At 38.4% G+C, this 115,343-nt stretch carries 110 protein-coding genes, 7 tRNA genes, 5 pseudogenes and 1 riboswitch (2 of these 123 cut by a window edge); of the genes and pseudogenes, 96 read left to right on the top strand and 26 right to left on the bottom strand.

The genetic code is table 11. The features are described 5' to 3' along the window. From hisC to ACIFPW_RS06835, 14 genes and pseudogenes are all read left to right on the top strand, one after another. A protein-coding gene (gene hisC / locus ACIFPW_RS06900; protein WP_430243070.1) for a histidinol-phosphate transaminase crosses the window boundary here: on the top strand, window positions 1–114 show its final stretch. The gene continues 990 nt to the left of window position 1, outside the view; the window shows 114 of its 1,104 coding nt (coding positions 991–1,104); its start codon lies beyond the left edge, outside the window; it ends in the stop codon at window positions 112–114. Next, window positions 111–1,217, top strand: coding sequence for a prephenate dehydrogenase (locus ACIFPW_RS06895; RefSeq protein WP_430243068.1), 1,107 nt, complete (start codon window positions 111–113; stop codon window positions 1,215–1,217). The genes hisC and ACIFPW_RS06895 overlap by 4 nt, the downstream gene beginning before the upstream one ends. A 13-nt stretch (window positions 1,218–1,230) precedes the next feature. Next, window positions 1,231–2,517, top strand: a complete 1,287-nt coding sequence (gene aroA / locus ACIFPW_RS06890; RefSeq protein ID WP_430243066.1) for a 3-phosphoshikimate 1-carboxyvinyltransferase — start codon at window positions 1,231–1,233, stop codon at window positions 2,515–2,517. Between the two features lie 446 nt (window positions 2,518–2,963). Further along, a complete protein-coding gene (locus tag ACIFPW_RS06885; protein WP_430243065.1) occupies window positions 2,964–3,923 on the top strand; it encodes a hypothetical protein in 960 nt (319 codons plus the stop codon). Then, a complete protein-coding gene (locus ACIFPW_RS06880; protein WP_303530994.1) occupies window positions 3,893–5,167 on the top strand; it encodes a tetratricopeptide repeat protein in 1,275 nt (424 codons plus the stop codon). Before ACIFPW_RS06885 ends, ACIFPW_RS06880 begins: the two co-directional genes overlap by 31 nt. Before the next feature lie 67 nt (window positions 5,168–5,234). Continuing rightward, window positions 5,235–5,772: pseudogene (locus ACIFPW_RS06875) on the top strand (ReoY family proteolytic degradation factor). 184 nt (window positions 5,773–5,956) lie between these two features. Beyond that, window positions 5,957–6,793: a GNAT family N-acetyltransferase gene (locus tag ACIFPW_RS06870; protein WP_430243063.1), complete on the top strand. Its 837-nt coding sequence runs from the start codon at window positions 5,957–5,959 to the stop codon at window positions 6,791–6,793. Beyond that, complete coding sequence (locus ACIFPW_RS06865) at window positions 6,774–7,244, top strand: YpiF family protein (protein ID WP_430243061.1); 471 nt, start codon at window positions 6,774–6,776, stop codon at window positions 7,242–7,244. The genes ACIFPW_RS06870 and ACIFPW_RS06865 overlap by 20 nt, the downstream gene beginning before the upstream one ends. A 133-nt stretch (window positions 7,245–7,377) precedes the next feature. Then, a complete protein-coding gene (locus tag ACIFPW_RS06860) occupies window positions 7,378–7,875 on the top strand; it encodes a Rieske 2Fe-2S domain-containing protein (protein WP_430243060.1) in 498 nt (165 codons plus the stop codon). A gap of 12 nt (window positions 7,876–7,887) precedes the next feature. Continuing rightward, window positions 7,888–8,559: a menaquinol-cytochrome c reductase cytochrome b subunit gene (gene qcrB, locus ACIFPW_RS06855; RefSeq protein ID WP_430243059.1), complete on the top strand. Its 672-nt coding sequence runs from the start codon at window positions 7,888–7,890 to the stop codon at window positions 8,557–8,559. A 64-nt stretch (window positions 8,560–8,623) separates the two neighbouring features. Continuing rightward, complete coding sequence (locus tag ACIFPW_RS06850) at window positions 8,624–9,391, top strand: menaquinol-cytochrome c reductase cytochrome b/c subunit (protein WP_194221908.1); 768 nt, start codon at window positions 8,624–8,626, stop codon at window positions 9,389–9,391. 89 nt (window positions 9,392–9,480) lie between these two features. Beyond that, complete coding sequence (locus ACIFPW_RS06845) at window positions 9,481–10,074, top strand: DUF1405 domain-containing protein (RefSeq protein WP_430243057.1); 594 nt, start codon at window positions 9,481–9,483, stop codon at window positions 10,072–10,074. A gap of 59 nt (window positions 10,075–10,133) precedes the next feature. Further along, window positions 10,134–10,895 carry a sporulation protein YpjB gene (locus tag ACIFPW_RS06840; protein WP_430243055.1) on the top strand — a complete coding sequence of 254 codons (762 nt, stop codon included), beginning with the start codon at window positions 10,134–10,136 and terminating at the stop codon, window positions 10,893–10,895. 114 nt (window positions 10,896–11,009) lie between these two features. Continuing rightward, the gene (locus ACIFPW_RS06835; RefSeq protein ID WP_194221905.1) at window positions 11,010–11,687 is read left to right on the top strand and encodes a zinc metallopeptidase; all 678 of its coding nucleotides are present in this window, start codon (window positions 11,010–11,012) and stop codon (window positions 11,685–11,687) included. Window positions 11,688–11,723: 36 nt separating this feature from the next. Here the strand turns inward: ACIFPW_RS06835 and ACIFPW_RS06830 are convergent, their stop codons facing one another. Continuing rightward, a complete protein-coding gene (locus ACIFPW_RS06830; RefSeq protein ID WP_430243087.1) occupies window positions 11,724–12,593 on the bottom strand; it encodes a YitT family protein in 870 nt (289 codons plus the stop codon). Between the two features lie 243 nt (window positions 12,594–12,836). Between ACIFPW_RS06830 and ACIFPW_RS06825 the strand changes: the two genes are divergently transcribed. From ACIFPW_RS06825 to nth, 18 genes are all read left to right on the top strand, one after another. Next, a complete protein-coding gene (locus ACIFPW_RS06825; protein ID WP_194221903.1) occupies window positions 12,837–13,175 on the top strand; it encodes a nucleotide pyrophosphohydrolase in 339 nt (112 codons plus the stop codon). A gap of 2 nt (window positions 13,176–13,177) precedes the next feature. After that, on the top strand, window positions 13,178–13,978 hold the full coding sequence (gene dapB, locus ACIFPW_RS06820; RefSeq protein WP_430243054.1) for a 4-hydroxy-tetrahydrodipicolinate reductase: 801 nt from the start codon (window positions 13,178–13,180) through the stop codon (window positions 13,976–13,978). Between the two features lie 11 nt (window positions 13,979–13,989). Beyond that, window positions 13,990–14,400 carry a methylglyoxal synthase gene (gene mgsA / locus ACIFPW_RS06815; RefSeq protein WP_194221901.1) on the top strand — a complete coding sequence of 137 codons (411 nt, stop codon included), beginning with the start codon at window positions 13,990–13,992 and terminating at the stop codon, window positions 14,398–14,400. Further along, the gene (bshB1, locus tag ACIFPW_RS06810) at window positions 14,381–15,094 is read left to right on the top strand and encodes a bacillithiol biosynthesis deacetylase BshB1 (RefSeq protein ID WP_430243052.1); all 714 of its coding nucleotides are present in this window, start codon (window positions 14,381–14,383) and stop codon (window positions 15,092–15,094) included. Before mgsA ends, bshB1 begins: the two co-directional genes overlap by 20 nt. Beyond that, complete coding sequence (bshA, locus tag ACIFPW_RS06805) at window positions 15,091–16,227, top strand: N-acetyl-alpha-D-glucosaminyl L-malate synthase BshA (protein WP_430243051.1); 1,137 nt, start codon at window positions 15,091–15,093, stop codon at window positions 16,225–16,227. The genes bshB1 and bshA overlap by 4 nt, the downstream gene beginning before the upstream one ends. Beyond that, window positions 16,224–17,411, top strand: coding sequence for a CCA tRNA nucleotidyltransferase (locus tag ACIFPW_RS06800; protein ID WP_430243049.1), 1,188 nt, complete (start codon window positions 16,224–16,226; stop codon window positions 17,409–17,411). Before bshA ends, ACIFPW_RS06800 begins: the two co-directional genes overlap by 4 nt. Then, entirely contained in the window at window positions 17,396–18,373 is a 978-nt protein-coding gene (locus tag ACIFPW_RS06795) for a biotin--[acetyl-CoA-carboxylase] ligase (protein ID WP_283154068.1), read from the top strand. The genes ACIFPW_RS06800 and ACIFPW_RS06795 overlap by 16 nt, the downstream gene beginning before the upstream one ends. A 262-nt stretch (window positions 18,374–18,635) precedes the next feature. After that, the gene (gene panB / locus ACIFPW_RS06790) at window positions 18,636–19,475 is read left to right on the top strand and encodes a 3-methyl-2-oxobutanoate hydroxymethyltransferase (RefSeq protein ID WP_430243048.1); all 840 of its coding nucleotides are present in this window, start codon (window positions 18,636–18,638) and stop codon (window positions 19,473–19,475) included. Beyond that, complete coding sequence (panC, locus tag ACIFPW_RS06785; RefSeq protein WP_430243047.1) at window positions 19,472–20,335, top strand: pantoate--beta-alanine ligase; 864 nt, start codon at window positions 19,472–19,474, stop codon at window positions 20,333–20,335. The genes panB and panC overlap by 4 nt, the downstream gene beginning before the upstream one ends. Before the next feature lie 3 nt (window positions 20,336–20,338). Then, window positions 20,339–20,722 carry an aspartate 1-decarboxylase gene (gene panD, locus ACIFPW_RS06780; protein ID WP_430243045.1) on the top strand — a complete coding sequence of 128 codons (384 nt, stop codon included), beginning with the start codon at window positions 20,339–20,341 and terminating at the stop codon, window positions 20,720–20,722. Between the two features lie 210 nt (window positions 20,723–20,932). Then, window positions 20,933–23,728, top strand: a complete 2,796-nt coding sequence (gene dinG, locus ACIFPW_RS06775; RefSeq protein WP_430243044.1) for an ATP-dependent DNA helicase DinG — start codon at window positions 20,933–20,935, stop codon at window positions 23,726–23,728. Window positions 23,729–23,771: 43 nt separating this feature from the next. Next, window positions 23,772–24,596 (top strand): ComEC/Rec2 family competence protein, encoded by an 825-nt coding sequence (locus ACIFPW_RS06770; protein ID WP_226613685.1) that lies wholly within the window; start codon window positions 23,772–23,774, stop codon window positions 24,594–24,596. A 324-nt stretch (window positions 24,597–24,920) separates the two neighbouring features. Beyond that, window positions 24,921–25,091: a YpmA family protein gene (locus ACIFPW_RS06765; protein ID WP_098443938.1), complete on the top strand. Its 171-nt coding sequence runs from the start codon at window positions 24,921–24,923 to the stop codon at window positions 25,089–25,091. A gap of 12 nt (window positions 25,092–25,103) precedes the next feature. Then, window positions 25,104–25,601: a DUF5590 domain-containing protein gene (locus tag ACIFPW_RS06760; RefSeq protein WP_430243043.1), complete on the top strand. Its 498-nt coding sequence runs from the start codon at window positions 25,104–25,106 to the stop codon at window positions 25,599–25,601. Window positions 25,602–25,623: 22 nt separating this feature from the next. Further along, window positions 25,624–26,811, top strand: a complete 1,188-nt coding sequence (locus ACIFPW_RS06755) for a pyridoxal phosphate-dependent aminotransferase (RefSeq protein WP_430243041.1) — start codon at window positions 25,624–25,626, stop codon at window positions 26,809–26,811. Window positions 26,812–26,957: 146 nt separating this feature from the next. Next, a complete protein-coding gene (asnS, locus tag ACIFPW_RS06750) occupies window positions 26,958–28,250 on the top strand; it encodes an asparagine--tRNA ligase (protein WP_430243040.1) in 1,293 nt (430 codons plus the stop codon). Window positions 28,251–28,460: 210 nt separating this feature from the next. After that, window positions 28,461–29,177, top strand: coding sequence for a DnaD domain-containing protein (locus tag ACIFPW_RS06745; RefSeq protein ID WP_430243038.1), 717 nt, complete (start codon window positions 28,461–28,463; stop codon window positions 29,175–29,177). An 88-nt stretch (window positions 29,178–29,265) separates the two neighbouring features. Further along, window positions 29,266–29,928, top strand: coding sequence for an endonuclease III (gene nth / locus ACIFPW_RS06740; protein ID WP_430243036.1), 663 nt, complete (start codon window positions 29,266–29,268; stop codon window positions 29,926–29,928). Between the two features lie 103 nt (window positions 29,929–30,031). Here the strand turns inward: nth and ACIFPW_RS06735 are convergent, their stop codons facing one another. Next, entirely contained in the window at window positions 30,032–32,740 is a 2,709-nt protein-coding gene (locus ACIFPW_RS06735) for a PBP1A family penicillin-binding protein (protein ID WP_430243034.1), read from the bottom strand. Window positions 32,741–32,818: 78 nt separating this feature from the next. Further along, on the bottom strand, window positions 32,819–33,424 hold the full coding sequence (gene recU / locus ACIFPW_RS06730) for a Holliday junction resolvase RecU (RefSeq protein ID WP_430243033.1): 606 nt from the start codon (window positions 33,422–33,424) through the stop codon (window positions 32,819–32,821). 98 nt (window positions 33,425–33,522) lie between these two features. On the opposite strand from recU, the gene ACIFPW_RS06725 reads away from it, so the two are divergent. The 5 genes from ACIFPW_RS06725 to ACIFPW_RS06705 all read left to right on the top strand — a co-directional run bounded on the left by ACIFPW_RS06725 (window position 33,523) and on the right by ACIFPW_RS06705 (window position 36,680). Then, window positions 33,523–34,473, top strand: a complete 951-nt coding sequence (locus ACIFPW_RS06725; protein ID WP_430243032.1) for a DUF2515 family protein — start codon at window positions 33,523–33,525, stop codon at window positions 34,471–34,473. Between the two features lie 333 nt (window positions 34,474–34,806). Then, on the top strand, window positions 34,807–35,301 hold the full coding sequence (locus ACIFPW_RS06720; protein ID WP_430243031.1) for a MerR family transcriptional regulator: 495 nt from the start codon (window positions 34,807–34,809) through the stop codon (window positions 35,299–35,301). 107 nt (window positions 35,302–35,408) lie between these two features. Further along, on the top strand, window positions 35,409–35,771 hold the full coding sequence (locus ACIFPW_RS06715; protein WP_194221884.1) for a YppE family protein: 363 nt from the start codon (window positions 35,409–35,411) through the stop codon (window positions 35,769–35,771). Between the two features lie 102 nt (window positions 35,772–35,873). Further along, window positions 35,874–36,128: a DNA alkylation repair protein gene (locus ACIFPW_RS06710; protein ID WP_194221883.1), complete on the top strand. Its 255-nt coding sequence runs from the start codon at window positions 35,874–35,876 to the stop codon at window positions 36,126–36,128. A gap of 54 nt (window positions 36,129–36,182) precedes the next feature. After that, window positions 36,183–36,680 carry a hypothetical protein gene (locus ACIFPW_RS06705; RefSeq protein WP_430243029.1) on the top strand — a complete coding sequence of 166 codons (498 nt, stop codon included), beginning with the start codon at window positions 36,183–36,185 and terminating at the stop codon, window positions 36,678–36,680. A gap of 51 nt (window positions 36,681–36,731) precedes the next feature. Here the strand turns inward: ACIFPW_RS06705 and ACIFPW_RS06700 are convergent, their stop codons facing one another. Then, window positions 36,732–36,935, bottom strand: a complete 204-nt coding sequence (locus tag ACIFPW_RS06700) for an alpha/beta-type small acid-soluble spore protein (RefSeq protein WP_098443926.1) — start codon at window positions 36,933–36,935, stop codon at window positions 36,732–36,734. 175 nt (window positions 36,936–37,110) lie between these two features. Between ACIFPW_RS06700 and ACIFPW_RS06695 the strand changes: the two genes are divergently transcribed. Next, window positions 37,111–37,275, top strand: coding sequence for a hypothetical protein (locus tag ACIFPW_RS06695; protein ID WP_194221881.1), 165 nt, complete (start codon window positions 37,111–37,113; stop codon window positions 37,273–37,275). A 268-nt stretch (window positions 37,276–37,543) separates the two neighbouring features. Further along, window positions 37,544–38,752, top strand: coding sequence for a D-alanyl-D-alanine carboxypeptidase family protein (locus tag ACIFPW_RS06690; RefSeq protein ID WP_430243027.1), 1,209 nt, complete (start codon window positions 37,544–37,546; stop codon window positions 38,750–38,752). A 54-nt stretch (window positions 38,753–38,806) separates the two neighbouring features. Here the strand turns inward: ACIFPW_RS06690 and ACIFPW_RS06685 are convergent, their stop codons facing one another. From ACIFPW_RS06685 to kynU, 7 genes are all read right to left on the bottom strand, one after another. Beyond that, entirely contained in the window at window positions 38,807–39,721 is a 915-nt protein-coding gene (locus tag ACIFPW_RS06685) for an NAD(P)/FAD-dependent oxidoreductase (protein ID WP_430243025.1), read from the bottom strand. Between the two features lie 10 nt (window positions 39,722–39,731). Next, entirely contained in the window at window positions 39,732–40,265 is a 534-nt protein-coding gene (locus ACIFPW_RS06680; RefSeq protein ID WP_430243023.1) for a 5' nucleotidase, NT5C type, read from the bottom strand. Window positions 40,266–40,462: 197 nt separating this feature from the next. Further along, window positions 40,463–40,627 (bottom strand): YjcZ family sporulation protein, encoded by a 165-nt coding sequence (locus ACIFPW_RS06675; RefSeq protein ID WP_370314233.1) that lies wholly within the window; start codon window positions 40,625–40,627, stop codon window positions 40,463–40,465. Window positions 40,628–40,739: 112 nt separating this feature from the next. Beyond that, window positions 40,740–42,122 (bottom strand): alanine/glycine:cation symporter family protein, encoded by a 1,383-nt coding sequence (locus ACIFPW_RS06670; RefSeq protein WP_430243021.1) that lies wholly within the window; start codon window positions 42,120–42,122, stop codon window positions 40,740–40,742. Window positions 42,123–42,245: 123 nt separating this feature from the next. After that, window positions 42,246–42,530 carry a spore coat protein gene (locus ACIFPW_RS06665; RefSeq protein WP_194221876.1) on the bottom strand — a complete coding sequence of 95 codons (285 nt, stop codon included), beginning with the start codon at window positions 42,528–42,530 and terminating at the stop codon, window positions 42,246–42,248. Window positions 42,531–42,541: 11 nt separating this feature from the next. Beyond that, complete coding sequence (locus tag ACIFPW_RS06660; protein WP_430243019.1) at window positions 42,542–42,727, bottom strand: hypothetical protein; 186 nt, start codon at window positions 42,725–42,727, stop codon at window positions 42,542–42,544. Between the two features lie 58 nt (window positions 42,728–42,785). Then, window positions 42,786–44,063 (bottom strand): kynureninase, encoded by a 1,278-nt coding sequence (gene kynU, locus ACIFPW_RS06655; protein WP_430243018.1) that lies wholly within the window; start codon window positions 44,061–44,063, stop codon window positions 42,786–42,788. Window positions 44,064–44,225: 162 nt separating this feature from the next. Between kynU and ACIFPW_RS06650 the strand changes: the two genes are divergently transcribed. The 11 genes from ACIFPW_RS06650 to fbp all read left to right on the top strand — a co-directional run bounded on the left by ACIFPW_RS06650 (window position 44,226) and on the right by fbp (window position 49,831). Next, a tRNA-Leu gene (locus ACIFPW_RS06650) sits at window positions 44,226–44,310 on the top strand. A 10-nt stretch (window positions 44,311–44,320) separates the two neighbouring features. Continuing rightward, window positions 44,321–44,397 (top strand) — tRNA-Arg (locus tag ACIFPW_RS06645). A 14-nt stretch (window positions 44,398–44,411) separates the two neighbouring features. Further along, a tRNA-Met gene (locus ACIFPW_RS06640) sits at window positions 44,412–44,488 on the top strand. Window positions 44,489–44,505: 17 nt separating this feature from the next. Then, window positions 44,506–44,590, top strand: a tRNA-Tyr gene (locus ACIFPW_RS06635). Between the two features lie 4 nt (window positions 44,591–44,594). Beyond that, window positions 44,595–44,669, top strand: a tRNA-Gln gene (locus tag ACIFPW_RS06630). Window positions 44,670–44,674: 5 nt separating this feature from the next. Continuing rightward, window positions 44,675–44,748, top strand: a tRNA-Gly gene (locus ACIFPW_RS06625). 91 nt (window positions 44,749–44,839) lie between these two features. Further along, window positions 44,840–44,913: transfer RNA gene (locus ACIFPW_RS06620), tRNA-Arg, on the top strand. Between the two features lie 134 nt (window positions 44,914–45,047). After that, entirely contained in the window at window positions 45,048–45,344 is a 297-nt protein-coding gene (locus tag ACIFPW_RS06615) for a hypothetical protein (RefSeq protein ID WP_430243016.1), read from the top strand. 10 nt (window positions 45,345–45,354) lie between these two features. Then, entirely contained in the window at window positions 45,355–46,359 is a 1,005-nt protein-coding gene (locus ACIFPW_RS06610; protein ID WP_430243015.1) for an ATP-binding protein, read from the top strand. A gap of 189 nt (window positions 46,360–46,548) precedes the next feature. After that, window positions 46,549–46,631, top strand: a riboswitch (ZMP/ZTP riboswitch). Between the two features lie 41 nt (window positions 46,632–46,672). Further along, the gene (locus ACIFPW_RS06605) at window positions 46,673–47,518 is read left to right on the top strand and encodes a bifunctional 5,10-methylenetetrahydrofolate dehydrogenase/5,10-methenyltetrahydrofolate cyclohydrolase (protein WP_430243013.1); all 846 of its coding nucleotides are present in this window, start codon (window positions 46,673–46,675) and stop codon (window positions 47,516–47,518) included. A 381-nt stretch (window positions 47,519–47,899) separates the two neighbouring features. Continuing rightward, window positions 47,900–49,831 carry a fructose-1,6-bisphosphatase gene (gene fbp, locus ACIFPW_RS06600; RefSeq protein ID WP_430243012.1) on the top strand — a complete coding sequence of 644 codons (1,932 nt, stop codon included), beginning with the start codon at window positions 47,900–47,902 and terminating at the stop codon, window positions 49,829–49,831. A 140-nt stretch (window positions 49,832–49,971) separates the two neighbouring features. On the opposite strand, the pseudogene ACIFPW_RS06595 reads toward fbp, so the two are convergent. Then, window positions 49,972–50,556: pseudogene (locus tag ACIFPW_RS06595) on the bottom strand (GH25 family lysozyme); the annotation flags it as partial. 392 nt (window positions 50,557–50,948) lie between these two features. On the opposite strand from ACIFPW_RS06595, the gene ACIFPW_RS06590 reads away from it, so the two are divergent. Together ACIFPW_RS06590 and ACIFPW_RS06585 are read left to right on the top strand one after the other, a co-directional pair. Next, a complete protein-coding gene (locus ACIFPW_RS06590; RefSeq protein WP_430243010.1) occupies window positions 50,949–51,944 on the top strand; it encodes an LCP family protein in 996 nt (331 codons plus the stop codon). Between the two features lie 395 nt (window positions 51,945–52,339). Next, entirely contained in the window at window positions 52,340–53,257 is a 918-nt protein-coding gene (locus ACIFPW_RS06585; RefSeq protein WP_430243008.1) for an HNH endonuclease, read from the top strand. 170 nt (window positions 53,258–53,427) lie between these two features. Here the strand turns inward: ACIFPW_RS06585 and ACIFPW_RS06580 are convergent, their stop codons facing one another. Together ACIFPW_RS06580 and ACIFPW_RS06575 are read right to left on the bottom strand one after the other, a co-directional pair. Continuing rightward, window positions 53,428–54,423, bottom strand: coding sequence for an aldo/keto reductase (locus tag ACIFPW_RS06580; RefSeq protein WP_430243006.1), 996 nt, complete (start codon window positions 54,421–54,423; stop codon window positions 53,428–53,430). 362 nt (window positions 54,424–54,785) lie between these two features. After that, window positions 54,786–55,859: a DUF3900 domain-containing protein gene (locus ACIFPW_RS06575; RefSeq protein ID WP_430243005.1), complete on the bottom strand. Its 1,074-nt coding sequence runs from the start codon at window positions 55,857–55,859 to the stop codon at window positions 54,786–54,788. Between the two features lie 199 nt (window positions 55,860–56,058). Here ACIFPW_RS06575 and ACIFPW_RS06570 point away from each other — a divergent pair, with 199 nt between their 5' ends. The 3 genes from ACIFPW_RS06570 (at window position 56,059) to ACIFPW_RS06560 (ending at window position 59,764) form a co-directional block, all read left to right on the top strand. Next, entirely contained in the window at window positions 56,059–57,360 is a 1,302-nt protein-coding gene (locus tag ACIFPW_RS06570) for an acetamidase/formamidase family protein (RefSeq protein ID WP_430243003.1), read from the top strand. A 245-nt stretch (window positions 57,361–57,605) separates the two neighbouring features. After that, the gene (locus ACIFPW_RS06565; protein ID WP_430243002.1) at window positions 57,606–59,045 is read left to right on the top strand and encodes a UDP-N-acetylmuramoyl-L-alanyl-D-glutamate--2,6-diaminopimelate ligase; all 1,440 of its coding nucleotides are present in this window, start codon (window positions 57,606–57,608) and stop codon (window positions 59,043–59,045) included. 110 nt (window positions 59,046–59,155) lie between these two features. Further along, window positions 59,156–59,764 carry a trimeric intracellular cation channel family protein gene (locus ACIFPW_RS06560; protein WP_226613615.1) on the top strand — a complete coding sequence of 203 codons (609 nt, stop codon included), beginning with the start codon at window positions 59,156–59,158 and terminating at the stop codon, window positions 59,762–59,764. A gap of 68 nt (window positions 59,765–59,832) precedes the next feature. On the opposite strand, the pseudogene ACIFPW_RS06555 reads toward ACIFPW_RS06560, so the two are convergent. Then, window positions 59,833–60,620 (bottom strand): annotated as a pseudogene (locus ACIFPW_RS06555) (DUF817 domain-containing protein). A gap of 152 nt (window positions 60,621–60,772) precedes the next feature. Further along, complete coding sequence (locus tag ACIFPW_RS06550) at window positions 60,773–61,207, bottom strand: VOC family protein (protein WP_194221861.1); 435 nt, start codon at window positions 61,205–61,207, stop codon at window positions 60,773–60,775. Window positions 61,208–61,391: 184 nt separating this feature from the next. Here ACIFPW_RS06550 and ACIFPW_RS06545 point away from each other — a divergent pair, with 184 nt between their 5' ends. Both ACIFPW_RS06545 and ACIFPW_RS06540 read left to right on the top strand, forming a co-directional pair. Then, complete coding sequence (locus tag ACIFPW_RS06545) at window positions 61,392–62,519, top strand: NAD(P)/FAD-dependent oxidoreductase (protein WP_430243000.1); 1,128 nt, start codon at window positions 61,392–61,394, stop codon at window positions 62,517–62,519. A 265-nt stretch (window positions 62,520–62,784) separates the two neighbouring features. Continuing rightward, a complete protein-coding gene (locus ACIFPW_RS06540) occupies window positions 62,785–63,372 on the top strand; it encodes a YdeI/OmpD-associated family protein (RefSeq protein ID WP_430243086.1) in 588 nt (195 codons plus the stop codon). Between the two features lie 138 nt (window positions 63,373–63,510). Here ACIFPW_RS06540 and ACIFPW_RS06535 read toward each other — a convergent pair whose 3' ends face one another. Beyond that, window positions 63,511–63,825 carry a hypothetical protein gene (locus tag ACIFPW_RS06535; RefSeq protein WP_430242998.1) on the bottom strand — a complete coding sequence of 105 codons (315 nt, stop codon included), beginning with the start codon at window positions 63,823–63,825 and terminating at the stop codon, window positions 63,511–63,513. A 190-nt stretch (window positions 63,826–64,015) separates the two neighbouring features. On the opposite strand from ACIFPW_RS06535, the gene ACIFPW_RS06530 reads away from it, so the two are divergent. The 6 genes from ACIFPW_RS06530 to ACIFPW_RS06505 all read left to right on the top strand — a co-directional run bounded on the left by ACIFPW_RS06530 (window position 64,016) and on the right by ACIFPW_RS06505 (window position 69,647). Further along, window positions 64,016–64,363 (top strand): VOC family protein, encoded by a 348-nt coding sequence (locus tag ACIFPW_RS06530; protein ID WP_430242997.1) that lies wholly within the window; start codon window positions 64,016–64,018, stop codon window positions 64,361–64,363. Window positions 64,364–64,402: 39 nt separating this feature from the next. Further along, window positions 64,403–65,455 (top strand): PQQ-dependent sugar dehydrogenase, encoded by a 1,053-nt coding sequence (locus ACIFPW_RS06525; RefSeq protein ID WP_430242995.1) that lies wholly within the window; start codon window positions 64,403–64,405, stop codon window positions 65,453–65,455. Window positions 65,456–65,572: 117 nt separating this feature from the next. Beyond that, window positions 65,573–66,535: a LacI family DNA-binding transcriptional regulator gene (locus ACIFPW_RS06520; RefSeq protein WP_430243084.1), complete on the top strand. Its 963-nt coding sequence runs from the start codon at window positions 65,573–65,575 to the stop codon at window positions 66,533–66,535. A 200-nt stretch (window positions 66,536–66,735) separates the two neighbouring features. Continuing rightward, window positions 66,736–68,145 (top strand): PTS transporter subunit EIIC, encoded by a 1,410-nt coding sequence (locus ACIFPW_RS06515; protein ID WP_430242993.1) that lies wholly within the window; start codon window positions 66,736–66,738, stop codon window positions 68,143–68,145. 39 nt (window positions 68,146–68,184) lie between these two features. Further along, entirely contained in the window at window positions 68,185–68,400 is a 216-nt protein-coding gene (locus ACIFPW_RS06510; RefSeq protein ID WP_430242991.1) for a hypothetical protein, read from the top strand. Next, window positions 68,349–69,647 carry a sucrose-6-phosphate hydrolase gene (locus ACIFPW_RS06505; protein WP_430243082.1) on the top strand — a complete coding sequence of 433 codons (1,299 nt, stop codon included), beginning with the start codon at window positions 68,349–68,351 and terminating at the stop codon, window positions 69,645–69,647. Before ACIFPW_RS06510 ends, ACIFPW_RS06505 begins: the two co-directional genes overlap by 52 nt. Window positions 69,648–69,708: 61 nt before the next feature. Here ACIFPW_RS06505 and ACIFPW_RS06500 read toward each other — a convergent pair whose 3' ends face one another. Then, window positions 69,709–70,890 (bottom strand): NAD(P)/FAD-dependent oxidoreductase, encoded by a 1,182-nt coding sequence (locus tag ACIFPW_RS06500; RefSeq protein WP_283154090.1) that lies wholly within the window; start codon window positions 70,888–70,890, stop codon window positions 69,709–69,711. 30 nt (window positions 70,891–70,920) lie between these two features. Then, the gene (locus ACIFPW_RS06495; protein ID WP_430242989.1) at window positions 70,921–71,352 is read right to left on the bottom strand and encodes a DUF1641 domain-containing protein; all 432 of its coding nucleotides are present in this window, start codon (window positions 71,350–71,352) and stop codon (window positions 70,921–70,923) included. A 318-nt stretch (window positions 71,353–71,670) separates the two neighbouring features. Between ACIFPW_RS06495 and ACIFPW_RS06490 the strand changes: the two genes are divergently transcribed. From ACIFPW_RS06490 to ACIFPW_RS06460, 7 genes are all read left to right on the top strand, one after another. Further along, window positions 71,671–72,036 (top strand): DUF4440 domain-containing protein, encoded by a 366-nt coding sequence (locus ACIFPW_RS06490; protein WP_430242987.1) that lies wholly within the window; start codon window positions 71,671–71,673, stop codon window positions 72,034–72,036. A 96-nt stretch (window positions 72,037–72,132) separates the two neighbouring features. Continuing rightward, window positions 72,133–72,483: a DUF2200 domain-containing protein gene (locus ACIFPW_RS06485; protein ID WP_430242985.1), complete on the top strand. Its 351-nt coding sequence runs from the start codon at window positions 72,133–72,135 to the stop codon at window positions 72,481–72,483. A 274-nt stretch (window positions 72,484–72,757) separates the two neighbouring features. After that, on the top strand, window positions 72,758–73,132 hold the full coding sequence (locus ACIFPW_RS06480; protein WP_194221853.1) for a GntR family transcriptional regulator: 375 nt from the start codon (window positions 72,758–72,760) through the stop codon (window positions 73,130–73,132). Beyond that, on the top strand, window positions 73,125–74,027 hold the full coding sequence (locus tag ACIFPW_RS06475) for an ABC transporter ATP-binding protein (RefSeq protein WP_430242983.1): 903 nt from the start codon (window positions 73,125–73,127) through the stop codon (window positions 74,025–74,027). The genes ACIFPW_RS06480 and ACIFPW_RS06475 overlap by 8 nt, the downstream gene beginning before the upstream one ends. Next, window positions 74,002–76,017 carry a DUF6449 domain-containing protein gene (locus ACIFPW_RS06470; protein WP_430242982.1) on the top strand — a complete coding sequence of 672 codons (2,016 nt, stop codon included), beginning with the start codon at window positions 74,002–74,004 and terminating at the stop codon, window positions 76,015–76,017. The genes ACIFPW_RS06475 and ACIFPW_RS06470 overlap by 26 nt, the downstream gene beginning before the upstream one ends. Next, a complete protein-coding gene (locus tag ACIFPW_RS06465) occupies window positions 76,014–76,265 on the top strand; it encodes an RNA polymerase sigma factor (protein WP_430242980.1) in 252 nt (83 codons plus the stop codon). Before ACIFPW_RS06470 ends, ACIFPW_RS06465 begins: the two co-directional genes overlap by 4 nt. A 16-nt stretch (window positions 76,266–76,281) precedes the next feature. Then, a complete protein-coding gene (locus ACIFPW_RS06460) occupies window positions 76,282–76,545 on the top strand; it encodes an RNA polymerase sigma factor (RefSeq protein ID WP_430242978.1) in 264 nt (87 codons plus the stop codon). 607 nt (window positions 76,546–77,152) lie between these two features. On the opposite strand, the gene ACIFPW_RS06455 is transcribed toward ACIFPW_RS06460, so the two are convergent. Next, window positions 77,153–77,776, bottom strand: a complete 624-nt coding sequence (locus tag ACIFPW_RS06455; RefSeq protein WP_430242977.1) for an acetate uptake transporter — start codon at window positions 77,774–77,776, stop codon at window positions 77,153–77,155. Between the two features lie 379 nt (window positions 77,777–78,155). On the opposite strand from ACIFPW_RS06455, the gene ACIFPW_RS06450 reads away from it, so the two are divergent. After that, window positions 78,156–79,223, top strand: coding sequence for a branched-chain amino acid aminotransferase (locus tag ACIFPW_RS06450; RefSeq protein ID WP_430242975.1), 1,068 nt, complete (start codon window positions 78,156–78,158; stop codon window positions 79,221–79,223). A 41-nt stretch (window positions 79,224–79,264) separates the two neighbouring features. Here the strand turns inward: ACIFPW_RS06450 and ACIFPW_RS06445 are convergent, their stop codons facing one another. Next, entirely contained in the window at window positions 79,265–81,649 is a 2,385-nt protein-coding gene (locus ACIFPW_RS06445) for a penicillin acylase family protein (RefSeq protein WP_430242973.1), read from the bottom strand. Window positions 81,650–82,113: 464 nt separating this feature from the next. On the opposite strand from ACIFPW_RS06445, the pseudogene ACIFPW_RS06440 reads away from it, so the two are divergent. Beyond that, window positions 82,114–83,400 (top strand): annotated as a pseudogene (locus ACIFPW_RS06440) (IS110 family transposase). 470 nt (window positions 83,401–83,870) lie between these two features. Here the strand turns inward: ACIFPW_RS06440 and ACIFPW_RS06435 are convergent. Beyond that, complete coding sequence (locus ACIFPW_RS06435; protein ID WP_430242971.1) at window positions 83,871–84,263, bottom strand: hypothetical protein; 393 nt, start codon at window positions 84,261–84,263, stop codon at window positions 83,871–83,873. Window positions 84,264–84,904: 641 nt separating this feature from the next. Between ACIFPW_RS06435 and ACIFPW_RS06430 the strand changes: the two genes are divergently transcribed. From ACIFPW_RS06430 to ytxJ, 9 genes and pseudogenes are all read left to right on the top strand, one after another. Continuing rightward, complete coding sequence (locus tag ACIFPW_RS06430) at window positions 84,905–85,282, top strand: GntR family transcriptional regulator (protein ID WP_206894689.1); 378 nt, start codon at window positions 84,905–84,907, stop codon at window positions 85,280–85,282. Then, window positions 85,282–86,163 (top strand): ABC transporter ATP-binding protein, encoded by an 882-nt coding sequence (locus ACIFPW_RS06425; RefSeq protein WP_430242969.1) that lies wholly within the window; start codon window positions 85,282–85,284, stop codon window positions 86,161–86,163. Before ACIFPW_RS06430 ends, ACIFPW_RS06425 begins: the two co-directional genes overlap by 1 nt. Beyond that, window positions 86,144–86,755 carry an ABC-2 transporter permease gene (locus ACIFPW_RS06420; RefSeq protein ID WP_430242968.1) on the top strand — a complete coding sequence of 204 codons (612 nt, stop codon included), beginning with the start codon at window positions 86,144–86,146 and terminating at the stop codon, window positions 86,753–86,755. Before ACIFPW_RS06425 ends, ACIFPW_RS06420 begins: the two co-directional genes overlap by 20 nt. 794 nt (window positions 86,756–87,549) lie before the next feature. Next, window positions 87,550–87,951 carry a hypothetical protein gene (locus ACIFPW_RS06415; protein WP_430242966.1) on the top strand — a complete coding sequence of 134 codons (402 nt, stop codon included), beginning with the start codon at window positions 87,550–87,552 and terminating at the stop codon, window positions 87,949–87,951. Then, window positions 87,951–88,157, top strand: a complete 207-nt coding sequence (locus ACIFPW_RS06410) for a helix-turn-helix transcriptional regulator (protein WP_430242964.1) — start codon at window positions 87,951–87,953, stop codon at window positions 88,155–88,157. Before ACIFPW_RS06415 ends, ACIFPW_RS06410 begins: the two co-directional genes overlap by 1 nt. Window positions 88,158–88,502: 345 nt before the next feature. After that, entirely contained in the window at window positions 88,503–89,000 is a 498-nt protein-coding gene (locus ACIFPW_RS06405; protein ID WP_430242963.1) for an AAA family ATPase, read from the top strand. Between the two features lie 398 nt (window positions 89,001–89,398). Beyond that, window positions 89,399–90,142 carry a type I methionyl aminopeptidase gene (map, locus tag ACIFPW_RS06400; protein ID WP_430242961.1) on the top strand — a complete coding sequence of 248 codons (744 nt, stop codon included), beginning with the start codon at window positions 89,399–89,401 and terminating at the stop codon, window positions 90,140–90,142. A gap of 527 nt (window positions 90,143–90,669) precedes the next feature. Continuing rightward, a pseudogene (locus ACIFPW_RS06395) lies at window positions 90,670–91,217 on the top strand (GNAT family N-acetyltransferase). A gap of 359 nt (window positions 91,218–91,576) precedes the next feature. Then, window positions 91,577–91,942 carry a bacillithiol system redox-active protein YtxJ gene (ytxJ, locus tag ACIFPW_RS06390; RefSeq protein WP_430242959.1) on the top strand — a complete coding sequence of 122 codons (366 nt, stop codon included), beginning with the start codon at window positions 91,577–91,579 and terminating at the stop codon, window positions 91,940–91,942. 221 nt (window positions 91,943–92,163) lie between these two features. Here the strand turns inward: ytxJ and ACIFPW_RS06385 are convergent, their stop codons facing one another. Then, on the bottom strand, window positions 92,164–92,613 hold the full coding sequence (locus ACIFPW_RS06385) for a DUF1569 domain-containing protein (RefSeq protein WP_430242958.1): 450 nt from the start codon (window positions 92,611–92,613) through the stop codon (window positions 92,164–92,166). 799 nt (window positions 92,614–93,412) lie between these two features. Between ACIFPW_RS06385 and ACIFPW_RS06380 the strand changes: the two genes are divergently transcribed. The 5 genes from ACIFPW_RS06380 to ACIFPW_RS06360 all read left to right on the top strand — a co-directional run bounded on the left by ACIFPW_RS06380 (window position 93,413) and on the right by ACIFPW_RS06360 (window position 98,273). After that, the gene (locus tag ACIFPW_RS06380) at window positions 93,413–94,057 is read left to right on the top strand and encodes a hypothetical protein (RefSeq protein WP_430242956.1); all 645 of its coding nucleotides are present in this window, start codon (window positions 93,413–93,415) and stop codon (window positions 94,055–94,057) included. A gap of 232 nt (window positions 94,058–94,289) precedes the next feature. Next, the gene (locus tag ACIFPW_RS06375) at window positions 94,290–94,748 is read left to right on the top strand and encodes a nucleoside deaminase (RefSeq protein ID WP_430242955.1); all 459 of its coding nucleotides are present in this window, start codon (window positions 94,290–94,292) and stop codon (window positions 94,746–94,748) included. A gap of 244 nt (window positions 94,749–94,992) precedes the next feature. Then, window positions 94,993–95,175: a hypothetical protein gene (locus ACIFPW_RS06370; protein WP_430242953.1), complete on the top strand. Its 183-nt coding sequence runs from the start codon at window positions 94,993–94,995 to the stop codon at window positions 95,173–95,175. A gap of 658 nt (window positions 95,176–95,833) precedes the next feature. Further along, the gene (locus ACIFPW_RS06365; protein WP_430242951.1) at window positions 95,834–97,345 is read left to right on the top strand and encodes a peptide MFS transporter; all 1,512 of its coding nucleotides are present in this window, start codon (window positions 95,834–95,836) and stop codon (window positions 97,343–97,345) included. Window positions 97,346–97,952: 607 nt separating this feature from the next. Then, window positions 97,953–98,273: a hypothetical protein gene (locus ACIFPW_RS06360; protein ID WP_430242949.1), complete on the top strand. Its 321-nt coding sequence runs from the start codon at window positions 97,953–97,955 to the stop codon at window positions 98,271–98,273. 469 nt (window positions 98,274–98,742) lie between these two features. On the opposite strand, the gene ACIFPW_RS06355 is transcribed toward ACIFPW_RS06360, so the two are convergent. After that, window positions 98,743–99,924: an ROK family protein gene (locus ACIFPW_RS06355; RefSeq protein WP_430243080.1), complete on the bottom strand. Its 1,182-nt coding sequence runs from the start codon at window positions 99,922–99,924 to the stop codon at window positions 98,743–98,745. A 138-nt stretch (window positions 99,925–100,062) separates the two neighbouring features. Here ACIFPW_RS06355 and ACIFPW_RS06350 point away from each other — a divergent pair, with 138 nt between their 5' ends. The 4 genes from ACIFPW_RS06350 to ACIFPW_RS06335 all read left to right on the top strand — a co-directional run bounded on the left by ACIFPW_RS06350 (window position 100,063) and on the right by ACIFPW_RS06335 (window position 105,422). Then, a complete protein-coding gene (locus ACIFPW_RS06350; RefSeq protein WP_430242947.1) occupies window positions 100,063–101,364 on the top strand; it encodes an extracellular solute-binding protein in 1,302 nt (433 codons plus the stop codon). Between the two features lie 204 nt (window positions 101,365–101,568). Beyond that, window positions 101,569–102,447 carry a carbohydrate ABC transporter permease gene (locus ACIFPW_RS06345; RefSeq protein ID WP_430242945.1) on the top strand — a complete coding sequence of 293 codons (879 nt, stop codon included), beginning with the start codon at window positions 101,569–101,571 and terminating at the stop codon, window positions 102,445–102,447. A gap of 13 nt (window positions 102,448–102,460) precedes the next feature. Further along, window positions 102,461–103,282 carry a carbohydrate ABC transporter permease gene (locus ACIFPW_RS06340; RefSeq protein ID WP_430242943.1) on the top strand — a complete coding sequence of 274 codons (822 nt, stop codon included), beginning with the start codon at window positions 102,461–102,463 and terminating at the stop codon, window positions 103,280–103,282. A gap of 28 nt (window positions 103,283–103,310) precedes the next feature. Beyond that, the gene (locus ACIFPW_RS06335) at window positions 103,311–105,422 is read left to right on the top strand and encodes a glycoside hydrolase family 52 protein (RefSeq protein WP_430242941.1); all 2,112 of its coding nucleotides are present in this window, start codon (window positions 103,311–103,313) and stop codon (window positions 105,420–105,422) included. A 124-nt stretch (window positions 105,423–105,546) separates the two neighbouring features. Here ACIFPW_RS06335 and xylE read toward each other — a convergent pair whose 3' ends face one another. Both xylE and ACIFPW_RS06325 read right to left on the bottom strand, forming a co-directional pair. After that, the gene (gene xylE / locus ACIFPW_RS06330; protein WP_430242939.1) at window positions 105,547–106,911 is read right to left on the bottom strand and encodes a D-xylose transporter XylE; all 1,365 of its coding nucleotides are present in this window, start codon (window positions 106,909–106,911) and stop codon (window positions 105,547–105,549) included. Window positions 106,912–107,099: 188 nt separating this feature from the next. Then, window positions 107,100–107,720: a YesL family protein gene (locus tag ACIFPW_RS06325; RefSeq protein WP_430242937.1), complete on the bottom strand. Its 621-nt coding sequence runs from the start codon at window positions 107,718–107,720 to the stop codon at window positions 107,100–107,102. Window positions 107,721–108,474: 754 nt separating this feature from the next. Between ACIFPW_RS06325 and xylA the strand changes: the two genes are divergently transcribed. From xylA to ACIFPW_RS06295, 6 genes are all read left to right on the top strand, one after another. Further along, a complete protein-coding gene (xylA, locus tag ACIFPW_RS06320; RefSeq protein ID WP_303533555.1) occupies window positions 108,475–109,806 on the top strand; it encodes a xylose isomerase in 1,332 nt (443 codons plus the stop codon). Between the two features lie 50 nt (window positions 109,807–109,856). Next, window positions 109,857–111,344, top strand: coding sequence for a xylulokinase (xylB, locus tag ACIFPW_RS06315; RefSeq protein WP_430242935.1), 1,488 nt, complete (start codon window positions 109,857–109,859; stop codon window positions 111,342–111,344). Window positions 111,345–112,516: 1,172 nt separating this feature from the next. After that, on the top strand, window positions 112,517–113,209 hold the full coding sequence (locus ACIFPW_RS06310) for a MerR family transcriptional regulator (RefSeq protein WP_194221836.1): 693 nt from the start codon (window positions 112,517–112,519) through the stop codon (window positions 113,207–113,209). A gap of 45 nt (window positions 113,210–113,254) precedes the next feature. After that, on the top strand, window positions 113,255–113,743 hold the full coding sequence (locus tag ACIFPW_RS06305; RefSeq protein WP_430242933.1) for a hypothetical protein: 489 nt from the start codon (window positions 113,255–113,257) through the stop codon (window positions 113,741–113,743). Window positions 113,744–113,857: 114 nt separating this feature from the next. Beyond that, window positions 113,858–114,394, top strand: a complete 537-nt coding sequence (locus ACIFPW_RS06300; protein ID WP_430242932.1) for a hypothetical protein — start codon at window positions 113,858–113,860, stop codon at window positions 114,392–114,394. A gap of 241 nt (window positions 114,395–114,635) precedes the next feature. Continuing rightward, window positions 114,636–115,343 carry the beginning of a helix-turn-helix domain-containing protein gene (locus tag ACIFPW_RS06295; RefSeq protein ID WP_430242930.1) on the top strand. The gene runs 783 nt beyond the window's last position, so 708 of the gene's 1,491 nt are visible here — the first part of the coding sequence; it begins with the start codon at window positions 114,636–114,638; its stop codon lies off the right edge, out of view.

The following is a 115,343-nucleotide window of genomic DNA, read 5'->3' as shown; positions in this document are numbered from 1 at the left end:
GCGCTTGGTTTTCCAACTTCAGCTAGAATAACAGTTGGATCAGAGGAGCAAAACAAAGAAATCATTAGCTGTCTTTCTCAATTTCTTGATGAAAAGAGAAAGGAACAGTCATGAGTAAACATGTTGCGGTTATTGGCCTTGGATTAATAGGAGGGTCAATTGCTCTAGCCATAAAAGCAGGGCATCACGATGCTGTCATTACGGGGTATGATGTAAACCAGAATCAGTTGGATCTAGCTATGGCACTTCGGGTTGTAGATCAAACGGCTTCTTCGCTTGAAGAAGCCGTTCAAACCGCTGATTTTATTATGATTGCTGCCCCGGTTGTTCAAACAGAACAAATTTTAGAACAATTAGCCAAAATCAATTTGAAGAGCAATGTGATTATTTCTGACGTGGGTAGCACGAAGCATTCGATTGTAACTCATGCTAAAAAAATCTTAAGTCCTTCCGTTACCTTTATCGGTGGTCACCCAATGGCTGGTTCTCACAAAACCGGCGTAACAGCAGCAAAATCACATTTGTTTGAGAATGCTTTTTATATTTTGACACCTGATGAATCGGTCAACAAATCAAAATTAGATGCTCTAATAGCATTACTAAGTTCAACTAATGCTACATTTGTTGAATTAGACGCTGAAGAGCACGATTATTTAGTAGGATTAATTAGTCATTTCCCTCACATATTAGCAGCAAGTCTGGTTAACTTTGTTAGTGATCGAAATAATAATCAGAGCTATAATGTAGCGAGGTTTGCGGCAGGAGGGTTTCGGGATATTACCCGTATAGCATCAGCTAGTCCTGTGATGTGGCGTGATATTCTTCTTAGAAACAAATCTGTCTTACTGCAGATGACTGAAGACTTGAAGCTCGAGTTAGATCGAATTCAAGGTTATATTAAAAAAGAAGACGGAGATCGTATTTACGATTACTTCTCAGACGCTAAGGACTTTCGAGATGGGTTACCTGTTCGATCTAGAGGAGCTATCCCTGCTTTTTATGATTTGTTTCTCGACGTTCAAGACCAGCCTGGTGTCATCGCTAGCGTTACTCAAAAACTTGCAACTGAAGAAATTTCAATAACAAATATTCGAATCATCGAGACACGAGAAGATATTATGGGTGTTCTTAGAGTTAGTTTTCGCTCAGAAAAAGACCGTGACAATGCAAAAGTGGTCCTTGATCATGACTTCGATACGTATGTAGATGATAAATAAGGAGTAAGTGACTATGGAAACGATTGTGCAAGCACAAAGTCTTAAAGGAACAGTTACAATTCCTGGAGATAAATCAATTTCTCATCGTGCCATTATGTTTGGTTCCATTGCAAAAGGTACAACTCGAATTACAAATTTTCTTCCTGGGGCAGATTGTTTAAGTACGATTTCTTGCTTTAAACAAATGGGTGTTCAGATTGAACAAGACGGAGCTTCAGTAGTGGTAGAAGGCAAAGGTATCGATGGTCTTCGTGAGCCATCAGAGCTTCTCGACGTAGGGAATTCTGGAACGACCTTTCGTTTAATGATGGGCTTACTCGCCGGAAGACCATTTCATTCTGTATTAGCTGGAGATGAGTCAATTGCAAAGCGACCAATGAATCGCGTAACAGTTCCATTAAGTCAAATGGGTGCAGCAATTGATGGGAGAGAGAATGGCACGTTTGCTCCGATAGCGATTAGAGGCGGTAATCTTAGTGGTATTACATATGATTCACCTGTAGCGAGTGCCCAAGTGAAATCAGGTATTCTTCTTGCGGGTCTTCAAGCTGATGGCGTTACAACGGTTACAGAAACTCATCGTTCACGAAACCACACTGAAAATATGTTAGAAAGTTTTGGTGTCAAAGTGAAGAGAGACGGTTTATCTGTCAGCGTTGAAGGGGGACAGCATCTAACCGCTACAAATGTAGAAGTACCAGGTGATATCTCCTCAGCTGCATTTTTCCTAGTAGCAGGAGCAATCGTTCCTAATAGCACCTTAACCCTATTAAACGTAGGGATTAACAAGACAAGATCAGGTATATTAGATGTTCTTGAACAGATGGGAGCTTCTTTGTCCATTAAAAACAAGCGGGTTGTGAATCAGGAAGAAGTGGCTGATTTAACAATTAGTACTAGCGATCTTTCGGGAACAACGATCGAAGGGGAGATGATCCCTAGATTGATTGATGAGCTTCCAGTTATTGCTTTACTTGCTACGCAGGCTAATGGCAAAACGGTTATTCGAAATGCGGAAGAATTAAAAGTAAAAGAAACAAACCGTATCGATGCAGTCGTTGAAGCATTAAAAACGTTAGGAGCATCTGTAACAGGAACACCAGATGGAATGGTTATAGAAGGCCCTACACGCCTCCATGGTGGACAGGTTTCAAGTTTAGGTGATCACCGTATTGGAATGATGCTTGCAGTCGCAGGTTGCATTACAGAGGGGTCTGTCCAGCTTGAATTACCTGAAGCAATCAAAGTTTCATATCCTGATTTCTTTGAACATTTGAAACAACTAAGAGCAGGTTCCTAGGAACCTGCTTTTTTATGTGACAACACATCCCATCTTTTGGCGCACAAAGTCTCCAGCGCTAGTCGGCTCTAAACGGGCGCTTACGCTATTCGATGTCCAGCTTCAGCGCCCAGAGCCTCGAGACGCTTCGTCTTTCACTCTGAACACAAAGGGCGTGTTCAAAATGAAAGTCTCCAGCGCTAGTCGGCTCTAAGCAGGCGCTTACGCTTTTCGGATAAAAAAACCGAAATTTTCTAAAGAATCTGTTGATTTTCTGGAATACCCTGTTATACTAAGAATAGTAATGGTTTCTCTCCACTCCTATCCATATTTATTTTGTCCCTGTGTTTTGAAAGCGCTAACAACGGCTTTCGGCACAGGGAATTTTTTTCATTGGTGCTTTTATAACATAAACAAGTTCTTTAAAACATAGCCTGTCATAAACAAAATGGCAGGGGGGCGCTTGTTTGAAACGTCTTTATGAAAATGCATCTATAGATGGCACTGATTATAAGTTGGTTGCGGATGAATTGTTATCTTATAAGACGAAGGTTGGAAAGCTTAATAAAGGAGTCCGTTGCAACTTGAACGGTTTTTCAATGATGGCTGGGAAAGTTTATCTTTCAGAAATAAACAATAGAGAACCAGAGAGTGGATTTATCGAATTAATGAGAGAATACATGTTACAAGGCGTCACTTCGATTCTAGTGTTAACCGAAATAAAACATGCTTATACATTTGAAGAAGAGATCAGTCGTTCGTTATCATACCTAGTGAATTCTCCTATTGACTATGCTCTTGGTTTACGAATGGACGGCACAAAAGTGACTCCAGATGTTATTAGGAAGTGTGCACGTTACCAGGTTCCGTTCATTGTAATGGATTTTAAACGTGAGGAAGAATGGAAAGAATTCGTATCTGAATGGATCGTTCAAGCGAATTTTCCTTATCATGCCATGCTTGTGCCTTTGTTTTCATTTATCGAAACGTGGAATTCTGATGCTATAGAACTTAAGCTTCCACAATTGCTTGATGAAGCGGTACTCAAAGGGCTAGACGCATTCCACTATCCTGAATTATTGAGAAGGAGACAGCTTCCTAAACCAATATTAATGCGAATTGGTTTTTATCCTCAAAAAGGTGGAATCCTTACAGGAACGGATTTTGATTTTAATCTCTATCGAACGAATTCAGGCAATCAAGTTGAAGATGAACTATTTCTTGATTATGATGGAAGAGACCCAATCATTTCAGGACTTCGTGGTGAATTACTGAAAGTGAATCATCATGTTTTCCTAAAACCAGGATATGGTCAACATTTGAAAATTCACAGACCATCGTTTTTTACTGCGAGTCATCGAAATAAAAAAAGTAGTGTTAGAAGGAGTTTTGGAACGTGGAGCGTCTTAAGCAGGCTGTCTCATTAATTGAGTCGGGGAACTTTGAAAAAGGTTTAACAGAATTGAAAGAAGTACGAAAAGATGCAGATCATGAAACATTATATGATCTGTCAAACATTTACTATAGTCTTGGACTGATTGAAGATTCTAGAGATGTAGTAGAGGAACTGTTAATACACTATCCAAATGAAGGAGAATTACTTGTACAGGCAGCTGAATGCTATGTTGATCTTGAACAAGAGCAGGAGGCTATTGCCGCATTAAATAAAATAGATGAAAGTGATGCTGCTTATCCGCCGGCGCTTCTCTTGCTTGCGGATCTATATCAAACAGAAGGCTTGGAAGAGGTTGCGGAACAAAAATTAATGGAAGCAAAGCGTCTTTCACCTGATGAGCCAATCATTGATTTTGGACTAGGTGAGTTTTATCTCACTCAAGGGCATCATTTAAAAGCTGTACCTTACTATGAATCAGTACTCGGAACTAAGGGAGAGCTTGCGAATGAGAACATTGAACTGAGGTTAGCTGAAGCCCTAAGTGGAAGCGGACAATTTGAAGAGGCGCTTACTTACTATGAGAAAGGCCTTGAGAATGCTCGCGAAATTAATGCACTCTTTGGATATGCTTTCACAGCGTTACAAATAAGTGAATACCGTAAAGCCATTAACGCATTTAACGAACTGAAGGAAGTTGATCCACAATACAGCACGCTTTATCCATACCTCGCAAAAGCCTATGAAGAAGAGGGCGCTACTAGTGAAGCAATTCAAGTACTAGCAGACGGAATAAAGGTGGATGAATTTAACGAAGAGCTCTATTTGCAAGCGAGCAGGTTAAGTTATAAAACTCATGATAACGCAAGCGGTGAACAGTACTTACGCGAATTACTAGCTATTAATCCAACGCACATTGAAGCAGCGAAGACGCTTGCAACGTATCTTAGAACAGAAGAAAGATATGAAGACATCCTTGATCTACTTCGTAATATTGAAGAAGGAGATCAAAGCGATCCTTACTTAGATTGGTCTGCTGCAACTGCTTATGCGCAGGTAGAAGAGTATAAAGATGCCATAAAACGCTATGAAAACGCATATACTTATTTCAGAAACGATCCGATCTTTTTAGAAGAGTATGGAGGATTTTTGTTTGAAGAGGGTCGGCGTGAAGAAGCTGTTAATGCATTTAAGCTAGCTTTGGAGTTGGACCCAACGCTCGTTCATCTTGAGGAAGAAGTACTGCGCTTTGAAGAAGAAACATTTAAAGAGGAGTAAGGCGAAGAAGGAAATTTATGTTCAATGACGAATTGTTAAATTAGGAAAATCTCAGGGAGGAATCGCTATGAGCAGCTCCGTTTCTGTCGTTGAAAAGAAAGACTTTCTGAAATGGTTTTTGAAGAAATACCAGGTGAAGAAACGTGAATGTGTCTGGCTGTTAAATTATTTAATAAGCGATGAAGTGCTCATGGGTAACGTACATTTTGTTGAGAATGCTGAGTTTTGTCCAAAGGCGCTTGTGATCTCAACTCATTGTGTAGAAAATGCTCCATTCCGTTTTTTATAAGCACAACATCATCACGACTGACCCTGAAAAATCATTTCATGACATTCGTCTGAATCAGGACGAGCCTATCTACATTCAATTGAATTTCAAAAGTAAAAACGTTTCTCCGCACTATGTGGCTGTTCTGGAGGAAAATCCATTTTTACCAGAAAATATGGCAGCGGATAAAAAGTATTCATTTATGGCTGAAATGGTTCTTGATGAGTCGTTTACACGGTTCAAGAAAGAATCGATTTTGAAGCAGATTGATGAAGCATTGGATCGAAATGATGAAATGGCGTTCAAAAATTTAAGCAAGCAATTAAGTAATTTATAACCCTTGATTTTTCAAGGGTTTTTTTATTTGGGTTGCTATTGTTATGATCATTTACTTGGAACGTGCGTTCGAGAATACCCCTTCATCGATGATCTTACAGATGGTATACTAAGAAAGAAATGAATGTCGCTAGTCGAATTCGTTTTGAGTTAACCGACTCACAGTCAAGAGAGGAGAAGACGTGTTGATCAGAAGTTTAGAGTGGAATGATATCGCTCTTGTAGAAGAAATGCCGACTGGAATTGAAGATGACTATGTCGTCCGGATTATTAGAAGGTTGATGCAAGATGAGAAGATGGTCGGCTATTTTGAAGCAGGGAAATTAATCGGCATAGCGGGGATGACGCTCTATGAAGATGAAGCTGCCGTTCTAGGTAGATTGCGAACTCATATTGACTATCGTGGTAAAGGTGTTGCTTCAGCATTAATGAACTTCCTACGTAAAGAAGCACATAACAATTCAAATGTGAAATGGATCGGGTATGCGACAGAAGAGTATAATATAGCAGGTAATCGCTTAGCACCTCACTTACATATGAACCTTGAGGCAGTTATAGTCTCATCGCGTATAAGTCCTCATTCTGTTTCTGGTGACATCGTGACGTCACCTTTTCAAAAAGTGACCGGAACAGAAAAGAAAGGTCTAATAGAAAAAGAATGGGAAAATAATAGTCATTCTTTTTTCCCGTATTCAATCTATTATCCACTTCCCTTCGTTCCTTCTCTATCGTCTTTTTACATTGATAGCACTGAGATCTTTCTAAATGAATATGGAAGCTTTATGATGACGAAGGAGGAGAAGGGAGCTTCTTATTTGCATGTGAAAGTATTAGATGAAACGGTCCTTTATAGTAAAGAAATGTGGGAGATTGCAAGCAACTGTGCAAGCGAGGAAGCGAGAACGATTTGGATTGATTTACCAATGAAAGAAGCGAAGTGGCTAGAAATGAAGTCCCACCAAACCATTTGGCACTTATATGGACAGAAAAGGAGTTATCAAAATGAAATGGACAGAAGCTGATATCGCTCTATTTGAAAAAGAAAAAGAATATGTAGATACTGCTGTGCTTCCGCTTGTCCCGATATCGATGACGAGTAGCATAAAAACAACTGTATCGATGGGAGAATATATAAACATAATAGCAAGTGAGCTTGAAAGACAGTTAAAAGGGCGTCTATTATTATTACCTTCCTTTACTTATTTGACTTCTGAGGAATCATTATCAAAAGTAGAACGTCTAAAAAAAGTAGAACAAGAGTTATTCGAAGGTGGAATTAAGCACATTGTTACCCTAACAGCCGATGTTGAATGGAAGCAACTTGAAGATCAGTTAGATAGTGCTATGCTATGGATGCCAGCGATCCCTCTAGAGCATATGGATGAACAATATAAAATGGAAACGGTATCAGCGCAAGTGAAACAAGTTTTACAATTTGTAACAAATACGTGGCAAAGTAATATAAATAGTTAGTTTGTGGCATGCTAAAGACCAATCCGAATATTGACAGAGCAAGAGTGACTACGCTATCATAGGAATGTCCTAGTTATATGTATGTACTATTTATGTCCGGCTGGACTGACTTCATAGGATAGGGGGGGAACCAATGGCGAAGAAGAAGGAAGTAACAAGACGCCAATTTCTAAACTACAGCCTGACTGGTGTCGGCGGTTTTATGGCAGCAGGAATGCTAATGCCGATGGTTCGTTTTGCAATTGATCCATTATTAAAAGAAGGTGGCAAGCAGGATTTTGTTCCTGTAATGGACACAAGTGAGATTACGAACAAACCTGTTCGTAAAGAATTCAAAATTGACCAGGTAGACGGTTGGTATGAATCTGAGGTCACTCAATCCGCATGGGTTTACAAAGATGAAAAAGACGAAATCGTCGCACTTTCACCTGTTTGTAAACACTTAGGGTGTACGGTGGACTGGGCTTCAAACGCAGCATATCCAGATCAGTTTTATTGTCCGTGCCACGGTGGCCGTTACACAAAAGATGGTGTGAATGTAAAAGGAACACCACCTCTTGCGCCGCTTGATGTTTACAACAAGAAAGTTGAAGATGGAAAACTTTACCTCGGAAAACCTGAACCACGTTAGGGGGCGTAATCTATGTTAAATAAAATCTATGATTGGGTAGATGAACGCTTAGATATTACGCCAATGTGGCGCGATATTGCAGATCACGAAGTGCCAGAGCACGTTAACCCTGCTCATCACTTTTCGGCGTTTGTTTATTGTTTCGGCGGTTTAACGTTTTTTATTACCGTTATTCAAATTCTATCCGGGATGTTCCTTACGATGTATTATGTACCTGACATTGTGAATGCCTGGGAGTCTGTCTACTATCTTCAAAACGAAGTAGCATTCGGACAAATTGTAAGAGGAATGCACCATTGGGGAGCCAGTCTCGTTATCGTTATGATGTTTCTACATACCCTTCGCGTGTTCTTTACCGGCTCTTACAAAAAACCTCGTGAATTAAACTGGGTTGTAGGTGTATTGATTTTCTTCGTTATGCTTGGTCTAGGGTTTACAGGATATCTTTTACCATGGGATATGAAAGCGCTATTCGCAACGAAGGTTGGTCTTGAAATTGCAGTGACTATACCAGTGGTTGGAGAATGGGCAAAAACTCTTCTTGCAGGTGGAGAAATTATCGGAGCTCAAACGCTCGCTCGTTTCTTTGCGATTCATGTATTCTTCTTGCCAGCTACACTTCTTGGATTGCTAGGTGCTCACTTTATCATGATTCGTAAACAGGGTATTTCTGGCCCGCTATAAGATGTAATCTCAGAACTTATAATGATCATTTCGACACAATTTTTTATACGAAGGAGGGGGACAGATGCATCGCGGAAAAGGAATGAAGTTTGTTGGCGATTCGCGTATTCCTGCGCAGAGAAAGCCTAACATTCCAAAAGATTATTCAGAGTACCCCGGCAAAACAGAAGCGTTTTGGCCGAACTTCTTATTAAAAGAGTGGATGGTAGGTGCTGTATTTCTAGTTGGGTATCTAGCACTAACAATTGCCCATCCATCTCCACTCGAGCGTGTAGCGGATCCGACAGATGCGACCTATACGCCGCTTCCTGACTGGTACTTTCTCTTCTTATACCAGCTCTTGAAGTACAAATTTGCCGCCGGTGACTATACGCTTGTAGGTACAGTTGTTATGCCAGGCCTTGCATTTGGTGCACTTCTTCTTGCTCCATGGCTTGACCGCGGTCCAGAAAGAAGACCAGCTAAGCGTCCTGTTGCGACAGCGCTTATGTTACTTGGTCTTATTTCAACGGTATACTTGACGTGGGAATCAGTTGTAACTCATGACTGGGAAAAAGCAGCAAAGCAAGGGGAAATTGTTGAAGCTGAGGTTGACAAAGAATCAGAAGGTTACGCCATTTATTCTGGACAATCCTGTATTGGTTGTCATGGGGACAGCCTTCAAGGTGGTTCAGGTCCATCTCTTCTTGAAACACAGCAAACCAAAGAGTCGATTATGGACATTGCTGTGAACGGGATCGGCGGAATGCCAGCGAATGCTTTTAAAGGTTCTGATGAAGAACGTGAGAAGCTAGCTGAATTTATTGTCGAAACGGCAGAAGCAAATAAATAAGATGAAAAGCTGACTGTTGCAGTCAGCTTTTTCTCATTTAAATTGCTTATGCACTTCAATCGATGAAAGATATTGAAAAGGAGATTCCTATGATTTCTCAATTTTTATACCTACTAAAATCAAGACCTTTTCTTTTACTTCTGTTGATCATTAACATTCCGGGTACCATATACGGCTATTACTGGTATGGATGGCAGTTAGCAGAAACAAAGCCTATCTTTTTACTATTTGTTCCGGATAGTCCTACAGCGAGTCTGTTTTTCTGTTTTGTTTTACTGGCCTTTCTCTTCGGTAAAAATTGGCCACTGATGGAAAGTCTAGCTGCCGTGACTTTATTCAAGTATGGGATTTGGGCGGTCATTATGAATGCTCTAGTGATGGTTGTGACAGGACAGCTATCTCCTATCGCAATTATGCTCATCTTATCTCATCTTGGAATGGCGATAGAAGGATTGCTTTTTACTCCTTTCTACAGAATTAAGTTGTGGCATCTCGTGCTAGTGGCGATATGGACATTACATAATGATGTGATCGATTATGTTTTCGGTCAAATGCCACGTTATTCAATATTAAGTGAGTATACACCGCTTATTGGATATTTTACATTCTGGCTGTCGATCTTTTCTCTAGCTCTTGTCTATTTCTTATCTGTTCGAAAAGGACGCTATCAGCTTTCCATCTAAGATGGTCTACTCTTGTCCATTTCTTCATACATTGAAGTAGGAAGAAGGAGGGACAGGGAATGGGTAGACGATGGCTCCTTGTAGTATTGCTTTTGACGCTTCCCGTCAATGTACATGCTTCGGAAACAGATACGAAACAAGTCTGGAATGATATAGCAGCAAATGCGTTGGAATTTGGCAAACAAGAGAAGTTTGACCGTGCTAAAACGATGCTTGATGAATTTTCTAATGCTTTTCCAGGTGATCAGTCTAGTGAACTTTCGACTACTGAATTAAGAGTGATCCTCAATACACATGACCGTGCACTAAAGGCAGTGACAGCTATGGATAAAGCAGTTGATCAAAGAATTCAGTCCTTAACGGAATTTCGTCTGGCTGTTGATGCGCTAGTAGCTGAAGATCAGCCAATGTGGAAACAGACGGATGACCAAATTCTCCCGCTTATTACCGAAATGTCCACCGCTATTGAACACGGAGACGTAGACGTCTACAATGCGAGTAAGGATCGTTTTATTGGAACGTACAGTGTAATACGCCCAGCGATGGCAATTGATCTCTCGCCTGAAACTCAGCAACGACTTGATTCGCATATTGCATTTATTGAGCGATATGGGTCTGATCGTAATTCAGAATTATCGGGTCAATTGCAAACCATGAAAGATGATTTCAAACAAGCTTACCATCCTTCTTCATCTGAGGAATCTTCCCTTTTATGGTTAATTGTTTCAATTGGAGGTATTATCATCGCGACACTGATTTATGTGACCTATCGAAAATACAGAGGCGAAAAAGAAGGCTTAAAAAGGAAACAAGCCGATTAAATTTGAAGATCTTGTGAACCTGAAACAGTGTGATTGACTTTCTAGTGGGATTTGACTAAAATTGACGTTAATAACAGTTTAGAAAGCAATTACACATATGATGGAGGAATGGAAATGGCTGGTTTTCTAGTCTATTTTGCGCTTTTGTTGATCATTCCACTCTGGGCTCAGAGTAGAGTGAAGAGCGCATACAAAAAATACTCAAAAGTTCCAAACTCGTCTGGGATGACTGGTGCTCAAGTGGCAAGAAAAATTCTCGATGAAAATGGGTTATATTCTGTAGGGGTTGAAGAAGTGCGCGGGCACCTTTCGGATCATTATGATCCTCGCTCAAAAACAGTAAGACTATCATCAGGTAATTTTCATGGTCAATCAGTGGCGGGAGCAGCGATCGCTGCACACGAGGTAGGACACGCGATTCAAGATGAGCAGAACTATGCACCGCTTCGTTTCCGTCATACGCTTGTTCCTGTGGCGAATCTTGGTTCAAACTTTAGCTATTTCATCATTCTCGCTGGTATTTTGATGGCATCACAAAACTTTATTTTACTTGGGATCGTCTTTATGAGTGCAGCTGTGTTGTTCCAATTGGTAACACTTCCAGTTGAATTTAATGCTTCAAATCGAGCAATGGAACAAGTTGTATCAACAGGCGTTATTCGAAATGATGAAGAAAGAGAAACGAAAAAAGTATTGAATGCAGCGGCTTTAACATATGTTGCAGCAGCAGTAGTTGCTCTATTAGAATTACTCCGCTTTGTGTTCATCTTTATAGGAATGAACGAAGATTAAATAAAAAAATCTCGCCCTTTATGGGGCGAGATTTTTTTATTGGTCGATGGGATTTTTGTTTTCATCTAGGGTGAAGCCTTCACCTAAAACATCTTGAACATCGTTAACGGCTACAAAAGCATGTGGATCAACCTGTCGAATGATATTTTTCAAACGTACAATTTCATTTCGAGCAACAACGCAATAAAGAACTTCTTTTTGAAGACCGGAAAAGCTGCCTTTTCCATTCAATACGGTCGCTCCCCGATCCATCTGCTTCATAATATTGTCAGCGATTTCTTTATTATTCTCAGATATGATCATGGTCGCTTTCGCAGAATATGCCCCTTGTTGGATAAAGTCAATGACTCTAGCAGCTACAAATACCGCTAATAATGTATACATCGCTTCTTTATAGTTTAAATAAACAAGTGATAAAGCTATAACGCAAAAGTCGAAAATAAACATCGTTCTACCCATGCTCCAGCCAATGTATTTAGAACCGAGCTGCGCGATGATGTCCACCCCACCGGTTGTTCCTCCATAACGAAAGATAATGCCAAGACCAACCCCTACAAACACTCCTGCAAACAATGCTGCAAGAGTTAAATCGTCTTCTAGTGGGATAGATAGAGCGGAATATCGCTGAAAAATCCATAGAAACACAGATAAGGAAACGGTTCCAATAATCGTATAAATAAATGCCTTTCGACCAAGCAACTTCCATCCAACTAGAAATAATGGAATGTTAAGAACTAGATTACTAATCGCAGGATCAATTTGAAATAGAAAGTATAGCAAAAGGGTAATGCCAGTAAAGCCACCTTCCGCTAAATTATTTTCCATATTGAAATGCACAAGGCCAAATGCAAAGATTGCAGACCCAAGTAAGATGAACAATACATTTTTTCCACGTATGCCTTCCATAATAACCACTCCTATCCCTCCAGTAGAGCCAACAGAATTCATTATAATCAAATACTGAGCAGACAGCAATTTGAATCTGTTATACTCACTTTAGGTTTGATAAGAATATGTTGTTAGATTTTACGAATTTGGTGTTAAAGATCTGACGAGGTGAAGATTTGATAAAGAAAAAACTTGTGAAACATTTGTCAAATGCCTATCTTTTAGCTAACATAAGAAATGATGTGAAAGGTGGTTTGACAGATGGCTAATAGATCGATTAGTGAGATGCAAAAAGAGGTAGATCAATACATAAGTCAGTTTAAAGAGGGGTATTTTACTCCCCTTGCGATGCTAGCAAGAATGACCGAAGAACTTGGTGAGCTTGCACGTGAAATTAATCATTACCATGGTGAAAAACCGAAAAAAAATACAGAGGAAGAGCGTACCATTGAAAATGAAATGGGAGATCTCCTCTTTGTACTAACCTGCTTTGCAAATTCGTTAGATATAGATCTTGATGAAGCATTTGGAAAAGTGATGACTAAATTTAACACGAGAGACAAAGATCGATGGACGAGAATTGAAGAGGAGAGTGAATAGGCATGCAAGAAGTGAAAATCGTAATCGCAGGACCAAGAGGAAACATGGGGAGCGAAGCAGTGAAGTTGGTAGATCGTACAGGTCATTTTACTCTTACTGCAGTTATTGACAGCAAACAAACTGGGCAAACGGTAGCGGATATCGAAGGACTTCCGTCGCTAGATGCTCCTGTGTATACGGATCTTGACAAGTGCTTGTCAGAAGTAGAATGTGATGTATTAATTGATCTAACAACGCCTGAATATGGAAAAAAACATATGGAGATTGCTTTTAATCATGGCGTCCGTCCTGTCATTGGGACAACAGGTTTTTCTAATGATGATGTTGAAGAATTATCCAAAGTAGCTGAACAAAAAGAATTAGGAGCCATTATTGCTCCAAATTTCGCTATCGGTGCAGTTCTTATGATGAAGTTTGCTTCTATGGCAGCTAAATATTTTGATGACGTTGAGATTATCGAGCAACACCATGATCGTAAGCTTGATGCTCCATCAGGAACTGCTGTCAAAACAGCGAAAATGATCTCAGAAGTAAGAGATGCAAAGAAACAGGGGCATGAAGATGAGCGTGAGGATTTAGAAGGTGCGCGTGGTGCAGATTATGAAGGAATGAGAATTCATAGCGTACGCTTACCGGGACTTGTTGCTCATCAGGAAGTTTTATTTGGTGGAGAAGGACAAACGTTGAAAATTCGTCATGACTCAATGAATCGAGCTTCCTTTATGCCAGGTGTGCAGTTAGCTGTTGAAACGGTTTTGAAAATTGATCAGCTTGTCTATGGTCTTGAAAATATTATGGAGTAGGGGATGACCTTATGAAAATCGCTTTAATCGCGCACGATAAGAAAAAGGATGATCTTGTTCGTTTTACTCTTGCGTATAAAATGATTCTAGATCCACACGAACTTTTTGCAACTGGTACAACTGGTAAGCGAATTATTGATGAAACGGGATTAGACGTGCACCGGTATCAATCAGGACCTCTTGGTGGAGATCAGCAGATTGGCGCTATGATTGCAGAAAACGATATGGATGCAGTGATTTTCTTTCGAGATCCCCTCACAGCACAGCCTCATGAGCCTGATATAACTGCTCTTATTAGGCTTTGTGATGTATACGATATCCCGCTAGCAACAAATATGGGCAGTGCAGAGATTCTTGTACATGCCCTTGCTAGGGGAGAATTGGATTGGAGAGAAATTGTACATGGAAGAAATAACACTTGATATACTTGCGTTCGGAGCTCATGCTGATGACGTTGAGATTGGAATGGCTGGAACATTAAAGAAACTTGCCGACGAAGGTAAACAGACGGGGATTTGTGATTTAACCGAGGCAGACCTATCATCTAATGGGACCGTGTTTATACGGCACCATGAAGCAAGGAATGCGGCAGAAATCTTATCTGTTAAAACGAGGGTGAATATGAAGTTTCCTGACCGTGGATTGACGATCTCTGATGATAAAGTTTCTTCCCTTGTTAAATTAATACGCCGCACAAAACCTAAGGCTATTTTTGTTCCATATCCAGAAGACCGCCATCCTGATCATGGGCATGCTGCTCGTTTAGTTGAAGAAGCGGTTTTTTCAGCTGGAATCCGAAAATACAATCCTGAATTAGGATCTGCTCATAAAGTAAGTCAGGTCTATTATTATTTTATTAATGGATTTCACCGCCCTCAGTTTACAATTAATATTTCACATCAAATAGAAGCAAAGAAACAGTCTCTAGAAGCCTATGAAAGTCAATTCGTTCTAAGTAACGGAAGCGTCTCAACTCCACTAACGAATGGCTACGTTGAGAAAGTAATCAATCGTGAATACTTATATGGCAAAGAATCTGGAGTAGATTATGCGGAAGGGTTTATCGCAAAGAATCTGTTATGTATGGAAGAATTTCCGTTAGGAGAAAGCAAATGACACTTAAAATTGGTATTACCTGTTATCCAACTGTCGGGGGTTCTGGAGTGATCGCAACTGAGCTTGGTAAAATGCTTGCTGAAAAAGGGCATGAAGTCCATTTTATTACGAGTAGCGTTCCTTTCCGTTTGGATACGTTCCACCCGAATATTTATTTTCATGAAGTTGAAGTAAATCAATACGCGGTTTTCCGTTATCCTCCGTATGATTTAACCCTTGCAAGTAAAATGGCAGAGGTTATTCAAAGAGAAAACCTTGATTTGCTTCATGTACATTATGCTGTTCCGCATGCGGTCTGTGCTTTTCTTGCTAAAGAAATGGTGGGAGGAGACATAAAAATTGTGACAACGCTCCATGGTACGGATATTACCGTGCTTGGCTATGATCCTTCCTTAACACAATTGATTCGATTTGGGATTGAAAAATCTGATCGAGTTACAGCTGTGTCAGATGATCTCGTTGAACAAACGCATCGGCTCCTTGAAACAGATAAAGAGATCGATACAGTGTATAACTTTGTTGATGAAAGGATTTATTATCCAAAAGAGCCTGCCGATTTAAGGAAAACATACAGTATTTCGGAAGAGGAGAAAGTGATTGTTCATATTTCAAACTTTAGAGCAGTGAAACGTGTACCGGATGTCATTAAGGTGTTCCATCGTATTCAAAATGACATGCCAGCGAAGCTGCTACTCATAGGAGACGGTCCTGAAGTTCAAGTTGCCTGTAAACTCGTTAATCAACTTGGTTTGAAAGATAAAGTGAAATTTCTTGGTAAACAAGAAAATGTCGCTGAAATTCTTTCAATTTGTGATTTGAAATTATTGCTTTCTTCGAAAGAAAGCTTTGGGCTTGTTGCACTTGAAGCGATGGCTTGTGGAGTTCCAGCCATTGGTACGAACATTGGGGGAATCCCAGAAGTGATCGAACATGATGTGAACGGTTTTATTGCAGAAGTCGGTGATATAGATATGATTTCTTCTTACGCAAAGCAGTTGCTATCGGACGACGCTCTGCATGAAAGAATGAGTACGGCAGCTGTAAAAGCTGTTGAAACGAGATTTGCTTCACAACGGATTCTAGAACAATATGAAGCCATTTATTATAAAACACTTCAAGGGGCATTGACTTGATTGACCTAAAAGGCGAGGCTTACAACACATGTATGGAAGTGCTTCACATCCTAACTGAAGATGGATTTGAAGCCTACATTGTTGGAGGAGCTGTGAGAGATGCTTTACTAGGTATACCTGTTGCTGATTTTGATATTGCTTCGTCTGCTAAACCGGAAGAAGTAATGAGGCTATTCAATAAAGTTGTACCTACTGGGATTGATCATGGCACCGTGACAGTCATCTATAAGGAGTTATCTTTTGAAGTGACAACGTTCCGCTCTGAAAAAGGTTATCGGGATTTTAGACATCCATCAGCAGTATCATTTCTTGGAACGATTGAAGATGACCTAGGACGGCGAGATTTTACTATAAATAGCATGGCTCTTTCAATAAAGGGGGATGTGATTGATTTATACGATGGTCTAGATGATTTGAAGCGTCGCCTTTTACGCACTGTAGGAGATCCCGCTGAGCGTTTTCAAGAGGATGCTCTACGTATGGTAAGAGCGCTTCGGTTTCAAAGTGTCCTGGACTTTTCGTTGGATAAAGAAACGGAAGAAGCGTTAATACTGAACGCGCCTCTCCTTAAGCGTGTGGCGATTGAAAGAATTCAAATTGAGATAAGCAAATTGTTGTACGGAAAGGCTGTTCATTCAGCCATCAATCAGCTTGTTCAAGCACGTTTGCATCAAATTTTACCAGGACTCCAAAACTTAGAGAAATGGCTTGAAGAGACGAGGTACCTGCACTATCTGGCTTCGGAAGAAGAGAGATGGGCTTTTCTTGCGCGGACTACAGATGATCCCGTTCGATTTCTTAAAGAATGGCGCTTACCAAATCGGATCGTTAAAAAGGTCGAATTTCTATTAAGGAATGTCGATCTTGTTAAAAGAGAGGGCTGGAGCAGGTGGCGCATATACGAAGCTATACCCGAAGTAAGGTCATGCGAACGGCTTTTATCCGTTTTTGAAAAGCGCACACCAAATCTTTTAGAAGTGGATCGAATCGCTTCAGAACTAGTGATAACATCAGCCGAAATGCTCGTTGTGACTGGAGAAGAATTGATTAAATGGAAGGGTACAAAGCCCGGGCCATGGGTTGGAGAAGCTCTTAAACAAATTGAGCATGCTGTAATAACAGAAGAGATAAAGAATGAGAAATTCAGCATTAAAAGGTGGCTTGAACAGTGGCAGACTCAATAAGGCAGCGCCTGCTGCAAATGCTTGAAGAACATGCAGAATCATATGTTTCTGGTCAAATGATCAGCGAAACGCTTAATGTATCTAGAACAGCCATTTGGAAACATGTATCTGAACTTCGTAAAAACGGATATGAGGTTGAGGCTGTTCAGAAAAAAGGTTATCGAATTGTTTCTAGACCAGATATGTTAAGTAAAGAAGAAATCAGCTTAAAGTTAACAACAGATTTTCTTGGCAAAACCATTTACACCTATCCTACTGTCGAATCGACCCAGTTTATTGCGCATGACTATGCGCATAAAGGGACAGCAGACGGTACGATCATTGTTGCTGATGAGCAAACAGCGGGAAAAGGAAGACTTGGACGTTCGTGGCATTCTCCACCTGGGAGTGGTATTTGGACAAGCATTATACTTCGTCCAAAATTACCGCCTCAAAGGGCCCCTCAATTCACTCTTATCGCAGCTGTTAGTGTTGTCCATGCCATCCGTAAACAAACAGGGCTTGAAGCAGAAATTAAATGGCCAAATGATATTCTCATAGATGGAAAAAAAGTAGTTGGAATCCTAACGGAACTTCAAGCAGAAGCTGATCAAATTAAATCAATTATTATTGGAATGGGTATTAACGTCAATGCCACAAAAGAAGATTTTCCAGAAGATTTAACGACAGCTACCTCCCTTAGGATTGAATTAGGAAAAGAAATAAAGCGCTCAGTGTTATTAGCTGCTATCTTAAATGAACTTGAAACGCTCTATGAAGAGTACTTAAATAACGGTTTTAGAATGATCAAGCTACTTTGGGAAAGTTATGCCGTCAGTCTTGGTCGAAGAATTAAGGCGAGAACTCTGAATGGTGTGATTGAAGGTCTTGCGAAAGGAATAACAGAAGAAGGGGTACTCCTTTTGGAAGATGAAAGTGGTAAGATGCATTACATTTATTCAGCAGATATCGAAATTTGTTAACTATAGCTGATGATTTCTGCTATACTAACAGATGTAAGGGTGGTATCCGGATGGAGCCGCACCAATCGTAACTTCAAAAAAATAATCTGCCTTGATCCATATGGACTGGGACAGAGGGATGAGACCGATACAGTAACCTCCTGAAGATGGAGCGTTGCAGCTAGTCTATGTTGTCATAGACTGATGGGATACCCCTGTCTGCTGCAATTCCATTTCAGGAGTTTTTTTGTGCGGTATTCCTCTGAATAAAGGAGGAAAAGATATGAAAACAACGAGTGATTTTAGAAAAATGAAAGCAAATCAAGAACCAATTGCTATGCTTACGGCATATGATTATCCCTCAGCTAAGTTAGTAGAAGAAGCTCATATTGATTTGTTATTAGTCGGTGATTCACTTGGAATGGTGGCGCTCGGCTATGACTCAACTATTCCAGTAACGATGGATGATATGGTCCTTCATACAAAAGCGGTTAAGCGAGGCGCCCCAAATACTTTTATCGTTACAGATTTACCGTTTCTCACTTATCATAGCAGCGTTTCTGAAACGCTTTCTCATGCTGGTCGATTACTTCAAGAAGCAGGAGCTCACGCTGTTAAACTTGAAGGTGGTGGAGAAGTTATCCATCATATTCAAAAGTTAACTTCAGCTGGAGTGCCAGTGATGGGGCATTTAGGATTAACTCCGCAATCAGTAGGTGTTCTCGGGGGATATAAAGTACAGGCAAAAGAGTCAGAAAGTGCCGGATTATTAGTAAAAGAAGCGAAAGCTGTTGAAGAAGCTGGAGCATTTGCCCTAGTACTTGAATGTGTGCCGCAACAGCTGACTGAAATTGTATCTAGCGAGCTTTCTATTCCAGTAATAGGGATTGGAGCAGGGGTCAAAGCTGATGGCCAGGTACTCGTTTATCATGATTTGATCGGATATGGTTCTGGTCATGTACCTAAGTTCGTCAAGCAATATGTTAACGTGTCTAACTTAATTCATAAAGCTGTTGAACAATACGTTTCTGATGTAAAAGGAAGTCATTTTCCCGAACAAAAACATTCATTTAATATGAAAGAGGAGCAGCTTTCAGGAATGTATGGGGGAACAAGGCTATGAAGATTATAAAGACTATTAACGAAATGCAATCATTCTCAAAACAAGCGATGAGATCAGGACAGAAGATTGGTTTTGTACCAACCATGGGTTATCTTCATGAAGGGCATATGAGCCTTGTGGGAGAAGCTGTGAAGCAAAATGATTGCGTTATCATGAGTGTGTTTGTGAATCCACTTCAATTCGGTCCGAATGAAGACTTTGATCGCTATCCCCGAGACCTAAAGCGAGATGAAGAACTAGCAAGTCAGGCAGGAGTAGATGTTTTATTCTACCCTGATGTAACGGAAATGTATCCGAAGGAGCGTACGACAAAGCTAACCGTTCAAGAACGTGTTAATACATTATGTGGTGAATCTAGACCTGGTCATTTTGATGGCGTAGCTACAGTCGTTTTGAAATTGTTGCAAATTACACTACCTGATCGAGCTTATTTTGGTATGAAGGATGCTCAACAAGTAGCTGTGATAAAAGGGCTAGTCGATGACTTTAATGTACCTGTTGAGATTGTCCCTTGTCCTATCATTAGAGAGAAGGATGGGCTTGCCAAAAGTTCAAGGAATGTGTATTTAACACCAACCGAGCGGAAAGAAGCCATTCAACTTTCACGAAGTTTAAGTGCTGCTTCAAAAGCACTTAGTGATGGCGAAATAAATCCGGAACGAATTAAAGACATCGTTTCAACTTACTTAAGCGAAACTTCTGGAAGTATTGATTATGTAGAAGTGTTAGCCTACCCTGCATTAGAGAAGGTACATGTGATAACAGAAGACGTTATCATAGCGGTTGCCGTTCAATTCTCTGCTGCAAGGCTAATTGATAATATTGTAGCGCTAAAAAGCGAAATAGCGATAGGAGTGTAGAACATGTTTCTAACAATGATGAAGGGGAAAATTCATCGAGCACGTGTGACAGAAGCAAATTTGAACTATGTAGGAAGCATCACAATAGATGAAGATATTATCGAAGCGGTTGGTATGCTACCGAATGAGAAAGTTCAAATCGTTAATAATAATAATGGTGCAAGGTTGGAAACGTATATTATTCCTGGGGCAAGAGGGTCAGGTGTAGTTTGTTTGAATGGTGCTGCAGCTCGTCATGTTCAAGAGGGCGATGTCGTCATCATTGTCGCTTATGGGATGATGAGTGAAGAAGAAGCCAGAAACTTTACGCCTCGTGTTGCGATTATGGACGATCACAATACGATCATCGATATGATTGGGGTAGAGCCTGAGGCGACTATATTATAAATACCTACGCTCTGGACTTTGGTCCAGGGCTTTTTTTTGAAGGGCCATCCTAGTTTTACTCCTTTCAAATCATATCCTCACAATCGAATCTATCGCATTTTCGTGGATTCTTATCTCATGTTATAAGAAATTATTTTCCGTTCCATAGAAAAAATGATAAAGTTAGTAAGGTGACCGCTTGAACGGTTTAAGCAACTGAGGTGAAAACGTATGAATCGATATACAATTATAGATTTTGAAACAACTGGTAATTCCCCCAAAAACGGGGATCGCATTATTCAAATTGGACTTGCTGTTGTAGAGGATGACACGATCGTTGACCGATATGCTTCGTTTGTTAATCCTGAAAAACCACTACCGTTATTTATTCAGCAGCTGACAGGGATAACGGATGAAGATCTTAAAGATGCGCCACTATTTGAAGAAGTCGCACCTGAACTTCTTAAACGTCTTGACGGTGCTTATTTTGTTGCGCACAATGTTCGATTTGATCTTAATTTCATGAATGCACAGCTTGATTCAAGTGGATATGAGGCTTTTACTGGACCAACGCTCGATACAGTAGAACTTGCACGAATCCTCTTGCCTACAGCAGAGGCCTATAAATTATCTTCACTAGCAGAGTTTTTAGAAATCCAGCATGATAATCCGCATCAAGCAGATAGTGATGCGGAGGTAACAGCGGAGCTTTTGCTTTATCTATTTGATAAGATGGGTGATTTACCGCTCGTAACGTTAACGCAGCTCGAGGAGCTTTCAACTCGGCTTTATAGTGATATAGAAGTAGTCCTTCATGAGCTTATTCAAGATAAGCAGAAACGGATTGAGCCTGAAGGGAATTTTGAAGTGTTTCGGGATATAGCGATTAAATTACAAGAGCAAGTAGACGAAGTTGAGTCACTTCAGAAGCGTATCGCGTTCCATGATGCCCAAAATGAATTTGAGGAAAAAATGTCTAAGATTATCCCCGGTTTTGAAGTGCGAGAAGGTCAAAGTGACATGATGAAGCAGGTTTCAGAAGCTTTTGAAACAAATCAGCACATTTTGATTGAAGCTGGGACGGGTATAGGAAAATCTTTAGGGTATTTATTACCTGGGGTTGTTCATGCCAAAAATACAGGTAAGCCTGTTGTTGTCAGTACGCATACAATCCAACTACAAGAACAGCTATTACAAAGAGACCTACCGTTTCTTCGTGATATTTTGCCGTTCCCTTTTAGAGCCACGATTATTAAAGGCAGAAGTCATTATTTGGATTTAACGCGATTTGAACAGCAGCTTCATCATGTAGAAGAAGATAATTATGATACGATTTTAACGAAAGCTCAAATTCTCGTATGGTTGCTAGAAACAGATTATGGGGATGTGGAGGAATTAAATCTCTCTAGTGGAGGCAAGCTTTTTTGGCAACAGGTGAAAAGCGATGCCGCTGTATCTGCAAACCACCGTTCTCCGTGGTTCTCCCGTGATTTTTACCATCGAAGAAAGCGCTTTGCGATGAATGCTGATTTAATCATCACAAATCACGCTTTATTATTTAGTGATTTAATTAACGACCATCAATTATTACCCGCTTATCAACAGGCAGTAATTGATGAAGCCCATCATCTAGAAGATATTGCTACAGAATTCTTCGGTATTAAAACGGATTACTTTTCTATCCTACAAGGGTTTGTTCGGATGGGATTAAAAGATGGTGATGGCATTTACGGAAAGGTAATTAGTATCCTCAAAAACCTTGAAATCGAAATAGATGAAACCAAAAGGGAAATTGATGCTTATGTGAAGACGATTCTTGGAGATGTAGATGAGCTTTTTCGCATGCTTCATCGTTACGTTCAGAAAAACACTCATCGTTCGAATGAAATTGGTCGATTAAGCTATCGTATTTCTGATGAAAACGGTCCTACATGGGAAGCTATTCAAGAAGCAGCTCATCGATTAGTGTTCTACTTGAAAGATTTGGATAAAGGTTTAAAGAAGGTAGAAAAAGAACTTGATTTAAAAGAAGATGAACTCACAAGAGAGCAATTGAACACTTCAGCTGATTTTAAAGGAATTCATGCTTCTGTTTTGGAGGAACTTTCAAAAGTAGATTACCTCTTACTAAACGAAAGCGAAAATGATGTGAAGTGGGTGGAGATTGATCCGAAGGGCTCATTAAATTCAGCCTTTTTGTTTAGTAGACCTGTTGAGGTAGGTTCATTACTATCAAGCGACTATTTTGGAAAGAAAAAGAGTATTTTGCTTACCTCTGCAACGCTAACTGTCAGAAATTCGTTTGATTTCATTATTAACAGACTTGGATTAGAGGAGTTTGGGCCACTTATTCACCAATATCATTCTCCATTTGATTATAGTGAACAGGCAAGGCTAATGATTCCGACTGATTTACCAATGATTAAAGATGTATCGGACAATCAGTTTGTAGACCATATCACAGAAGCGATTCTTCGAATTGCCCGCGTCACTCGAGGGAGAATGCTCGTTCTCTTTACATCTTATGATATGCTCAAAAAAGCTCACCACCGTATGAAGGAGCTCATTGTTCATGATGAGTTAACTTTGATCAGTCAGGGCGTAGATAGTGGAAGTAGAGTAAGGCTTACGAAGAATTTCAAGGAAAGTGAAGAAGCGATTCTGTTTGGTACAAGCAGCTTCTGGGAGGGCGTAGATATACCAGGCGAAGACTTAAGCTGCCTTATCATTGTTCGTCTTCCATTTTCACCACCAGATAATCCCGTTTTTCAGGCTAGATCAGAGCAATTGAAGCAGTCAGGTGGAAATCCATTTATGGAACTTTCTCTACCTGAAGCAATCATTCGATTCAAACAAGGTTTTGGTCGGCTTGTTCGATCACAGCGAGATCGAGGAGCTGTGTTTGTATTTGACCGCAGAATCATTTCTACAAGATACGGTCGTTCATTTGTAAAGTCACTCCCTGACGTTCCTCTTATGAAAGGGACAACGGAAGAATTAGTAAATGAATTAGATCTCTGGTTATAAAGCTCCACTTCATCACAAACTAATTCTACAGGAGGGTTTTGTGATGAAGAAATTACTTTTACTTAGTGCGAGCTTCCTTTTTTTTAGTTTGGCTTGCCCGGGTGCTGACGCAGCTATCCAATCTGTTGACTTACACCTTAAGCACCACGAAGTAGCCGTAACTTTTCTTGATCTATCAATTGGAGAAGCGGTTTTGATACAAGGATCAGATGGAGAGGCAATTCTGATTAATACAGGGAGTAGCCTTTCCGAAAAAGAGCTAATGAATCGACTACAGATGTACCAGGTGAAGGAGCTGAGAAAAGTTTGGCTTACGAATGCTGAGGAAGCTTATACAGGAAACTTCACTGCATTGCTCAAATATTTTGATATAGACGAAGTATTTTTATCTGATCAAGCAGAAAAGGCATTTCTTACGAAGATACCAACTCATCTACAAAAGACTAACTTAAAGATAAATCAAAAGCTTACACTGATGGATGGCGTGGATGTCGAAATTATAAACATATCTAAGGCGGGTTCTGTAACATTTGTGCTATCCTTAGGAAGTCAGGATTTACTACTGATGGGAGAAACGAATCTCGAACTAGAGGAAGAGATCGCGTCTTCCGGGAGAGCAGTAGAGGTATTGAAAGTTGCGAATTTCGGATCAGGTAATGGAACTTCAACCGAATTATTGAACGCCATCGATCCACAAATGGCCGTGATTTTTCGTCACAATAACATTGATGTAAGTGAATCAGTCCTTGAACGGTTAAGTGAAAGCTGGACTGATGTCTATTACCCATACCGAATCGGAAGCGTAACCCTAAGGATGCAACATGATCGTTATGACGTTATCACACTTCCTACTAAAGAAGTTAGATGAAAATTCGTCATAGTATTTGTTGCAAAATCCCGTAACTTATTTAAAAATAGGAATAGAAAAGAAGCCGTCCTATTTTCTTATAGAAAAAGTGTCTCATATCTCCAAGAGGGATCAATGAATCGCATGAAACCGTCCCACTAAAATAGCCTGCGCAAGGCGCAGGCACTGTTGGAAGTGGAGCAGATATAGTGCACCGTCTTTGACGGTACTTATAGTTTGTCACACCTTTTTGCATCTATAAGTAGTAAATTTATCCCTGAGTGAGAAAACGTCTCTATAAAAGGATTGGTAGCTTAAAACACATACTATAGGGAGATGACAGCAATGGAAAGCAACATTGAAGTATTGTCGACTGTGAAGGTTAGTAAATCCCTCGATATTTACAAAATTGTTGATTCGTTAAATCGCACCTTAAAAGAAAAAGATTTAATGTTTGGACTTGCACTTGATGAAGAAGACCAGGACCAGATGATTTTTACAATCTATCGTACATAATAGGGTGAGCGAATGCGAGTAATAGGAATAATTGCAGGCGTGATTTTAGCAGTTTTGATCTGGCAAGGCATTTCATTTTATTCTTCCGTAACCGATCAACCTGATCGGCTAGAAGAAAAAGCGATTGAGAGAGCTGAATCGGAATCGGTGATAGAAAAAGTTGATGAAGCGGTTCAATATCATGGTACAAATAGTGCATATGTTGTCTTAAAAGGTAGCGATGCAGATGGAGATCAGGTTTATGTTTTCGTGCCACGAAAGGATGGGGCGCTTGCCACAAAGAAAATAGAAGACGGCGTTACGTTAGAAGCCATCAAAAAGAAGCTTTCTGAAGAATTTTCTCCACAAGAAGTCATTAATATTAAACCAGGTATTGAAATCAATCAAGAAGAGAAGCAAGTGCTTGTATGGGAAGCCACATTCATTGATACCGACAACCGCTATACATTTGCATATTATTATTTTAGTAATGGTGAATATTGGCGATCTCGTTCAATAAAACAAAGTTAATGTGATTAAGGGAGGAAGAGAAATGAATTTATCTAAACGTGTAGCAGCTCTTACACCGTCTGCTACGCTTGAAATAACTGCAAAAGCAAAAGCATTGAAGGCTGAAGGACATGACGTTATCGCATTAGGTGCAGGTGAACCAGATTTTAATACACCATCTCACATTCTTGAAGCAGCGAAGAAAGCAATGGATGAAGGGTTAACAAAATATACTCCTTCTGGAGGCATTCTTCCTCTAAAAGAAAGCATTATCGCTAAATTCCAAGAAGATCAGAATATAACGTACAAAGCTGATGAAATTATTGTATGTACTGGAGCGAAGCATGCTCTCTACACATTGTTCCAGGTAATACTAGATGAAGGTGATGAGGTTATTATTCCTACACCTTACTGGGTTAGTTATCCTGAACAAGTTAAGCTTGCTGGTGGCAAGCCCGTTTATGTAGAAGGTAAAGAAGAACAGTCATTTAAAGTGACAATTTCTCAACTTGAAGCAGCAGTAACGTCCAATACAAAAGCTGTGATCATTAATTCTCCTTCTAATCCAACAGGATCGATCTATACCCCTGAAGAGCTTAAGCGAATAGGTGCATTCTGTTTAGAGCATGACATTCTCATTGTTTCTGATGAGATTTATGAAAAGCTTGTGTATGCTGGAGCAGAACATACTTCTATCGCACAGCTTTCACCTGAATTGAAGGATCAAACGATTATTATTAATGGTGTATCCAAATCCCATTCCATGACAGGTTGGAGAATTGGTTATGCTGCAGGGAGAAAAGAGATCATTAAAGCAATGACAAACCTTGCAAGCCATTCCACTTCAAATCCAACTTCCATTTCCCAATATGCAGCTCTAGCAGCATATGAAGGGTCACAGGAGCCTGTTAGTGAAATGAAAGAAGCATTTGAAGGTAGATTAAACACCGTTTATGAACAATTAAATGCGATACCTGGATTTACATGTGTGAAGCCACAAGGAGCATTCTATCTTTTCCCTAATGCTAAAGAAGCGGCAGAGAAGACAGGTTTTGATTCTGTTGATGCGTTTGTAAAAGGCCTTCTTGAAGAAGAGAAAGTAGCGCTTGTGCCTGGATCCGGCTTTGGTTCACCTGATAATGTTAGGCTTTCATATGCAACATCACTTGATGTGATTCTTGAAGCTATAAATCGAATTGAACGATTTGTTAAAACGAAACAGACAGTTTAAGCAAGTTGTTGTATGGCCAAATAATCGGTATAATAAGAACCGAACAATAGATTCATCTATTTAAACAAATTAATTCATGGCGCTATTCTCCTATTGTATAAAGAATGTGCGCCAATTTTTTCTAATTAGTTGGAGGGAAATAAGAAGTGAAAACAACGATTTCTAACGTAAATAAACAGGTTGAACAAACCGTTACAATTGGAGCCTGGTTACATAATAAACGTTCAAGCGGAAAGATCCAGTTTCTTCAGCTTCGCGACGGAACGGGATTCATTCAAGGCGTTATGGTTAAGAAGGAAGTAACAGAAGAAGCATGGGAAGCTGCTAAGAATTTAACTCAAGAATCCTCAGTATGGGTGACAGGAGTTGTCCGTGAAGATGATCGTTCACAATCAGGATATGAATTAACTGTTACTAACATTGAATTAATTCATGAAGCTGTGGATTATCCAATTACGCCAAAAGAGCATGGTACAGAATTCTTAATGGATAATCGTCACCTTTGGATTCGCTCTAGACGCCAAAACGCTATTCTTCGCATTCGAAATGAGATTATTCGTGCAACTTATCAATTCTTTAATGAAAATGACTTCGTTAAAATTGATCCGCCTATTCTAACAGGTAGCTCTGCAGAAGGTACAACAGATCTTTTCCATACAAAATATTTTGAAGAAGATGCTTATCTATCACAGAGTGGACAACTTTATATGGAAGCAGCAGCTATGGCTTTTGGACGCGTCTTTTCTTTTGGTCCAACATTCCGAGCTGAAAAATCAAAAACGCGCCGTCATTTAATCGAATTTTGGATGATTGAGCCTGAGATGGCATTTATGAATCATGACGAAAGTCTTGAAGTTCAAGAGCAGTATGTTAGCTTCCTTGTAAAATCTGTATTAGATAATTGTCAACTTGAGTTAAAAACGCTTGAACGTGATGTTTCGAAATTAGAAGCGATTCAAGCGCCATTCCCTCGCATTTCTTATGATGATGCGATTACGCTATTGAAAGATAAAGGCTTTACAGATATTGAATGGGGCGAAGATTTTGGTGCTCCTCATGAAACTGCAATCGCTGAAAGCTTTGAGAAACCAGTGTTCATTACTAATTATCCTAAGGACATTAAGGCGTTCTATATGAAGCCTGATCCTGAGCGTGAAGAAGTTGTTCTATGCGCTGATTTAATCGCTCCAGAAGGTTATGGTGAAATCATTGGAGGTAGTCAGAGAATTGATGATTTAGCACTTATGGAGCAGCGATATGAAGAACATGGTCTTACAGACGATGCATATAAATGGTATCTTGAACTTCACCGCTATGGTTCTGTTCCACATTCTGGTTTTGGTCTTGGACTAGAACGAACTGTGGCATGGTTATCTGGTGTGGAACATGTGCGTGAAACAATTCCGTTCCCACGTCTTTTAAATAGACTATATCCGTGATAAACTAACAAAGCTGACGCTTCTTTCAATGTGAAAGAAGCGTCTTTATCTGATGAAAAAGCCGTAGGTTAAAGCATTTCACGAAGTGAAGATGGATAAGATTAGAAGATGAGAGGAAAAAATGGTATGTACGTGAAAGTACATAGCCAGATTTTTCTACTCCCATCACAAAATGCCGGCGTGCTATAATGAAAGGTAGAGGTGGATGGGATGAAGAAGGAACACATCATTCAAATCATTAATGAAGGTCATGTTTCAGTACCAAGGCTATTGCTCAATTACTATGTTAGCGTTGGTTTACATGAAGAAGATGCCTTCTTTTTAATTAGACTACACAGTTTTATTGAACAGGGGAATTCTTTTCCAACACCGGAGGAACTTGCCCAAGCAATGACATATTCACCACAAGCTTGTCTAGATAAAATACAGCAGCTTATGCAAAAAGGTGTTTTAACGATCGAGGAACACCAGAACGAATCGAAGAATTATTATTCTGAAGTCTATTCGCTAATCCCGTTGTGGGAGCGAATTTTTAAGGCGATCGAGCAAGAAGAAGCTGAGAAGGCTGCTGCGAAAAACGATGAGAATGAAGAAAGTCTTTACACGTTGTTTGAGCGTGAATTTGCAAGGCCACTTTCCCCCATTGAATGCGAGACGCTTGCCATGTGGATAGATGGTGATAAGCATGATGCTGAGTTAATTAAAGGGGCGTTAAAAGAAGCTGTTCTTGCTGGAAAGCTAAACTTTCGCTACATTGACCGGATACTCTTTGAATGGAAGCGAAACGGCATTAAGACATTAGAGCAGGCACGTTCCTACGGAGAGAAGTTTAGAAAGCACCAATATGATAAAAAAGCACCTGCTAAGCCTGATATGAAGAAAGATTCAGGTCAGAGTGCTCCTATATATAACTGGCTTGGAAGATAGGTCATATGTAAAGCGGAAGTGTTGCTTCCGCTTTTTGTTTATGAACAAATTAAAGCCTATACTAGACATAAGAAAGGAAGACAGACTTTTGCTAACGAAAGTCAAGATAAGAACAGTTCTTGATACGATGGGGGAGATGTTTCCAGATGCCCATTGTGAATTGAATTATTCTACTCCATTTGAGCTTGCTATTGCAGTTGTATTATCAGCTCAATGTACAGATGCACTAGTAAACAAAGTTACTCCTGGTTTGTTTGAAAAATATAACGGTCCTGAAGACTTTCTTCAAGTACCCATAGAAGAACTCGAGAACGATATAAGAAGGATCGGCTTATTTCGAAATAAAGCAAAAAATATAAAAAAGCTTGCCAGAACGGTTGTTGAACAATATGGCGGATCTCTTCCTGAATCGAGGGAAGAGCTAATGGAGCTCTCAGGTGTTGGAAGAAAAACGGCTAACGTCATTGCTTCAGTAGCTTTTGATGTTCCTGCGATCGCCGTGGATACCCACGTTGAGAGAGTGAGCAAGAGGCTCGGCATATGCAGATGGAAGGATTCCGTTCTCGAAGTTGAGAAGACGCTCATGAGAAAAATTCCAGAAGAGGAGTGGTCCGTTTCTCACCATCGCTTTATTTTTTTTGGAAGGTACCATTGTAAAGCTCAATCTCCGCAATGTGAAATTTGTCCACTTCTCGAGCTATGCCGAGAAGGACAGAAGAGAATGAATCAGCGAGCTCGGAAAGGCAAATAGATTTTATGTATTATTACAATGAATTAATAAACAGAATTAGTTAGTCTTTAAATCAAATAAGTATAAATAAAGCCCAATCTGCATTGCAGATTGGGCTTTAAAGCTATTCTTCCTCATTAGGTGGTGTGCTGGCTGGTGGAGCGTTTGAACCTGTGTTTCCTGTGTCACCAGGATTATCAGTCTCAGATCCAGAATCATTGCCAGATCCAGAACCGTCACTAGAACCGTTCCCAGACCCGTTACCAGGATTTTCTCCAGATCCATTGTTTCCTTGATCCTGGCCTCCGTTACCACTTTCATCAGTGTTGCCACTTTGGTCGTCAGCTGGAGGTTCTTCTTCTCCCTGATTGTCACCACTGTTTCCGTCTCCAGCATCGCTATTTTCATCATTACCTTCGTCCGGCGGTGTTTCACTATCTTCGTTTGTATCTTCTTCTGTAGGCTCCTCAGGTTCCTGTTCTTCTTCTTTAGGAACTGATACGGATGTTTCAGCAGGCTTCGTTGATACTCCTGAGTCTGAAACGGCTGTTACTTTAAATTTATATTCGCTACCTTTTTGGGCATTTTCTAACGTAAATCCAGTATCTCCTGTTTCGGTCACCCCTTGATAACCTCCACCATTTACAGCAATTTCTACTTTATAAGTGAAGCTCTTATCTTCACCAGGCTGCCATGATAGTGAAATGCTATTGGAGTCAGCATTATACTTTCCAGAAAGTCCTTTGACGCCGTCTGGTTGTTTGTACTTATCAGAAGTCTTTTCTGGCGTACTACCTTTTACAAATAGCTCATAGACGATTTGATCCTTTGGCGTGTAGTCACTCGGCAATAGACCAGTGCTTTTCTCAACGCCAACCTCTACGACCGAGTCGGGCTTCTGGAAGTCGGCAGTATTAATACCTTCAGATACTTGGCTCATAATTTCTTTGAAAAGGAGCTTGGAAGTATCATCTTCGCCTTTGCTAGAATCTAAATAGTGCTTATTTGGTTCGTTAAATCCTGTCCATACTGCCATGGAATACTCCGTAGTATATCCAGCAAACCAGGCATCTCTTACAATACCTGATGTAGGGAACCCTTGTGATTGCACGACTTCTTGAGGATGGTTTGTCGTACCCGTTTTACCAGCGACAGGTAGACCGGAAATTTTAGCATCGGTTCCAGTGCCTTCGTTTACAACGGATTTAAGCATATCGCTAACCATGTAGGCTGTGTAATCATTCATTGCCTTTACTGGTTCAGGTTCGATGTTAATCTCTCTTCCGTCAGGAAAGACCACTTTTCGTACCGTGTGAGGCTCATTATACGTTCCACCGTTACCGAAAGCAGCATAAGCACCAGTCATTTGAAGGGGAGAGGTGCTAAATGTTCCGATAGCAGCAGTAGGTACCATGTCTTCATCTTTCAAATCCATACCAAGCTTGTTAGCAAACTCTTGAGCAGGTTTTTCACCAATCTCAAGGAAGGTGTTAACAGCCGGAACGTTATAAGACATCTCGAGAGCACGTCTCATTGATACTTGACCACGATACTCGCGGTCCCAGTTACGAATATTAGCGTCACCTATTTTTAGAGGCTCGTCTTTAATGGAGCGGCCAGTTGACCACTGCTCGGTATCAATTGCAGGGCCATAAGCAACAATCGGTTTAGCGGTTGATCCTGGCTGAAACTTCCCTGTCGTTGCGTAAGTAATTACGTTCTCATCTTTACGTGTTTCACCAATGGCTCTAATCGAACCAGTCTTAGTATCCATCAGGACTAGCCCTGATCGCATATCTTCATTCGAATAAGGATAGTTTGCAATCACATCAGTTGTTATATCTTGAGCGCGCGTATCTAGGGTTGTGTAAATTTCAAGTCCCCCTGAGTAGATATCCTTTTCAGAGATATCATCACGTTCTCGTAGTTCTTTCACAACCTGGTCCATGAAGACTTTATATTGATCTGTTTCTTTATCTTCTGTTAATGCAACAACCATGTCACTAACTTTTTCTGCTTGATATTTGTCAGCTTCTTCAGCTGTAATAACGCCCTGTTTTTCCATCAAGCTAAGCACAACATTTCTACGCTGTTCTGCCTGATCAGCGTATTCATATGGGTTATAGTAGGTAGGGCGCTGCGGAAGTCCTGCTAGTAGTGCTGCTTCGCCAGGTGTTAAGTCTTCTTCAGTAATGTTTTTGCCAAAATAAGTTTCGGCTGCATCCACAACTCCCCATGCACCATTACCGAAATAAATTTTATTTAAATACATTTCTAAGATCTGATCTTTTGAATATTCTTGTTCAAGCTTAATGGATAGATAAGCTTCTTGAACTTTTCGTTCTAATGATTTTTCAGATGTTAAGAGAGAGTTCTTGATGACCTGTTGTGTAATCGTACTAGCACCCTCAGCGCCAAACCCTTGCGTAATATTTGCAAGAACAGCTCCGCCAATTCTTCGTGGATCAATTCCAAAATGGTCATAGAAACGAGTGTCTTCAACAGAGACAAAAGCATTTTTTAGAATATCCGGAATCTCATCAATTTTAGCGACTTCTCTTGCATCGGTTCCTGCGAGAGTTTGAACTTCTTCATCCTTTTTATCCAGTATGATGGAGGACTGTGGATTCGTAAGCTTTTCTGGATCTAGCTCTGGTGCATTGTTGATATAGGCAATTGAGGTGATTCCCCCAGCAACTAAACCAACTAAAAACAAAACAACGAGGGTTAGAAAGATTTTTTTGAAAATACCTTTCTTCCCAGCTTTCTTCGGGGACTTCTTTTTCTTGTCATTTGATTTACGTCGTTCTTGACGTGATTGATATTCACTCATGAATATTCCTGCCTTTCAAGCCTGTACTGTTAATAGGATTCGAATGAACCCTTCATTTTATGAATTTAAACCAGTTGTTTAATAACTGAAGTACATTTTATCAATAATCTTGATATAGTCAATGCGCGGTTGATAGGTATAAGGAATATGCGTTCCCTGCTTTTCAATCTCCTCTTTTCTAATGGATTTTCTTCCGCCAATTTTCATTGTTTCCCAGTGGGAAAAGAGCATAGCGGCATCCATAAGGAACACTTCGTCAGTGATTGAAAAACGTAAAAGCACAAAGCAGATTCCGTTGTGCTCATGAACTTGTTTCATATGTTCAATTTGATGTTCATGAAAGTTACTTAATGGAAAAGCTGTTTTGTTTTTTGTTTCCTTCGCTTCAAAATCCACATACCTTCCTTTGTAAACGCCATTATAATCAGTCGTAGATGCCTGCTTAAAGTAGGCCTCCTTTATCACGGCTGCGCTTCGTTTGGGATAATCAACGTTAACAATTTGAACAGGCGTAGGCTTTTTGTGTATAACAGCTTTGCCTGTTGAGAGATAATACGTATTACTATGATTAATATCTTCCTCTAATGTCATACCACGGTTGCTGTATGTTTTTTGTTTCTGATTTGCTAGCTGATTCTGAGCCGAAGGGACGTACGGCTTTCCGTTCGGATATCGAATCGGCACGTTAACCATCCTTTCTATATAAAAGGTGCACTGAATCTATTTTACTTTACTTATTACGAGTTGTACGACAAAAATGTTTCAAGCAGGTGAAAAAAATTGTGGAGAACGTCACGAAAACAATCACAAAAGCGATAGAAAAATGGAACATTGACAATATTTCACGTACCGTATTTTATCAAGATTTTTTCAATCGGAATCCAGAAATAAAATGGTCGTTCCTTGCCGCGATGGTTTCTAGGAATGCCGGTTGGAGTATGACTGACTTACAAGGAGAATGGTTTCCTAAGGCAATAAAGGAAGAGCAATTAATGAAGTTATTCCTAACATATGAACGAGCTAATTGGATCATCTTTGCAGACGCAGCCCCACAGCTATTGCTCTATGAGCTAGGTAAGAAAGCAAACACTTCCTTCTTCCATTTTGGTAGAGATCTTGGAATATCGTGCTTTATGTTAGAAGAATGGAAAACTTTTCTTGAGTTAGGTGATCAGGATCGTTTAATGACGGCGTTAATTATTAATGAGCAGCACGTGATTGAAGGACCGCTTATGGAACATCATTTATATGCTAAGAAGGTATTTCGTTCATTGCTATTCACCATTCAAGATTGGTTCCATTTTAGCACAGTTCTTTTTCCGACAGTGAGGGGAGAGCTATTTGGTTTATCAGTTAGTGGTTTTCGTCATACGCGTAACCGAATTAAGCTAGGAAAAAGCTTAGCTAAGCTCCTCTTTCATCCTAATTATTTTAGTGCATTTTATCATTTTGCAATGAAAGTTGCTCCAACGGGATCACGCTACGATTATGAAAGGTTCATGGGGAAAAGAAGAGAGGGACCAATGTTAAGACAGGTTTATCCAATTATTCCTCATCATCAACAGGATAAGAAAGATTGGTTTAGAGGTCAATTACTAGTAAAAAAAATGATGAAAGTTGAAGCGGAATTACCAGATAAAGTTCTCATTTCAGATTGGTATGAAAGAAAGAGAAGTCAGATCAGAATTGCGATGGAAGTGGAAAATCTGCTCATACAAAAAAGCAGGAAATAGCCCTGCTTTTAAGTGGAAGGTCGATCTGGTCCTTCCATTTTCTTATTTCCATATCCAGTTCTAGTTTCTTCCTGAGTTTTGCCTTTACGTTTTGTTTGATCAAGTTTTTGCTTTTTGGTCATTATACTGACACCTCCTTACTTTAGTTTGAGCAGATGTTACAAAAACATTCCTATTCATTGTCGAAATCCTTTTCCTTTAGCATTAAACCACTACCTTTGCCGAAACCGTACTAGTTTTGTCAACGAAGAAGGCAAATAAAAAAGAAAGGCGAATATTACGTATACAAACTAACAGGCGAAGGCCTGAGAATGACAGAAGGGATGGGATTGCATGTTATTAAAAACAAAGCAAGTTTCGGATGAACTTGGTGTAAACCCTACTACTGTTCAGCGTTGGGTTAAGTATTTTGACCTATCATGTGAGAAGAATGAACTTGGCCACTTTTTATTTTCTAATGAAACACTTGAGGAGCTAAAATCGATTAAAAACGATTTAAGAAGGGGTTACTCAATGGAGAAAATTAAATCAGCTGGTAAAAACAATTCAAAAGTTGCAATGGTAACACCGGAACGATTTGAGCAAAGGTTAGATCGCTTCTCAGTAAGGCTAGAACAGCTTGAGCGACAGTTAGATGAAAAAGCTAATGAGGTTATCACCGTTCAAGTACTTCAGCATCGATCTGAACTGGAAGAGCTAGTCAAGAAAGTTTCTTCGTTAGAAGAAAAATTATCTGAGCTTGAGGATCATACTTCGATACATGAGGCAGTAGGTCAGTCGACGGGCAAAGGCAAGCGTCCCTGGATCATGAGTTTATTCAGTTTCTAGAGATCTTTACGTTCCCTTCTGACCTTATGTCCTAAATGGATATAAGGTTTTTGTATGTGTTTGGTGACCAGTGAGTATGGTAGGATAAGGGAGTAGGGGTGAATGAAATGGAAGATACACAAAAATTATTAAAGCTAACAAAACAGCTAATCACAATAAATGAAGAAGCGAGAGTACAATATACTACTCGCACACATCTTGATACGTACAAAGTTAACTTCTATGAAGAAGTGAAACCTTTTGCCGATCGAGCACTTGAGATTTTGAAGGTATGGGAACCATTAGCAAGAGCATGGGTAATGGAAAACAAACCTAAATATTTATATCCAATTCAAATTAAAAACACATTCGAAAATATAGAAATGGTTTCAGTTGTGGCGTGGCAGAAGGATACTGGACCTAAGAAATTTAATGAGCGTGTCCAATCTGTTGAATATGTACTTGAAAAAATAATTGAGCAAGTAACATAACGAGCTTGATGCTCGTTATTTAATGTATAATTTCACATACCATACTAAAATGAATAAATTTCCCTTTTTTTGAGTAACACTAAAGAAAAAGGGAGTGAGTTTATGACTGCGTATTTGTGCCCACGATGTAAAACCAATCGAATGAGATTTAATAAAATTGAGCAAAAAGCGACTTCAGTTAAATTAGATCCTCAATCTGGAGAAGTGATGTCTATTATAGAAGAGGGAAAAGCTGATCCATTCCATATGGTTTATAAAGGACCAAGCATACGAGTTCAATGTGGGGCATGTGGCGAAATTGGAGACGAAGAAACCTTTATTCAATTTGCTCGATCACATCCACGTGCTAATTCTTAATGACTTTTCCCTCCTTTATTCATGATATAGTGAGAATGTAAGGAGGGGGACAGGATGTTTGATCCAACTATATATGAGAATGTAAAAGTAGTTCTTGAGGGAGAGCTATATGATCGAGATCTTGATGGTGAGATCTCCATCATCAATCGAAAAGATCTGGTTGATTTAGCTTCTCTTTCAAGAAAGTATCAAGTAGAGTTTAGTGAAAATGAACATGTGAATGTAACGATTGAACTTTTTGCTGATCTAGCTAGTTTCAGTGCGGAGCAGCTTAAGCTAGAGCATGTTCAAGCAGGATGTGAAATCAAAATTCTGTTTGATGTTGCCATATCAGATGCAGAGGACTGTGAACAGATTGAAGAAGATATCCGAAGTATTTGGGGTTATCGACCTGCTATCCGACAAACGATATCTTTCCCATACGAGGATGAGGAACAATTAAAGACTCACATTGTTTTAGAATTTAACCGTCGAATTAATGAAGATCAAATAAGTGATCTTTCGGAGTTAATTGCACATGCTGTACAAACTTCAACGTTACTTGGAGAATAAAGAAGAAGGCGGATTGCTCCGCCCTCTATATCCATACTATGCAGTTGGTGATTAGTAGCTTCCGCCGCCCATTTGCTGTTCAGCCATTTGGACAAGGCGCTTAGTGATTTCTCCTCCAACAGAACCGTTAGAGCGAGCAGTGGAGTCTGGGCCAAGTTGAACGCCGAATTCGCTAGCAATTTCGTACTTCATTTGATCTAAAGCCTGTTGTACACCAGGGACTACCAGATTGTTTGAGCTATTGTTGTTTGCCATGTTGTGTACACCTCCTTGACTAATATAATGCTCAGGAGTAAAGAATGATATACAATCTTAATATAGGCACTTTTTGGTAGTTACGGAGACGTTCATTTTTCTGAAAATTTAGAGGGTTCTGTATTTGGGTAACGAATATGTTATTTAGAGACTAATGAACTGGAGGGATATAAGAATGGATCGCTTTATTACTAAGACAGGATTTTATCAAAACCTCGATAAAAGAAGGTTGGAATATTGGTTGGTGATATCTGAAGAAAATAAAGTGCTTGTATCCTGGGTCTGCTGGAGTGCCCCTCAAACCATGGTAGAGCAGTGGAAAGGATCGTATGCTTCTTAACTAAACCGCCCTGAGCGGTTTTTATTATGGTTGAATTTATTTTTACTTCTATCAAATTCAGGATTCACAAATAAAAAAGAAAATGAAAAATTAGTTCATTCCAATACTTTTATATTAAAAGTTGTTAGAGAGGGTATAAAGAAATAAGTATTTTCTGTTTTACCACTCTTAGCTATAATAGAAAACGGATCAGGTCTTTTATACTAGACAATGTATGAAAATATGGAACGAACAGTTTAAATAGCATTTAAAAGAAAGAGGAGCTTCCATGATTCTAAAACACTATTCGAATCTTATAATGGTCATATGTTTAACTGTAAGCTTATTTCCATCAGTAACGCAAGCACAGGAACTACCAAATGTAAGAAGCGAAACCGCTATACTGATCGATGGCAAAACAGGACAAATTCTTTTTAATAAGAATGGCAATGACGAAATGTACCCGGCGAGTATTACAAAAATTGTGACTGCATTTATGGCTGTTAAATCCGGAGAGATGGATGATATGGTAACGGTAAGCGAGCGTGCACGTAAAGCAGATGGTACTAGGGTGTATTTGAAAGAAGGAGAAATCGTTTCGTTAGAAAAATTAGTTAAAGGAATGATGGTTAATTCCGGAAATGACGCTGCAATCGCTATAGCTGAGCATTTAAGTGGAAGTGTGGAATCGTTTTCTGAAGATATGAACGAATTTTTACGTGAAGAAATTGGTGTCAAAAATACGAATTTTGTTAACCCAAATGGACTTTTTAATGAGAATCATGTAACGACTGCAGAAGATATGGCTAGAATAACACAGTACGCCATGAAAAATGAGCAGTTTCGATCTTTGATAGGAATCAAAAAATTAGAATGGGTTGGTGAAGATTGGGAAACGACGCTTATTAACCATCATCGACTCTTACTCGATTATGACTTTGTTACAGGTGGAAAAAATGGGTATGTCTCAGAGTCTGGCTTCACTTTAGTGACAACCGCATCAAAAGACGGTCAAGAATTGATTGCTGTTACGATGAAAGCAAACGATGATCAAATCGCTTATCAGGACACATTATCCATGCTTAACTATGGGTTTAATGCTTTCACGCCAGTTGAGTATAAGAAGGGGACTGATTTAGGAGTTGGAAATAATGAGGAATATAGTCTTTCTGAGGATATGACCCTTTATCAAGTTGGAGATGACGAGCTAGATCTTACCATATCTGATAACAATATTCTTGAAAGTAAAGGGGCTTCATATGTTTCCATTCTGGATGCTGATTTTCTTGAAGTGAATTCTTTAGAAGAAGACAAAGGTGCGACAATAGTGGAAAGTGAAACAAAACCAGCAGCAAAAGTAAAAGATGAAGAAACAGCATCATTGCTGTCTAGTGAAAATATTTTCTATTTTGGGATCGGCGTTTTTGTGGTAATTTTACTATCTTTATTTTTTGGAAGAAGTCACTCTTCTCAAAAAAGACATCGAACTTTTCCTTAAAATCAACTTTCAAACCTAACATTGAAAATTAAAAAAGGACCTCAGGGTCCTTTTTTAATTTTCAAGAAAGAACGATAGCTGTTTGACAGAGGTCATTCCTTGTCCAACTGAGGAGGCAATACTTGATAACAGCGGTCTAGTGCAAACATCTCCTGCAGCATAGACGAATGGCAGAGATGTTTCACCATAAGAGTTGCATCGAATGTATCCTTCCTGATCGACGTCAATGCCATCCTCGTAAGGTTCAGTGTTTGGTTTAACACCAATTCGAATGAACAGACCATCAACCATCATTGTAAAGTGATGATCTTCGTCAGCGAGGAATAGTTTCTTCTTTCCTTTTCCATCTATTTTTGTAATAAACGTTTTTGTTAGTATGTCGATGTTTGGGTGGAGCATGACAGGTTCTTTGTATTCCTTACGAGCTTTAAAACAATCAGAACGATGTATTAGTGTAACTTGAGAACCAGCTTCAGCAAGAAGAAGAGCTCCTTCGAATGCGCGGTCTCCGCCCCCGATTACAGCAACATGTTTGCCTTTGAATTTCAATTTATCTCGAGTTGCCGAGTATACTTCTTTTTGCTCGATCATTTCTTGTTCACCAGGAACATCTAGCCTACGTGGGGAAGACCCTGATGCAATTAGCAAAGTGCGAAATGTATATGAATTGCCTTCTGCTGTTTGAAGTATCCGATTAGTCCAATCGATCGACTTAACGCAAGTGTTTGTAACATAATCACATTTGATTTCCTCAGCATGTTTGATGAACTGTTCCTGTAAAACCTGACCGTTTGCAACCACCATACCTGGGTAGTCTACAATTTGATTATAGATTGTACTTAATTGCCCCCCAAGGCTATCCTTTGCTTCAAGCAATAAATGATTAATGCCTAGTCTTTTAGCCCATATTCCAGCAGAAATTCCAGCGGGTCCTCCACCGATTATTAGCAAATCTGTTCGTTGAGTCACCACTGTACCCTCACTTCCATGTTGAAAGCCATTCTTCAAATTCCAACCAGTTATTCACGCGAGGGACGTCGACATATTGATTATAACGATAGTTCATCGCAATGGCCATTCTCCCTGAATTTTTAAATGCGATGAGGTTGTGTGGAGCATCATCAAATAATAAATCTCCGCGAATCATTTCTTTTCTATGCGAGAAAATCAAATTTCTTTTGCCGATAAACGGAAGGTGTTTTTCTACCCATTGTTCTTTTTCAGTGTAAGCATATGTACGGCTACTCGTGACAATCATTACGTCATACACGGATGAAAGACGTTCCATTACTTCAATAGCATGTGGTAGAGGCTTGAGTTCAAGAAATAGACCTGGCTGATCAAGGTATTCATAAATTTTATCTCCACACTCATTTTTTACATAGTCTTCAGATCGCCAGCATTCAAGTTTCTCAACAGACAAGTCGTCATTGTAATCATGATTGTATCTCTGGTGCCATTCAGACATAAGGTCACATATAACCGAGTCCATATCGATTAATAAGGTTTTCATTGTCTCACTTCTTTCATCATACATTCTTTATCACTATAACAGGCAAAGTTAATTGGAACAATTGTTCAGGAAAGGACATGGAACGAACGTTCTTGATTTTTGACTCATCAAAAAATGAATGAACTATAAATCGAAAATTAAGCTAACATAGCGTAATTAAAAAAAGCAAGAACCAAGTGGCTCTTGCTTGTTAAAAACTAACATTTAATAAAAGCTGTTCCTACTATAATAAGCAGGATAAATAGTACAACAATTAGCGCAAAGCCGTTTCCAGCTGGTCGGTGACAAGGCATGCCGTAAGAAGCTCCAGCTACTGGTTGGTAAGGCTCATTTCCGTATGGTGCATTGTTTGCATGATACATATTAGGTCCCCCTTTAAATTCTCTTTCTTTACCACTGTATGTTTCCGTCTAGAAAAGATATAGGCAGGAGCGGAGAGGAACCTAAATTAGGTGAATGTCCCATGTGAATTTCTTATGAACTAATGCCTTTGTCTTTCGTTTGGGCTTGCTTTAAGAAATTTAATTTGTAGTCATCAGTTAGTTCTTTCACTTCCTTACTAAGGAATAAGATCGCAATAACGTTTGGGATAACAAACAAGGCGAGTGTAATGTCGACTAGCTCCCAAACAAATTGAAGTCCTCCTATAGCTCCAACAAAAATAGAAATAATATAAACAAATCGCATTACTCTAGAAAAGGGTGTGCCAAATAAGTATTCAGCTTGTTTCTCACCATAAAAGACAAGGACACCTATCGTACTGATAACAAAAATCAATAGGAGGGAAGAAACAAAGATGGGGCCCCATGTAGCTCCCATTAGTCCAGAGAAAGCATCTGAAACCATATCAGCTGCATTTGAGGGTTTAACGTCTTTCCAAGCTCCTGAAAGAAGCACTGTAAAAGCTGTTACTGTGCAGAGAACGATTGTATCGACAAAAACGCTGAAAATGCCCCATAATCCCTGTCTACATGGATGAGGCGTATGTGCTGCAGAATGGGCAATAGACGCCGTACCCATACCGGCTTCGTTTGAATAAAGCCCTCTAGCAAGGCCCCATCTAACAGCTGCAGCAAAACCAGCTCCGGCAAAACCTCCAGCTGCTGAGATCGGTTGAAAAGCATGTACGAAAATAAGTTTCATAACAGCTGGAAACTCTTCTATATTAATCACCATAACACCGATAGCGCCTGCAATATATGTAAGTACCATGAATGGAACAATCTTCTCAGCTACAGAACCAATTCTACGTATTCCACCGAATACAACAATTGATATAAGGATAATTAGTAAGACACCTGTTACCCAGGTCGGTAATCCAAAAGAACTCTCTGAGAGTGTTGAAATGGAGTTAGTTTGTACCATGACACTTGGAATGATTTCAATCATCAGTCCAAAAGCGAATAGAGATGAAGCGAACTTCCATCCCAAGCCTTTTTTTATGTAATACATTGGGCCGCCAACATAAACGCCGTTTTTGTCTTCCTCTCGGTATTTGATCCCGAGAACAATTTCTGAGAATTTTGTTGACATTCCAATAATAGCGACAATCCACATCCAGAAAATAGCGCCAGGTCCTCCAAAAGCGATTGCCACAGGAACCCCAACAATGTTTGTAGCACCTGCAGTAGATGCAAGAGCGGAGGCAAAGGCCTGAAATGGTGATATTGTGCCATCTCCTTTTTCTTTTTTGAAAATTTTACCAATTGTATGTTTTAAAGCGTGGGGAAAAAAGATTATTTGAAAGAAGCCGAGGCGGATTGTTAAAAATAATCCACCGCCTAAGAGTAAAATCATCATAGGATAACCCCAGATGAACGCGGAAAATTCAGTTATTGCATTAAGAATATAGTCCATATCAATCTCTCCCTATAGGTAATACTCATTTAATTATCCATATAAAGGGAGGCTGAAACTCTATTTACAAAATTATGAAAAAATGAGCATAAAGACACAGAGCCGGTTTTCACCGGCTCTGGATTAATGGACCTGAGGAGGCTGATTATTCTGTTGTTGCTGCGGAGCTGTTAGTTGGTTTTTAACTTGTTGAATTTCATTGGTTTGGGCTGGGGCAGCTGGCTGATAATACCCTTTTTGTTTAGCGTATTGATAAAGGTTATATTGTCGCTGCTCATCAGTATTTCTAATTTGTTGAAGAGCCTGACGAAGTTGTTGATTGTCAGCTTGAGAAATGACGCTCCCGTAATTACTTAAGCTGCTGTTCAATACGGATAAATAATCATTTACCATGTCTTTCTCATTCATAAAATCCCTCCTTAACTTAAGAAGCTGATTAATTGTTGTTGTGTGTTGCGTGCGTCTTGTGCATCCTTTTGAAGCATTTGCTTAAGCTGCGGACAAGTACAAGATTGGGCATAGGAATCAAGTTTGTTTGCGAGTGTTTCATGTCCGCCGATCATGTGACGCAGATTTTGAAGTTCAAGTTCGTTCAGCTGAGTCATCCTGTTTCCCTCCTTCATTTCACATAGTATGAATGGAGAAAAACCAAATTATACTCACTTAAGAGATAACGTTTCGCTCGTTAGAAAACTGCTGATACGTTTTTTCAATCATAATACTCTTTAGAATTTGGACAACATGATAAACATCTTCAAATGATGAATAGAGAGCAATTGGTGCAAGGCGAATGACGTTTGGTGAGCGGAAATCTGGAATGACGCCTTTTTGTTTTAGCGCTTTGCAAATTCGAGCAGCTTCATCGTGCTCGAGACAAATATGCCCACCCCGTCGATCATCTTCTGATGGATTAGTGATTGTAAAACCATCTTCAGCAAGATTTTCTTTAATAAGACACATTAAATAGTTGGTAAGAGACAATGATTTTTCTCGAATCGCATCTATGCCAGCTTCGTTCATCAATTCCAAAGCTCCTATTAAAGGAGCCATACTAAAAATGTGGGGTGTGCCTATTTGAAATGCGCCAGCGGTTTCAGCATGAGTAAGCGTATGGCTCATATCGAATTGCACTTCTTTCTTGGAACTGAACCATCCAGCAAGACCGGGGCGTCTGCCAAGGTGGTTTTCGTGCACAAAAAGTCCACCAACACCACCAGGGCCACTATTTAAGTACTTGTATGTACACCAAACCGCGAAGTCAACGTTCCAGTCGTGAAGTTTATGTGGAATGGCTCCGATTGAATGAGCTAAGTCAAAGCCAATGATTACTCCTTTAGAATGGGCTGCTTTTGTGATTTTTTCTATATTTAGTAATTGTCCGCTCCGGTAAAGTACGGAAGGGAGGAGAATAAGGGCTATAGTCTCATCGATGGCCTCAATGATATCTTCTTCCAGGATTGTTCTTCCGTCACGGCTCGGAACTTGCACTAGATTAGTTTCTGGGGATAACCCATGAAGTTCAAGCTGACTTTGAATAGCATAAATGTCAGATGGAAATGTTAAAGAATCGGCTAGTATTTTTGTTTTGTTTCCTGAAGGTTTAAAAAAAGTAGCGAGCATCTGATGAAGGTTAGTTGTAATTGAACCGGTAGTAATTGTTTCAGAAGCATGTGAACCGATTAGCGTTGATGTCATCTCACCGATGTTTTCTGCCATATAAAACCAAGGCTGCTTTCCATCAGACCAGCCATCAATTCCATGTTGCTTCCAGTCATCAAGAGATCGAAGAAGGGATGTTTCCGCATTCTTTGATAGAAGACCAAGTGAATTACCATCCAAATATAGCGTATTTGGATTTAAGTAAAACTTATCACGTAAATGGGCTAAAGGGTCTTTCTTGTCGAATTCTTTTGCGCCTGTAATGGACTGTGATAAACTCATATGTAACAGCTCCTTTTCTACAACTTATCGTATGAGAGGGAGAAGAGCATGTCAACGCTTTCACTCTTTGCAAAAGAAACTTTCTACATTTTTTTAGAATAATGATTGACATTTTAAATGATTCAATGGTATATTATTAAACGTCGCTGATGCACAGCACAAGCGGGTGTGGCGGAATTGGCAGACGCGCTAGACTTAGGATCTAGTGTCTTACGACGTGGGGGTTCAAGTCCCTTCACCCGCACCATATATTTTTTGCGCCCGTAGCTCAATTGGATAGAGCGTCTGACTACGGATCAGAAGGTTAGGGATTCGACTTCTCTCGGGCGCACCATACATAATTTAAGTGGCGGTGTAGCTCAGCTGGCTAGAGCGTACGGTTCATACCCGTGAGGTCGGGGGTTCGATCCCCTCCGCCGCTACCATATTACAATTTCATCATGGAGGGGTAGCGAAGTGGCTAAACGCGGCGGACTGTAAATCCGCTCCCTCAGGGTTCGGCGGTTCGAATCCGTCCCCCTCCACCATGATTGGGCTATAGCCAAGCGGTAAGGCAACGGATTTTGATTCCGTCATGCGTTGGTTCGAATCCAGCTAGCCCAGCCATTTTTGCGGGTGTAGTTTAGTGGTAAAACCTCAGCCTTCCAAGCTGATGTCGTGGGTTCGATCCCCATCACCCGCTCCATTACATATTGTAGAAGAGTTTTAAAAGCTACTTCACAACCTGATTTTAATCATGGTATACTTTTGTTGAGATTGAATACCATTCATATCGTGCGCCTTTAGCTCAGTAGGATAGAGCAACAGCCTTCTAAGCTGTGGGTCAGAGGTTCGAATCCTCTAAGGCGCATACCCAAAACTCCTTGAATAAGTAATCTTATTCAAGGAGTTTTTTTATTTTATTAACGGCACATGTGTGTTTGCACATAGGCTTCATTTCCAATAAACTAGTAATTAATAAATCACTTGGGAAATGGTGACGAAATGAAGCGATATAAAGGAAGAATTATATCTGTTGTAACGTTTTTTATGGCGATTTTATTATGGGATTATTGGCTTTATTCTGTGAATGAAATTAAAATCAATTGGTTAGTGGACATATTCTTTACGATCTCAGTTATGGTAATTGTTTGGTGGTTCTCTTCTTATTATGATCGCTCTGTCATACTTCTGTCCAAATTAAAAGATAGTGAGGAAAAATATCGTAAACTATCAGAAAACTATAATAGTGTCATAAAACAGCTTAAACGAAGTTGTTTTTCAAACTGGAATAGATGGTAGTTGGATCTGGTTGAATGAAGCGTGGGGTGAGTTAACTGGATACGATGTTCAGGAATCAATAGGCACATACAGCTTATCTTATATACATCCAGATGATCGGCTGAATTTACATAAAGAATTATCTCGATTCCAAGATGGCGCAGAAAAATCTAACGTATTTGAATTCAGGGTTCAGAAAAAAGGCGGGGGGTTCGTCTGGTGTGAGGTCTTTATTAAATATGAATATAGCTCTAAAGGAAGATTTGAAGGAATGACAGGAACGATTAAGGATAAAACCTTTAGAAAGCAATCAGAAGAGCGGTTACTTAAAACAAATGAAGCCCTTGCGGTTAAATCTGAAAAGCTAGCATCAGCTGCACAGCTTGCCGCTGGAATTGCTCATGAAGTTCGGAATCCTCTAACATCAGTGAAAGGATTTCTTCAACTGCTTGAGAAGAAGGAATCCACTATGCCGTATTTTGAAATAATCTTTTCAGAAATATCCCGTATCGAATTAGTGCTAAGTGAACTTCTAACGCTAGCAAAGCCGCATAGTACATTATTTACGAATGTTGAAATGAAAGGTTTATTAAAGCAGGTCTCAACCTTGATTGAGTCTAATGCTCTATTGAACGATGTGACATTACAAACGAATTTTGGGAATGAGGAAGCTGTTGTTTTTGCTGATCCTAATCAAATAAAGCAAGTGTTTATTAATCTCATGAAAAACGCTATTGAAGCAATGAGTCAAATGGAGAAATCGAAATATCTTCATGTGAGTATGGATGTTCAAGAGATGTTTATATCTGTAAGGATTACCGACAATGGCGCCGGTATTTCTAAAGAAGATATTGATCGACTAGGGGAACCATTTTTCACAACAAAAGAGAGTGGTACGGGGCTTGGGTTATCAGTTTGTTTGAAGATTATTGAACAACACGGAGGAGAGTTGCTAATAGAGAGTGAAGAAGGGCAAGGTTCTACCTTTGAAATGAAGTTACCTCGTATTATGATAGATCAGCACGTATTGGAATGAAAGGCGAGTGAAACGAAGATTTCACTCGAATGTGCCCAAATCAAGAATCAATAGGATAAGCTAATATAGCTGAAAATTAGAAAAAGACGAACGATACTTGTTATTCGAAGTTGTTTATTCACTTTTGGTGAGTTTTTTAGGTGTTTCTTTTGTTTTTTTATGAATTGTGCTACTATATCCGTAGAAACGATTCATTGCAGTAACTGACGACAAATGTGGAAATAACCACGAGGGAGCTGCGGTGTACAATGCCGGTCGTCTGGGCGAAGAAGTGAGTGACCTCATTCTTTACCAATTTTCAGGAGGAATAGAAATGACAATTGAAACTAAAATTTTAGACGGAAAAGCAGTTGCAAATCGCATAAAGGAAGATCTGAAAACAAGAGTAGCCTCTCTTAAAGAAAAAGAAGTTACACCAAGTCTTGTAACGATTCTAGTTGGAGATGATCCTTCTTCTGAAACGTATGTGAGAATGAAGGGCAACGCTTGTGAACGGGTAGGAATTACGTCTAAAAAAATTCATCTCCCTGAAGACACGACAACAGAAACGTTAGTTCAAACTATTGAGGAATTAAACAATGATACATCAGTACACGGTATCTTACTTCAACATCCAGTGCCATCGCAAGTTGATGAGCGTCTTGCTTTTGAAACCATTGCTATTGAGAAGGACGTTGATGGGGTAACAAGTGCTGGATATGGGCAAACAGCTCTTGGGTTTGGAACTTTCCCGTCCTGTACTCCAGCAGCTATTATGAAAATTATGGAAGAATATGATATTCAAGCTGAAGGAAAGCACGCTGTTGTTGTAGGTCGTAGTCCAATTCTAGGAAAACCAGTATCCGCTCTCTTATTAAATCAGAATGCTACAGTTACAACGTGTCATTCAAGGACCGCAGATCTTGCTTCTCATGTTCGTCAAGCAGATATTGTGATAGCTGCTGTAGGAAAACCAGAATTTATTAAAGGCGACTGGGTCAAAGAAGGCGCGGTTGTGCTCGATGCCGGGTACAACAAAGGCAATATCGGGGATGTTGAATATGAGGCTGCTGCTAGAAAGTCTTCCTATATCACACCTGTCCCAGGTGGAGTTGGACCTGTCACAATTGCTATGCTACTAAAGCATACGGTTGATGCAGCGGAGAAAACAATTCGTTAAAATAACATAAGATATGAAAAGCAGTTTAATGTAGGAGGACAAATACTTAATTTGTCCTTTAAGTTAAGCTGCTTTTTTAATTCAATCATTTCACCTTGGTTATGAACATAGTGGAATTATGTAAGGTGATCAATTATACGAACGAACATAGTTTTTATAATAGTCTCTTATTTCAGTAGATAAAAATGTGATACTATCATAGATAATGAATCGTTTACTCATCGCTTCACAAAGAAGTGATGAGTAGTAAGTGCCTTTTCCTTTCAGCAGTAATAAATGAGCCTGGAAATCAAGAAACATGCGATCACCTAATAGAATAGATTATACAAAGACGGTAATTTAACTTCCATAGTCATTAATATTGAAAGGGGATACATAATCATGAACACGAAATACTTAGATTTATTAGCTCAAAAATATGATAGTGAAGAAAAGGTAGTCACTGAAATAATCAACCTTAAATCCATTCTTAACTTACCAAAGGGTACGGAGCATTTTGTGAGTGATTTACATGGAGAATATCAAGCCTTTCAACATGTTTTAAGAAACGGTTCTGGGAAAGTGAAGGAGAAAATAACTGATCTTTTTGATGAGATACTACCAGAGAATGAGATTAATGAATTTGCCACGTTAGTTTATTATCCTGAAGAAAAAATAAAGTTAATTAAGAATGCTTTTGACAATGAAACAGAATTATTCCAATGGTACGCAGAAATTATAGAGCGGATGCTTAAGCTCATCTCTTATGCGTCCTCCAAATATACACGTTCGAAATTACGAAAAGCTTTACCTGCTCAGTTTGTTTATGTGATTGAAGAACTGCTATACAAAACGGACGATCTTACAAATAAGGAGACGTATTACCAGAAAATTCTCCAGCAAATTATTTCCCTCGGACAAGCTGATAAACTCATCATTGGTCTTGCATATACGACTCAGAGATTAGTCGTTGACCATCTTCACGTAGTAGGGGATATCTATGATCGAGGTCCAGAACCTGACAAAATTATGGAAACACTCATTAATTATCATTCAGTAGATATCCAGTGGGGAAACCATGATGTTCTATGGATAGGTGCGTTTGCTGGTTCAAAGGTTTGTCTCGCTAATATCATTCGTATATGCGCAAGGTATAACAATCTGGAGATTATTGAAGATGTGTATGGAATCAATCTTAGACCGCTTCTAAATCTTGCAGAGAAATACTATCATGACAATCCAGCGTTTACACCTAAAATTGATTCGGATGAGAAGCAATCGAATCATGAAAAATGTCAAATCACCAAAATTCATCAGGCGATAACTATGATTCAGTTCAAACTTGAAAGTCCGATTATAAAGAGGCGCTCGTATTTTAATATGTCGGAAAGGCTGTTGCTTGAGAAAATAGACTTTGATGAGAATAACATTACGCTTCACGGTAAAACGTATCCGCTTGAAAACACTTGTTTTGCGACCGTTAATCCAGAGCGACCGGATCAGTTATTGGAAGAAGAGGAGGAAGTAATCGATAAGCTGCTTTTTTCTCTCCAACACTCTGAAAAGCTGGCAAGGCATATGAATTTCTTGATGAAAAAAGGTTCTCTATATTTGAAGTACAACGGGAACTTATTAATACATGGATGTATTCCTTTAGATGAAAAAGGTAATATGGAAGAAATGATGATCGAAAACAAATCCTATGGAGGTCGTGAACTGCTTGACGTTTTTGAAAATTATCTTCGACATGCGTTTGCACATCCTGATGAAACAGACGATCTAGCAACGGATATGGTTTGGTATTTGTGGACCGGACAATATTCATCACTTTTTGGTAAAAGAGAAATGACCACTTTTGAACGTTATTTTATTAAGAATAAAGCAACTCATAAAGAAAGAAAGAACCCATATTACTATTTACGTGAAAACGAGAATACCTGCCGAGATATTCTTGAAGAATTTGATCTTAATCCAGATCAAGGTCATATTATTAACGGGCATACACCAGTAAAAGAAATAGACGGAGAGAACCCAATTAAGGCAAATGGTAAAATGATAGTGATAGATGGAGGCTTCTCTAAGGCTTATCAATCAACCACAGGTATTGCAGGATACACGTTATTATTTAATTCATACGGCATGCAACTTGTCGCACATAAACATTTTAATTCCAAAGATGAGGTTTTACTAAATGGAGCAGATGTTTTATCAGTAAAAAGGTTGGTAGATAAGGAGTTAGAGAGGAAAAAGGTTCGCGAAACGAACGTTGGAGAAGAATTGTTACAGGAAGTCTATTTTTTAAATAGTTTAATGGAATATCGTTATGTAAATTAAAGGAATCACATGCTAGGGTATAAGCGAATTTACAATTGCGGTTTACTATAAAAACAACCCACAGAAATGTGGGTTGTTTTTATAAGGGATATTCTGTAAATAACAACTCTAGCTCATTTGAGTTTTTAAAAGGTTCGAAATTAATAACCATACTTTTCAAACTCCTTCTTATTACCATGAAATACGTTAACATCTATGAACTTTTCTTCTCCGTTATACCCATTTAACTGCTCTTTGTCGGTATATTGCCAAAAAGTCCAAGATTGATTATCAGTTAAGGTTGGTTTAGTTAAAACATCTCTTATCCAAAGATCACACTGATTGAAGCTATCTTTGATATAGAGCTCATATGCCTCGTGAGTGGTATAAAGAATGACCTTTTTTTCATAGTGTTCTTCCAGCATCGTTATCATTGTCTGAAGCTCTGACTCTACTTCGCTTCTATCAGGAGGATTTTTTTCTTTATAAGCATAAAATTCAACATCAATAACAGGTGGTAATCCATACTTATCAATCGGTACGGTTTCGATAAAATGCTTGGCTTGCGTCGCTCCTTTACTATCAAAACTGAAGAAATGATAGGCGCCGATTCGTAAGTTAGTCTTTTGAGCATTTTTCCAATTCGTTTAATAATATGGATCGATAAATGAGCTTCCTTCTGTCGCTTTAATAAAAGCGAAGGACATACCTTGGTCCTGTATTTTGGTCCACTCAATCCCCCCCTTAATAGTTTGAAATGTATAGTTTAAAGTTGAATATACATATTAATTAATACTAGATTCACAAGGATTTTCATCTGTTTTTCAGATCAACGAAATAAAAAGTGAATATAACCTATTAAAAAATCATGAAATAATTGGTAAATTAATGTTACGATAAATAGTGGTATTCTGATGATAGCTTTAGAAAGTGGCTCATGTAGTAGATGAGTTTGTTTTAGAAAAATTTTTATGCAATTAACGATATGAGCTTATATTGTGGATAATATGATTTTTGCTAAATTCGAGTGAAACATTTACTTCAATCCTTTTTCAACATAGAGCGTAAATAAGCCAAAAGTATCGATAGTCATTAACACAGAACAAGTGAAAGAAAGGAATAATTAGCAGTGAAAGATATGAAAAATAGATTAGCTCATAGAAGGAAAAAGAAGCGTAAAAAGAAAATACTGTTTAGTGTCTCAATTCTATTACTAGTGATCGTTGGTATTGGTGGCTATCTAGGCTTCCAGGTTTATAACACGGCAAAGCAATCTTATAGTGAGCTTGATCGGGATAATGATATTTCAGAATTGAGAGAGACAAAAGTGGACATTGGAGAAGAGCCGATCTCGATTTTACTTCTTGGAATTGAAAACTACTCTTCAGATGGAAAGGGTGGAAGAGCTGATACCCAAATTGTTCTCACACTTGATCCTGTTTCAAAGAATGTTACTATGACAAGTATCCCAAGAGATACGAAGGTAGAAGTTCCTATAGAGAAAGTAGGAGAGGAATATGATGGTAGTCATAAAATAAACGCTGCTTATACATACGGATATCTTAGTGATTACGGGGCGAAGAAATTAGCCGTAGAAACAGTGGAAGATCTATTGAATATTCCGATAGATCGGTATGTAGCTGTTGATTTTGATGGTTTTCATGATATTGTTGACGCTATCGGCGGAGTAGAGGTTGAAGTTAAATACCCTTTCTGGGAAAAAAACTACTATTCAAATGATCGCATCTATTTCGATGAAGGCATAACCGAAATGAATGGTGAAGAGGCACTAGCCTTTGTAAGAATGAGGAAACGTGATATAAATACGGTGTATTCAAGAGAAGAGCGTCAAAGGCAGTTTATTAAAGCAACGGTCGACGAAATGAAGTCTGGAGACACGATCTTTGAGATTAATAAAATTTCAAATGTATTAAAAAATAATGTGGAAACAAATATTACACCAGGAGAGATTCTCGCTCTGCAGAGAGAATTTCCATCACTTAGTTCAACTGCAATTGAAACGAAAGAAATCAGGGGTACGACACCAGATGTAAGTGGTCCTTCTTACTTTATTCCAGATCTCGATCACCTAGAATTATTGAAGAGCCAATTAAGAGAAGCTCTCAATTTATAGAATTTAAACGACATGGATATACCAAGTAAGAGACCAACAAAGGAAAATTTGTTGGTCTCTTTTGAGTTCGCGTATGAATTTAACTCATGATTATTGGGCAACTACAAGAAAGGCTTTCTGACTTCGTTCATACTTCTTCAGTGAAAGCTCTATACGCAGATGATATTGCTCGTGTGGTGGTGGGATTATTTGTGTGTGGTCATGCACATGATGCAATAGAAACTATCTTATTAGGTTTTTTTGTCAGAAAAATTGCGTAGACTTTACTTGAATGATTCTTTCATCCACCATATACTCATACTAAGACAAGGAATAACGTTTTAAAAGGGAAAAACCCTTGTGTTTCATGTAGAATAACAACTAGAGGAATATGCTCGTCAGGTGGGGGAAGAAAGATGAATAGTTTTATTGTCATGCAAGGAGATACATACCATGAGGAAAAAGAATCGGGAGTGATTTGGTCTCCTAAAGAAGACAGGGGAGGTCAGGTACCTCATTCTTGGAAAAGGCTGAAAGAAGTGAGACAAGGAGATCCTATTTTCCACTATGTTAAGGGAGATATTGTTGCCGTTAGTATTGCAAAGGTTGATTGTAGCGAAGAAATGCAACCCTCAACGTTGTGGAATCAAACTGAATCTAAACAGGGGTATTTAGTGAAGTTAGAATATCAAGAATTGGATGTTCCGGTGAATGTGAAAGAGAAGTTTCAAGAAATTTCTCCTTTATTACCTCTTAAATATTCGCCGTTTCAAAATGATGCTAGCGGGAATCCTGGATACTTATATCCTTGTAATGAAGCATTAACGATTAAATTGCTTGAGCTTATTAGTGAGTCGAATTTTTATCGCGTAAATGAAGAGCAATTAGAACTTACAGTCGATGAAGTAAGACGAACCGATCGGAATACGCTCGTTCCGGTGATTACAGAAACGGAATCAGAAGCAAAAACGAAAATGAGGTGGGGCAAGCTTAAATTTAGAAATGAAGTAGCCCCGTTATGGAAAGAACAATGTGCATTATGTGCGATTAACTTGCCGGAATTATTGAAGGCTAGTCACTCTAAACCGTGGAAGGATTGCTCCAATGATGAGCGATTGGATCCTTATAACGGGTTGTTACTTTGTCGAAACCATGCAGGTTTATATGAGGAAGGGCTAATTGCGTTTGATGGTCAGGGTCGCTTGCATATTTCTTCGATTATGCAAGAAAAAGATTACGAAATATACGGATTAGTGGAGCGAGCAAAAATCAGCATTCATCAGGAAAATAAAGTGTATTTCAAGTGGCATAAGCGAAAGATATTTAGAAAGTAATTTTCACAGTTTGGCTATGGGGTTGAACTCGATAAAGTATCTGTTTAGGGTTACAGTGCCATTTGAAAATATATAAGAAAGAATGGACTTCTCTTCATGAGAAGTCCATTCTTTCTTTGAGCTTTAATTATAACTCTTTTAGTTAAGCGCAACTTACCAAGAAAAATAATCTATCTAACATTGCTAGGTAAAGGGGCATTTGATGAAATGAATCCTCTGCTGAGCAATTCATCCCAGAACGCTTTCGGTATATCGCGTTGAATCATATCGAGATCTTCCTTAATTCGATCTGGACGTGTTGATCCCGGAATGACTGATCTTACAGCAGGATGAGAAGTTGAAAATTGAAGGGCTGCTGCTTTTAATGGGACATCATATTTCTGACCTATTTCGTTTAGCTGATTGACTCTGGCAATAATATCAGCATCCGCCTTCTCATAATTGTAATGATCCCCGCCTAGCAATACACCGGAGTTATAAGGAGATCCAACGACGATGTCTACATTTTTTTCTACAGCTTTTTTCATCATTCGTCGTAAAGCCTGTTCATGCTGTAGCAATGTATATTGGGTAGCCGACAAGCATACATCCGGTTGAGTTTCTTCAAGCTCCATTGCTTTTTCAATCGGTTCTGTCGTATTAACACCAAGGCCCCACGACTTGATTACTCCTTCTTCGCGAAGGCGTGTCAACACACGAAAAGCTCCTTCACGAGCTTCATCAAATTTGGCTAGCCACTCATCCCCGTGAAAATCAGGGGAAATGTCATGAACAAAGACAAAGTCTAATCGATCTGTTTTTAATCGCTTCAGGCTTTGTTCAATAGATCGCTTCGTTGCATCTTCCGTGTAGTCCGTAATCACTTTATTATTCCGGGCATATTGGAATAAACCTTCCTTATTTTCTGTATCGTCAGTAATATAACGGCCAACTTTTGTACTTAATAAATAGTCATCACGGTTATATTGCGATAGCACGTTACCTAGGCGCATCTCAGCCAAACCTGCACCGTAGAAAGGGGCAGTATCAAAATAACGTACTCCTTGATCCCACGCGGTTTGAATCGTTTTGCGTGCTTCTTCTTCTGGAACTTCCCTGAACATATTACCTAAAGGAGCAGTACCTAATCCTACTTGATGTTTTAATGCATTTTCAAAGGATGTCATAAGTTCAATTCCACCTTTAATTAAATGATATAATTTTCTACCCAGAAAAAGGGGGAAGTAAACGCGATAGAATAAGAAATGGCAAGAGAATATGCAGTCACTATATCAAAATAGATTACTAGTTTTATCATCCATTAAGGAGTTATTCCGTCTTAAGTAGTGAGAAATCGATAACGGCATTTCGTGAGGGTTGGAAATCGGTTTTGCTTTCTGATCGTCTTTTTACTAAACTGTTCGTTTCACTGAGCAATACGAAAATGAAAATACCCCGCAAAATGTTCTTTCCATTTGCGAGGCACCTTATTTAAGAAATTAAATGGATTCTTCTTTATCAGGACTTTCGGGAGACCAAAACGCTTTAATTATGATTCATTCTCATTCTTCTTATAAATCCGTTCCACCACTTCCTGAAGCGTATCAGGCTTATGAAACTCGACAGGAGAAAAGCCTTTCTCGAACGTAATCGAATCGGCTTCAATCGCAAGCACATACTTGCCATTTACCTTCGCAAGATGAATCGAATCGCCGAAGTCAGACAGCATCGCTTTCACGGACACATGGTCAAGCTTCAGCTTCCACTCGACGTCAGGGGAGTGCTCGACGATTTGTGAGGTAGCTTCTACGACCTGTTCTGTTGTAAACCGCTCTTGCAGCTCACGCTTTGGACTCTGAGACCATTCTTCTATTGCCTGTTCAAACTCTTCTCGTTCTTCGCTTTCTTCCTGGTACGTTTCCTGGATATGCTCCTGAACCATTCCCATCGTTTGTGTCTTAACGATTTCAGGCATCGACTTTTCGTATTCAACCCATTTTAAGAAGTCTTCGAAGTAACGTGCGTGTGACGACTGATGGACTTTCACCTCAGCACTGTCGATCATGCCTTCTTCTGGCATGTAGGGGTATTGGACGGATTTCATGCTTTTTGTTGTGATCGCCATTTCCACATTCTGAATCAGCGTATCTTCATCAGTAATTGTTGCTACTTTCGGTTCAAAGTCGCACTTCAAGATAAAGAGAAAAGGATCATCAAAGAGTTTTGTAAGCTTTGACGTGGCCACAATTAACACGCCACCTCTGATAGCGCTTGTATCCAAATACATTTGAACAATTTGATCGGATGAAGTTTCGAAATCATCTGCTGATTCAGCATAGCGTGTCCGATCGAATAAATTATAATTTGGATTCGATGTTAAATCATGACCTTGTTCAACAATGAAGCGCCCAATTTTCGTAGGTGCTCCTTCTGACTTCGCGTGACGATCTACTTTACGTTTCATTATTTTCGTTAACTCACCGTTTAGAAAGTCTTTTAGTGAGCTTTCCTCATAGGCATCTGCGTCAAGAGTTTGATAATGCTTGTAACGTCGTTCTTCACTTTCTCCGCTTCCTTCTACTTGTATTAAATAAAAGGAAAGATACTGCATTTTAAATTCCATTTCATCACCTGTCTTTACGTTTGCGTTTATTCAGTATAGGCAAGGTTTTGCATTTCGTCAATCACTGAAAAGAAGTGATTTAGAGAAGGAATATTTCATTGAATTCAAAGTTTTTTTGTATTTAGCCAATTAAATTTTTACATGAATCGACATTACTCTTATAATGTAGGTAGGAATAATGATGAAAAGGGGAGAGGCAATGGAAGCGAAGCAAACCGTTTTTGTAAATGAGTTTACGAATGGTATTTTGGATCCAAAGGAAGAGATGATAGGACCATTGAAGGACGGCGGTCATATTATTGCAAATACTGCACCTGGCTGTTGGGGACCCATGATCACCCCCTGCTTAAGAGGCGGCCATGAAGTAACAAAACCTGTTTTTGTGGAAGGGGCTGAAGTTGGTGACGCCATAGCGATTCGAATTAAATCCGTTCAAGTTACATCTATGGCTACTTCTTCAGGAAATGATCGTCCCGTTGATGGAAGATTTGTCGGTGATCCTTTCGTTGCTGTCAAGTGTCCTGGCTGCGGTGAACTATATCCAGAGACTAAGATTGAAGGTACAGGACCAGAAGCTATTCGGTGTTCAAATTGTGGAGAAGATGTGACGCCATTTGTGTTTACGAATGGGTATACAATGGCATTTGATTCGAATCGAACAATAGGTGTGACAGTGGATGAGGCAGCTGCGAAGTACATAGCAGAACATGGTAAATCATTTATGGCTACTCCCGAGAATTCTGTACAAAATCCAGTTGTTACTTTTGCGCCAAGTGATCTCGTTGGAACAATGGCTAGGCTCCGTCCATTTTTAGGGCAGCTCGGAACAACACCTTCACGCCCATTGCCCGATTCTCATAATGCAGGAGACTTCGGTCAATTTCTCATTGATGCTCCGCATGATTATGGCGTAACAAAAGAGGAATTAGAAGATCGTACAGATGGTCATATGGATATTAATCGCGTTAGAGAAGGTGCGGTTCTCATTTGTCCTGTAAAGGTCCCAGGTGGAGGCATTTATATTGGGGATATGCATGCCATGCAGGGGAATGGAGAAATCGCCGGCCATACTGCTGACGTATCTGGTATCGTAAACCTTCAAGCAAAGGTAATCAAGAATCTTAACATTGAAGGCCCTATTTTACTCCCGGTACTAGAAGATCTACCTCATTTAGCTAAACCTTTCACCGATAAGGAAAAAGCATCAGCTAAACAAGTAGCAGATATGTACGGGGTTGCAAAAATAGAAGAATCTTTACCTCTTTCTTTTATAGGCACAGGAGCAAACCTTAATGAGGCAACAGATAACGGCCTCAATCGTGCAGCAGAAACTCTGGGAATATCAGTTCCAGAAGTTATGAATAGAGCAACGATCACTGGTTCGATTGAAATAGGGAGGCATCCTGGTGTTGTCACGATTACATTATTAGTACCTGTACACTTATTAGATGAACTGAGTTTAACAGACCTAGTTCGCAATCATTACAACGCGGCAGAATAATGAACATAACAGACAGCTCATTAGCTGTCTGTTGATTTTACATGAATGAAGCATGGTACTAATTGAGTATGCTAAATGTAACGATGTTGTTTTAAGTAAGGAAAAATGGGGAATTTAAGTAAAAATATATTATTTACTTTCGATATAAAAATTTTCCAATAAAAGTAAATAATGCCACTGAAGCGAGGAATTCACCATGAAGATTAATTTTAACCAACTTCAATACACTCCGATCACCCATATATATGGACCAGACATTCAAACGATTAAGCGTCTTACATTTCATTCGAAAATGTCAGGGACTTCTTCTGTTTTTTTTTGCAATTAAAGGCGAGAATCACGATGGACATAATTACATAGAAGATGCGATTAAGAATGGATCAGTAGCAGTAGTAGCAGACCAAGATGATCTTATTTCAAGTCTTGCTCACAGTTATCCTAATTGTACTTTTATTCTTGTTGATGATGTTAGAAACGCAATGGCATCCTTTTCAAAACAATATTATGGCTCATCAGACGAGAAATTAAAGACAGTTGGCGTTACAGGTACAAATGGTAAAACAACCGTTGCAGCTTATGTGCGCTCGTTACTCACACTGCTTGGATTGCCAACAGGGTCTATTGGAACAACCGGCATTTGGTCTTCAAAGAAAAAAATTCCCTATAAGAAAAGCACACCAACGACTCCTGAGTCACTTGACCTTCATCGCATCTTCAAGGATTTGATCAACGAAGGAGATGGGGGAGTAGCGATGGAGGTTTCATCTATTGCCCTTGATCAAAAGCGCGTAGAAGGAATTGAATTTGATGTCGCCATTCACACTAATATCTCTCCAGAACACCTGGAATATCACCATACTTTTGAACACTACAAAGCTTGTAAAGAAAAACTCTTCAATCAAGCAAAAGCGGCTGTAGTCAATGTAGACGATGAAATGGGCGTTGAGCTTAGCCGAGCTTATGAACATCGTAAAGTGACTTATAGCTTAAATCCACATGCAGAAGCGGATCTCATAGCCGCTGAGTTGGAATATAGACTAGATGGTACCTCATTCAAATTGCTCTCACATGGTGAAGCATACGATGTTTTTGTACCAGTTTTTGCAGATTATAATGTTGCAAACGTGCTTTCTGCTGTAGGGACAGCTTTATTACTTGGATACCGACTGCAAACGATTATTAAAGTGCTGCCACAATTAGAAAGCCCTGAAGGTCGTTTTCAAGTAATTAGTGGGCCTAACCGGGAAACGATCATCCTTGATTACGCGCATACTCCAGTAGCTTTAACACGTCTTGTAGATGAAGTGAAAAAGATGGATCATCGCAAGCTCATTGTTATGATTGCTGGAATTGGGATCAGGGATTTTGAGAAGATGCCTAAAATGGCGAAAGCAATTGAAGGTAGAGCGGATGAAATTATCGTCACAGTTGATCATCCCGGCTATCATGAGCCATCTCTCATTGTCGACAAGGTTATGTCAGGATTTTTGAATCCCAATGATCCTAATATTTATCGAACGAACACAAGAAGAGAGGGCGTCTTGAAATCTTTACAACTTGGCAGCGAACAAGATATTATCCTTTTAACAAGTGGATGTATCAACGGTGCTCAAATTGTGAAAGGAAATGAAATTCCTCATTCAGATGAGGACATCATCGAAATGTATTATCATCTTTCTTCTTAAACCTCCACTAGGAGGTTTTTTAATTCTTTTAACCAAAAAATAAGGGTTGATAACAGATAAAAGCTGACGTACACTTTAACTTTCAATAGATCGTGAAAGGGCGTAATGGTGTGACTTGGGAAATATTAAATATTATTGGTACAATTGCCTTTGCTGCAAGTGGAGCACTCGTTGCACTAGAGGAGGAGTTTGATTTTCTCGGTGTGATTGTTCTTGGACTTGCTACAGCATTTGGTGGTGGAATTATACGGAATTTATTAATAGGGGTGCCAGTCGCTTCGATTTGGGAACAGGATGTGCTTATTATGATTGCGATCGGTACAATCCTAATCATTTTTGTTTTTCCTGCAAGCTGGATTAACTACTATTGGGAGAAGTGGGGGAGCTTCTTTGATGCAATTGGTCTTGCTGCATTTGCGATCCAGGGCGCGCTATTCGCAGAAGAAATGGGTCATCCTTTTATTGCTGCCATGGTTGCTGCAGCCATGACGGGAACTGGTGGTGGAATTATTCGTGATTTATTAGCGAGAAGAAAACCGACCGTTTTACAAAAAGAGGTTTATGCAGTGTGGGCCATGATGGCAGGGCTGTTAATTGGGCTTGGTTATCCACAAGAATTACCTCAGCTCATGTTCTTATTTGGTGCCATTGTCTTTCTACGAATGCTGTCCCTCCGTTATGGATGGAAATTGCCATATCGTAGCATTCACAGTTCATAGAAAATAGCTATGTTCATCTGGAGACGAACATTTCATTAGAAATAGGTGGATTATAAAATGCAGCTCTCTTAAAGAGCTGCATTTTTGTTATGAGCTAATTTTTCGTATTTTGTATGCTTTAACTGAGCTACGATCATAAAGCTCACAATGACTAATAAAAGCCACGAGCTAATTTTACCAATATGTACGATTTCCCAATGACTTTGCTGATTTGGATACGCCCATGCTCCGAAAAACGTTGCAATATTTTCAGCAATCCATATGAAAAAACCAATGAGTACGAAAGATATAGGGAGAGACATCTTGTAAATTGTATGATTGACTGTAAAGTACACCATCGTTCGAAAGAAGAGAATCACAACAAGGATCTTCAACACCCAGCGAAAATCATATAGAAAATGATGGGTAAAAAAGTTTCCATAGATGGCAATCCCTAAACCGATCGTCATCCAGGAAGTAGGCCAATTCACTAATTGTAAATCCAGTCTTCGCCAGGCCTGGCACATGTAACTAGCAACACTTGCATACATGAATCCGCTATACAGTGGAACGCCCGCTATTTTGAAGATAGCTTCCTCTGGATAAGACCAGGAACCCATATGAACTTTATATATCTCGAGTGCCAAACCAATAATGTGAAAAACAAGAATCACTTTCATTTCATCAATTGTCTCAAATTTGGTTATTAATAAGAAGATTTGTGCTAAAATGCAAACGATAAGAATAAAATCATACCTTGGTAGAAAAAAAGCGTCATTCTTTCGCTTAATGCTAGCGTTACAAAAATAATTAATGGAAACAGACAAGAAATGGCTTGCAAGTAACCGAAGTAAAAAAGATTATAGATATGCTTCATAAGCACCGCCTTTTTGAACGTAGTTAACATATAAGGAAGGAGAAATCATATGAGCGATAAAAATAATCGGAATAATGACCTACCGACAAGATTGAATGTACTACTTGTACTTACATTCTTGTTGTTTATGATCCTTGTCATTCGACTGGCAGTTATTCAATTGTAGTTTTACCTGATTCAGGATAATCACAGTATTCAATGATTGTTCCTTCTGTGTCAGCTGGATTTAAATAAATTAATCTTCTGCCGTGTTTGTTCACTCGTCGCGTATCTTCCATTACGCGAATATTCTGTTGCGCTAATTCCTTTATTGCCTCATCAAGGTTATCGACAACATAGGCAACATGGTGGACGCCTTTCCCTTTTTGTTTCATAAAACGTGCGATTGGGGAAGTGGAATTATTCGTAGGCATCAGTAGTTCAATACGACTGCCATCAAGATCTATAACGGCAATTTCGCTTTCTACACCTGTTGCTTCACTACGGTAACGGTCGAAAAGCTCGCCACCTAATACTTCTGTATAAAACTGAACTCCTTCATCTAAACGTCTGACTGCAATTCCAATGTGGTCTAATGTTTTTTTCATAGTGAGACTCCTTCTTCATGTAATGGTGTTATTTTAGCATAATGAAAGGCTTCACCTGAAGAAATAGGTTGAAAAAAGATAGGTCTTCATTTAAAGAGTATTAGTTAATACAGTCGGTTTGTGTGCTTAACGGAATTTATGTAAAATGAACAAAGAATCGAAATCAATGAAAAAGGTGTTACATATGAAATCAACAATTATTGTCGGCTCCGGCATCCTTGGAGCTTCAACGGCCTATCATCTTGCAAAAGAAGGAATAAACGTTACGATTATCGATCGTAATGAACCTGGACAAGCGACAGAAGCGGCAGCTGGTATTGTTTGTCCATGGCTTTCCCAACGTCGGAATAAAGTCTGGTATCGACTTGCTAAAGGGGGAGCAAAATATTATCCAGACTTGATTCACCAATTAATAAAGGATGGAGAAACAGAAACGGGTTATAAGAAAGTAGGGGCAATCAGCCTCCATACTGATGAAACAAAATTAGATAAAATGATCGAGCGTGCTAAAAAGCGACGAGAAGATGCACCAGAAATCGGGGAAATCAAGAAGCTATCTTCTGAGGAAACAAGAGAAATATTCCCCCCTATAGCTGGAGATTACCAGTCTGTATTTGTTAGTGGCGCGGCAAGAGTGAACGGTTCAGCTCTTCGTAATGCGCTACTTCGCTCAGCTGAAAAACACGGAGCTACCATCATGTATGGTGATGCTAAGCTTTATTTGTCAGAAGACGAAGTTACTGGTGTTACGGTAGGTAGTGAGACCTTTATAGCGGAAAAAGTAATTCTGACAGCTGGAGCCTGGGCGGAAGAGCTTTTATCTCCAATGGGCCTCCACTTTAATGTTACTTCTCAGAAAGCTCAGATCGTCCACCTTGAAATGAATAATTCGGTAACGAATGAATGGCCAGTCGTGATGCCGCCTAACGATCAGTACTTATTAAGCTTTGATGATGGACGCGTCGTTGTTGGGGCAACTCATGAAAATGAAGCTGGTATGGATCAGCGTGTGACTGCTGGAGGACTGCAGGAAATCTTTACTAAAGCCCTATCCGTCGCCCCTGGATTAGCGGGTAGTACGTTTTTAGGAGCGAAAGTAGGGTTCCGTCCTTTCACACCAGGGTTTTTACCAGTGTTTGGTTATGTGCCTGGTAGTAAGAATTTACTTGCTGCTAATGGTCTGGGGGCTTCTGGACTCACAGTTGGCCCGTATCTCGGCTTGGAGCTAGCTAGACTTGCGCTCGGAATGAAAACAGAACTTGACCCGGCAGATTATGACATTGAAGTAGCCATAACTAAACAAGAAACTTAAGATAACATGAAAATGAAGCAGTTCAGTGTAGCGTGCAAAGATTGATTTGTAACTACATTGAACTGCTTTTTGTATTTGAACGATAAATCTAATACGGAAGGGTATCGTGAATGAGACTAAACCTACTCAAGATAATAGATAGGATTGTGGTATTATTTAGAAGTGAATATGAAAGTATTGTAATTGAAAATGGATGGATGGGGCAATTGCAAATAGTGATTTAAAACTTTCGGCTGATCAAATAACTGCGAAAGGAAGTGCTTTAATGGCAAATAGTAGAATGAATCCTAAAGTTGATGGCTTTATCAGTAAACCCCAAAAGTGGCAGGAAGAATTCAAGGAATTGAGAATGATCATTCTTGATTGTGAGCTGACTGAAGAATTGAAGTGGGGGGTTCCATGTTACACATTCCACGGGAAAAATATCGTTTTAATACATGGATTTAAAGAATATTGTGCTCTATTATTTTTTAAAGGTGTTTTGTTACAAGATACGCATGACATGCTCATTCAACAAACGGAAAATGTACAGTCTAGCCGTCAGATAAGATTCACCAATATAGAAGAAATAGTGGATAATGAAAACATTTTGAAAGAATATATTTATAACGCCATTGCCGTTGAAAAAGCTGGTATAGAAGTGAATATTAAGAAGAATATAGAAATCCCTGACGAACTTCAACATAAATTCAATGAAGTACCTGAATTACAATCTGCATTTGAAGCTTTAACACCAGGAAGGCAAAGAGCATATGTCCTTTACTTTTCTAAAGCTAAACAATCCAAAACACGAGAAGCAAGGATCGAGAAATATATGCAGCAAATTCTACAGGGCAAAGGATTAAATGATTAGAGATAATAACTCCTGATCCAGCCGCAGGTAGCTTCAGTGACTGTGGATGAGTGTATTCTTCATGCCTGAACTGAAAGCCCGGAGCATAGCTGCTTCGAGATTTTTGGGGGGATTAGTAAAGGGAAAGTGCGGTTTTGTTCATGAGGCCATGATCACTGATCCTCCGAGGATGGCAACAAAATAGACCATGTAAATGACATAAGGTGAGAGCTTTTTGTTTTTGGTTCCTAGTTTTTTTCTAATTAGTTTCATAAAAGAATAGAAGAGTGCAAAAATAGCCATGAAAATGACAGCTGATCGTAACGAGTACCAGTTTAGCGGAACAAAATGAAAAAAATGATGAATCGATAGTAGGGAAAATAGTCCTAAAGGCATTACCAGAAGCTCTGCAAGATCGTTTTGAGAGTGGTCACTTGAAAAAACGATTAAGAGAATATTCTTAATAGTACTCATTCTAGTCCCCTCCTTTTTTGTAGAGTGATTTATTATGGGGATATTTGTTAAATCAAGCATATCATACATGTTCATCATTTCTTCCTCAAAAATGTGGTGTACATATTTTTAGTGGGTTTTGGAAGGAGCGGATCAAATAAGAAAGAAGGAGTAAGTACTGAAAATTGATTTGGGAGGGAAGGTCATTCAAATGAATCCGATTTTAAATGAAATTGGTGCTGTTTTTATTCCCGTAAAAAATATTGAAAATGCAAGAAATTGGTATTGTGATTTACTAGGGATTCCTGCCCATGGCGACATAGTAGCAGGACATTTGTATGTCGTGCCAATGAAAGGTAACCGCCTTGTATTGGATAGCAAAATTTATTCTGAGCATAACCTTTATAAAACTCCACCTCTTCATTTCAATACGAAAGACATTGAAGTCGCTTTTTCTTTTATGAAAGAAAAAAGAATTGAGCTTATCACTGATATTGAGAATGGTCATTGGTTTAATTTTAAAGATCTTGATGGAAATGTACTCATGATTTGTGAGTAGCACTGTTTAAAATAAGATCTGGATGAAATGGAGGAAGACATGGTGAAAATAGGGGGTGTGCTTTGTGCGTTACTCCTCGTAACAGCCTGCTCAAGTAATGATCCAAACTCAAGTTCTAGCGATGGTGCGGATGAGGAGACTAAAATAGAGTCAGCCTATATTGAAAATTTAAATGTTCCATGGGAGATCGTCCAAACAGGAGAAACATTTTATCTCACAGAACGTTCGGGTAAGATAGCGAAATTCGATAACTCCCTGGAAAGGCAAACGATCCAACTTACAAAACCTGTGCATAGTGAAGGTGAAGGCGGACTTTTGGGGATGGCAATAGCTGAAGATTTTTCTCAGTCTAAAGTAGCCTATCTCTACCATACTTATTTAGAAGGTGGAAACACATTTAATAGGGTGGTGAAGCTTAAACTTACAGAGGACACCTGGGAAGAAACGGATGAGCTTCTTGCGAATATTCCTGGCTCACAGTTTCATAACGGAGGAAGACTGAAAATCGGACCAGACGGTATGCTCTATATCACAACAGGTGATGCTGGAGAACCGGAGCTTGCACAGGATAAAGATAGTTTAGCAGGCAAAATTTTGCGTATGGATCTGGAAGGAAACGTACCAGAAGATAATCCATTTAATGATTCCTATGTTTATTCTTATGGTCATCGAAACCCTCAGGGACTCGCGTGGAATGAAGAAGGACAGCTTTTTAGTTCAGAGCATGGGCAGTCTGCTCATGATGAAATCAATCGAATTGAAGCAGGAAACAATTATGGGTGGCCAGTGATTGAAGGAGATGAAATTGCTGATGGCATGGTGCAGCCGATCTATCACTCTGGAGATGATACATGGGCTCCGTCAGGAATGGTTTTTCAAGATGACAAACTTTACGTTGCTTGCTTAAGAGGCGAGGAAATTCGGTCGTTTGAACTGAAGGGCCAGGGTACTACTGTGGAGTCAGAAGATATTGGACGAGTTCGCTCCTTATTATTGGACGAGGACACATTATTTGCGATAACAAATAATAAAGATGGTCGGGGAGACCCGGTTAAAGAGGATGATCGTATGGTGAAGGTGTACTTGGAATAGGATAACCTTAAAGCTTATCTCAATGCAGTTATCGATCAACTTGAGAACTTTTTCTATGTTACAATAATTTCTGGATGAATTTATTAACAAAGCAGGTGAATCAGAACTTTGGTAAATATGAAAGATGTAGCAAGAGAAGCTGGGGTAGGACTAGGTACTGTTTCTCGAGTACTAAATAACAATGGCCCTGTTAAAGAAACAACGCGACGAAAAGTAGAACGAGCGATTGAAACTTTGAATTATAAGCAAAACGAAGTTGCTAGGAATTTTAAAATGCAGCAAAGTCAATCGATCGCTTTGATTGTCCCCACTATTTGGCATCCATTCTTTTCGAAATTTGCTTATCATGTTGAAAAGGAATTGTCTCATCTTGGCTATAAAATGATCCTATGCAACACTCAAAATGAGCGTACGAATGAAATAGAATATATTTCAATGCTCGAGAAAAATAAAATAGATGGATTAATTGCCATTACTTATAGTGCTGAACTTGATCAATATATTTCAAGTCACCTACCGATTGTAAGCATTGATCGGCACTTTACAAAAGATGTCGTATTCGTAACGAGTAATAATAAGAAAGGTGGAGAGCTTGCAGCCAAAGAACTGATGAAGCGAGGTTGTAAGCGGATTGCCTATTTAGGAAGTGTTTCAAACATTGAAAATGAATCTATGAATCGGAGACTTGGATTTGAAACTGTGAGTTTAAGTAAAAATTTTGATCACTGTATTTACGAATTAAGAGAGCCTGTCACAGACATTGAAGCGGTCATCCAGCGGTTTTTAGAACAAAACCCTGATGTGGATGGTTTTTTTACCATGAACGATAAATGGGCGAAATTATTGTTGCGATCTCTAAAAAAACTAGGGAGAAGAGTTCCTGAGGAAGTTCAGGTGATTGGTTTTGATGGCGTTACTTCCAGTAAGGAAGATGAATTAACTTTTTCAACAATCATCCAGCCTGTTGCTGAAATGGCTGAAAAAGCTGTACAAGTGCTTATTAAACTAATTAAGGAACAGCCTGTTGAAAAGAAAAATGTACTTCCTGTAACCTTTTTTGATGGAAATAGTACTAAATAAAAAAAACTCTTGACTCTTCTTTGTGTAAACGATATCATTTACTTATTCAAAAGCGATTTCTAGAGTCGCTTTCATTTTATACCAAACTGGAAACGTTTCCAGTTTGGTAGTAATCTTGGTAGTAATTTTCTTTTTATAACAAAGTGGAAACGTTTCCGCTTTTGTTTGGATAACGAATATTTTATTGGAGGGGTAGGATCATGGCTAAGAATCCTAAAACGGTCGCTCATTCTGTATTACAAGCTTTAGGTGGAAAAGAGAATATATCTCGCATCTCCCACTGTGCAACAAGATTAAGAGTCGAATTATATGATGATACATTGCTCAAGAAAGAATCGTTTGATTCAATTGAAGGTGTAAGCGGATATTTTTATCAAAGTGGGCAGCATCAAATTATTCTTGGTACTGGTTTTGTAAATAAAGTCTATGCTGAACTAGAAAAGGGTGGAGTTAGTGACAGTAAAGAGGTCTCTAATGAACCGAGAAATTCAAACAGTTCTAAAATCCATCAATTAACGAAAACGTTTGCAGATATTTTCATCCCTGTTATTCCCGTTCTAATTGCAACGGGCCTATTAATGGGACTTAGAGGCTTGTTAATAAACGGTTTCGGAATGGAGCTTTCTTCAACGATTTTAGTACTCTCACAAGTTTTAACAGATACAGCTTTTACATTCATTCCGGTATTGATTACCTGGTCTGCTATGAAGAAATTTGGAGGATCTCCTGTTATTGGAATTGCTCTCGGTTTAATGCTGGTAGCACCGCAATTACCAGATAAGTGGGCTGTATCTTTCGGGGAAGCTGATCCGTTGTTCCTGACTTTATTAGGATTTGATATTCCAATTACAGGTATGCAAAGTTCAATTCTTCCTGCTGTCTTTATGGGATGGTTAGCTGCAAAAATTGAAAAAATAGCGAGAAAATACATTCCTGAGATGCTAGACCTTATTTTGACACCGTTTGTCACATTACTGTTTTCGTTAATTCTTGGACTTGTTATCGTAGGCCCAGTGATTTTGGGAATAGAGAATTTACTTACTTCTGGCATCATGTATTTCTTTGAATTACCATTTGGTATCGGTGGATTTGTTTATGGAGGTGCCATTCAGCTTTTAGCGATAACAGGTATGCACCACACGATTGTTCCAATAACGGTTAAAATGGTTGCGGAAACGGGATATGATTTAATCAATCCGATTGGTACGGCAGCAATTGCCGGACAAGCTGGAGCAGCTCTTGCAGTTGTTATTCAGCAAAGAGATAAAATTAAGCGATCTAATATGTTAGGTTCCGTTATACCTGCTTTCTTTGGCATAACTGAGCCCGTGATGTTCGCGATTAACTTACCTAAAGTAAAACCATTTATTTACGGTTGTTTAGGTGGCGCAGTCGGCGGTGGGTTTGCTTCGATCTTGGGCATCGCTGCAGCGGGTACTGGTTCGACGATGCTACCAGGATTGTTATTGTATATAGGCGATGGTTTCTTTCAATACATTCTAGTCATTCTAGTTGCATTGGCCACATCGTTTCTCGTTACGTTCATTGCTTATCGTGAAAAGCCATCTGCGGAACAACCTGCATTAAATTTAAATATTAAACATGGCTAATGTTCGTTTTCTTAAGGTTTAACAGAAGGGAAGCTTTACATGATTGATTACATTGATTTTTCTAACCGCCAGAATCGTTTCGTTACTTTGTCAGATGTTTCGAATGACTATCTAAGTACGATTGAAAAAATTGCAAAAGAGGATACTTATTATCCAAATTATCATATAGCACCTCATCATGGATTAATGAATGATCCAAATGGATTAGCTTTTTTAGAGGAGAACACCATATCTTCTATCAATGGTTCCCATTAGGCCCAGTTCATGGATTAAAGCATTGGTATCATATTTCAACGAAAGATTTTATTCATTTTAAAGATCACGGTATCGCTCTTTATCCAGATCAGTTATATGATTCTCACGGCTGTCACTCAGGATCCGCTTTTGTTGAAGGGGATAACATGCACCTATTCTATACAGGAAATCATCTAACTGAGGAGAGTGAAGCCATACCAAGTCAGGTGTATGGATTCCTAAATGAAGATCAAACGATATCGAAGGAAAACGTGATGATAGAAGGGACGCCCCCCGATTTCAGCAATAATTTTAGAGATCCAATTGTATTTAAACGGGATAACAAATACTACATGCTCGTGGGTGGTGAAACGAGTAAGCATAAAGGCGCAATCGCCCTTTATTCAGGAGACCAACCAAATGAAATGACGTATCATGGCATTCTCCAGACGAATTTTAAGGATGCAGGGTATATGTGGGAGTGCCCCAACTATTTTGAACAAAATAATCGCGGTGTTCTTATCTTTTCTCCTCAGGGGGAGCTGAGTAAAAATAAATATCAGTATAACAATGTATTTTCGGTGGTGTATTGTATTAGTGATGTATTAGATGTTGCTACGGGTAAACTGAATGCACACGAATATATCGAACTAGACAAAGGGTTTGATTTCTATGCACCACAAACTTATGACGATGCATGTGGAAGAAGGATTCTGATTGGTTGGTTAGGCAATTCAAAGAGCATCTATCCTACAGACCAAAATATGTGGGCTCACATGTTAACGTTGCTGAGAGAAGTTAAGATTGAGGGGGATCGTTTATTACAAAAGCCTCTTCAAGAGCTAAAAGAACTGAGAACAAAGAGGCAGGAGCTTCAAACAAATCATCAATTAACTTCCCGGGCCTTTGAAATGGTCATTGAAGCCGACCGAGAATTTGAAATTATTTTTAGGAATGATGCAAATGAAAACGTGATTTTCTCTTCAAATGGAAAAGAGTATTGTCTTGATCGATCAAATATGACCCATGTTTATGCTAAAGAATATGGTACAAAAAGATATGCACTAAGAAAACAAAAAGTGAAACATCAAATTCGTCTTTTTATAGATTCCTCAAGCATAGAAATCTTTTGTGATCATGGCGAAACTGTTTTTACGAGTCGAATGTTTATAGAAGGCATGAATGTCGTATGTTGCCACGGTGTTTCAGGTGACTTATATTCTTTAAAACCAATTGATAAAGGTACAAAACCAGGTTTTATTATCTGAAAAAAAGTGCTGGAAAATTTCCCAGCACTTTTTTATATCTTTATAGAAAATGATTCGTTGTTTAGTATGCTAATGCAAACAATCCTTTGATGTGTGAAAGGTAACGGACGTTACTTGCTTCTTTCATCACAGATGCAGGAAGGCCTTTAAGGGATGTTGCGTTGCCACCGATTTGAGCAACGGCATCCTTACGACCAAGACTTGCTAATGTTCCAGAGTTAACTGGTTCAAATTCTTTGTAGTCTTTGTCATAAAGGTAAGCATACAAGTTGTAACCAATAAGGTCACCCATTTGCCAAGCGATTTGAGCAGTTGGTGGTTGTGGACGCTCGTCACCTGGTTTGAAGTAAACGGCACTGTCACCAGCAACGAATACATCCTCATGAGAAGTGGATTGTAGGTAATTGTTCACTGTTGCACGGCCGCGATTTACTTCGATACCGCATTCGCCAACAAGTGGATTACCTTGAACGCCGCCTGTCCAAACAAATGTGTTTGTAACAATCTTTTGGCCATCTTTCAATTCAACAACATTTCCTTCTACATTCGTTACAGGAAGGTTTGTAAGGAATTCAACACCGCGTTTTTCAAGGCTAGTCATCGCTCGGTTAATTAACTCATCAGGAAGCATTGGAAGAATTTTAGGCATCGCTTCAACAAGCTTCAATTTGATCTTGGCAGGATCTACGCCATATTTACGAGCAAGCTTTGGTGTTTCATCAGCTAGTTCTCCTACGAGTTCTGTCCCTGTAAGACCGCCACCGCCGATAAGGATTGTAGCATCCGCTTCGTCACCTGATGCTGCAAAGCTCTTGATGCGTTCTTCAACATGAGCGTGGATGCGGTTTGCATCTTCAGCCGATTTCAGTACCATGCTGTTTTCTTCAAGTCCTGGAATACCGAAGTACGCTGTTTTACTACCTAGTGCTACGACTAATGCGTCGTAAGAAAGTGTAGAACCATCAGATAACTTAACTTCTTTATTATCAACAGAAAATGAATCAACCGATGCTACTTTAAGATTAATGTCATTTCCTTTTAATAACTTATCCAGTGGAAGTGCCGCAGCTTCCGTTGAGATGTTACCAGCAGCTAGACGGTGCAACTCTGTAATGATTTGATGAGTAGGAGTTTTATTAATTAATGTAACTGTAGCTTCTGATTCATTTAAGTATTGACGTACGGATAAAGCAGAAAGAAGCCCACCATAACCTGCGCCCAAAATGACTATTTGTTTTGACATGATTGTTCCTCCATTTCTAGCAGATCAGTATTATTTTTGGTTACTTTTTTCTCCTGAAACTTTAAGATAAGCATTCACGAATCTGAAAAGCTTCTGAGCTTGAGGATCCTTCAACATTTTTAAAAGACCAAATAACCCAATAACTTCTGAGCTCTTTTCAGCTTCATCTTTTGCTTCAATTGCATTTGCTGCCACGTCTTTTACGGAGTTTGTAACGGGATGAAGAATTTCAGACATAAATTCTACTGTATCATTCTTCAATACATCATCTGTTGCAAGACCTTGGACCGTATCATATGATTTAGACATCATATTAACAAGTTCCGTTACTTTAGGAAGTTCCTTTACAAGCACGCTTAGTGACTCTTGAACTTTAGGATCCAAAAGCTGATCAAGCAGTTCGCGTTCGTCTTGAGTAGGGACGCGTTTTTCGCCTGTTTCGGTTGTGATTGATTCTGACATAGTCACTTCTCCTTCTTGTAAGCAGTTACGCTTATTTGTTATATAGTAAGGCAAAACCATGTTAAGGTATTTTTATACCTGATTAGAAACGAAGTTACTAATCAAGAGATAGAAGAAAAGTTGGACTTCACTCTGTTTATTTTTCCCTATAAAGTGTCTATCATCCAGTCATCTTTTATACCTACTCTAATAGGTTAAATTATCCTTGAGCGAATTTCAATGCATAGCCTCATACTTAACCGCTTACATCAATAATTTCGTGAAGAATATCACGTTCTGTCGTTTTTAAAGAGTATAATATGGATTAATAAGTAAAAAGTGGGAGTGATTATCATCGATGAAATAGAGTTAAAACATCATTTAATGAAATTAGAAGAAGAACTATTAAAGCCTGAAGTACGTTCTCATCCAGATAGATTAAATCAGATACTTGCAGATGATTTCTTTGAGTTTGGAAGTTCAGGGAAAGTGTGGCATAAAGAGGGGGATTACAATAATGGTCTTTCCAATAGAGAAATGATTCTAAGTGAATTCGAAATACGCTTTTTATCAGAGGCTGCCGTTCTTGCAACATATCGCATCCATGATAAAACAAGATCACAAAAGACCTTAAGAAGTTCTATATGGAGAAACAATAATGAAACGTGGAAAATGATTTTTCATCAGGGTACGTTGACTGATTAAATTGCATAACATTAAAGGTTCAGGGACAGTATGATGTGAAGACGAATAGGTAAGCCGTTGCAAATCTTTACTTTAGTAATCAAAGGAGGCCTTATTATGACAAAACATAAAATTTATACAATGAGCTTCGCAAGCGTCTATCCCCATTATGTGACGAAAGCGGAAAAAAAGGGGCGTACAAAAGCAGAAGTGGACGAAATCATTCGTTGGTTGACAGGGTATAGCCAAAATGAATTTGAAACTCAATTAGAAAAAAAGACAGACTTTGAGACCTTCTTTATGGAAGCTCCCCAAATGAATCCTTCACGCAAGATGATCAAAGGAGTGATCTGTGGGGTACGAGTAGAAAACATTGAAGAACCAACTATGCAGGAAATTCGCTATTTGGATAAGATGATCGATGAGTTAGCAAAAGGAAAAGCGATGGAAAAGATTTTGCGTAAATAATATATTGGAAAGAAAATGTTCTGATTTATTTGCGAATTTACATAAACCTTTAGACAAGGGAGTCTATTGAAAACTAACTAATAGCCGTAACTCATTCCCAAGTATGGAATTGAGATACGGCTTATTTTTATTTTGATAAAGTCATTTTTGATCATTAATAGAAAAAATTACAAAAAAGACTTCTCAAATCAATTGGCTTTCGATATACTTTAACTGTACTACATATATTAATACAGTTAATACAGTTATAGCTAGTGAGAGTGGAGGTGAATTGATGTTTGAATTGGACTTTAGAAGTCGAAAGCCGATCTATGAACAGTTAGTTGATCGTTTGAAGCAGCTGATCATTAAAGATGTTATGAAAGACGATGAGAAACTTCCTTCTGTCCGTGAACTTGCGCATCAGCTGACAATTAATCCAAATACCATCCAAAAGGCATATAGAGAGCTTGAGTCTCAAGGATACATTTATTCAGTGAAAGGGAAGGGGAGTTTTGTTAATCCTTCAAAAAAGCTTGAGAGTGAGGAGCTAAAAAACGTGCGAGATCAGTTAAAGAAGCTACTAGCTGAAGCCATTTATCTTGGAATGACAGTAGAGGAAATTGAGTCACTATTAACTGAAATTGAAGGGGGGAAAAAGGATGATTGAAGTAAACGGTGTTGAAAAGTCTTTTGGGACTAACAAAATCATCCATCAAGTTAGTTTTGCAGTGCAGCCTGGATCAATATATGGTTTGCTTGGTTCAAATGGCGCAGGAAAAACAACACTCATGCGAATGATTGCCGGTATTCTGAGACAAGATTCAGGAGAAATTCTCGTACTGGACCATCCCATTTATGAAAATGTCTCTACGAAGCAACGAGTGGTGTTTATTCCAGATGCCCTTTATTTTTTACCACAATATACAATGAGGCAGCTAGCCAATTATTACGCTAGTTTATATGAACAGTGGGATGAGGAGCGCTACACAAATCTAACGAATTTGTTTAAGCTCGATGAGAACAAGAAAGTAAGTCAGTTTTCTAAAGGTCTTCAAAGACAAGTGGCTTTCATCTTATCTATGTCAGTTAAGCCGGATGTGCTTATTTTAGATGAGCCTTTTGATGGTTTGGATGCGGTTATGAGAAAAAAAGTAAGAAGCATGATCATTCAGGATGTGGCTGAAAGAGAAATGTCTGTGTTGCTCTCGTCACATAATTTAAGAGAAGTTGAGGAGATCTGTGATCATGTCGGGATTCTTCACCATGGTGAAATTCTTCTTGAACGTGATTTAGATGCATTAAAGGAAGACGTACATAAAGTTCAAGTCGCATTTAAAGATTCAGGAGAACACGATTTGACTTCTAGCGATCTTGATATTCTCTATAAAGAAAAACGGGGAAGTGTTATTCTCTTGATCGTAAAAGGAGAAGAAAAGAAAGTGATGACTGAAATCGAGAAAATTGGTCCAGTCTTAATGGATCGATTACCACTTACATTAGAAGAAATATTCATCTATGAAATGGAGGGTGTTGGATATGCTATCGAAAACGTCCTTGTTTAGAAGAGAAATGTTCAAAAGAGATTTTAGAAATGTTGGTTGGATTAGTATTTTGTTCTTTTGTGGTCTTGCCTTTACTTTGCCGCTCCAATTACTCATGGCGTTTAACGACGAATATAGAATAGAAGCAAGCGGAGCTGGGCTTTTTGATCCGATATTTATGTTTGAAATACAATTTATGCTGCTATTTCTTATGCCCGTTTTAATGGCTGTATTTCTTTTTCGTTACATTCACGTGAAAGGTGCTTCAGACTTTATTCACAGTTTACCAATTAGCAGAGAGCATTTATTTCGCCATCACGCTTTATCAGGAGTGATTTTGCTCATTGCGCCTATTTTGTTGACTAGTCTTATTCTATTCATGTTCTTTTTGTTTACTGACGTGTCAGCTTTTTATTCAATTAGCCAGCTCGGTTATTGGACGTTGATGATGATCATTGTAAGCATTCTAACGTTTATGATTTGTGTCTTTGCTGGTACATTAACTGGATTATCAACCGTTCAAGCTGTTTTGACTTATATCCTTCTGCTTCTTCCGGCAGGAATTTATGTTCTTGTAGCGGTACATCTTAGCTTCTTTATTGCTGGTTTTTCAGACTTGGTGGTAATCGATCATACGGTAGGTAACTATTCACCCCTTGTCAACGTTTTTCAATATTACCCTAATGACCCACAGGAGGGGTTTCTCCCCGTTCAGTATATAATGTTGGGTGTCTATTTTATCGCTTCAATAGTATTCTACTTTGGTGGAAAAGCCATCTATAAGAAACGTCCATTAGAAGTAGCTACACAGACGATTGCCATTAACGTGTTAAAGCCAGTCTTTCAGTTTGGAATGACCTTTTGCTTTGCTCTAGTCGGTGGTACCTATTTTGGAGAAACTCAACTAATGTTATCGTGGTTGATTTTTGGGTACGTTATAGGTGGGATCGTCGGATATTTCCTTTCTTCAATGGTGTTAGATAAAAGCTGGCGTGTGTTTCACTGGAAGCACTTTAAAGGCTTGTTCGTTTACGGAGCAACAGCTGGTTTAATTATAGGGATTTTGCCATTGTTCTGGTTAAACTATGAAAGTTACGTTCCAGAAACGAGTGAAATTAAAAATGTTTATATAGGTGACAATATCTATCAGTTAGAAGAACATATCGAAAATACTTCACCTGATTTAATAGAATCAGAAGGTGCAATTAATGCAGTTATACAATTACAAAAAGAGATGATTAACCAGAACGATCAGTTTAATTCTACAGGAATGATGTATTTCATCTCTTATGAATTAAAAAACGGTGATCGCGTGCAACGTTCATATCAAGTCGATCGAAAGAACGTCCAGGAAACCCTTAAACGTGTAATGGAAACTAAGGAATACAAAGAATTAGCTTACCCTGTCTTAAATAGTGACCCTTCAAAAATTCAAAAAGTCACTCTTCAACCGGGAGGGCCCGTCAATAAAGAAGTTTCCATACTTGATCCGCTTCAAATTCAAGAATTCTATCAACATGTAAGAGAGGACATTTACAGTTTATCCTATGATCAATTGATTCATCCAAAAGGGATTCGATCTCGTGTATCTGAAGTAAGAGAAGGTTCCGATTGGAAAGAGGAATACTACTATGCGCAAGACAATTCGATCTATAATTCCTATGAAAATACTGTTAATTGGTTGAAAGAAGAAGGCTTCTATGAGGATGCATTTATTGACGAAGGTGAAATCGATCATGTAAGCATTTATCCATGGGATGAAGCACAAAATCAATACCCGAGAGAAGCTTATGATCAAATTGTAGAGAATGAGTCCGTTGAACCTTTTGAGATAAAGGATAAGAAGCAAATCGAAATGATATTATTAAGCAGCAAAGAAGAAGAGGAAGGGGATTATTTAGTTGGCATTCATTATGAGGATATAAAAGGTGGGTATTATGAAGTGTTAACCTTTGATTCTTCAAATGCTCCAGGCTTTGTGCAAGATTACTTTAAGGACCAACAACAATGATAGACTCGAGAACAATTTGTTTTAATGACATCTTTACAAAACACTATAAACGCGTTTACTATACTGCATTAAGAGTCTTGAAAGATCACGGACTTGCCGAAGATGTGCTTCAAGAAACCTTTTTAAAGGCGTATGATCGATTAGACGAAGTGCAAAGTGAAAGGAAGCTAGGATCCTGGCTTTCAACTATTGCCGCTCGAAAATCGATTGATCAATTAAGAAAGCAAAAAAAAAGTGACTCTGTTTAATACGGAAGATACTCTCATGAATCAAGCGGATCACGATTGTAACGTAGAAGAAGACTGTGAGATTCTTCTTTTTGAAGAATCTGTGAAAAAAAAGATCCATTTGTTATCCCCGAGATTAAGAGTGGTGATGAAACTTCACTACTATGATCATTTAAAGGAAAGTGAAATAGCATATAAACTGCAGCTATCACCGGGGGCAGTGAAGTCTCGTCTACATCGTGGGCGAATGGCTATGAGAACAAAACTAAGTGATGAATTAACACAAAATCATTCGGCATAATCAAAAAGCGTCCTTACTTAGGTAAGGGCGTTTTTACTTGATGATAAGAGGGCTAATAAAATTGAATTTTTCTGAATTGTATATGAACTAATCTTCAAAGGTGATTGGGTCTTACGAACATAAAAAATAGGAATTTAGATTTTTCGATTGTCGAAAATACAGAACCTTTTCAAAAATTAGCTGAGATAAATTATATCATCAATCATATTAAACAGTTGAGTAAATAAGGATAATGAATTTTAATGGGAGATACGAGGTTAGCCTTGTATTTCATTTTAGCATTTCACAATTAATTGAAAATATATGATCTACATGTTGTATTAAAATGATTTGGAGAGAATCAATTCACTTAATCTGGCTGAGTTGAAAAGAGATTAAAGAGTGTTTTTATAGTTAATTACTAATTAAGTTTACATAATGATATTATGGTTGATATATATAAGCGTGATATGGGGGAAGTTCGCAGTGAAGGAGATAGGTGATACAACTCATTTGATTAGAACTAGATTCGCATTAAGGCAATTCAAAGGCTCCATGATCTTCATAAATCTTTATAAATTATAAAAGAGACAGATGAATCTAGATTCATCTGTCTCTTTACGTGATACTAAGCTTGTTTGAAAATACCGAATGGTTTGCCAATCGGGAGTGTGACTTTGCCAAAGTGAGTATTCAAAACACTCGCAGCTGAGCCATAGAAGCTTAAAATCGCAATGCAGAACTCAGCAATGGCGGCTAAGAAGTGCATGCCTTCAGGGAAAATACCTAAAGTGGAAAATGTGAGTCCGATAAATAAGAAATCAATAAAGACAAAAATAAAGAAAAGTACTTTATGAGTTTCCATAGCTCCAACTGTCATGAAGACACTGAAGATCAAATAGCCGATGTATGCAATGCCTAATTGCTTTGGATCCACAGCGGCAGCCGCAGCGTCTCCAAAAACACCGAATTCGATTAACCATGACGTTCCTACTCCAAGCCAAAACAGTCCAAAAGCTGCGAAGGCTGTCGTACCAAATGTATTATTGTGCTTTGCATCTAGAAAACTAGCGATCAGCTGTGCAATGCCCCCTAGAAAAATCGCCCAAGGGAGTACAAATGAGACGCCATCTGTCCAACTAAGCTTGGCTGATGATGCAACAAGCGTTACCATAGCAAGACCGAATAATCCAATAGCGGATGGATCAGCTGTAACCATTTGCACGCGTTGAGTATTTTGTGTTTGATTCATGATGAGACCTCCTAATAAACATACTTGACTAATTTACATAAAAATCGCCTCTCTTGCAATAGCAAATATTAAAAGGCGTTACCTGAACTGGTTGTTATATTGGTTAAAAACATTGTTACTGTTCACTCGAAATCGCTTACAGTAAAAAGTGAAAAAAGTGTGCTTCAAATGTTGACCAGTAGGACCTGAAATCTAGAATTTGTATGAAATGATAGAGATAGGTGTTAAAAACTGAATTTTTTTACCTTTCTGCACTATAAAGCTTTAATTCAGTAGAGTTTGGCAGTACAATAGATGAATAGTTAATCTACTGCCTTCATGTGGAAGGAGTATGAATTCATTATCATAACCACTTTCAAGAGAGTAAGGAGTCCTGGCCATGAGTACAGATTTAGAAATTGTGAAAAGCACTAATTTGAAAGCGAAGCCTGAGAAGGATCAAATTCCTTTTGGAAGAACGTTCACAGATCACATGTTTGTAATGGATTATGAAACTGAAAAAGGGTGGTATGAACCTCGCATCATTCCATATGAGCCAATCACTCTTGATCCTGCTGCAATGATTTTTCATTACGGTCAAACCGTTTTTGAAGGGTTAAAAGCCTATCGAGCTGATAATCGAATTTTATTGTTTAGACCTGAAAAAAATTTACAGAGACTGAACCTTTCAAGTGAACGTTTAAGCATTCCACATATTGATGAAGAGCGTGTAATGGGCTATCTTAAGGAATTAATTAGCTTGGAGCAAGATTGGGTTCCTTCAACACCTGGAACGTCTCTTTATGTACGTCCTTATATTATTGCAACGGAACCGAATCTATCTGTTGCCCCTTCCCACACATACAAATTGATGATTATTCTCTCACCAGTAGGGTCGTATTTCTCAGGAGGGTTAACTCCAGTGAAAATTAGCGTAGAGGATAAATTTACAAGAGCTGTTAAAGGTGGAACGGGTATGGCCAAAACGGCTGGTAACTACTCATCTGCATATCAAGCGCAAGCGAAAGCATATAAAGATGGAAATGCTGATGTTCTCTGGTTGGACGGGGTAGAGAAGCGTTACATCGAAGAAGTGGGAAGCATGAACATCTTCTTTAAAATCAATGGGGAAGTTGTGACACCTGAATTAAACGGTAGCATTCTCCACGGCATTACGAGAATGTCGGTTATTGAATTGTTAAAGAAATGGGATATCCGTGTTACGGAAAGAAAAGTTTCCATTGAAGAGCTGTATGAGCTATCTCAAAAAGGGCAGCTCGAAGAAGCATTTGGAACAGGAACGGCCGCTGTTATCTCCCCTGTAGGTGAATTAAACTGGGCTGATAAGAAAATGGTCATCAATGATCATGAAATTGGGGAGCTGTCTCAAAAGCTTTATGATACAATCACAGGAATTCAAACTGGAAAATTAGAAGATACGCAGAATTGGACCGTTTCTGTAAAGTAAGAATGCCAAAAGGCTCTCTCATTGACTGAGAGAGCCTTTTGTTATGGTTTTAGAATGAGGTGCTGAGCATTTTCTTCGTAATCATTCATCTTTGTTTCATGATATTCTCCTTCAACCCAATCCGTAATTTGATTATCATACCACTTACTAAAAACGTAGCCGGACTGACCTGGTGAAATGACATTGTAGCTTGTTTGGATATTTGATAAATCAGTAACGCCTCTCCATGGTGCACCATGGGTTACAAGTCCAGTTGTCGTGTTCCACCCAGCAGCACCTACCGTAACGCGGCTGCCACCCATTGCATTTACATCAGGGTTAAACAGGAGGTTTAACGGTTTAATCGCACCTAGCGGGTGTTCAAATGGAACCGAATGGAACGTACCCCATGCCCATTTTTCTGGTGTACGCCCTTGTAAATCAACTGCTCTCGAAACTGCAGCCTGATAAGATTCAGTGACTACGGATGTAAATCCTCCAGACTTCTTTATCCATGGCCCTTCATCCCCGCTTGCAGCTCGTCTTATGAGCTGGTCAACCACCTGGCTTTTACCATCAAAAAGCGGCATCATCTCTTTTTCAATTTCTCCCTCAAATAGAACTTTCTCCATTTCTACTAACCAGAGATGAAAGAGTAGGGGAGCAGCTTCATCTCTACCATCAATATAATTCCATTCATTAAGGACAGATAGCGCTTCTTTTTCAACTGAAGTTAAGTGTTCTCTGTTAAGTTCCTTTATGAGAAGAGGAGTAAATTCTTTTCCCTGTAAATTCACGAAATCATTTTGTAGCTCCATCATGTCTTTTGGTTCAAATTCATCGCTTTCAAGCAAAACTTCTCGAATGCGATCTTGACGATACGGTTGTGCCCATGTATGTGTAATGTGATAGGGGTAGTCTTCTGTTGTGATTTTATTATTTGCAGTAGAAATGAAGCCTTCTTCAGGATTAACAATTGTTGGGAGATCTTCCCATGGGATATAACCTTCCCATTCATATTCATCGTTCCATCCAGGGACTGGCACCATGCTGTCACCATTTTTGCGAATAGGAATTAATCCATTCGCCCGGTAGGCAATCGTGCCGTCAGTAGAAGCAAAAACGAAATTCTGAGCGGGTGTATGAAAAGAGGTTAAGGCACTTTTGAATTCTTCCCAGTTAGATGCTTTATCCATCATTAGAACGGCCTCAAGCTCGCTAGATGGATCAAGGGCTGTCCACCTTAAAGACAATGCAGTATCAGGTTGATCGTCATAAGCAAATTCAGAGAGAATCGGCCCGTGGCGCGTAATAACGACTTCATATGGAATTGGTTCACTATCTTTTACAGGAATGCTTTCATCTATAACTTCTGCTTTCTCCCATTCATCATTATATTGAAATTCAGTCGGATTATCAGGATTTCTTTTCTCAATATAAAGATCTTGAACATCAGGACCAACATTGGTAACACCCCAGGCAATGGAGTCATTTCGTCCAACGATAATACCTGGCACACCAGCAAAGATAACGCCACTTACATTATATTCAGGTGAATTTAAGTGAGTTTCATACCATATCGGTGGGGTACCAAGACCTAGGTGAGGATCATTGGCTAGAAGCGGTTGTCCCGAAGCGGTTTTATCTCCAGAAATGACCCAATTGTTACTCCCATTATATTGATCTGGGATTACTGATTTCGCAAAGCTTTTTGATATATCAAGGTTACTTTCCTTGATTTCTTGAATCACAGTTGAGCCTTCTTCAGGGTAACTTGGGAACAGGTCCACGGCTTCTTCTTCTGAAAAATTCTGCAGAAGATAATAACGAAAGGCTTGACCTTCCCAATGTCCTCCTAGATCAAAAGCCATATATTTTCCGATTGTAAGAGAATCGATTGGATCCCACTCATTAGGCTCATAACCCGCAAGTGTAAATTCAAGCGATAATGAGTTTTCTTCTTTTGCTTGAGTCATATAGGCATTCACACCATCAGCATACCATTGAAGAATTTGTTTCGCTTCTTGAGAGTAGGCATTAAATGAATCTTCTGCAGCTCTTCTTAAACCAAGCGTTCGAAAGAATTTGTCCTTATCAATTGTCGATTCACCAATGACTTCACTGAGAGTTCCAGAAGTTTGCCGACGACTTAAGTCCATTTGAAACATGCGGTCCTGAGCTGTGACGAATCCCTGAGCCATAAATAGATCTTTAGTAGAAGAGGCTTCAATATGAGGAATACCTGAATCATCTCGATAAATGGATACAGATTCCTCCAAGCCTGATAGGATCATTTCCCCCTTTGTCTCAGGAGCTGTTCTTTGAACAAACCAGAAGCTTATAGCGATAGCAATGATCAGTAAAAGTGAAATTCCCCCAAGTAGATAATACGGCCACTTCCTTCTCTGGATCTTAACGTGCTTTTCAGGTGTAACAACCGTGCTCATAACGTCCCCCATTTCGTTTTAACTATATATTACCATAATTATCTTTAGTGATAACGCTTTCTTTTTTGGACTGTAAGGGTATTAAGGCGATAGACTAAAGATAGGTAATAGAGGTTTGATTGAACCGTTCCCGAACCAAATCAAAATAATAAATTTATGTATAAACCTAAATAATTAGACCCCTTAGTTACATAACAATTACTGTTGATGATTTCGAATCAGTGTGTATGATACGAATTGAATCTTTGGTTTGATTAAAATGAATAAGATAGAAAAGTACTGAGTATGGCGGAGAAAAAATCCAAAATATGTTAATTTTAGCGTTGGATAGTAATTGAGTGATGTTCGACAATCGGGCAGCATTCCTGTTATGAAGTAAAATGCTATTTGAGAATAAAACAAGCCCCTTGGTATGATTGTTTTAGCTGGCCAGCATAAAAACAGAATACCAGGAAGCTTATACAATGAATTATAACCAAAATAACAAACTCGCTCAAATTACTTATCAAACGTTAATTGTAGGTGTTGATATTGCGAAATTCAACCATGTAGCGCGTGCTCAAGATTATAGAGGTGTTGAGTTTGGAACATCGCTTCCGTTTGAGAACACCAAAAATGGTTTTGAGAGATTGTTAGAGTGGATTCAAAGTCTTTTGAATGATCATCAAATGAACCAAGTGTTGATAGGCATGGAGCCTACAGGACATTACTGGCTCAATTTAGCCCATTTTCTTAAAGAACATAATATTAAATTCGTTGTAGTAAATCCTTCACACGTGAAGAAATCGAAAGAGTTAGATGATAATTCACCTACGAAGAATGATATAAAAGATGCGAAGGTCATTGCACAACTAGTAAAGGATGGGAGATACGCTGAACCAAATATTCCACAAGGAGTGTATGCAGAACTCTGCGGGGCTAGGAAAATTCGTGATCTCTTATCTGTTGATCTTCAAGTCGTACAAGGTCAAATTCATAACTAGATTGACCGGTATTTCCCTGAATTTTTAACGGTTTTTAAGGACTGGGAAGGCAAAGCAGCGCTACAAATATTGAAGTTAAATTTAATGCCATATGAGTTAGTGAACCTCTCTGATGAAGAGTTAATGGTGCATCTTAGACAAGCTGTTAAACGCGGCGTAGGCTTAGGAAAGATGCAGGAGTTAAAACAAGTAGCCAATCTTTCGATAGGCATACGACAAGGTGCTGAAATGGCTAAACTAGAGATTCAAACACTGTTAGACAAGTATGACTTGATCAAACAAAAGTTCGAAAAAGTTGAATCCAATATGGATTCCCTACTTGAACATATCCCAGGTGTGGACCAAATGCTTGGTATCACGGGCATTGGAAGGGACACTGTTGTTGGCTTCTTCGCAGAGGTAGGAGACCTTAGCTATTATTCTCATCCACGCCAAATTATTAAGCTCGCAGGCTTAAACTTAAAAGAGAATACATCAGGTAAGCACAAGGGTCAGACGAAGATTACAAAGAGAGGCAGAAAGAAATTGAGAGCCCTTTTGTTTAAAGTAGCTATGCCCCTTGTCGCTAAAAACTCGGCATTTAAATCGTTACATGAGTATTATACAAGACGTACCAATAATCCATTGAAGAAGATGCAATCTATGATTGTTTTATGTAACAAGCTCATAAGGATTTTGTTCGCCATCGGTAGAAAGAAATTTGAATTTAGTGAAGCAAGAATGTTGAGTGACATTCCTCATTTAGCCGACTTACAACCAGCAGCTTAGGGTTTCTTTTTCGGAATAAATTATAGTCTAGCTCATTTTATAGTAGACATTTGAAGCACGGATTAATCAGTAAAACCAACAATAATACGGACAATGATCCTGTCGGGCAGCATGACTGACATCCACCTCATGGAAAGGTTGTACGAAGGAATTTTAGAGCATTGACTCTGTGAGACATGGGAGGGTTCACCTCCATGAGATCTGTGGACATCCTCTAGTGCGATCATAAATAATCATACATCCTATTTAAAAATTGTACGAAGTAGGATATAGATTCTCAGGCTCCTAAAGTCCATAATTAGACATAAATACAACATAATTCCATGATTCTAATGTCCACTAAATATGAATGACTATGAAAATCTAAGAAAACTAGAGAAATCGTAAGATTGTCCTTTCTTTATAGAGGGAGGGAGGATTGTGCAATAAAAACTGGTTAGAAAAAGTAAAAATAGCCATCTCTTTGATGGCTATTTTAATGAATTTGCAATATCAACAAGCATATCAGGAGATACTTTTTCAGGACTTGCACTATCTAAACTCAATCTATATTGCCAGCCTTCATCTTCAAAAAATAAAACGATAAATCTTCCTAGTTTTTTGTTACTTAATAAAGCACTTGTCCCATCTTTTAATGGAATTGTCCTATCAATTAGGTTAGGATTTAAAGTTAGCTTATATCTGGATGGTTTAATTGAAATTATATAATGATTTTTTGTTGCATCTTTATTAATATACGTGATCTCTAATTCGTCATTAATATCCCCCTCTAAATCATCAAATCGACCGAAACTATGCGTAAACGTGATAGGGGGGGAATTGTACAGGTAATTCGATTTTTTTTCGATAAAACTTTTCAGCATCGTCAACAGCCTTATGCACTTCTTTAAAGCCAATATCATATAAGGAATTTTCAAATTGTTCATTAGTATAATTTGCTTCAACATCTATGGCTGTTAATTGTAACCAAAAAGATGTTAATAAAGAGAATACTACAAACGTTTTAATATCGTACACGCCCCTCTTAAAAGTTCTAGTGACGTTATTTTTCCCTAAGTGTTAATTGTTATTAATATTGAGCTAAGTGTTTACGCTATTCTTCAACGGGGACATTTATTAAAGAAGGAGAAATGATCTTTGGTTATTCCTCTATCTCGGAGCTTATCTGTAATAAGATAGGCTTCTTTTTGTTGAAGAAAAGGTTGAGTTCTCTTAAACGGTCTGGGTAATTGGTAATGATTAGATATTCAGAAAAATTAAGCCAATGCTATTGAAGAGTTATATGACTTTTGAAACCTGGCATTTTTTTATATTTCAACTCAAGGATGGACTCGATATTTTCTTCCATTTGAATGAGGATACTTTATTGAATAAGGTAAAAGAGTCAATTTCACACTAATTGAAAAATACCCTCTTACCTAACAATTATTTTTACATGAAATCATTGTGTATATTGTATATATTATATATAATGACTTATATACAATTTAAGGAAGGTTATGGAATGAAAATTATACTTTCAAATCGAGAGAAACAATCCATGTATGTACAAATCTACAACCAAATCAAAAATCAGATTCTCTCTAATGAAGTTAAGGTGGGATATTTACTGCCATCAATGCGACAGTTGGCGAAAGAGTTGAACGTCAGTCTCATTACGACTAAACGGGCCTATGAAGAGCTTGAGAAGGACGGTTTTATTTTTTCCGTTGTAGGAAGAGGTTCATTTGTGTCGGATCAAAATGACGAGATGATTAAGGAAGGTAAGATGAGAGGGATTGAAGAGCAGCTATCAGCAGCGGTACAAAACAGCAAAGATATTGGTCTTCCACTTACTGAGTTACAGGAATTGCTTACTATTTTGTACAGGGAGGAAGAATAATGGAACCTGTGGTAGAACTGAACAATGTGACTAAATCATTTGATGGATTTACACTGAAGAATTTTTCGCTGACCGTTAAAAAAGGGTTTGTGCATGGATTTATCGGTGGAAACGGGGTTGGGAAGTCCACTACGATTAAGATGATGATGAACTTACTCGAGCCAGATAGTGGGAATGTATCTGTGTTTGGGTCATCTTATAAGGAACGAGAGAAAGAAATTAAACAGCGAATCGGTTTTGTTTACGATGAAAACGTCTTCTATGAACAACTTACTTTAGCTCAAATGAAGGATATAGTTAAAAGGGCGTACAATATGTGGGATGATGATCTGTTTTATAAGTATGTAAAAACCTTTCAACTTCCACTTAAAAAGCCGATCAAAACTTTTTCTAAAGGCATGATGATGAAAGCTTCTTTAGCCTTCGCTTTATCCCACCATGCAGAGCTCATTATAATGGATGAGCCCACATCAGGACTCGACCCAATTTTCAGAAGAGAGCTGCTTGAGATTCTGCAACAACTGATGATGGATGGAGAAAAGACGATTTTCTTCTCAACTCATATCACAACAGATTTAGATACGATTGCGGATTATATTACCTTTATTCATAACGGTGAACATATCTTTACGAAGGATCTTAATGAAATAAGCGAGGAGTATGCCATTGTCAAAGGCGGACTTGAGCTACTTGATCAGGAAACTGAAGGAGCATTTGTAGCCATTCAGAAATCATCATTTGGGTTTGTGGCTTTAACCGATCATAAATGCGAGGTGGAAGAGATGTTCGGGGAAACGGTCCTTATTGAAAAACCGACGCTTGAAGATATTATGTTTTTTACGAAGAAGGGGGAACCATCACATGCTCAACTTAGTTCGTAAAGATATTGTGATGCAAAAGAACTTGTTGGCGCTTCTTATGCTAATGTTATGTGGATATTCAGCTCTTGGGGTTTCTTCAATTATCTATCCAGGACTTATATTCTGCCTCTCGATCTTTATGAGTGCTATCTCTTTGGATGAGAAATTGAACATACATATGTTTCTAAACTCTTTACCGTACACTAGGAAACAAATCGTTGGTTCGAAGTATGTGGTCTTCGTATTGTTTACATGTATGGTGGCGCTGGCGTTATTAGTTGGAAAACTTGTTTTTCACGGTGAATTCACCTTATGGAAGGACTTTCTGCTCATGTTCACGATTGTTCTCACAACAGCCTCTTTTTTATTGCCGTTTAGTTATCAATTTAAGACCCAATATCTTTACGTGGGCTTTATTGGATTATTTGGTCTTTATTTACTGACAATTAATATCCTAATTCCGAATTTACTTGATCGGATTAGGCAGGTCGTTCACCTTATCCTGACAACATCAAGTCCTTCCTTATTTATAGGGATAGGAATCTATGTTGTAGTTTTATATGGCTTTTCTTGGCTTCTCTCTATTCGCATATATCAGCGTAAAGTGTTTTAGTGGTTTAATAACTAGGAGGAGAAGGGGAGGCGTTTAATGTTGGCATCACCAGGAAGTCAACTAAACCACTAGCATCAGTGAATCCTAAAGAATTTACTTCTCACCATCATCGGACTTGTTTTTTGATATAAACTCAAGTTTAAATCTAAGTTGTTCCATTAAATCGGAGCTATTGCTCAATTGAGTGCAAGCCTCTATAACATATGTAACGGAGCAAAATAAATTTGACCTTTTTCACAGAATGCAGTAGATGGAATTTAAGATGTTATTTTTGGAGGAGAGAGGGATGCAGGAGAAGATCAACATTTGTTCATTTATCTGTTCATTTATTTGCGTGTTATTATTTTTAATAGTTTCATTCTCAGGTTGGTTCAGTATTTCCATAATCGGAATTCACCCTTTAACAATAGTTTTATTTATTTCGTTATTTACATTTCTTGCTGGATTATTTGGTTTGTCTGGTATTAGAGACTGGAAAGGTATGACGAGAAGTCTATTCACAATGATAATATCCCTTAGTTTGACGGTTCTTCTGAGTGGGATTTTACTTTTTGGAAGTTTACTTAACTAAAATTGCGCTCGTAAATGTTTTACTTAAAGTGTTCAACAATCTCGGAGCAATTGTTGAATAAATACGGGAACACCACTCTGATGGCGTTCTCTTTTTTTGCTTTAATAATAATGAGCTATTACGTATATTTTCGGAAAAATTAAAAAATAATACACAAAACCAATATTATGTTATATATTTATAACATAAGGTTAATTATTTCTAACAAAAGGAGGTAAGAGAGTTGAATTCAAAGACTGCGTTGATTCTTGTTTCTATTCTGTCAGCTTCGATTGCTGCAGGACTCCTATTTCAGATGTTCACGGTATTCAGTAACGATGCGATGACGACTTCTGAGTTAATTTTAACGATCACGACCATGGTGGTCATGCTCCTACTTATACCCATCTTTCTACGGTTATGGAAAAATATTAAAGAGGGTATCCCTCACGATGATGAACTTTCTCAGAAGATGAAAATGTTCGCAGCAGGATATTCTTATTTTTCTTCGCTTATTATCTGGCTCGCCCTCTTTGCTTTCCACAAGCACATTCAACAGGATGATCTACTGATGTTAGGACTCTCCGGAATGATCTTCAGCTTTGGAATCAATTGGTTATTAGTTAGAAGGAAAGGATTTCAGTAATGAACACAAGAATGAAAGAATTGCGAGCAGCTCTTAAACTAACACAGGCAGATCTCGCAAAACGCGTGAACGTTCGAAGAGAAACGATCGTGTTTCTCGAAAAAGGGGAATACAACCCATCTCTTAAACTAGCAGTCAAAATCGCAAGACAGTTAAATTCAAGGATTGAGGATGTGTTTATTCTAGACGAAGATGATTTGAGATAAGTGCCTTGATAGAACAACTTTTTGAAAATGTATCGTAGAAACGGTAGCTCTCTTATAAGGTTATTTATCTACCCTGACCAATAAGACCCAATTCAAATGAGCGACGAATTTCTACCGATTCGTGCGCTCTATTTATGTTTTGATCCTTGTTACACAAATATCCGGATTGAGATTGTAGGGAACTTATTGATTGCTTTTTGGTTAAATGTGGTAAAAATGTTTTAGGATACAATATTGAAGTTGTTCAATAAACGGGAGCTATTGCTGCAAAAACGCTATATTTTGTTGGACAAACGAAGTAAGGTGGGTCAACAACCACTAGATTAAGCGCGGGGGTTAGAAAATATGAAACAATTAGGCACGCTATACTTTTTCTGTGGAAAAATGGGCGCAGGAAAAACAACTAAATCAAAACAATTGGCGCTCGATAAACATGCGGTACTATTGTCTGAAGATGAATGGCTTTCATCTCTTTATCCGAATCAGATTGTATCATTTGAGGACTATCTAAAATTCTCGGCGCAACTCAAGCCGTTGTTAAAAAAGCATGTCCAAAACATATTAAGTGTCGGTTCAGATGTAGTGATGGATTTTCCAGCTAACACTCAAAAACAGCGGAAGTGGTTTTTAGATATGGCGTCAGAAGTACATGCAAGCCATCAACTAATTTTCATTAATGTAAATAATGAGCAATGCTTAAGTCAAATTGCTCAAAGGCGTAACGAACAGCCCGAAAGAGCAGCTTTTGACACGAAAGAGGGGTTTATCCATGTTACTAAATTTTTTGAAACACCAGAAGCATCTGAGGGTTTAAATATCTTAGAATTTAGTGGAAAAGAATAATAAGTAATGTAACACAGCTTAATAAGGAACAGAACAAAATCGTTTGCAACGGGTGGTAACGGATGCGATAGTTTAAAATCTACTTTAAACTATCTTGAAATCAAGTCTACAGTATAATCAGAGCAACTCTTCAATATCGTCCTTTGGTATTTAGAAACTAATCAAGATGAGCTGAATGGATAAGCATTAAAGGGGTATGCAACAATCTCGGAGCGTTAATCTAAAAAGGATTACGCTCCTTTTTGTTTAAGTTAATAACAGGGCAATTTAACGGAAAAAGAGGTTGTCATATTCAATCCATAAAAGGGCCAGAGATTGTTGAAGAAAAACCTGTTCAGTTTATGCTAGAAACTAAATGGAATACTAATCATAAAATACATTAAAAAGTGGGGAAATCAATGGTTGCAAAAACTAAAAAGGATTTTGATGGATTGAAAATAATTGGTGAAATTTGTGGAGCGATTCGTGATGAATTGGTCCATAGTACGAAACCCGGAATTACGACAAAAGAACTCGATGAAATTGCAAGAGAGATGTTTGAAAAGGCAGAAGCTCAATCTGCGCCAAAAAGAGAATACGATTTTCCTGGGTATACGTGTATTAGTATAAATAATGAAGTGGCGCATGGGATTCCGAAGAGAAAACGGGTCATCCATGAAGGAGATTTAGTGAATATAGACGTTTCAGGTTCAAAAAACGGATATTACGCAGATACTGGAATTTCATTTGTAGTAGGGAAAGGAGACGCGGCATTACAAAAAATATGTGACGTTTCTAAAGAGGCATTCCATGCTGGACTTAAGCAGGCAAAGCCAGGTTCAAAAAAAAGTGTTCTCGGAAAGGCTGCCCACAATGTAGCGAAACGCCATGGCTTAACAGTAATAAAAAATCTTACTGGGCACGGTATTGGACGTTCGCTTCATGAAGAACCTAAACATATTTTTAATTATTTCGCTAGTTGGGATGATGAAATCTTGAAAGATGGTGCGGTAATTGCCTTTGAGCCTATGATCTCTACATTCGAAGAGGAAGTTTTCGAATCTGAAGATGGATGGACTTTCTTAACCAATGAAAGCTTTGTGGCTCAATACGAACATACGGTTATTCTTACAAATGAAGGACCCCTTATTACGACATTATAAAAAGCACAACTCGGCAATCGAGCGCAACTCAAGAATATTGAATTTAGTCCATTGTTCTATTAAATCGGAGCTTATCTTTAATTAGATAGGCTCTTTTGGGGAAAAAGATGGATTTATTAGTTCTATTTTGAAATAATTGGTATTAAGCATTTTGACTTAGATTAGATGCTAATAAAACTATTGTATTGCTTTTAGGAGGATTTTTATTTGAATACCAAAAAACTTGATTTGATTATCTTATTAACTCTGACCGTTGCAGTTCCGGTATGTACAATTCTACCGTACCTTGGAATAATTCCAGACTTTTTACTATTCTTCATCTTGCCAGTAGGAATTATCTTTTGCCTCATAGGAGTAATGGCTTCTGTTCTAAGGATACAAACTAGTAGTTGGAAACAATCACAACAAATATCAATGTTCCACAATCTCGGAGCAAGAGCTGAAGATCGATACATAGATTCGTATCCTCTTTATATGTGTAAGCTAAACATGAAAATAGAAAAACAATGTTAAGGGAAGGATCATGAATGGAAAAACACAATCCAATAATTGAAACAGATAGATTAATACTAAGAGAAGTAGTCGTAGAGGATGCTTTGGATATGTATCACTATTTGTCCGATGAAGAAGTCGTAAAACATATGGGTTTACCGCCTGCCCAAAGTGTTGAAGAAGTAATGGATGAAATCGACTGGTATCATTCAATAATAAAAGAAGGAACAGGCATTAGGTGGGGCGTTACTTTAAAAGACTCAGGTAAGATTATAGGTAGTTGCGGGTATTTAAATATGCAGCCCAAACATTATAAAGCTGAAGTTGGATTTGAATTAAATAAAAATTATTGGGGAAAGGCATTGCCTCAGAAGCGCTAGAAACTATTATTAAGTATGGATTTAATCACTACCATTTAGAACGGATAGAGGCTTTAATAGAGCCTACTAATATTCAATCCCATAGATTGGTTAGCAAACTAGGTTTTACAAAAGAAGGTTTACTCAGGAGCTATGAATATACTCTTGGTAAGTTTGATGATTTATATATGTATTCAATTATTAAAAGAGATCTTATCAAGTAATAGAACCGTAATGGTTTTAAGGAAGGTATCTTGATACTGCGCCTTAATTAATCTCGGAGCGATAGCTGTAAAGCGGCTATCACTTAATTTTTATGACGGAACAAATTTTTGAAACGTTTCCAGCATGAAATCGTATCTAATGTAATGTAGCTTTTAGTTCAATGAATAAAGCTGTAGGGAGAATAATGTGAAAACGAAATCAAAGTACCGTGGGTTAGGAATTGCTCTTGGTTTATCATGGGCACCAGCATAGGGATAGCTGTGAATCAACTAGCGATTAGTCTTATGTTGGGTATCCTATTAGGTTTGGTCCTTGGTTCCATGATTGATAATAGGAGTAATCGATAGAACTAGTAGGAATGATTAACTTTTTTGGAGGAATGAAAATGAACTCTATTCATGAATTGACATCTCTTGAAGATTGGTGGGATCTGTGGAGACAATCGATGCATTCGCCGGTATTAGTCTTTAAACATAGCACATCTTGTATGATTAGTTCTAGAGCCTTCAAACACTTGAGGAACTTCCAAAAGGTAGGGGGAGGAATAGTGGACTGTTATATGGTAAAGGTTGTTGAAAGCAGAAGAATTTCTAATGAGATTGCAAAGGTTACAAACATACCTCACAAATCACCACAACTACTACTCATAGATAAACAACAAATTATTTGGCATACATCTCATTGGAAGATTACAAAAAAACGTATACAGAAAGCAATTTGTTAATACTCGGGTGCAAGGAGTTTTTTAAAAGTTAAAGCAGATTAGAGGTGCACGTTAACTCTAAGACAATGATTTTAACAAAAGGCCTTGAAATCAAGCCTTCCATTGTATCGTAGCGATTGATCAATAGAGTCCTAGCTCTTTTTTATTAAGCATAAGGAATATCAGGGCTATTGGCAAAGCAGAATAGTTTAAGATAGTCCGGTATATTTAAACTCCTGCTACTAAACTCCAAATTGTTTTAAATGGTGGTCAAGATGCTTGTAGATACCTTTTCCCCATTGGTGGGAAGAAAGTTTTCCGAAAAAAGGATGTGGATGATCTGTACAGGACTCTGGTCCATTCTTTTGAAATGTTATTATTTTTTGTTTTAGTTTTTCTCTTTCAACTTCAAAATCTCTTTTAGATGTAATTAAAATGGTTGGAATAGTCGGCATATTGTGCTCCAAAGGTTTGTCATTATAAAAGATGGGTTTTGCAAATCTACCTACTAATATTCCTAACAAACCTCTTTTAGGGAAAGAATCTCCCAATGCGATATCTTGGAAAGATGAGCAATGAGCTAACATTTGAGAAACATCCATTTGACCCCATATTGCTTGTGAATTTACATTTAAGTTATCGATACGAATTAATATTTCATCTGTATGCTTGATCTCGAAAATATTTTTCATTAGAATCCTCCTTTAGTTTTTAAAACTAAAAAATCCCATTAATTATTATAGAGTTCACCGTCACCGTTGTTAATCCTTTAAACTAACGGGTGCTTTAATTTAAAATCTGCTTCAAGATATACCTTGGAATCAAGTCTTCAGATTAGCGGGAAACTCAAGAATATGGAAATTAATCTATTGTTCCGTTAAATCGAAGCGATAGCTAAAATTTTGGTATCACTTATTGTGCTCACGGAGCCGTTTGAATTAATTTTATCTACAATGCAGTAAGGGTGATTTTATGATTGGTTTATTTTTTATGTATTTTCTCATTTTGTTTTTGATTGCAAGATTGATTAGCCTGTCTGGAAATATAAGATGGGTACCCACAATAAGAACCACAGTCAGGAAGGACGCAAAGATAGCAGCAATTATATCTTTATGTTTTGTGATTTTTCTTTAGCTAACGGATAGGCTAGTGCTTGTTACATTTAATTTAGTAGTGTCTCAATCATTTAAATGGTAATGAAATAGGGGGATTATATGGATATGGGTGCTGCTTCTATAATGTTGATTTTTGTTACGGTAATACCTATCGTAGCTGTTATTTATATTATTAGAGCGTTCTTGAAGAAATAAATACATAAACACTCTTCTATTATATAGGAGCGTTAATCTAAAAGGATTACGCTCTATTTTGTTTTAGCTAGTAAAAGGTCAGTTAATGGGAGGTGTATATGGATTCTGAAGTTCTCAAACAAATTGGATAGTAGAGTTCAGTAAAGTCAAAATGATATGTTGGTGTGTAGAAGATGAGAGGATGGGTAGTTATTATAAAATCAAAAAATTACTTTTAACTATTTTAACATTGATGTTATTTCTTTTGAGTGCTTGTCAAACGAATAATGTAAAAGAAGAGCCATATGATGGCGTGCTGTTAAAGATTGCAGTTGTTGGTGAACAACCTAATGTTAGAGAGGAACAGATAAATTTTAATGAATTATCTCTAAGTGAGTTACATCATTCAAACTTAAGAAAGTATGATGCAGTATTCATTATGGAAGACCATTTATCTGATGCTTCAAAATCAAAATATGTAGAAATGTATAAGAGTAAAAACATTCCATTCTTCTTTGTAGGCTCGCGAGCAAATACTATACCTTTTCAAGATTTAGAAAATCCCGTGTCTTATGAAGAAGAAGCGGAAAGGATTAATGGTACGCAAAATTTTATATCAGGAATTTTGTATGAGGGAGAAGAAAAAGGCTATCGTGGTTGGAAACTTGCATACCCAATTAAAAGCAGTGAAGTTCAACGAGATAATGTAAAAGGAATATACTCTAAGGTATTCAAGGTCGTTGAGAATGAAGTAAAAAAATTCTTAAACTACAGGTGGCTTAGCTCAAAATCTGAGGATATCTTGAATTCAAATTTTCCAGTAAAATCGGAGCTTATCTATAAATAGATTTGTAGTACACAAATAATACAATCTTCAACGAATATACAGGTAGTCAATTTGTTATTGGAGATAAGGTTAAGACTTGGGATACTAGCCTACCAATTGATAGTAATTCATCGGAATTTCTTTCATTCATTTATGACATGGGAGATTTGAGGCGTTTGTTTAGAGAAGGATGGCAAGTGAGATGTACTTCCTTTATAATGAGGGATAATTCAACAGGGAATGGAGAGCTTCTATGACGTACAACGATGAATATTACATGAAGATAGCTATCCAACAAGCTTCAAAATCAAGAGCAGAAGGAAACGAACCTTTTGGTGCAATCCTGGTTAAAGGCAATGAAATTGTAAAAGTTGCTGAGAATAAAGTACATACCCACTCAGATCCTACTTACCATGCAGAAATAGGTCTAATCAGAGATTTTTGTTCAGAGAATCAGCTATTTGATTTGGAGGAATACACCCTGTACACTAGCTGCGAGCCTTGTGTAATGTGTTCAGGTGCAATGGTTTGGTCAAATCTAGGTAAATTAGTATATAGCGTTACACACGATCAATTAGCACAAATAGCAGGTGACAACATAATGATTTCCTGTAAAGATGTATTTACTAAAAGCCCACTTAAACCTTCAGTGGTAGAACAAGTATTGAATGACGAAGGTTTGAAGGTATTTGATGGATACACGTTTGGATAAAACAGTATGATAGTAAGTAACCCCAGGCAAAAAATCTTTTGTCTGGTTTTTTTAGCAGCAAGGGAGCGAATTAGAAGAAAGGATTGTAAAGTAGTATCATAGTTTCCAATAAACTCGGAGCTTACTTGTATTAAGATAAGCTCCATTTATCTGAAATAAAGATTGAGTTATGCTTCCTGATTTGAAATAATTGGAATTAATACCCAGGGAAGTTTACTTAAGAAAAATTATGGAGGTGTCAAATATGTCTAAAGAAGTTATTTTTATCTTAGTTATAGTATCTATGGCTATATGGGTTACGGTGTCTAAAGAGGCTGTAAAACCTTCAAAGGAAATAAACTGGTGGAAAATGATAACATTACTGTCTGCTGGTTCTTTATCTACATTAGTTATAACCCTTACTCTTTTTCAAAGTCTGTCGTTTTAGTTCCGTTAATTCGGAAAAATGCTGTCATAAAGGAGCACAGTAGAGGTTGAAGACCGATCTTCATTAATCGTACGCTCAACGTTTTTTTACATATCAGATCAACTTAAAGAAAACATTAACCTCTCTTTCTGGTGATAAGGATACTTTCTACTATATATGATATCGTAAAAGTTGTATTAAAACCTGATGATTATTATGAGAAGGAACAAGGAATATTTATGATAAATAAAATGGATGATGTTGGTATCCGCATACTCATACTTGTATCGCTCGATGAGCAATCATGAAAAACAGCGTTAATTCATTCACATAATGATCAAGCAAAGGTAACTGGAGAGGAAGTATCTGCACCATCCCTAAAAAAATTTTAAACGAGTCAAATGTTAACGTGACAAACCTAGATCAAGAGATTGAAATGTTATCATGTGTACTTAAACATAATAAAGTAATGAAAATGAGAATAAGTCTGCCGTTCAAATTGGATGGCGGGCTTATTTTCATATTTATTACAGTACCTTAATAAATTTTTAATTATCTTAAAATAACTAAATATTTGAAAAACAAAAAATGTTTTTGTTTATATTAAAGGGTTTCAAACTTTTTTTGACTTTAATAAAATATTAAAATATTATAGTAAAGGAATAAGGGAGGTAGTATCATGTCATCAATGAATAAACAGAAAATTGTGGATAGCGTCCCTCAAAAAGGTTTCTTTGGACATCCGAAGGGATTATTCACTTTATTTTTCACAGAATTTTGGGAGCGCTTTTCCTATTACGGAATGCGTGCCATCCTTGTATTCTACATGTACTATGAGGTTTCAAAAGGCGGTCTGGGTCTAGAGCAAAACACAGCTTTAGCAATCATGTCGATTTATGGTTCACTTGTATATATGTCCGGAGTAATCGGAGGCTGGTTGGCAGATAGGATATTCGGAACTTCGAAAGCCGTTTTCTACGGTGGAATATTCATCATGTTTGGTCATATTGCATTATCATTTCCAGGAAGTTTAGCTATGTTCTTTGTTTCCATGGTATTGATCGTTGTGGGAACAGGACTATTAAAACCGAATGTTTCAACTGTGGTTGGAGAAATGTACAGCGAAAGTGACACGCGCCGCGATGCAGCTTTCAGTATTTTCTATATGGGTATCAACCTTGGTGCATTCATTGCCCCGCTAATCGTTGGTAAGCTTATGGAAACAAAAGGATTCCATTGGGGATTTGCAGTTGCAGCTGTCGGTATGTTCGTAGGTCTTGTTGTATTCATGTTAACTAAGAAAAAGAATCTTGGTCTAGCTGGTACTTATGTTCCAAACCCGCTTGCCCCATCTGAGAAGAAGAAATATGGATTAATCGCAGGGTTAGTTGTGGTTGGTCTTACTATTATTTTAGGTATTACGATTCCTGCTGGCTTATTTACATTAAACGTATTTATTAATTTAGTAGGCATCTTCGGTATCGTCGTTCCAACCATTTACTTTATCGTGATGTATTATAGTCCGAAAACAACGCAAACTGAACGTTCCAGAGTCATCGCTTACATTCCATTATTTATTGCAGCTGTTATGTTCTGGGCAATTCAAGAACAGGGTTCAACCATCCTTGCAGTTTACGCAGATAAACGAACTGAACTGGAATTCATGGGAATCAGTATATCCCCAGCTTGGTTCCAATCGTTAAACCCGTTATTTATCATTCTATTAGCTCCAGTGTTTGCTTGGATGTGGGTGAAACTTGGCAATCGTCAACCATCGATTCCTAAGAAGTTTTCATTTGGTCTATTGTTTGCTGGTTTATCATTCTTAGTGATACTACTGCCTGTATATTTGGGAGGAGAGGATTCACTAGTAAGTCCATTATGGCTTGTGCTTAGCTATTTTATCGTTGTGCTTGGTGAGCTATGCTTATCACCAGTAGGTCTTTCTGCCACAACCAAATTAGCTCCAGAAGCTTTCTCTGCTCAAACTATGAGTCTATGGTTCTTAGCTTCAGCTGCCGCACAAGCATTGAATGCACAACTTGTTCGTTTCTATACACCAGAAACAGAAACGCTGTACTTCGGGGCAATCGGAGGTATGGCAATCATATTGAGTATTGCACTATTCCTACTTTCACCTAAGATCCAGAAATTGATGAAAGGTGTAAAAATAATTCATTTAACCCTCTGAATGTTTTCAGAGGGTTTTTATATACTTGAAGGGGAATGGAGTGGCTTCTTCAATGCCAGTAAAGTAGAAAAGAATTCCGCTATATAACGGAGTTCTAATCTAACAATTAGAAAAAGTCACATTCACATGTTCTTTTACGACTTCTTCTACGATTATCTTTAAAAAGATAGGCTCCTTTTAACTGGAATTAAAGATTGAGTTATGTGGATTCTTTTGAAATAATTGGTATTAATCCAACGTTCAGTAAGATTGAAATAGCGTTAAATAATAAGACGCTAATAAAAGTATTGATTTGCTTTAAGAGGATTATATTTGAATACCGTAAGACTAGATAAGGTTATCTTATTAACCATGATCACTGCAGCTCCGGAATGTACAATTCTACCGTATCTTGGAATAATTCCGGATCTTTCACTATTTTTCATCTTGCCTCATAGGAGTAATGGCTTCTGTCCTACGGATACAAACCAGTAGTTGAAAACACCGTTAACACATATCGATGTTCCGTAAACTCGGGGTTATCTGGAATAAAGTTCATAGACAAGTCCGTGTTAGTGGCAATTAGTTTGGGGTTGAGAAGAGAAAACTAAGGCATGGGAGGGGAATTATGGGAGAATACCACAATGAAAAATCTATATTAAAAACAAAATTGCAAAAGTTGATTTATATCATACTCTGCCCTGTTGTAGTAGGAATTGTTATTTATATTATTACACTGATTGAAGGCGAGCCGTTTCGGTTAAAAGCTGCGTTGCCATTAATGCTTGGAGTATCGATACCACAATGGATTATTATTCTGTTTTTTCCTCATTTTTACGGTTCACCAGGAAAGAAAGAAAGGCAAAAAGAGAATCAAATTCTGAGGAATACCATCTTTTGTTTGTTAATTTTAACTATCATTCTACTTATCATTTTGTTATTTAATTAACTAACTTTAGGAGTGTAATAATTATTCCACAGTCTGCGATTTTTAACATCACCGATTTAAAAGGATTGTAAAAGAAACGTCAGCAAGGGGTATGAACGGTGAGAAGATTGCAAGCTGTCGATGTAGCCGAATGATCAGATTCTTTTTGATGAAGGAATAATTGAAATGTATGGGGAAGAATCACTTGCATTTGTAAGAACGGGGAAGGGTGATGTAAATACTGTTTACTCAAGAGAGGAAAGATAATATAACTTTTACATTAGGCGATTAAAGGTGAGTTTTATTGAGCGGGAGATCAAATGACAATAGAAGAGCTAAAATGTTTGAACATTTGTTATGATAATAGCACTCACATGCATGTATTTATCGAATTGATTATCCATTAAAAATCGGAAAAAAGAACAACTATTGACTGTTTCTCTTTTCCGATAAGTAACATACTAGGTAGCAAGTAAAGCGGTGCTCTCTTTTAATTAACTAAATCGATCTGAAGAAAGTTTTCAACTGTAAAGGCTACTACGCCTAGGGCAGAAGAATGAGTTGAATGCTCAGAAAAATCAATCCTAAGGCCTTTTTGTTGAAATCTTTGTGTATGATCCTTGATATGTTTGTTTATTGGTTTTTTTAGCCATTTTTTGGCTGAAGCGAGACGATTTCCTATGATAACTTGTTCCGGATTGAATATATTTATGATATTGTTAATGCCGATTCCAAGGTAAGTTCCTATTTCTTCAAACAAATCAGCAGAACGCTGATCCGTATTAGCCAGTTTAATTAATGCATCTAAACAAAGTTCTTTTCCTTTGTGTGGGTTTAACTTTAATTCTTTAGCTTTTTTAAGCAAAGTATTCTCGGAAGCATATAATTCCCAGCACCCCTTATTCCCGCAGCGACATTCGAGGCCATTCACATCAATTGTCATGTGGCCCATCTCTCCTGAAAAACCCTCATGACCCTGATAAAGTTTACCGTTCAAGAGTAAACCAACGCCAATTCCAATTCCAGCACTAACATATACAATATTTTCAAATGCCTGACCAACTCCGAATTTCTTTTCGCCATATGCTCCAGCATTTGCTTCATTTTCGATGATAACAGGAATGGCAAACTCATCTTCAATAATGGTTTTTAACCTAATGTTCTTCCACCCCAGGTTTGGAGCTAATAAAATTTCGCCGTCTTTATTCACAATTCCTGGTACGCCAATTCCAATTCCTATTACACCATATTTGCATGAAGGAGTGTTCATTGAAAGACTCTTGATCATGGCAATGAGTTGAGACTCAATTTTTTTATATGTTAAATCATAGAAATTCAACTTTTCCTCTTTGACAATGTTGCCATTTAAATCTGTTAAGATGCCTAACATGTAGTTTACACCTAGATCAATTCCAATTGAAAAACCGGCAAGCTCGTTGAACAGAAGCATAACGGGTCTTCTGCCACCACTCGATTTTCCAGGGCCAGATTCATATATCAAATCTTCGAGAAGGAGCTCGCTGACAAGAGAGGAAACAGTACTTTTATTAAGCCCGGTCATTTTCGCTATATCCGCTCGTGAAATCGGAGTATTGTCTTTTATTACTTGTAGTACGATCGATTTATTCCCTCTTTTTACAACGTGTTGATTCCAAGTGTGGTTTAGTGTCATTTTCATTTTGTTCCCCTTTTCGATTAACTTCTTACCAGTATTCTAACATAAACTTAGTTTATCCAGTAGACAAACATAAATACATTTGCTATTCTGAATTTACGGAAAGCGGTTTATTAATTATGAGGGGGATTTTAGATGGGTTATAAGAAAGCGGTTACATTTTTTGTGATGGTTATATTCACGGTCTTACTAGCTACAGGTTGTGCTTCTTCAAGTAGTAATGAAGAATCGAGTGGTGATACGAAAACGATTGATTTCATGCACCTTTGGCCTGAAGGGAGTTCTAAAGATCACAATAGAATTGTAAGCGAAATCATTTCGGATTTTGAAAAAGAAAACCCGGATGTGAACGTTAACCTTGAAGTGCTTAGTAATGAACAATATAAAGATAAGTTAAAAGTATTATCTACGTCAGAACAGCTACCCGATGTAGGAATGACTTGGCCGGCAGGATTTTTGGAACCTTATGTGGATGGTGAGATGTTTACACCGCTAGATGATGTTCTGGATGATGGATTAAAAGATCAATTTGTCTCAGGTACAACTGAGGCATATGGGATTGATGGAAAGACGTACGGACTTCCACTTGAATTAAATATTGCAACTGTCTTCTATAACAAAGCGATTTTTGAGAAGTATGGTCTTAAGGCGCCTAAAACGTATGAAGAATTAAAAAACGTAGTAAAAACATTGAATGAAAATAATGTGGAACCAATCGCACTAGGAAATAAAGATAGATGGACTGGCTCATTGTGGTACATGTATCTTGCAGATCGAATTGGTGGATCAGACGTGTTAACTAAAGCTATTGATCGTTCTGGCACTTTTGAAGACCCGGCCTTAGTGTCAGCAGCAGAAAAGGTTCAAAACCTTGTAGACATGGGAGCGTTTGAGAAGGGGTTTAATGGCCTGTCAGATGAAGAAGCCAAAAGTATGTTTATGAACGGACAAGCTGCTATGTATTTAATTGCAACTTGGGATCTACCAAACTACACGACGAATGAAGATGTTCCTCAGGAGTTTAGAGATTCAGTTGATTTCTTTAAATTTCCAACAGTTGAAGGTAGTGGTGTTGAGAATAGTTTCGTTGGTGGTCCAGGTGTTGGGCTTTTTGTAGCGGAAAATTCGGATGTGAAAGAGGAATCGAAGGAATTCGTTAAATTCTTCGTAGAGAAGTGGGGAGAGAAGTCTGTAGAAGAAGCTGGCGTAATCCCTGCAACCAAAGTGAATAGTGAAAATCTAGAGCTTCCAGATATGTACAACGATGTACTGAATGAATTAAATGAATCTAGTAATATCACTTTGTTCGCAGATGTGCAAATGAAGCCAGATGTGGCCCAGATTCACCTTGATGCCATTCAGGCGCTTTTCGGAGGAGAAATTACATCGAAAGAGTTTGCGAAGTTGCACGAGAAAGCACTCTCAGATTCTGAGTAATGGGAAATAAAAGTATAGCTGGCCTCTATTGTAAGTGAGGCCAGTTTCTTTCCTTTCTAATAACAAAAATAGTTAATAAAGAGGCGTCTCAAATTTACTTTGTATTTTGTTTAAACATATTAATTTTTTCATTGAAAATAATGTGGTCGTCCTCTCTAGCGAGTAGGTAGCATTTTCTAATCTGAACAGTATGGAGTTGTGGTTATGAATAAAGTTATGTCGAATAAGTTTGTCATTGCGTTATACGTTCTACCATCTCTGTTATTAATAGGGATCCTCATCTTCATTCCGTTACTATTGAGTGGTTATTATGGGTTAATGGATTGGGATGGTATAAGTGCGATGAAATTTATTGGAATGGATAATTATATCAATGTTATTCAGGATGATAAGTTTTGGGATAGTGCTCTACATTCTTTTCTTCTTGCATTGTTTTCAACACTCAGTTTGATTATCTATCTGGCCATTTCTCTTATCCTCGTATCGAAGATAAAAGGTGCCGATCTATTGAGGAAAATCTATTTGATCCCTATGCTTTTATCTTCTGTTGCGATCGCACAGCTATGGATTAAAGTCTACAATCCAAATAATGGGATACTGAATAGTATTCTTATAGGGATTGGAATTGATAATCCGCCTTCATGGTTAGCGGAGCCTACGCTTGTATTATACGCCATTTTTATCCCAATTCTATGGCAGTATGCAGGGTTTTACATATTGATCTATTATGCTGCGCTTAAGAATATTCCAGATTCGATTATTGAAGCTGCAAGGATTGATGGGGCATCAGCTCTGCAAATCGCTTATAAAATAAAACTTCCTCTTATTATGGGCGTCGTAAAAGTGACTGTCGTACTTGCCATTGTAGGTTCTTTAAAATATTTTGATCTCATTTACGTTATGACTGGCGGAGGGCCGAACGGGGCTAGTGAAGTTATGGCTTCCTATATGTATAAGCTAGCTTTTTCAAATTATGAGTTTGGCTATGGAAGCGCGGTAGGTTTTATGCTTCTTTTAATTACGTTGGTCGTGACACTCATCATTCGTAAACTGACGGAATCGGATGAAAATATCCAGTACTAGGAGGGCTTCTTTTATGAATCGTTTAGGTTATGTCTTGCTCTATCTCTGCTTAGGGATATTAGGTTTATTTCAAATATATCCAATCATTTGGTTGTTCTTATTCTCTCTGAAAGATAATCAAGAGATTTTTTCGGGATCTCCTTTTTCCTTTCCCAGCAAGTTTAATTGGGAAAACTACGAGAAGGTTTGGGATGGAGGGATTGCCCTATATTTCTTCAATAGTGTATGGATTACAGCGGTAGCCATCCTATTAACAGTGCTATTAGCAAGTATGACTACTTTCGCGATAACAAGAATGAATTGGAAATTCAGCAAACTAGTACTGGGCTTATTTATGATTGGTTTGATGATTCCGATTCATTCAGCTCTCATTCCATTGTTTAATATGTTTTTAAATGTGAATTTGATTGATCATCCATTGTCTATTGTTATCACTTATACGGCATATAACTTACCGATCACAATGATGATTTTACTAGGATTCTATTATACGTTGCCCCGTGAGATCGAAGAAGCAGCGATTATTGACGGTTGTTCTATTCATCGATTGTTTTTTAGAATTATTTTGCCAATGACGATTCCAGTTATGTCTACAACCGTAATTATTAATATGATTTATAACTGGAATGAGTTTGTATTTGTTAACACGTTTATTAGCTCAGATAAGTACAAGACGTTAACGGTTGGTATTCAGAATTTCATTGGTCAGTACATGACGGATTGGGGGGCAATCGGAGCTACTTTGATCATTAGTGTGCTACCGATTTTAATTGCATTTATTTTTTTCAGTAACAAGGTTGTAGAAGGAATATCATCTAGTGCAGTTAAAGGATAGCCTATTATAGGAAAAGAGAGGGATAGTTATGCCAGAAAACAATTTTTTTAATGCTCATCATTCACCGATTGGTGCTTTCTCAAGTTTTACATTTGGTTATGGGGGTAATGGTGGTGGACTCGATTTAGAACTAGGGCGTTCACCGAGGAAGAACATATACGTTGGACTGGAATCACTGAAGCAAGAAGGTCATTATGATGCTCTTCCATTCTTTGATGCGAATGACGATGAGAGTAAGCGGTATGATATTGAGAACCCGGATCCTAACCCAGACAATCCTAACATCATTCATTCCTTTCCCAAAGACCAAGTTGAACGAGATTTTCAACTATGTACGGATACCTGGAAAGCAGGTGATTTAACATTTACGGTGTATTCACAGGTTCATACAGTAGAGAATCCAGAAACAGCAAGCGAAGAGGAATTGAAACGAACGCTTGTCCCAGCAGTTCTAGCAGAATTAACCATTGATAATACAAAGGGAGAGAGAAAGCGTCGAGCCTTTTTTGGATACGAAGGGAGCGACCCCTATTCTTCGATGCGGCGATTGGATGATACGGCAGAAGAATTGGCAGGTATCGGTGAAGGAAGAATAACGGCTATAGCAAGTAAGAAGGCTGAAACGAAGTCAGCTATGCACTTTAGTATGGAAAATATCCTAACTACTCCTTTCGAGGAAAATTGGACGTTTGGTCTCGGACCAGTAGGTACGCTTATTGCTGATGTTCCACCAGGGGAAAAAGCGACGTATCAATTTGCCATCTGCTTCTATCGAGGTGGAATTGTGACAGCTGGTATGGATACTTCTTATTTCTACACAAAATACTTTTCAAACATAGAAAGCGTTGCAAACTTCGCCATTGGAAACTTTGATGAGCTGAAACAACGGGCACTGCAAAGCAATGCGATGATTAGTGAAGCAAATTTATCGAACGATCAGAAGTTCATGATGGCCCATGCGGTCCGTAGTTATTATGGAAATACTCAATTACTTGAACATGAAGGGAAGCCTTTCTGGGTAGTTAATGAAGGCGAATATCGCATGATGAATACATTTGATTTAACAGTGGATCAGTTGTTTTTTGAGATGAAAATGAATCCTTGGACAGTGAAGAATGAATTGGATATGTTCATTGATAGATTCAGTTATGAAGATCAAGTTCGTTTTCCAAATGAAGAAGAACTGTATCCAGGTGGAATCAGTTTCACTCATGATATGGGCGTAGCGAATACGATTAGTCGTCCACACTACTCTTCTTATGAAGTGTATGGGATTGATGGATGTTTCTCTCATATGACAGGGGAGCAGCTGGTTAACTGGGTACTCACTGCGTCAGTTTATATTGAACAAACCCATGACGAACAATGGTTATTAGACAACTTAACTATTTTTAAAAGCTGTTTCGAGAGTATGTTAAATCGCGACCATCCAGACCCAGTTCAGCGCAACGGATTGCTAGGGCTGGATTCAAGTCGTGTTATGGGCGGAGCAGAAATTACAACGTATGATAGTTTGGACGTTTCCTTAGGGCAGGCTAGAAATAATATTTACCTTGGAGGGAAAATATGGGCGGCCTATGTCGCGCTAGAAAAGATTTTTTCAGATCAAGGGGAAAAAGAGCTGGCTACATTAGCTGGAAAACAAGCAGAGAAAAGTGCTCATACGATGGCAAGTCATTTGACGGATTCCGGCTATATCCCTGCTGTGATTGGGGAGAATAATGATTCTAGAATTATTCCTGCTATTGAAGGGCTAATCTTTCCATATTATACGAATTGTAAAGAAGCTCTTGATCCAGAAGGAAGATTTGGGGAGTACATTAGGGTTTTAAAAACACATCTCGATACGGTCCTAAAAGAAGGCGTGTGTAAGTTTGATGATGGAGGGTGGAAAATTTCCTCTACTAGTAACAACTCCTGGCTTAGTAAAGTGTATCTTTCTCAATTTATTGCTCGTGAAATATTGCATCACGTTGATGAAAACGGAGCAAAAGCGGATGCGGCGCATGTGAAATGGCTGACACATCCAGAATTGTCAGTTTGGAGCTGGAGTGACCAAATTATCTCTGGTGAAATAACAGGAAGTAAATATTATCCCCGAGGAGTTACAAGTATTCTATGGTTAGAAGAAAAGGAATAATACTGACAAAAGGACGAAACCGATTAGGTTTCGTCCTTTTGTTTTGCTAAGTGTGGGAGCATTACAATGAACAAGCTCCCCGCGAAGCGAGGAGCTTTCATGAGATTACGCCAATTTCTTTTCCTTAATACCTTTTTTTTCGTAAAAGCATTTCTAATTCTTCTAATGATTTTCCTTTTGTTTCAGGAACAAACTTCCATACAAACATGGCTGATAGAATACTCATAATTCCATAAAAAGAGTATGTCAGACCACCGCTTACTTCCATCATCATAGGATAAGTAGAAGAGATTAAGTAGTTAGCCGCCCATTGAGCAGCAACAGCGATTGCGACGGCTTGTCCTCGGATTTTGTTCGGGAAAATTTCTGAAATTAATACCCAAACGATCGGTCCCCAGGACATCATAAAGGAAGCTGTATAAATAATAATGAAAACTAACGTGGCAATTCCGATAATGCCAGAGAAAGCCATTCCAGCTACGCCGAACATTCCGATTGTCATACCGATTGAGCCGACAATGAGAAGGGGTTTTCTGCCCCATTTGTCTACCGTTAAGATGGCGATAATCGTAAAGATCACATTGACTAATCCCATGATAATCGTCTGAACCATTGAGGCGTCTCGTGCTGCTCCCATACTTTCAAATATTCGTGGTGCATAATAGAGAGCTACATTTATTCCTACAAACTGTTGGAAAATAGATAGCAAAATACCTACAAATACGATGGTTTTCCCAAAAGCAAAGAGTTTTGCTTTATTCGTGTCAAATGAATTTTTTATCTCATATAGGGTTGCCCTAGCCATCGTTTGATCATGAATTTTTGAAAGGATAGCAAACGCTTCTTCATTTTTATTGATAGATACGAGGTACCTTGGTGTCTTAGGCACCGTAAACAATAGCAACAAGAATAATAGAGCCGGGATAGCTTCAGAAGCAAACATATACCTCCAGCCTATATCATTCATCCATTCTAGGGGTTGCCCCTTAGCGATGCCCCAGTTAACGAAATAGACGACGAGCATCCCGAAAATAATAGCGAATTGGTTAAGAGATACTAACGTTCCTCTTATATTAGATGGAGCGATTTCTCCAATGTACATTGGAGAAACAGCTGAGGCTAATCCAACCCCGATCCCACCTATGATTCTATAAAGATTAAACATAATTAACAAAGAGTAAGTCGGCTCATCACCATAGCCAAAAAACAAAAATTCGGGATAAGCTGAGCCGAGAGCTGATAGTAAAAAGAGTACAGCAGCTAGTATAAGAGAATATTTTCTGCCAATCTTTTTGGAAAAGTAACCTGATAAAACCCCACCGATGATACAGCCAATTAACGCACTTGATACAGTAAGTCCGTGAACCAGCGAGCTTAGCTGTAAATGATCTGAGAAGTATGTCTGTAGTGACCCTTCTGCCCCAGAAATTACTGCCGTATCGTAACCGAATAAAAGTCCTCCTAAAGTTGCAACAAGGGTGATTAACATAATGTAAATGCTCCGTTTTAGTTCCATTTTTTTACAGAGTAGAGAATATCCACTCTTTCCTCCCTTCAAATGAAATCGCTTGCAATGTTTTCATTTTATCAAAGGTTTCTTAGTTTGTATAGTGGATAAACTAACTATAGGTTTATTTTTATTTATGATAGAAATCACTGGAGCATGTTTGTAAGTTCTCATAGATGTTGAATCGAGTTTTTACTGGTTACTTTAGAAAATGCATGAAGAGATAGCCACATAAGAATGAAAGCTGTTGCACTTCCTCCGAAGATAAACGCTAGTGCAGGTAGTAGTTTAATTATAAAATAGATAGACGTTAGACAAATAACCATCATTATCGTAGTTAAGGGGCTAAGCAACATTATAAAGAAAGTATTTTTGAAGACAGTGCTCAGCTTAATTTCGAAATGAACAAAAGTAGGGAAAATGTATAAGAATAGTAGTCCAATCAATAGAATAAAAGCGAACAAAGGAATATAAGTCCATTGAACTGGATTTATGTGCTTGATGTAAAACAAATCAAGACAAATAAAGCCAATCAAGAAATATAAAATTGCTCCTAGAATATTTCCTTTCCAAAAATCTGCTTTATAATAATGCCAGAATGATTTACTGATTGATAACTGTGTATTTCCTTTTAACCATTGTCTAATAACAGCAAACATAGCAAGCGTAGAAGGGAAGATCCCAAGTAGAATCCCTCCTCCTAATGAAAATAGTAACCAAAGCAAATTGAGAAGAGCTAGTTTCGTAATCCACTCAAAGGTACTATAAAAAGCATTAAATGTATTTGTCATTTCTATACCCCCGTCTTAAAACATAGCTATTAGCTTATGTGTTTAGATTACTATAAGCTAAAAAAAAGTATATCACAATAGCCTGATACTCCTCGTTATTTGTTAACTGCTCTCGTAGTGTTTGAAATGAATTTTCTATGAATTTGAGTAGGATAGATGAATGTTATATCGTCGTCTAAGTTAATATAGCAGCATTTACGACTTCCTAATTTGGGGGGAGGGATATAATGAAATCCGATTAATATAAGAACGTTGAGGCAAGCAGAAGCAATATTTGGAGGAGTATATATGGCTAGCAATATAAATGATTTACAGAGGGGGGCGGATCGTACCCCATTTTTTTAAGTAAAGAAGATCGGTAGAAGCAGAAAATTACGTTGACTGTAAGTGCATTCGTGAAAGAGAAATACCATTGGATGAGTAATCTCTTACTAGTGATGGAGTCTTATTTTTCCAAATCAACTATTAATGATATAACTGCCTCTACAACTAGTATCTATTTGACTAAATTATTAATATTGTTCACTTTAGTAATTTTAAACTTAGTTTATCTAATAGACAAACTAATGTAGGGGTGCTATACTTTTGGGTGAAAGCAGTTACATAAAGTCATTAGAAATTAGATAAGTTTAAAGGATTTTTTTACTGTAGGTGACACCATGTTCTCTGCTTTACATCATGAAGTTCTTATCCATTAACAGGTAGGGTAAGTGTACGCATTGGTTAGCTAATTTTATTTGAGGAGGAGATTATTTTGGGTTATTTTAACAACATTAATCGTATTCAGTATGAGGGAGCACAATCCACAAACCCGTTTGCATTCAAATATTACAACCCGAATGAAAAAATTGGTCATAAAACGATGAAAGAACATCTTCGTTTTTCGGTTGCTTACTGGCATACATTCACTGCAGATGGTGCTGATCCATTTGGTGCCGGCACGATGATACGTCCATGGAGTGAATACAGCGGTATGGATCAAGCAAAAGCAAGGGTCGAAGCTGCATTTGAACTGTTTGATAAGCTAGACGCGCCATTTTTCTGTTTTCATGACGTAGATATAGCTCCTGAAGGAGAAACACTTAAAGAGTCATATAATAACCTCGATACCATCGTTAAGATGATAAAAGACTACATGAAAACAAGCTCTACAAAGCTGTTGTGGAATACGGCAAACATGTTCACCCATCCGCGATTCACTCACGGAGCTGCGACCACCTCTGAAGCAGACGTGTTTGCTTATGCAGCAGCAAAAGTGAAGAAAGGACTGGAAGTTGGGAAAGAGCTTGGCGCAGAGAATTATGTATTCTGGGGTGGACGTGAAGGATATGAAACTTTGCTTAACACAGATATGAAGCTTGAACTCGACAACCTAGCACGCTTTTTCCACATGGCGCTTGATTATGCAAACGAAATTAATTTTACCGGACAATTTCTTATTGAACCGAAACCAAAAGAACCATCAAAGCATCAATATGATTTTGATGTAGCTACATCTCTATCATTTCTTCAAAAATATGATTTGCAGAACCATTTTAAATTCAATATCGAAGCGAATCATGCGACGTTGGCAGGTCACACGTTTGAACACGAACTCCATACCGCTCGAATAAATGGCATGCTAGGATCAGTGGATGCTAATCAAGGTGATACGCTTCTTGGGTGGGATACTGATGAATTCCCAACGGATTTGTACGCTACTACTCTCGCAATGTATGAGATATTAAAAAATGATGGACTTGGAAAAGGTGGCTTGAACTTTGATGCTAAGGTTCGTCGGAACTCCTTCGATCCTGACGATCTTTTCCACGCCCATATTGCTGGGATGGATAGCTTTGCAATTGGATTAAAGGCGGCTCATCAAATGTTAGAGGATCGAATTCTTGAGAATTTTATTTCGGATCGCTATCGTAGTTTCTCAGAAGGTATTGGGAAAGAAATTATCGAAGGAAAGACGGACTTTCATAAGCTTGAGAAATATGCTTTAGGACTTAATGACATTGAGACAAAATCAGGACGTATGGAAAAACTAAAAGGTGAAATTAACTCATATTTACTAAATGCTTTTTCAAATGTTCGTGTATAAGTTAAAGAATGAAACTTAAAGTAAATGGTTGAGGGAAAGGAGGAAGCACCATGAGCTATGTTATTGGAGTCGATCTAGGCACAAGTGCAGTCAAAGTCATCGCTGTAGATCGAACTGGGCAAATTCAAGCAGAAGTATCAAAGACATATCCGCTTCATCAACCCAAGTCTGGATACAGCGAGCAAAACCCTGACGATTGGGTGGAACAAACCCTTCATGCTTTGGAGGAGATTACCCGACAACTTCCTTCCTCGGCAATTATTGAAGGAATGAGTTTCTCTGGGCAAATGCATGGGCTTGTATTACTGGATCAAGATAATAAGCCTCTTCGGCAGGCCATTCTCTGGAATGATACAAGAACTACTGAACAATGCCGAACGATTGAGAAACTTGTGGGGGAAAAGAGGTTGCTTGAAATCACCCATAACCCTGCGCTCGAAGGATTTACACTTCCTAAATTACTTTGGGTGAAAGAGAATGAACCAGATTTATACGCTAGAACTAAGGTTTTCCTCCTTCCAAAAGATTATGTACGTTATCGTTTAACTGGCGAGCTCCAGATGGAGTATTCCGATGCAGCCGGGACCTTGATGATGGATATTAGTGGGCATAAATGGAGTGAAGAAGTCACTTCCAAGACTAACATCAGTCTATCCCTATGCCCACCGTTGATTGAATCTACTGCCAAAGTCGGTAATATAACAAAGGGATTAGTAAAAGGCTTGGATAATGTAGAAATCTTTGCTGGTGGTGCTGACAATGCATGCGGGGCTATTGGAGCTGGGATTCTTAGAAATGGTAAAACACTCTGTAGTATTGGAACTTCTGGCGTCATTTTGTCATATGAAGATCGCAATCAGCTTGATTTTAACGGCAAGGTTCACTTTTTTAATCATAGTAAGCCGGGTGCTTATTATACAATGGGGGTCACGCTTTCCGCAGGTCAGAGTCTGAACTGGTTTCGAGACCAATTTGCCGAAGGAGTGCCATTCGATGAATTGCTTTCTTCTATCGACAATATCCCTGCAGGTGCGAATGGATTGCTCTTTACGCCATATTTGGCCGGAGAGAGAACGCCGCATGCGGATTCATCCATACGAGGCAGTTTTATCGGAATGGATGTTTCACACACTAGAACTCATTTTGTAAAAGCAGTATTAGAAGGGGTCACTTTTTCGTTGAAGGAGTCACTTTCTATTTTTAGAGAAAATGGAAAAGACATTCATGAAATTGTTTCTATTGGTGGTGGGGCAAAGAATGACTCCTGGCTTCAAATGCAGGCGGACATTTTTGATGCTACTGTTGTAAAGCATGAGAGTGAAGAGGGGCCAGCACTTGGGGCGGCGATGCTAGCAGCTGTGGGTTGTAACTGGTTTTCTACACTTGAATCCTGCAGTGATTCCTTTATAAAAGTGAAAGAACGTTTTACTCCGAATCAAGCTAATGTAAAAGTATATAGAAAACTGTTTTCGATTTATCAATCCGTATATGTTCAGACAAAAGAATTGAGTGAGCAGTTAAAATCAATTCGTCAATAAAAAATGAGTATGGGTAAACATTAGCTTAAATTGAATAAAAAAAAGGTCCCGTTCATCATTATTGGATAAACGGGACCTTTTTTGCCGAGTTTGTTTCTATTCTGGTTAGCTTTCTGGGGATTATGCTGACGGATTTAAGAAAGTGCAACTCTAGGTATTATCTAGATTAAGATAAGCTTCAAGCCCATTTCTAATAAATACAATATCAACTCCAATTGGCTATTTATCGTTCAAATTGTATTTTAGGGGCTCTATCATATTTGTTGTGGTTTAAGAAAATAGGACATAAAAATACTCGCAAGCTATTTGCTTTTAGTTGAAAGATTATGAAAAAGTTTTGAGGAAAGTGAGGCGTATCCTTGTCTATAGCCCCCTTCTAATGATTCCATCTGTCTAGTCTTATTTAATCGCATATCCGCTGGGATATTCACCGCTCGGTTACGAAGGGCTAGAAGCAAAAGAGGATACGCTAGTTCTACAATCTCATAACGTCTTGGGGCTGAAAGAGGATAGAATTACCTATGAACCACAAAAAGGTGAGGAATGGAAGGTTGAACTTCTTAAGGATCTGGTCAATCAACAACAGACTCAATACCCCTTCTTCTTCATCCCTATCATGGTGGCGATATTCTGGGGAGGATTCGAGCTTCTTAGATAAAAATCACAGAAGAGAGTTCTGTTCCAAGGTTTCCTATATGTTCTTGTTCCAGCATTATCATTAATTGGACACTTGAATGATATAAAAGATATTCTTCAGAATTCTGCCTAAAATGTGAACTAAGGGTTTCTTAGTACCTTCATCTTTTTTACACGAGTATAAAATCAACCTATTATTTATGAAAGACGACACCTGATCCACTAAGGATTTAAGTGTGGTCTTTCTTTTGGATAAGGTCCACTAGTCAATTCTGCTACATCATATACAACGAATTTAAGCAACTAACAAAACAGACTTAATGTCGATATCTTTCTCTGAAGGAAAAATGGTGTCATGATTCGTCCAATGCTGTTAAAACGTTTCAAAACATTACAACAAACGGGGAGGGTTTGGTAGATTAGCGCTATATTTAAGAGTCTCTGTCTGTTGATAAGAACCTTTGTCATCTGGCAGGAAAACTGGTGTAGAGGTATGGAATAACTCATTATAAAATCAACGGGGAGGAATGATGAAGATGAATAATACTTTGATGATTTCCAGGGTGGCTTCCATGTTGAACGTGTCTCGTCATACACTGAAATTATGGGAAGAGCAATTTGCTCCGTTTTTAACTATACCACGTGATGAAAACAACGCTCGGACGTATACAATTGGCGATATTGAAGTGCTTCAATTAATTAAAAATATGAAGGAAAGCCATGCCGAAGATGAGGTCATTATTAATGCATTGGATCAACAAGGAAAAGGAATTGAAAATACTCCTGAACCGATTAACAATCCTGCTGATCAGACTGATATTCAATCATCTCTCTCAAAAATTGTCTCCTTTGTTGAATCTGATGAAGTGAAGAAACTACTGAAAATCGATGAAACGGTTAAACGGTTGGAGAAGGATATTGTCCATCAGGTTCATGAAATTGTTCATGAAGAAATAGCGACTGCATCAGATGCTCATGCAACTATTAATCAAATGGAACTCAATTCTATCGGTAAAAAAATCGATAATCTTGCTGATATTTCAGTCGATGAGCGTGAGTTTTATCAATTTGAGGTGACAAAAGAAAGAAAAATTGCTGAAGATCATATGTCAGCTCGAGAAGAAAGACTGATGGCGGTGGTGCAGGATCGCTTCCGTGATGAAAGTAGATCACATGATCCTAAATGGGGCGTAACGAAAATTAAAAATATATTCGGATTTGCGAAATAAGGAATTGTAATAGAGTAGAGAGAAATCCGAATGGGGGAAGATGAAATGGATCAGGTTAAGGTGATGTTTTCCATACTCAGTCTCCTCGTCGCTGCTACATTTGCGGCTCTCTATATTTATATTTTCTCACTGCATACCGAAGTGAATGGTACAAAAGTGAAAGCGCATGATCAAGTAGTATCTGCTGCATCATTCCCAGCCGAATATAAACAAGCGGAAGAGTTTGTCGGAGATTTTCATGCTTTTTACAATCGAACAACAGGCTATGGCATGATTGATCGTCCGATGGACATAGAAGCCCAACAAGTTCAAGCGGATGCTGCTGTAGCTTATATTAATGTGTTTTTAGAAATTGGTGTAGATCATGACGATCTTAAGAAGGACTTAATGGCGATTAAGGCTCTTGCTAGTATAGAGATTACGACGTCAGAGGTTCGAGAAATTCATAGGTATTTTCATGATCTTGATAAAGTGCTGAACAACTACGACCACGAAGATACCTTTGGTGTCACCGTTACTTTAGGAGATCAATAAGATGAACCATTCCACTCATGCCGTATAGCCTAAAGCGATATCGATTAGCTTATGAGATATCGCTTTTGTTGCGTTAAAGATCAGTTTCATAATAATAAGGGAGGCTATGTCTTGATGAATACCAGACTAAGATTCATCATACTTGGTCTAGCGACACTAGGTAGTTTGGCCCTTACCATTTATGCCCTATTTTCCATAAACGAAAATGTGCAAACTTCAAGTAAGGAACTTGTATCGTCGGTTTTGGAGGATAGACAAGTTTATTCGAAGGAAGAAATGAAGGATATTGCCTCTCTTCTTCCTGAAAAGACAGATTTGGAAAACGTGAATGCATTTATTGCAGCGAATCATGCCTATTACAATCAGACAACAGGATTTGGAGAAATATCAAATTTGAATATAAATGATCAAACCGATAAAGCTATTGAAATCGTTTCTTATATAAATTTCTATGCAAACAATGAGGACAAGGATCTTGAAAGAGACCTTCAGGAGATCAAATCCATTTCGCTTCGTTACGTTGAGCATGCAAGTCAAAAGGATGTGCAAATGCTACATCGCTATTTCCATGACCTCGATATTGGGTTAAATGGCTACGGAGCATACGATAAAGTATGGGGTGTTACTGCTGTACTTGGTAAAGGTGAATGAAGAAGTCTTAAACTTATAATGAAGGATAAGAAGGATTGCTAAATGACTAGCATGTCCTTTTTTGTTTTGTCATAAAAGAGTTTATATGAATGATGAAAAAACATTGTGATATGTGCATTATTTTGACAAAATGAATGATAAAGAAAGTTGAAATAAGTGAATTTTTTAACAAAGGATAATCCGCTGATGATGTAAGGTAGATTAAACGAAATGGTAAGTAAAAAGTAGGTGAGAAAGATCTATGTACAAACTATTAATTTCAGACCGTGATTCACGAGAACTGAGCGGATTAGAATGGTTAATTTCAAAGTATTCCTTTCCTATTTCCTTATTCATAACTGCGAACCATCTAACAGAAGTGATGACTATGTTAGAAAGGGAATTACCAGATGTGGTTTTCATTGAATTAGATATGATCCCCAGGGGGAAGTGGGGTCTTATGAAAACTTTTATTAACCGGTATGCAGGTGAAGTTATTGCTGTGACGGCAGAACCAACGTTTGAACGGGCAAAAGAAGCGATTGAAATCGGTGCAATAGACTTAATCGTGAAACCGCTTTCTCCCCTAGAGGTGAAAACATCTCTGCAAAAAGCCTTTCGTAATGCTAAAGCGGTAAATAAGACACTGTTAGGAGGAGAGGCATACGAAAGAGTTTGGTATAAATCATTGTTTATTGATGATCAAGTAAACCATCACTTTCCAGTATATTTAATGAAGTTAGAAAAAAGCGATTATCTTGAGGAGTTGCGTCAGTTTATAGATCAATTTGATTTTTATAACAAGCCCCTTGTCTTTTCAACCAGTGATCGAATCGTGGTTGTATTTGAGAATGCCATTCCAGATTCAAATAGTCAGGCACAGCGCTTCTTACGGGAGTGGGAGCAGTTGAATGAATCGTCCCTCGTAATAGCGGTGCATCATGGCAAGTCAGATCTGTCACTACACCAA

Source organism: Pseudalkalibacillus sp. NRS-1564, from assembly GCF_050467905.1.
Taxonomy (GTDB): domain Bacteria; phylum Bacillota; class Bacilli; order Bacillales; family Guptibacillaceae; genus Guptibacillus; species Guptibacillus hwajinpoensis_B.
The sequence above is the reverse complement of the archived record's forward strand: the minus strand, read 5'-3'. Positions and strand labels throughout refer to the sequence as shown.

Bases quoted from the DNA above. Each gene is read 5' to 3' on its own strand.
- ytxJ (WP_430242959.1), top strand. From the start codon at position 91,577: ATGATTAACTTTTTTGGAGGAATGAAAATGAACTCTATTCATGAATTG.
- ACIFPW_RS06350 (WP_430242947.1), top strand. From the start codon at position 100,063: ATGGGTTATAAGAAAGCGGTTACATTTTTTGTGATGGTTATATTCACG.
- ACIFPW_RS06710 (WP_194221883.1), top strand. From the start codon at position 35,874: ATGACTGCGTATTTGTGCCCACGATGTAAAACCAATCGAATGAGATTT.
- ACIFPW_RS06365 (WP_430242951.1), top strand. From the start codon at position 95,834: ATGTCATCAATGAATAAACAGAAAATTGTGGATAGCGTCCCTCAAAAA.
- ACIFPW_RS06695 (WP_194221881.1), top strand. From the start codon at position 37,111: ATGGATCGCTTTATTACTAAGACAGGATTTTATCAAAACCTCGATAAA.
- ACIFPW_RS06455 (WP_430242977.1), bottom strand. From the start codon at position 77,776: ATGAATCAAACACAAAATACTCAACGCGTGCAAATGGTTACAGCTGAT.
- ACIFPW_RS06300 (WP_430242932.1), top strand. From the start codon at position 113,858: ATGAATACCAGACTAAGATTCATCATACTTGGTCTAGCGACACTAGGT.
- ACIFPW_RS06895 (WP_430243068.1), top strand. From the start codon at position 111: ATGAGTAAACATGTTGCGGTTATTGGCCTTGGATTAATAGGAGGGTCA.
- ACIFPW_RS06385 (WP_430242958.1), bottom strand. From the start codon at position 92,613: ATGAAAAATATTTTCGAGATCAAGCATACAGATGAAATATTAATTCGT.
- ACIFPW_RS06665 (WP_194221876.1), bottom strand. From the start codon at position 42,530: ATGAATGAGAAAGACATGGTAAATGATTATTTATCCGTATTGAACAGC.
- ACIFPW_RS06670 (WP_430243021.1), bottom strand. From the start codon at position 42,122: ATGGACTATATTCTTAATGCAATAACTGAATTTTCCGCGTTCATCTGG.
- map (WP_430242961.1), top strand. From the start codon at position 89,399: ATGGTTGCAAAAACTAAAAAGGATTTTGATGGATTGAAAATAATTGGT.
- ACIFPW_RS06485 (WP_430242985.1), top strand. From the start codon at position 72,133: ATGACAAAACATAAAATTTATACAATGAGCTTCGCAAGCGTCTATCCC.
- ACIFPW_RS06535 (WP_430242998.1), bottom strand. From the start codon at position 63,825: ATGAGTACTATTAAGAATATTCTCTTAATCGTTTTTTCAAGTGACCAC.
- ACIFPW_RS06845 (WP_430243057.1), top strand. From the start codon at position 9,481: ATGATTTCTCAATTTTTATACCTACTAAAATCAAGACCTTTTCTTTTA.
- ACIFPW_RS06765 (WP_098443938.1), top strand. From the start codon at position 24,921: ATGGAAAGCAACATTGAAGTATTGTCGACTGTGAAGGTTAGTAAATCC.
- ACIFPW_RS06840 (WP_430243055.1), top strand. From the start codon at position 10,134: ATGGGTAGACGATGGCTCCTTGTAGTATTGCTTTTGACGCTTCCCGTC.
- ACIFPW_RS06585 (WP_430243008.1), top strand. From the start codon at position 52,340: ATGAATAGTTTTATTGTCATGCAAGGAGATACATACCATGAGGAAAAA.
- bshA (WP_430243051.1), top strand. From the start codon at position 15,091: ATGACACTTAAAATTGGTATTACCTGTTATCCAACTGTCGGGGGTTCT.
- ACIFPW_RS06525 (WP_430242995.1), top strand. From the start codon at position 64,403: ATGGTGAAAATAGGGGGTGTGCTTTGTGCGTTACTCCTCGTAACAGCC.
- ACIFPW_RS06370 (WP_430242953.1), top strand. From the start codon at position 94,993: ATGTCTAAAGAAGTTATTTTTATCTTAGTTATAGTATCTATGGCTATA.
- ACIFPW_RS06705 (WP_430243029.1), top strand. From the start codon at position 36,183: ATGTTTGATCCAACTATATATGAGAATGTAAAAGTAGTTCTTGAGGGA.
- ACIFPW_RS06565 (WP_430243002.1), top strand. From the start codon at position 57,606: ATGGACCAGACATTCAAACGATTAAGCGTCTTACATTTCATTCGAAAA.
- ACIFPW_RS06615 (WP_430243016.1), top strand. From the start codon at position 45,048: ATGAAGCGATATAAAGGAAGAATTATATCTGTTGTAACGTTTTTTATG.
- ACIFPW_RS06770 (WP_226613685.1), top strand. From the start codon at position 23,772: ATGAAGAAATTACTTTTACTTAGTGCGAGCTTCCTTTTTTTTAGTTTG.
- ACIFPW_RS06420 (WP_430242968.1), top strand. From the start codon at position 86,144: ATGCTCAACTTAGTTCGTAAAGATATTGTGATGCAAAAGAACTTGTTG.
- ACIFPW_RS06755 (WP_430243041.1), top strand. From the start codon at position 25,624: ATGAATTTATCTAAACGTGTAGCAGCTCTTACACCGTCTGCTACGCTT.
- ACIFPW_RS06450 (WP_430242975.1), top strand. From the start codon at position 78,156: ATGAGTACAGATTTAGAAATTGTGAAAAGCACTAATTTGAAAGCGAAG.
- ACIFPW_RS06760 (WP_430243043.1), top strand. From the start codon at position 25,104: ATGCGAGTAATAGGAATAATTGCAGGCGTGATTTTAGCAGTTTTGATC.
- kynU (WP_430243018.1), bottom strand. From the start codon at position 44,063: ATGAGTTTATCACAGTCCATTACAGGCGCAAAAGAATTCGACAAGAAA.
- ACIFPW_RS06825 (WP_194221903.1), top strand. From the start codon at position 12,837: ATGGCTAATAGATCGATTAGTGAGATGCAAAAAGAGGTAGATCAATAC.
- ACIFPW_RS06465 (WP_430242980.1), top strand. From the start codon at position 76,014: ATGATAGACTCGAGAACAATTTGTTTTAATGACATCTTTACAAAACAC.
- ACIFPW_RS06335 (WP_430242941.1), top strand. From the start codon at position 103,311: ATGCCAGAAAACAATTTTTTTAATGCTCATCATTCACCGATTGGTGCT.
- ACIFPW_RS06720 (WP_430243031.1), top strand. From the start codon at position 34,807: ATGTTATTAAAAACAAAGCAAGTTTCGGATGAACTTGGTGTAAACCCT.
- fbp (WP_430243012.1), top strand. From the start codon at position 47,900: ATGAACACGAAATACTTAGATTTATTAGCTCAAAAATATGATAGTGAA.
- ACIFPW_RS06570 (WP_430243003.1), top strand. From the start codon at position 56,059: ATGGAAGCGAAGCAAACCGTTTTTGTAAATGAGTTTACGAATGGTATT.
- ACIFPW_RS06480 (WP_194221853.1), top strand. From the start codon at position 72,758: ATGTTTGAATTGGACTTTAGAAGTCGAAAGCCGATCTATGAACAGTTA.
- ACIFPW_RS06530 (WP_430242997.1), top strand. From the start codon at position 64,016: ATGAATCCGATTTTAAATGAAATTGGTGCTGTTTTTATTCCCGTAAAA.
- ACIFPW_RS06735 (WP_430243034.1), bottom strand. From the start codon at position 32,740: ATGAGTGAATATCAATCACGTCAAGAACGACGTAAATCAAATGACAAG.
- dapB (WP_430243054.1), top strand. From the start codon at position 13,178: ATGCAAGAAGTGAAAATCGTAATCGCAGGACCAAGAGGAAACATGGGG.
- ACIFPW_RS06355 (WP_430243080.1), bottom strand. From the start codon at position 99,924: ATGACACTAAACCACACTTGGAATCAACACGTTGTAAAAAGAGGGAAT.
- ACIFPW_RS06675 (WP_370314233.1), bottom strand. From the start codon at position 40,627: ATGTATCATGCAAACAATGCACCATACGGAAATGAGCCTTACCAACCA.
- qcrB (WP_430243059.1), top strand. From the start codon at position 7,888: ATGTTAAATAAAATCTATGATTGGGTAGATGAACGCTTAGATATTACG.
- ACIFPW_RS06495 (WP_430242989.1), bottom strand. From the start codon at position 71,352: ATGTCAGAATCAATCACAACCGAAACAGGCGAAAAACGCGTCCCTACT.
- ACIFPW_RS06460 (WP_430242978.1), top strand. From the start codon at position 76,282: ATGAATCAAGCGGATCACGATTGTAACGTAGAAGAAGACTGTGAGATT.
- mgsA (WP_194221901.1), top strand. From the start codon at position 13,990: ATGAAAATCGCTTTAATCGCGCACGATAAGAAAAAGGATGATCTTGTT.
- ACIFPW_RS06550 (WP_194221861.1), bottom strand. From the start codon at position 61,207: ATGAAAAAAACATTAGACCACATTGGAATTGCAGTCAGACGTTTAGAT.
- ACIFPW_RS06360 (WP_430242949.1), top strand. From the start codon at position 97,953: ATGGGAGAATACCACAATGAAAAATCTATATTAAAAACAAAATTGCAA.
- ACIFPW_RS06445 (WP_430242973.1), bottom strand. From the start codon at position 81,649: ATGAGCACGGTTGTTACACCTGAAAAGCACGTTAAGATCCAGAGAAGG.
- ACIFPW_RS06605 (WP_430243013.1), top strand. From the start codon at position 46,673: ATGACAATTGAAACTAAAATTTTAGACGGAAAAGCAGTTGCAAATCGC.
- ACIFPW_RS06470 (WP_430242982.1), top strand. From the start codon at position 74,002: ATGCTATCGAAAACGTCCTTGTTTAGAAGAGAAATGTTCAAAAGAGAT.
- ACIFPW_RS06520 (WP_430243084.1), top strand. From the start codon at position 65,573: ATGAAAGATGTAGCAAGAGAAGCTGGGGTAGGACTAGGTACTGTTTCT.
- ACIFPW_RS06860 (WP_430243060.1), top strand. From the start codon at position 7,378: ATGGCGAAGAAGAAGGAAGTAACAAGACGCCAATTTCTAAACTACAGC.
- ACIFPW_RS06835 (WP_194221905.1), top strand. From the start codon at position 11,010: ATGGCTGGTTTTCTAGTCTATTTTGCGCTTTTGTTGATCATTCCACTC.
- panC (WP_430243047.1), top strand. From the start codon at position 19,472: ATGAAGATTATAAAGACTATTAACGAAATGCAATCATTCTCAAAACAA.
- ACIFPW_RS06375 (WP_430242955.1), top strand. From the start codon at position 94,290: ATGACGTACAACGATGAATATTACATGAAGATAGCTATCCAACAAGCT.
- ACIFPW_RS06510 (WP_430242991.1), top strand. From the start codon at position 68,185: ATGATTGATTACATTGATTTTTCTAACCGCCAGAATCGTTTCGTTACT.
- ACIFPW_RS06680 (WP_430243023.1), bottom strand. From the start codon at position 40,265: ATGAAAACCTTATTAATCGATATGGACTCGGTTATATGTGACCTTATG.
- ACIFPW_RS06500 (WP_283154090.1), bottom strand. From the start codon at position 70,890: ATGTCAAAACAAATAGTCATTTTGGGCGCAGGTTATGGTGGGCTTCTT.
- ACIFPW_RS06830 (WP_430243087.1), bottom strand. From the start codon at position 12,593: ATGGAAGGCATACGTGGAAAAAATGTATTGTTCATCTTACTTGGGTCT.
- ACIFPW_RS06580 (WP_430243006.1), bottom strand. From the start codon at position 54,423: ATGACATCCTTTGAAAATGCATTAAAACATCAAGTAGGATTAGGTACT.
- bshB1 (WP_430243052.1), top strand. From the start codon at position 14,381: ATGGAAGAAATAACACTTGATATACTTGCGTTCGGAGCTCATGCTGAT.
- ACIFPW_RS06690 (WP_430243027.1), top strand. From the start codon at position 37,544: ATGATTCTAAAACACTATTCGAATCTTATAATGGTCATATGTTTAACT.
- ACIFPW_RS06475 (WP_430242983.1), top strand. From the start codon at position 73,125: ATGATTGAAGTAAACGGTGTTGAAAAGTCTTTTGGGACTAACAAAATC.
- ACIFPW_RS06305 (WP_430242933.1), top strand. From the start codon at position 113,255: ATGGATCAGGTTAAGGTGATGTTTTCCATACTCAGTCTCCTCGTCGCT.
- ACIFPW_RS06310 (WP_194221836.1), top strand. From the start codon at position 112,517: ATGAATAATACTTTGATGATTTCCAGGGTGGCTTCCATGTTGAACGTG.
- ACIFPW_RS06340 (WP_430242943.1), top strand. From the start codon at position 102,461: ATGAATCGTTTAGGTTATGTCTTGCTCTATCTCTGCTTAGGGATATTA.
- ACIFPW_RS06590 (WP_430243010.1), top strand. From the start codon at position 50,949: ATGAAAAATAGATTAGCTCATAGAAGGAAAAAGAAGCGTAAAAAGAAA.
- ACIFPW_RS06545 (WP_430243000.1), top strand. From the start codon at position 61,392: ATGAAATCAACAATTATTGTCGGCTCCGGCATCCTTGGAGCTTCAACG.
- xylB (WP_430242935.1), top strand. From the start codon at position 109,857: ATGAGCTATGTTATTGGAGTCGATCTAGGCACAAGTGCAGTCAAAGTC.
- aroA (WP_430243066.1), top strand. From the start codon at position 1,231: ATGGAAACGATTGTGCAAGCACAAAGTCTTAAAGGAACAGTTACAATT.
- ACIFPW_RS06425 (WP_430242969.1), top strand. From the start codon at position 85,282: ATGGAACCTGTGGTAGAACTGAACAATGTGACTAAATCATTTGATGGA.
- panD (WP_430243045.1), top strand. From the start codon at position 20,339: ATGTTTCTAACAATGATGAAGGGGAAAATTCATCGAGCACGTGTGACA.
- ACIFPW_RS06410 (WP_430242964.1), top strand. From the start codon at position 87,951: ATGAACACAAGAATGAAAGAATTGCGAGCAGCTCTTAAACTAACACAG.
- dinG (WP_430243044.1), top strand. From the start codon at position 20,933: ATGAATCGATATACAATTATAGATTTTGAAACAACTGGTAATTCCCCC.
- ACIFPW_RS06380 (WP_430242956.1), top strand. From the start codon at position 93,413: ATGGGTAGTTATTATAAAATCAAAAAATTACTTTTAACTATTTTAACA.
- ACIFPW_RS06715 (WP_194221884.1), top strand. From the start codon at position 35,409: ATGGAAGATACACAAAAATTATTAAAGCTAACAAAACAGCTAATCACA.
- panB (WP_430243048.1), top strand. From the start codon at position 18,636: ATGAAAACAACGAGTGATTTTAGAAAAATGAAAGCAAATCAAGAACCA.
- ACIFPW_RS06575 (WP_430243005.1), bottom strand. From the start codon at position 55,859: ATGGAATTTAAAATGCAGTATCTTTCCTTTTATTTAATACAAGTAGAA.
- ACIFPW_RS06850 (WP_194221908.1), top strand. From the start codon at position 8,624: ATGCATCGCGGAAAAGGAATGAAGTTTGTTGGCGATTCGCGTATTCCT.
- ACIFPW_RS06700 (WP_098443926.1), bottom strand. From the start codon at position 36,935: ATGGCAAACAACAATAGCTCAAACAATCTGGTAGTCCCTGGTGTACAA.
- ACIFPW_RS06660 (WP_430243019.1), bottom strand. From the start codon at position 42,727: ATGACTCAGCTGAACGAACTTGAACTTCAAAATCTGCGTCACATGATC.
- ACIFPW_RS06325 (WP_430242937.1), bottom strand. From the start codon at position 107,720: ATGACAAATACATTTAATGCTTTTTATAGTACCTTTGAGTGGATTACG.
- xylE (WP_430242939.1), bottom strand. From the start codon at position 106,911: ATGTTAATCACCCTTGTTGCAACTTTAGGAGGACTTTTATTCGGTTAC.
- ACIFPW_RS06435 (WP_430242971.1), bottom strand. From the start codon at position 84,263: ATGCTGAAAAGTTTTATCGAAAAAAAATCGAATTACCTGTACAATTCC.
- ACIFPW_RS06405 (WP_430242963.1), top strand. From the start codon at position 88,503: ATGAAACAATTAGGCACGCTATACTTTTTCTGTGGAAAAATGGGCGCA.
- ACIFPW_RS06540 (WP_430243086.1), top strand. From the start codon at position 62,785: ATGGCAAATAGTAGAATGAATCCTAAAGTTGATGGCTTTATCAGTAAA.
- ACIFPW_RS06745 (WP_430243038.1), top strand. From the start codon at position 28,461: ATGAAGAAGGAACACATCATTCAAATCATTAATGAAGGTCATGTTTCA.
- ACIFPW_RS06430 (WP_206894689.1), top strand. From the start codon at position 84,905: ATGAAAATTATACTTTCAAATCGAGAGAAACAATCCATGTATGTACAA.
- ACIFPW_RS06345 (WP_430242945.1), top strand. From the start codon at position 101,569: ATGAATAAAGTTATGTCGAATAAGTTTGTCATTGCGTTATACGTTCTA.
- ACIFPW_RS06865 (WP_430243061.1), top strand. From the start codon at position 6,774: ATGAAATGGACAGAAGCTGATATCGCTCTATTTGAAAAAGAAAAAGAA.
- ACIFPW_RS06515 (WP_430242993.1), top strand. From the start codon at position 66,736: ATGGCTAAGAATCCTAAAACGGTCGCTCATTCTGTATTACAAGCTTTA.